This is a genomic window from Litorisediminicola beolgyonensis (genome assembly GCF_042679605.1).
Classification (GTDB): Bacteria; Pseudomonadota; Alphaproteobacteria; order Rhodobacterales; family Rhodobacteraceae; genus Litorisediminicola; species Litorisediminicola beolgyonensis.
The window spans coordinates 1-111,477 of sequence record NZ_JBHTMU010000003.1 but is presented as its reverse complement, the minus strand read 5'-3'; the positions used below and the strand labels follow the sequence as shown (position 1 = coordinate 111,477).

106 protein-coding genes, 2 tRNA genes and 1 pseudogene (1 of these 109 only partly in view) are annotated in these 111,477 nt (G+C 66.8%); 41 read left to right on the top strand and 68 right to left on the bottom strand.

What is annotated here, in order from left to right; genetic code table 11:
• The 6 genes from ACFQ4E_RS02840 to ACFQ4E_RS02815 form a co-directional block, all read left to right on the top strand.
• Window positions 1–569, top strand: partial view of an ATPase gene (locus tag ACFQ4E_RS02840; protein WP_386801406.1) — the 3' portion only. It extends 292 nt beyond the left edge of the window; 569 of the gene's 861 nt are visible here — the last part of the coding sequence; its start codon lies beyond the left edge, outside the window; the stop codon is at window positions 567–569.
• A gap of 197 nt (window positions 570–766) precedes the next feature.
• Complete coding sequence (locus ACFQ4E_RS02835) at window positions 767–1,708, top strand: homoserine O-succinyltransferase (RefSeq protein WP_386801405.1); 942 nt, start codon at window positions 767–769, stop codon at window positions 1,706–1,708.
• A gap of 30 nt (window positions 1,709–1,738) precedes the next feature.
• Window positions 1,739–2,710 carry an alpha/beta fold hydrolase gene (locus ACFQ4E_RS02830; RefSeq protein WP_386801404.1) on the top strand — a complete coding sequence of 324 codons (972 nt, stop codon included), beginning with the start codon at window positions 1,739–1,741 and terminating at the stop codon, window positions 2,708–2,710.
• 50 nt (window positions 2,711–2,760) lie between these two features.
• A complete protein-coding gene (gene ppk2, locus ACFQ4E_RS02825) occupies window positions 2,761–3,642 on the top strand; it encodes a polyphosphate kinase 2 (protein ID WP_386801403.1) in 882 nt (293 codons plus the stop codon).
• Window positions 3,635–4,252, top strand: a complete 618-nt coding sequence (locus ACFQ4E_RS02820) for a TetR/AcrR family transcriptional regulator (RefSeq protein WP_386801402.1) — start codon at window positions 3,635–3,637, stop codon at window positions 4,250–4,252. Before ppk2 ends, ACFQ4E_RS02820 begins: the two co-directional genes overlap by 8 nt.
• 74 nt (window positions 4,253–4,326) lie before the next feature.
• On the top strand, window positions 4,327–6,138 hold the full coding sequence (locus ACFQ4E_RS02815) for a M3 family oligoendopeptidase (protein ID WP_386801401.1): 1,812 nt from the start codon (window positions 4,327–4,329) through the stop codon (window positions 6,136–6,138).
• Here ACFQ4E_RS02815 and ACFQ4E_RS02810 read toward each other — a convergent pair whose 3' ends face one another.
• Both ACFQ4E_RS02810 and ACFQ4E_RS02805 read right to left on the bottom strand, forming a co-directional pair.
• Window positions 6,139–7,890: a hypothetical protein gene (locus ACFQ4E_RS02810; protein WP_386801400.1), complete on the bottom strand. Its 1,752-nt coding sequence runs from the start codon at window positions 7,888–7,890 to the stop codon at window positions 6,139–6,141.
• Window positions 7,887–8,876 carry an NAD(P)H-quinone oxidoreductase gene (locus ACFQ4E_RS02805; protein ID WP_386801399.1) on the bottom strand — a complete coding sequence of 330 codons (990 nt, stop codon included), beginning with the start codon at window positions 8,874–8,876 and terminating at the stop codon, window positions 7,887–7,889. Before ACFQ4E_RS02805 ends, ACFQ4E_RS02810 begins: the two co-directional genes overlap by 4 nt.
• A 96-nt stretch (window positions 8,877–8,972) precedes the next feature.
• Here ACFQ4E_RS02805 and ACFQ4E_RS02800 point away from each other — a divergent pair, with 96 nt between their 5' ends.
• Window positions 8,973–9,305, top strand: a complete 333-nt coding sequence (locus ACFQ4E_RS02800) for a hypothetical protein (RefSeq protein WP_386801398.1) — start codon at window positions 8,973–8,975, stop codon at window positions 9,303–9,305.
• On the opposite strand, the gene ACFQ4E_RS02795 is transcribed toward ACFQ4E_RS02800, so the two are convergent.
• A complete protein-coding gene (locus tag ACFQ4E_RS02795) occupies window positions 9,296–9,982 on the bottom strand; it encodes a COQ9 family protein (protein ID WP_386801397.1) in 687 nt (228 codons plus the stop codon). The two genes, ACFQ4E_RS02800 and ACFQ4E_RS02795, sit on opposite strands and share 10 nt — an antisense overlap.
• A 124-nt stretch (window positions 9,983–10,106) precedes the next feature.
• On the opposite strand from ACFQ4E_RS02795, the gene rpsU reads away from it, so the two are divergent.
• The gene (gene rpsU, locus ACFQ4E_RS02790; protein WP_005614280.1) at window positions 10,107–10,313 is read left to right on the top strand and encodes a 30S ribosomal protein S21; all 207 of its coding nucleotides are present in this window, start codon (window positions 10,107–10,109) and stop codon (window positions 10,311–10,313) included.
• Between the two features lie 97 nt (window positions 10,314–10,410).
• Here rpsU and ACFQ4E_RS02785 read toward each other — a convergent pair whose 3' ends face one another.
• The 3 genes from ACFQ4E_RS02785 to ACFQ4E_RS02775 all read right to left on the bottom strand — a co-directional run bounded on the left by ACFQ4E_RS02785 (window position 10,411) and on the right by ACFQ4E_RS02775 (window position 13,367).
• On the bottom strand, window positions 10,411–11,034 hold the full coding sequence (locus ACFQ4E_RS02785) for an MliC family protein (protein ID WP_386801396.1): 624 nt from the start codon (window positions 11,032–11,034) through the stop codon (window positions 10,411–10,413).
• Between the two features lie 56 nt (window positions 11,035–11,090).
• On the bottom strand, window positions 11,091–12,746 hold the full coding sequence (locus ACFQ4E_RS02780) for a BCCT family transporter (protein WP_386801395.1): 1,656 nt from the start codon (window positions 12,744–12,746) through the stop codon (window positions 11,091–11,093).
• 165 nt (window positions 12,747–12,911) lie between these two features.
• Complete coding sequence (locus ACFQ4E_RS02775) at window positions 12,912–13,367, bottom strand: Lrp/AsnC family transcriptional regulator (protein WP_386801394.1); 456 nt, start codon at window positions 13,365–13,367, stop codon at window positions 12,912–12,914.
• A gap of 151 nt (window positions 13,368–13,518) precedes the next feature.
• Here ACFQ4E_RS02775 and ald point away from each other — a divergent pair, with 151 nt between their 5' ends.
• Window positions 13,519–14,637, top strand: a complete 1,119-nt coding sequence (gene ald / locus ACFQ4E_RS02770; RefSeq protein WP_386801393.1) for an alanine dehydrogenase — start codon at window positions 13,519–13,521, stop codon at window positions 14,635–14,637.
• A 37-nt stretch (window positions 14,638–14,674) separates the two neighbouring features.
• A complete protein-coding gene (locus ACFQ4E_RS02765; protein ID WP_386801392.1) occupies window positions 14,675–15,043 on the top strand; it encodes a YigZ family protein in 369 nt (122 codons plus the stop codon).
• Window positions 15,044–15,046: 3 nt separating this feature from the next.
• On the opposite strand, the gene ACFQ4E_RS02760 is transcribed toward ACFQ4E_RS02765, so the two are convergent.
• A complete protein-coding gene (locus tag ACFQ4E_RS02760; RefSeq protein ID WP_386801391.1) occupies window positions 15,047–15,316 on the bottom strand; it encodes a DksA/TraR family C4-type zinc finger protein in 270 nt (89 codons plus the stop codon).
• A 78-nt stretch (window positions 15,317–15,394) separates the two neighbouring features.
• On the opposite strand from ACFQ4E_RS02760, the gene ACFQ4E_RS02755 reads away from it, so the two are divergent.
• Entirely contained in the window at window positions 15,395–15,928 is a 534-nt protein-coding gene (locus ACFQ4E_RS02755; protein WP_386801390.1) for a glutathione peroxidase, read from the top strand.
• Here ACFQ4E_RS02755 and ACFQ4E_RS02750 read toward each other — a convergent pair.
• The 8 genes from ACFQ4E_RS02750 to ACFQ4E_RS02715 form a co-directional block, all read right to left on the bottom strand.
• Window positions 15,909–16,154, bottom strand: coding sequence for a YdcH family protein (locus tag ACFQ4E_RS02750; protein ID WP_386801389.1), 246 nt, complete (start codon window positions 16,152–16,154; stop codon window positions 15,909–15,911). The genes ACFQ4E_RS02755 and ACFQ4E_RS02750 overlap by 20 nt on opposite strands.
• 107 nt (window positions 16,155–16,261) lie before the next feature.
• On the bottom strand, window positions 16,262–16,909 hold the full coding sequence (locus tag ACFQ4E_RS02745) for a thermonuclease family protein (protein WP_386801388.1): 648 nt from the start codon (window positions 16,907–16,909) through the stop codon (window positions 16,262–16,264).
• Window positions 16,910–16,973: 64 nt separating this feature from the next.
• Entirely contained in the window at window positions 16,974–18,614 is a 1,641-nt protein-coding gene (gene betA, locus ACFQ4E_RS02740) for a choline dehydrogenase (RefSeq protein WP_386801387.1), read from the bottom strand.
• Window positions 18,615–18,782: 168 nt separating this feature from the next.
• Complete coding sequence (gene betB, locus ACFQ4E_RS02735) at window positions 18,783–20,240, bottom strand: betaine-aldehyde dehydrogenase (RefSeq protein WP_386801386.1); 1,458 nt, start codon at window positions 20,238–20,240, stop codon at window positions 18,783–18,785.
• 87 nt (window positions 20,241–20,327) lie between these two features.
• A complete protein-coding gene (gene betC, locus ACFQ4E_RS02730; protein WP_386801385.1) occupies window positions 20,328–21,836 on the bottom strand; it encodes a choline-sulfatase in 1,509 nt (502 codons plus the stop codon).
• Between the two features lie 96 nt (window positions 21,837–21,932).
• On the bottom strand, window positions 21,933–22,130 hold the full coding sequence (locus tag ACFQ4E_RS02725; RefSeq protein WP_386801384.1) for a hypothetical protein: 198 nt from the start codon (window positions 22,128–22,130) through the stop codon (window positions 21,933–21,935).
• 115 nt (window positions 22,131–22,245) lie between these two features.
• Window positions 22,246–23,145 carry a DMT family transporter gene (locus tag ACFQ4E_RS02720; protein ID WP_386801383.1) on the bottom strand — a complete coding sequence of 300 codons (900 nt, stop codon included), beginning with the start codon at window positions 23,143–23,145 and terminating at the stop codon, window positions 22,246–22,248.
• A 39-nt stretch (window positions 23,146–23,184) separates the two neighbouring features.
• Complete coding sequence (locus ACFQ4E_RS02715; protein WP_386801382.1) at window positions 23,185–23,781, bottom strand: LysE/ArgO family amino acid transporter; 597 nt, start codon at window positions 23,779–23,781, stop codon at window positions 23,185–23,187.
• Window positions 23,782–23,925: 144 nt separating this feature from the next.
• Here ACFQ4E_RS02715 and ACFQ4E_RS02710 point away from each other — a divergent pair, with 144 nt between their 5' ends.
• The gene (locus ACFQ4E_RS02710; protein WP_386801381.1) at window positions 23,926–24,666 is read left to right on the top strand and encodes a YebC/PmpR family DNA-binding transcriptional regulator; all 741 of its coding nucleotides are present in this window, start codon (window positions 23,926–23,928) and stop codon (window positions 24,664–24,666) included.
• Between the two features lie 67 nt (window positions 24,667–24,733).
• Here the strand turns inward: ACFQ4E_RS02710 and ACFQ4E_RS02705 are convergent, their stop codons facing one another.
• The 14 genes and pseudogenes from ACFQ4E_RS02705 to ACFQ4E_RS02630 form a co-directional block, all read right to left on the bottom strand.
• Window positions 24,734–25,816: a PAS domain-containing protein gene (locus ACFQ4E_RS02705; protein WP_386801380.1), complete on the bottom strand. Its 1,083-nt coding sequence runs from the start codon at window positions 25,814–25,816 to the stop codon at window positions 24,734–24,736.
• 222 nt (window positions 25,817–26,038) lie between these two features.
• The gene (mltG, locus tag ACFQ4E_RS02700; RefSeq protein WP_386801379.1) at window positions 26,039–27,193 is read right to left on the bottom strand and encodes an endolytic transglycosylase MltG; all 1,155 of its coding nucleotides are present in this window, start codon (window positions 27,191–27,193) and stop codon (window positions 26,039–26,041) included.
• Between the two features lie 6 nt (window positions 27,194–27,199).
• Window positions 27,200–28,459, bottom strand: a complete 1,260-nt coding sequence (gene fabF, locus ACFQ4E_RS02695; RefSeq protein ID WP_386801378.1) for a beta-ketoacyl-ACP synthase II — start codon at window positions 28,457–28,459, stop codon at window positions 27,200–27,202.
• A gap of 107 nt (window positions 28,460–28,566) precedes the next feature.
• On the bottom strand, window positions 28,567–28,881 hold the full coding sequence (locus ACFQ4E_RS02690) for a hypothetical protein (protein WP_386801377.1): 315 nt from the start codon (window positions 28,879–28,881) through the stop codon (window positions 28,567–28,569).
• A gap of 108 nt (window positions 28,882–28,989) precedes the next feature.
• Window positions 28,990–29,787, bottom strand: coding sequence for a glycosyl transferase (locus tag ACFQ4E_RS02685; protein ID WP_386801376.1), 798 nt, complete (start codon window positions 29,785–29,787; stop codon window positions 28,990–28,992).
• 48 nt (window positions 29,788–29,835) lie between these two features.
• Complete coding sequence (locus ACFQ4E_RS02680) at window positions 29,836–30,573, bottom strand: SDR family oxidoreductase (RefSeq protein WP_386801375.1); 738 nt, start codon at window positions 30,571–30,573, stop codon at window positions 29,836–29,838.
• Between the two features lie 51 nt (window positions 30,574–30,624).
• Window positions 30,625–31,788, bottom strand: coding sequence for a M20 aminoacylase family protein (locus ACFQ4E_RS02675; RefSeq protein WP_386801374.1), 1,164 nt, complete (start codon window positions 31,786–31,788; stop codon window positions 30,625–30,627).
• 265 nt (window positions 31,789–32,053) lie between these two features.
• Complete coding sequence (locus ACFQ4E_RS02670; RefSeq protein WP_386801373.1) at window positions 32,054–33,400, bottom strand: NAD(P)/FAD-dependent oxidoreductase; 1,347 nt, start codon at window positions 33,398–33,400, stop codon at window positions 32,054–32,056.
• Window positions 33,397–34,557: an acetylornithine deacetylase gene (gene argE / locus ACFQ4E_RS02665; protein WP_386801372.1), complete on the bottom strand. Its 1,161-nt coding sequence runs from the start codon at window positions 34,555–34,557 to the stop codon at window positions 33,397–33,399. Before argE ends, ACFQ4E_RS02670 begins: the two co-directional genes overlap by 4 nt.
• A 175-nt stretch (window positions 34,558–34,732) precedes the next feature.
• Window positions 34,733–37,090, bottom strand: a complete 2,358-nt coding sequence (locus ACFQ4E_RS02660; protein WP_386801371.1) for a TRAP transporter large permease — start codon at window positions 37,088–37,090, stop codon at window positions 34,733–34,735.
• A gap of 15 nt (window positions 37,091–37,105) precedes the next feature.
• Window positions 37,106–38,044, bottom strand: a complete 939-nt coding sequence (locus tag ACFQ4E_RS02655) for a TRAP transporter small permease subunit (protein ID WP_386801370.1) — start codon at window positions 38,042–38,044, stop codon at window positions 37,106–37,108.
• A gap of 136 nt (window positions 38,045–38,180) precedes the next feature.
• Window positions 38,181–39,263: a TRAP transporter substrate-binding protein gene (locus ACFQ4E_RS02650; RefSeq protein WP_386801369.1), complete on the bottom strand. Its 1,083-nt coding sequence runs from the start codon at window positions 39,261–39,263 to the stop codon at window positions 38,181–38,183.
• 74 nt (window positions 39,264–39,337) lie between these two features.
• A pseudogene (locus ACFQ4E_RS20625) lies at window positions 39,338–41,862 on the bottom strand (heavy metal translocating P-type ATPase).
• An 80-nt stretch (window positions 41,863–41,942) separates the two neighbouring features.
• On the bottom strand, window positions 41,943–42,866 hold the full coding sequence (locus ACFQ4E_RS02630) for a cation diffusion facilitator family transporter (protein ID WP_386801366.1): 924 nt from the start codon (window positions 42,864–42,866) through the stop codon (window positions 41,943–41,945).
• A gap of 236 nt (window positions 42,867–43,102) precedes the next feature.
• Between ACFQ4E_RS02630 and ACFQ4E_RS02625 the strand changes: the two genes are divergently transcribed.
• Genes ACFQ4E_RS02625 through ACFQ4E_RS02600 form a run of 6 tightly spaced genes read left to right on the top strand, consistent with a single transcriptional unit; the run spans window position 43,103 to window position 49,360 of the window.
• Entirely contained in the window at window positions 43,103–44,557 is a 1,455-nt protein-coding gene (locus ACFQ4E_RS02625; RefSeq protein ID WP_386801365.1) for a UbiA family prenyltransferase, read from the top strand.
• Entirely contained in the window at window positions 44,544–45,857 is a 1,314-nt protein-coding gene (locus ACFQ4E_RS02620; protein ID WP_386801364.1) for an FAD-binding oxidoreductase, read from the top strand. The genes ACFQ4E_RS02625 and ACFQ4E_RS02620 overlap by 14 nt, the downstream gene beginning before the upstream one ends.
• Window positions 45,850–46,593 carry an SDR family NAD(P)-dependent oxidoreductase gene (locus tag ACFQ4E_RS02615; RefSeq protein ID WP_386801363.1) on the top strand — a complete coding sequence of 248 codons (744 nt, stop codon included), beginning with the start codon at window positions 45,850–45,852 and terminating at the stop codon, window positions 46,591–46,593. Before ACFQ4E_RS02620 ends, ACFQ4E_RS02615 begins: the two co-directional genes overlap by 8 nt.
• A 52-nt stretch (window positions 46,594–46,645) precedes the next feature.
• Window positions 46,646–47,656: an NAD-dependent epimerase/dehydratase family protein gene (locus ACFQ4E_RS02610; protein ID WP_386801362.1), complete on the top strand. Its 1,011-nt coding sequence runs from the start codon at window positions 46,646–46,648 to the stop codon at window positions 47,654–47,656.
• A gap of 1 nt (window position 47,657) precedes the next feature.
• Window positions 47,658–48,968, top strand: a complete 1,311-nt coding sequence (locus ACFQ4E_RS02605; protein WP_386801361.1) for an NAD(P)/FAD-dependent oxidoreductase — start codon at window positions 47,658–47,660, stop codon at window positions 48,966–48,968.
• On the top strand, window positions 48,965–49,360 hold the full coding sequence (locus ACFQ4E_RS02600) for a GtrA family protein (protein ID WP_386801360.1): 396 nt from the start codon (window positions 48,965–48,967) through the stop codon (window positions 49,358–49,360). Before ACFQ4E_RS02605 ends, ACFQ4E_RS02600 begins: the two co-directional genes overlap by 4 nt.
• An 18-nt stretch (window positions 49,361–49,378) precedes the next feature.
• Here the strand turns inward: ACFQ4E_RS02600 and ACFQ4E_RS02595 are convergent, their stop codons facing one another.
• Window positions 49,379–49,648: an usg protein gene (locus ACFQ4E_RS02595; RefSeq protein WP_386801359.1), complete on the bottom strand. Its 270-nt coding sequence runs from the start codon at window positions 49,646–49,648 to the stop codon at window positions 49,379–49,381.
• A 194-nt stretch (window positions 49,649–49,842) separates the two neighbouring features.
• Between ACFQ4E_RS02595 and gyrA the strand changes: the two genes are divergently transcribed.
• Together gyrA and ACFQ4E_RS02585 are read left to right on the top strand one after the other, a co-directional pair.
• A complete protein-coding gene (gene gyrA, locus ACFQ4E_RS02590; protein WP_386801358.1) occupies window positions 49,843–52,584 on the top strand; it encodes a DNA gyrase subunit A in 2,742 nt (913 codons plus the stop codon).
• A 169-nt stretch (window positions 52,585–52,753) separates the two neighbouring features.
• Window positions 52,754–53,614 (top strand): LysR family transcriptional regulator, encoded by an 861-nt coding sequence (locus ACFQ4E_RS02585; protein ID WP_386801357.1) that lies wholly within the window; start codon window positions 52,754–52,756, stop codon window positions 53,612–53,614.
• Between the two features lie 293 nt (window positions 53,615–53,907).
• Here ACFQ4E_RS02585 and ACFQ4E_RS02580 read toward each other — a convergent pair whose 3' ends face one another.
• Genes ACFQ4E_RS02580 through ACFQ4E_RS02570 form a run of 3 tightly spaced genes read right to left on the bottom strand, consistent with a single transcriptional unit; the run spans window position 53,908 to window position 57,329 of the window.
• Window positions 53,908–55,386, bottom strand: coding sequence for a carboxypeptidase M32 (locus tag ACFQ4E_RS02580; RefSeq protein WP_386801356.1), 1,479 nt, complete (start codon window positions 55,384–55,386; stop codon window positions 53,908–53,910).
• Complete coding sequence (ctaA, locus tag ACFQ4E_RS02575) at window positions 55,383–56,528, bottom strand: heme A synthase (protein WP_386801355.1); 1,146 nt, start codon at window positions 56,526–56,528, stop codon at window positions 55,383–55,385. Before ctaA ends, ACFQ4E_RS02580 begins: the two co-directional genes overlap by 4 nt.
• A gap of 54 nt (window positions 56,529–56,582) precedes the next feature.
• On the bottom strand, window positions 56,583–57,329 hold the full coding sequence (locus ACFQ4E_RS02570) for an RNA methyltransferase (RefSeq protein ID WP_386801354.1): 747 nt from the start codon (window positions 57,327–57,329) through the stop codon (window positions 56,583–56,585).
• Window positions 57,330–57,415: 86 nt separating this feature from the next.
• Between ACFQ4E_RS02570 and ACFQ4E_RS02565 the strand changes: the two genes are divergently transcribed.
• Window positions 57,416–57,748 (top strand): TfoX/Sxy family protein, encoded by a 333-nt coding sequence (locus ACFQ4E_RS02565; RefSeq protein WP_386801353.1) that lies wholly within the window; start codon window positions 57,416–57,418, stop codon window positions 57,746–57,748.
• Window positions 57,749–57,813: 65 nt separating this feature from the next.
• Window positions 57,814–58,434 carry a thiamine phosphate synthase gene (locus ACFQ4E_RS02560; protein ID WP_386801352.1) on the top strand — a complete coding sequence of 207 codons (621 nt, stop codon included), beginning with the start codon at window positions 57,814–57,816 and terminating at the stop codon, window positions 58,432–58,434.
• A gap of 9 nt (window positions 58,435–58,443) precedes the next feature.
• On the opposite strand, the gene ACFQ4E_RS02555 is transcribed toward ACFQ4E_RS02560, so the two are convergent.
• From ACFQ4E_RS02555 to ACFQ4E_RS02545, 3 genes are all read right to left on the bottom strand, one after another.
• Window positions 58,444–59,298 (bottom strand): lysophospholipid acyltransferase family protein, encoded by an 855-nt coding sequence (locus tag ACFQ4E_RS02555; RefSeq protein ID WP_386801351.1) that lies wholly within the window; start codon window positions 59,296–59,298, stop codon window positions 58,444–58,446.
• On the bottom strand, window positions 59,295–60,056 hold the full coding sequence (locus ACFQ4E_RS02550) for a GNAT family N-acetyltransferase (RefSeq protein WP_386801350.1): 762 nt from the start codon (window positions 60,054–60,056) through the stop codon (window positions 59,295–59,297). The genes ACFQ4E_RS02555 and ACFQ4E_RS02550 overlap by 4 nt, the downstream gene beginning before the upstream one ends.
• A gap of 117 nt (window positions 60,057–60,173) precedes the next feature.
• A complete protein-coding gene (locus tag ACFQ4E_RS02545; RefSeq protein ID WP_386801349.1) occupies window positions 60,174–60,356 on the bottom strand; it encodes a DUF3553 domain-containing protein in 183 nt (60 codons plus the stop codon).
• Between the two features lie 30 nt (window positions 60,357–60,386).
• Between ACFQ4E_RS02545 and ACFQ4E_RS02540 the strand changes: the two genes are divergently transcribed.
• Window positions 60,387–60,983 carry a histidine phosphotransferase family protein gene (locus tag ACFQ4E_RS02540; protein ID WP_386801348.1) on the top strand — a complete coding sequence of 199 codons (597 nt, stop codon included), beginning with the start codon at window positions 60,387–60,389 and terminating at the stop codon, window positions 60,981–60,983.
• Between the two features lie 80 nt (window positions 60,984–61,063).
• On the opposite strand, the gene ACFQ4E_RS02535 is transcribed toward ACFQ4E_RS02540, so the two are convergent.
• The 7 genes from ACFQ4E_RS02535 to ACFQ4E_RS02505 form a co-directional block, all read right to left on the bottom strand.
• Window positions 61,064–62,329, bottom strand: coding sequence for a glutamate-5-semialdehyde dehydrogenase (locus tag ACFQ4E_RS02535; protein ID WP_386801347.1), 1,266 nt, complete (start codon window positions 62,327–62,329; stop codon window positions 61,064–61,066).
• A 21-nt stretch (window positions 62,330–62,350) separates the two neighbouring features.
• Window positions 62,351–63,457 carry a glutamate 5-kinase gene (gene proB, locus ACFQ4E_RS02530; RefSeq protein ID WP_386801346.1) on the bottom strand — a complete coding sequence of 369 codons (1,107 nt, stop codon included), beginning with the start codon at window positions 63,455–63,457 and terminating at the stop codon, window positions 62,351–62,353.
• Complete coding sequence (gene obgE / locus ACFQ4E_RS02525; RefSeq protein ID WP_386801345.1) at window positions 63,445–64,491, bottom strand: GTPase ObgE; 1,047 nt, start codon at window positions 64,489–64,491, stop codon at window positions 63,445–63,447. Before obgE ends, proB begins: the two co-directional genes overlap by 13 nt.
• Window positions 64,492–64,565: 74 nt before the next feature.
• Window positions 64,566–65,105, bottom strand: coding sequence for a GNAT family N-acetyltransferase (locus tag ACFQ4E_RS02520; protein WP_386801344.1), 540 nt, complete (start codon window positions 65,103–65,105; stop codon window positions 64,566–64,568).
• A 234-nt stretch (window positions 65,106–65,339) separates the two neighbouring features.
• Window positions 65,340–65,609 (bottom strand): 50S ribosomal protein L27, encoded by a 270-nt coding sequence (gene rpmA / locus ACFQ4E_RS02515; protein WP_386801343.1) that lies wholly within the window; start codon window positions 65,607–65,609, stop codon window positions 65,340–65,342.
• Between the two features lie 13 nt (window positions 65,610–65,622).
• Window positions 65,623–66,273, bottom strand: a complete 651-nt coding sequence (locus ACFQ4E_RS02510) for a 50S ribosomal protein L21 (RefSeq protein ID WP_386801342.1) — start codon at window positions 66,271–66,273, stop codon at window positions 65,623–65,625.
• A 225-nt stretch (window positions 66,274–66,498) separates the two neighbouring features.
• The gene (locus tag ACFQ4E_RS02505; RefSeq protein ID WP_386801341.1) at window positions 66,499–67,311 is read right to left on the bottom strand and encodes a DUF2059 domain-containing protein; all 813 of its coding nucleotides are present in this window, start codon (window positions 67,309–67,311) and stop codon (window positions 66,499–66,501) included.
• A 129-nt stretch (window positions 67,312–67,440) separates the two neighbouring features.
• Between ACFQ4E_RS02505 and ACFQ4E_RS02500 the strand changes: the two genes are divergently transcribed.
• Window positions 67,441–67,530, top strand: a tRNA-Ser gene (locus ACFQ4E_RS02500).
• Between the two features lie 261 nt (window positions 67,531–67,791).
• Here the strand turns inward: ACFQ4E_RS02500 and ACFQ4E_RS02495 are convergent.
• The 8 genes from ACFQ4E_RS02495 to ACFQ4E_RS02460 form a co-directional block, all read right to left on the bottom strand.
• Complete coding sequence (locus ACFQ4E_RS02495) at window positions 67,792–68,667, bottom strand: fumarylacetoacetate hydrolase family protein (RefSeq protein ID WP_386801340.1); 876 nt, start codon at window positions 68,665–68,667, stop codon at window positions 67,792–67,794.
• A gap of 49 nt (window positions 68,668–68,716) precedes the next feature.
• Entirely contained in the window at window positions 68,717–69,427 is a 711-nt protein-coding gene (locus ACFQ4E_RS02490) for a ThuA domain-containing protein (RefSeq protein WP_386801339.1), read from the bottom strand.
• Window positions 69,424–70,290 (bottom strand): NAD(P)-dependent oxidoreductase, encoded by an 867-nt coding sequence (locus ACFQ4E_RS02485; RefSeq protein ID WP_386801338.1) that lies wholly within the window; start codon window positions 70,288–70,290, stop codon window positions 69,424–69,426. The genes ACFQ4E_RS02490 and ACFQ4E_RS02485 overlap by 4 nt, the downstream gene beginning before the upstream one ends.
• Window positions 70,290–71,795 carry a sugar ABC transporter ATP-binding protein gene (locus ACFQ4E_RS02480; protein WP_386801337.1) on the bottom strand — a complete coding sequence of 502 codons (1,506 nt, stop codon included), beginning with the start codon at window positions 71,793–71,795 and terminating at the stop codon, window positions 70,290–70,292. The genes ACFQ4E_RS02485 and ACFQ4E_RS02480 overlap by 1 nt, the downstream gene beginning before the upstream one ends.
• Entirely contained in the window at window positions 71,792–72,793 is a 1,002-nt protein-coding gene (locus tag ACFQ4E_RS02475) for an ABC transporter permease (protein WP_386801336.1), read from the bottom strand. The genes ACFQ4E_RS02480 and ACFQ4E_RS02475 overlap by 4 nt, the downstream gene beginning before the upstream one ends.
• 13 nt (window positions 72,794–72,806) lie before the next feature.
• A complete protein-coding gene (locus tag ACFQ4E_RS02470) occupies window positions 72,807–73,781 on the bottom strand; it encodes an ABC transporter permease (RefSeq protein WP_386801335.1) in 975 nt (324 codons plus the stop codon).
• Between the two features lie 66 nt (window positions 73,782–73,847).
• Complete coding sequence (locus tag ACFQ4E_RS02465; RefSeq protein WP_386801334.1) at window positions 73,848–74,645, bottom strand: SDR family oxidoreductase; 798 nt, start codon at window positions 74,643–74,645, stop codon at window positions 73,848–73,850.
• A 92-nt stretch (window positions 74,646–74,737) separates the two neighbouring features.
• Complete coding sequence (locus ACFQ4E_RS02460) at window positions 74,738–75,685, bottom strand: sugar ABC transporter substrate-binding protein (RefSeq protein ID WP_386801333.1); 948 nt, start codon at window positions 75,683–75,685, stop codon at window positions 74,738–74,740.
• Window positions 75,686–76,017: 332 nt separating this feature from the next.
• Between ACFQ4E_RS02460 and ACFQ4E_RS02455 the strand changes: the two genes are divergently transcribed.
• From ACFQ4E_RS02455 to ACFQ4E_RS02430, 6 genes are all read left to right on the top strand, one after another.
• Complete coding sequence (locus ACFQ4E_RS02455; protein WP_386801332.1) at window positions 76,018–77,730, top strand: ABC transporter substrate-binding protein; 1,713 nt, start codon at window positions 76,018–76,020, stop codon at window positions 77,728–77,730.
• A gap of 26 nt (window positions 77,731–77,756) precedes the next feature.
• Window positions 77,757–78,566 (top strand): SDR family NAD(P)-dependent oxidoreductase, encoded by an 810-nt coding sequence (locus ACFQ4E_RS02450; protein WP_386801331.1) that lies wholly within the window; start codon window positions 77,757–77,759, stop codon window positions 78,564–78,566.
• Window positions 78,567–78,634: 68 nt separating this feature from the next.
• Window positions 78,635–79,933 carry a M24 family metallopeptidase gene (locus ACFQ4E_RS02445; protein ID WP_386801330.1) on the top strand — a complete coding sequence of 433 codons (1,299 nt, stop codon included), beginning with the start codon at window positions 78,635–78,637 and terminating at the stop codon, window positions 79,931–79,933.
• A 2-nt stretch (window positions 79,934–79,935) separates the two neighbouring features.
• Window positions 79,936–80,700: a glucose 1-dehydrogenase gene (locus ACFQ4E_RS02440; protein WP_386801329.1), complete on the top strand. Its 765-nt coding sequence runs from the start codon at window positions 79,936–79,938 to the stop codon at window positions 80,698–80,700.
• A gap of 10 nt (window positions 80,701–80,710) precedes the next feature.
• Window positions 80,711–81,454, top strand: coding sequence for an SDR family oxidoreductase (locus tag ACFQ4E_RS02435; protein ID WP_386801328.1), 744 nt, complete (start codon window positions 80,711–80,713; stop codon window positions 81,452–81,454).
• Window positions 81,454–82,593, top strand: coding sequence for an alpha-hydroxy acid oxidase (locus tag ACFQ4E_RS02430; RefSeq protein ID WP_386801327.1), 1,140 nt, complete (start codon window positions 81,454–81,456; stop codon window positions 82,591–82,593). Before ACFQ4E_RS02435 ends, ACFQ4E_RS02430 begins: the two co-directional genes overlap by 1 nt.
• An 86-nt stretch (window positions 82,594–82,679) precedes the next feature.
• On the opposite strand, the gene ACFQ4E_RS02425 is transcribed toward ACFQ4E_RS02430, so the two are convergent.
• Window positions 82,680–84,557: a sigma 54-interacting transcriptional regulator gene (locus ACFQ4E_RS02425; protein ID WP_386801326.1), complete on the bottom strand. Its 1,878-nt coding sequence runs from the start codon at window positions 84,555–84,557 to the stop codon at window positions 82,680–82,682.
• Between the two features lie 206 nt (window positions 84,558–84,763).
• Between ACFQ4E_RS02425 and ACFQ4E_RS02420 the strand changes: the two genes are divergently transcribed.
• From ACFQ4E_RS02420 to cynS, 5 genes are read left to right on the top strand one after another with little or no spacing between them, the layout of a single operon-like run.
• Window positions 84,764–86,146, top strand: coding sequence for a CmpA/NrtA family ABC transporter substrate-binding protein (locus tag ACFQ4E_RS02420; protein WP_386801325.1), 1,383 nt, complete (start codon window positions 84,764–84,766; stop codon window positions 86,144–86,146).
• A gap of 3 nt (window positions 86,147–86,149) precedes the next feature.
• Entirely contained in the window at window positions 86,150–86,986 is an 837-nt protein-coding gene (ntrB, locus tag ACFQ4E_RS02415) for a nitrate ABC transporter permease (RefSeq protein ID WP_386801324.1), read from the top strand.
• Between the two features lie 12 nt (window positions 86,987–86,998).
• Window positions 86,999–87,907, top strand: a complete 909-nt coding sequence (locus tag ACFQ4E_RS02410) for an ABC transporter ATP-binding protein (protein ID WP_386801323.1) — start codon at window positions 86,999–87,001, stop codon at window positions 87,905–87,907.
• A gap of 12 nt (window positions 87,908–87,919) precedes the next feature.
• Window positions 87,920–88,399, top strand: a complete 480-nt coding sequence (locus ACFQ4E_RS02405) for a nuclear transport factor 2 family protein (protein WP_386801322.1) — start codon at window positions 87,920–87,922, stop codon at window positions 88,397–88,399.
• A 36-nt stretch (window positions 88,400–88,435) separates the two neighbouring features.
• Window positions 88,436–88,906, top strand: coding sequence for a cyanase (gene cynS, locus ACFQ4E_RS02400; RefSeq protein WP_386801321.1), 471 nt, complete (start codon window positions 88,436–88,438; stop codon window positions 88,904–88,906).
• 222 nt (window positions 88,907–89,128) lie between these two features.
• On the opposite strand, the gene ACFQ4E_RS02395 is transcribed toward cynS, so the two are convergent.
• Complete coding sequence (locus ACFQ4E_RS02395) at window positions 89,129–89,383, bottom strand: hypothetical protein (RefSeq protein WP_386801320.1); 255 nt, start codon at window positions 89,381–89,383, stop codon at window positions 89,129–89,131.
• A 137-nt stretch (window positions 89,384–89,520) separates the two neighbouring features.
• Here ACFQ4E_RS02395 and ACFQ4E_RS02390 point away from each other — a divergent pair, with 137 nt between their 5' ends.
• Window positions 89,521–91,170, top strand: a complete 1,650-nt coding sequence (locus ACFQ4E_RS02390; RefSeq protein WP_386801319.1) for a winged helix-turn-helix domain-containing tetratricopeptide repeat protein — start codon at window positions 89,521–89,523, stop codon at window positions 91,168–91,170.
• Between the two features lie 118 nt (window positions 91,171–91,288).
• Here ACFQ4E_RS02390 and ACFQ4E_RS02385 read toward each other — a convergent pair whose 3' ends face one another.
• The 4 genes from ACFQ4E_RS02385 to ACFQ4E_RS02370 are packed head-to-tail and all read right to left on the bottom strand — an operon-like array spanning window position 91,289 to window position 94,952.
• Window positions 91,289–92,785, bottom strand: a complete 1,497-nt coding sequence (locus tag ACFQ4E_RS02385) for a tripartite tricarboxylate transporter permease (RefSeq protein ID WP_386801318.1) — start codon at window positions 92,783–92,785, stop codon at window positions 91,289–91,291.
• Window position 92,786: 1 nt separating this feature from the next.
• Entirely contained in the window at window positions 92,787–93,236 is a 450-nt protein-coding gene (locus ACFQ4E_RS02380; RefSeq protein WP_386801317.1) for a tripartite tricarboxylate transporter TctB family protein, read from the bottom strand.
• A gap of 3 nt (window positions 93,237–93,239) precedes the next feature.
• The gene (locus ACFQ4E_RS02375; RefSeq protein WP_386801316.1) at window positions 93,240–94,190 is read right to left on the bottom strand and encodes a tripartite tricarboxylate transporter substrate binding protein; all 951 of its coding nucleotides are present in this window, start codon (window positions 94,188–94,190) and stop codon (window positions 93,240–93,242) included.
• A gap of 33 nt (window positions 94,191–94,223) precedes the next feature.
• Window positions 94,224–94,952 carry a GntR family transcriptional regulator gene (locus tag ACFQ4E_RS02370; protein WP_386801315.1) on the bottom strand — a complete coding sequence of 243 codons (729 nt, stop codon included), beginning with the start codon at window positions 94,950–94,952 and terminating at the stop codon, window positions 94,224–94,226.
• A gap of 84 nt (window positions 94,953–95,036) precedes the next feature.
• Here ACFQ4E_RS02370 and ACFQ4E_RS02365 point away from each other — a divergent pair, with 84 nt between their 5' ends.
• Entirely contained in the window at window positions 95,037–95,831 is a 795-nt protein-coding gene (locus tag ACFQ4E_RS02365) for an amidohydrolase family protein (protein WP_386801314.1), read from the top strand.
• Between the two features lie 46 nt (window positions 95,832–95,877).
• On the opposite strand, the gene ACFQ4E_RS02360 is transcribed toward ACFQ4E_RS02365, so the two are convergent.
• The 8 genes from ACFQ4E_RS02360 to ACFQ4E_RS02325 form a co-directional block, all read right to left on the bottom strand.
• Window positions 95,878–96,888, bottom strand: coding sequence for a zinc-dependent alcohol dehydrogenase (locus ACFQ4E_RS02360; RefSeq protein WP_386801313.1), 1,011 nt, complete (start codon window positions 96,886–96,888; stop codon window positions 95,878–95,880).
• Window positions 96,885–97,886 (bottom strand): branched-chain amino acid ABC transporter permease, encoded by a 1,002-nt coding sequence (locus ACFQ4E_RS02355; RefSeq protein ID WP_386801312.1) that lies wholly within the window; start codon window positions 97,884–97,886, stop codon window positions 96,885–96,887. Before ACFQ4E_RS02355 ends, ACFQ4E_RS02360 begins: the two co-directional genes overlap by 4 nt.
• A 12-nt stretch (window positions 97,887–97,898) precedes the next feature.
• Complete coding sequence (locus ACFQ4E_RS02350) at window positions 97,899–98,759, bottom strand: branched-chain amino acid ABC transporter permease (protein WP_386801311.1); 861 nt, start codon at window positions 98,757–98,759, stop codon at window positions 97,899–97,901.
• The gene (locus ACFQ4E_RS02345) at window positions 98,746–99,471 is read right to left on the bottom strand and encodes an ABC transporter ATP-binding protein (RefSeq protein ID WP_386801310.1); all 726 of its coding nucleotides are present in this window, start codon (window positions 99,469–99,471) and stop codon (window positions 98,746–98,748) included. Before ACFQ4E_RS02345 ends, ACFQ4E_RS02350 begins: the two co-directional genes overlap by 14 nt.
• Window positions 99,468–100,181: an ABC transporter ATP-binding protein gene (locus ACFQ4E_RS02340; protein ID WP_386801309.1), complete on the bottom strand. Its 714-nt coding sequence runs from the start codon at window positions 100,179–100,181 to the stop codon at window positions 99,468–99,470. Before ACFQ4E_RS02340 ends, ACFQ4E_RS02345 begins: the two co-directional genes overlap by 4 nt.
• Before the next feature lie 34 nt (window positions 100,182–100,215).
• Window positions 100,216–101,511, bottom strand: a complete 1,296-nt coding sequence (locus tag ACFQ4E_RS02335) for an ABC transporter substrate-binding protein (RefSeq protein WP_386801308.1) — start codon at window positions 101,509–101,511, stop codon at window positions 100,216–100,218.
• 75 nt (window positions 101,512–101,586) lie between these two features.
• Window positions 101,587–102,405, bottom strand: a complete 819-nt coding sequence (locus ACFQ4E_RS02330; protein WP_386801307.1) for an SDR family NAD(P)-dependent oxidoreductase — start codon at window positions 102,403–102,405, stop codon at window positions 101,587–101,589.
• A 42-nt stretch (window positions 102,406–102,447) separates the two neighbouring features.
• Window positions 102,448–102,963: a 2,4'-dihydroxyacetophenone dioxygenase family protein gene (locus ACFQ4E_RS02325; RefSeq protein ID WP_386801306.1), complete on the bottom strand. Its 516-nt coding sequence runs from the start codon at window positions 102,961–102,963 to the stop codon at window positions 102,448–102,450.
• A 238-nt stretch (window positions 102,964–103,201) separates the two neighbouring features.
• On the opposite strand from ACFQ4E_RS02325, the gene ACFQ4E_RS02320 reads away from it, so the two are divergent.
• Together ACFQ4E_RS02320 and ACFQ4E_RS02315 are read left to right on the top strand one after the other, a co-directional pair.
• Entirely contained in the window at window positions 103,202–104,806 is a 1,605-nt protein-coding gene (locus ACFQ4E_RS02320) for a XylR N-terminal domain-containing protein (RefSeq protein WP_386801305.1), read from the top strand.
• 198 nt (window positions 104,807–105,004) lie between these two features.
• The gene (locus ACFQ4E_RS02315) at window positions 105,005–107,176 is read left to right on the top strand and encodes a DEAD/DEAH box helicase (RefSeq protein WP_386801304.1); all 2,172 of its coding nucleotides are present in this window, start codon (window positions 105,005–105,007) and stop codon (window positions 107,174–107,176) included.
• A 157-nt stretch (window positions 107,177–107,333) separates the two neighbouring features.
• Here the strand turns inward: ACFQ4E_RS02315 and ACFQ4E_RS02310 are convergent.
• Window positions 107,334–107,409, bottom strand: a tRNA-Thr gene (locus tag ACFQ4E_RS02310).
• Window positions 107,410–107,720: 311 nt separating this feature from the next.
• On the opposite strand from ACFQ4E_RS02310, the gene ACFQ4E_RS02305 reads away from it, so the two are divergent.
• Window positions 107,721–108,884, top strand: a complete 1,164-nt coding sequence (locus ACFQ4E_RS02305; RefSeq protein WP_386801303.1) for a tyrosine-type recombinase/integrase — start codon at window positions 107,721–107,723, stop codon at window positions 108,882–108,884.
• Between the two features lie 95 nt (window positions 108,885–108,979).
• Here ACFQ4E_RS02305 and ACFQ4E_RS02300 read toward each other — a convergent pair whose 3' ends face one another.
• On the bottom strand, window positions 108,980–109,240 hold the full coding sequence (locus ACFQ4E_RS02300) for a conjugal transfer protein TraD (protein ID WP_386801302.1): 261 nt from the start codon (window positions 109,238–109,240) through the stop codon (window positions 108,980–108,982).
• Window positions 109,241–109,256: 16 nt separating this feature from the next.
• Window positions 109,257–109,583, bottom strand: coding sequence for a conjugal transfer protein TraD (locus tag ACFQ4E_RS02295; RefSeq protein ID WP_386801301.1), 327 nt, complete (start codon window positions 109,581–109,583; stop codon window positions 109,257–109,259).
• A 152-nt stretch (window positions 109,584–109,735) separates the two neighbouring features.
• Between ACFQ4E_RS02295 and traA the strand changes: the two genes are divergently transcribed.
• Complete coding sequence (gene traA, locus ACFQ4E_RS02290; protein ID WP_449280314.1) at window positions 109,736–111,403, top strand: Ti-type conjugative transfer relaxase TraA; 1,668 nt, start codon at window positions 109,736–109,738, stop codon at window positions 111,401–111,403.
• Window positions 111,404–111,477 lie beyond the last annotated feature (74 nt).

Genomic DNA, 111,477 nt, shown 5'->3' with positions numbered 1-111,477 from the left:
ATCTCGGCAAGCCCGGCGATCCGGCCCGCGGCGGCATGGAGATCGAGACCTACCGGATGCGCCAGACCCAGTTCGCCCGCGCCGAGAAACAGGCGCTTCTCGACACCGGCTATTTCATCGACCGGGCCGAGGCGCTTTATGGCTATCCGCATTTCATCTGCGACACCGGCGGGTCGATCTGCGAATGGGTCGATCCCGAGGACCCGGCCGATCCGATCCTGACCGCGCTCTCCGAGCGCTGCCTGATGGTCTGGATCGAAGGCACCGAGGCCCATACCGAGGAACTGGTGCGCCGCTTCGACCGCGCGCCGAAGCCCATGGCCTACCGCCCCGATTTCCTGGAGGCGGCCTGGGAGCGCTACCTTGCCGAGGCCGGTGCCGCGCCGAGCGAGGTCGACCCCGACGCCTTTATCCGCTGGACCTTTGCCGCGGCGCTTGCGCACCGCCAGCCGCTCTATGCCGCGATGGCGCGGAACTGGGGCGTGACGGTGCCGGCGCAGGCGATGGCGCAGGTGCGCTCGGCCGAGGATTTCGACGCGGTGATCGCGGACGCCATCGCGGCGCGCTGAAGGCTCTGCTGACGCCGCTTGCGCGTTTGAGCGGCGCCGTGCGCGTGGCAGGCGGTGCGTGGCGTATTTGGAAAAAGAAGAAGCCAAAGGCGTGGCGCCCCGGATCCAGTGGCCGGCGCTGACGGGTGGGGCCGGTTGTGCCTTGGCGCGCGCGGGCCTATGTCACGACGACTGTTGACCGTAACGGACGTTCCGCGATGCCCATCAAGCTCCCCCGCAGCCTGCCCGCCTATGACGTGCTCTCGCGCGAAGGGGTCATGGTGATGCCGGAGAGCGCGGCGGACGCCCAGGACATCCGTCCGATCCGGATCGGGCTTCTGAACCTGATGCCGAAGAAGATCGCCACCGAGAACCAGTTCGCTAGGCTGATCGGAGCGACGCCGCTGCAGATCGAGTTCTCGCTGATCCGCATGACCAGCCACGAGACCAAGACCACCGCGGCCGAGCACATGGAGAGCTTCTACCGCCCCTTCGCCGAGGTCGCGGCCTCGGGCGAGAAGCTCGACGGGCTGATCATCACCGGCGCGCCGATCGAGCATCTGCCGTTCGAGGAGGTGACCTATTGGGACGAGCTTTGCGAGGTCTTCGACTGGACGCAGGGCCATGTGCACTCGACCTTCGGCGTCTGCTGGGGCGGGATGGCGATGATCCATCATTTCAACGGGGTCGAGAAGCTGCCGCTCGAGCACAAGGCCTTCGGCTGCGTGCGGCATCGCAACTGCGCGCCCGCCTCGCCCTATCTGCGCGGGTTCTCGGACGACATGGTGATCCCGGTGTCGCGCTGGACCGAGATGCCGCGCGACCAGATCACCGCCGCGGGATTGCCGATCCTGATCGACAGCGACGAGACGGGGCCGTGCCTGGTGGAGGATGCCGCGCACCGGGCGCTCTACATCTTCAACCATCTCGAATATGACAGCGATACGTTGAAGCAGGAATACGACCGCGACGTGGCCCAGGGCACGCCGATCAATGTGCCCGCGAATTACTATCCCGAGAACGATCCCACCCGCGCGCCGCTCAATCGGTGGAAGAGCCATGCGCATCTCCTGTATGGCAACTGGGTCTCCGAGATCTATTTGACCACTCCCTATGACATCTCGCAGATCGGCCAGTCCTCGACCGACCTGCGCAGGTAGTGTGTGATGTTTACCGGGTAGAGACCTGACATGACGCTAAAAATCCTCCTTGCACTTGGGCTTCTCCTGTTGGGCGGTTGCGCGGTGATCGACCGCAAGGCCGACCGTCGCGAGGCCCGGTTCGAGGAGCGCTGGCCGCCGGTCGGGCAGTTCCTCGAGGTCGACGGGCGCCGGGTGCATGCGCTGGTGACCGGCGAAGGGCCGGACCTCGTTCTGCTGCACGGCGCGAGCGGCAATATCCGGGACTTCACCTTCGATTTCGTCGACCGGGTGAAGGATCGCTACCGCGTGATCGTCTTTGACCGTCCCGGTCTCGGCTATACCGACCGCGCGCCCGGCACGCCCGAGAGCATCTTCGCCGCGCGCGCGGAGAGCCCGGCGGCGCAGGCGGCGTTTCTGAAGAAGGCTGCCGATCTTCTTGGTGTAAAAGACGAAATTGTTCTCGGCCACTCCTATGGTGGCGCCGTTGCGCTGGCCTGGGGGCTCGATCACGATCCGGCCGCGCTTGTCGTTCTCTCCGGTGCGGTGATCCCGTGGAGCGGCGGGCTCGGGCTGCAATACAACGTGCTGGGCTCGCCCCTGGGCGGCGCGATGATCCCGCCGGTGGCCACCGCCTTTGCGACGCGCGGGCTGATCGACCAGACAGTCGCGGAGATCTTCAAGCCGCAACCCGCGCCCGAGGGCTATGTCGATCATGTCGGCCCGGGCCTGACGCTCCGACGCGAGACAGTCCGCGCCAATGCGCGCCAGCTGACCGATCTGCACGGGCATGTCAGCGCCATGGCGCTGCGCTACGGAAGCCTGACGCTGCCGGTGGAGATCGTGCACGGAACCGAGGACGACGTGGTGCCGGACCATGTGCATGCCGGCCCGCTCTCGGAGCTTTTGCCCAACGATACCCTGACGCTCCTGCCGAATGTCGGCCACATGCCGCATCACGCCCAGCCGCAGGCGGTGGTCGATGCGATCGACCGCGCGGCGGCGCGCGCGGGTTTGCGTTAATCTCTTTCACATTCCATAGTCGCCCGGAACAATTGCCGAGGAGATGGCCGGTGAGCCTGCCTTTCGACGGCGCGATCAGCGCCTTTCACGACCAGGACGCGCCGCAGGCGCTCCGCGACGCCATCGCCCGCGCCGAGAAGGGCGACGTGCTCGATCCGAGCTATCCCTATTCCGAGCGCATGGCGCGCAAGCCCTACGAGAAGGAGCTCGAGCGGCTGCAGATCGAACTGGTCAAGATGCAGGCCTGGGCCAAGGAGACCGGCGCGCGCGTGGTGGTGGTTTTCGAGGGCCGCGATGCCGCCGGAAAAGGCGGCACGATCAAGCGCTTCCGGGAGAATCTCAATCCTCGGGGCGCGCGGGTCGTGGCGCTCTCGAAGCCGTCGGATACCGAGAAGGGCCAGTGGTATTTCCAGCGCTACGTCGCGCAGATGCCGACCGCGGGCGAGATCGTGTTCTTCGACCGCTCCTGGTACAACCGGGGCGTCCTCGAGCATGTCTTCGGGTTCTGCACCCCCGAAGAGCGGGAGCGTTTCTTCGCGCAGGTCACCGAGTTCGAGGCGATGCTGGTGCAGGACGGGGTGCATCTGGTGAAGTTCTGGCTGAACGTCGGTCGCGCCGAGCAGTTGCGCCGCTTCCTCGACCGCGAGAGCGATCCCCTGAAGCAGTGGAAGCTGAGCTGGATCGATGTCGAGGGTCTGAAGAAATGGGACGCCTATTCCGAGGCCATCGCCGAGACGCTCGACCGCTCCGAGCATGCGGCCGCCCCCTGGACGGTGATCCGCTCGGACGACAAGCGCCGCGCGCGGCTGGCAGCGATCCGCACCGTTCTCTCCGGGCTCGATTACGACCAGAAGACCGAGAAGGCGCTCGGACAAGCCGATCCCGGCATCGTCGGCGGGCCCGAGCTCTGGGCCGACCGCGGACATGGCTAAGCGCGGCTATCATCACGGCGACCTCGCGCAGGCGCTGGTCGATGCGACGCTCACCCTGATCGAGGCGAAAGGCCCGACGGGCTTTACCCTGTCCGAGGCCGCCAAGCTCGCGGGCGTCACCCCCGCGGCGGTCTATCGCCATTTCGACGGGCGCGAGGCGATGATCGCCGAGGCCGCGCGCCAGGGCTACATGATCTTTCTCGACGTGATGGAGGGGGCCTACCGGTCGGGGCAGCCCTCGGCGCTCGCGGCCTTCGAGGCGACCGGTCGCGCTTACTTGCGCTTCGCGCAGGAGCATCCCGGCCACTATATCGCGATGTTCGAAAGCGGCATCTCGATCAACCGCTCCGCCGATCTGGCCGCCGTCGCGAATCGCGCCTGGGGCGTGCTCGAGCAGGCCGCGGCGGATCTCTCGCAGCACATCCCCGCCGCCAAGCGCCCGCCCGCGGCGATGTTCTCCGCCCATATCTGGGCCTTGTGCCACGGCGTGGTCGAGCTCTTCGCCCGGAACTCGCCCGGCAACCAGTCGCCCTTCCCGGCCGAGGACCTGCTCGAGACCGGGATCGGCGTCTACCTCCGCGGCCTGGGGCTTTTGCCGCCCGACGCCTGAGCGTCGCGCCGCCCCTTGAACCCCGCGCCCGCGCAGGCCACGTTCCACAGCGACACGAGTTACAGGAGCCGCTCATGACCTTCCGTCCCGTTTTCGACGCCAATGCCTCTCACGGGGGCCGCGATCTGGGCGATCTGCCCGAATGGGACCTGAGCGATCTCTACACCGCGCCGGACGCGCCCGAACTCAAGCGCGATCTCGACTGGCTCGAGCAGGCCTGCGCCAGCTTCGCCGCCGATTACGAGGGCAAAATCGACACGCTCGACGCGCGCGGGTTCCTCGAGATGGTCGAGCGGAACGAGAAGATCCAGTCGGTCGCCGGGCGCATCATGTCCTTCGCGGGCCTGCGCTATTATCAGCTGACGACCGATGCCGGGCGGGCCAAGTTCCTGTCGGACATGCAGGAGAAGATCACCATATACACCACGCCCCTGGTGTTCTTCACGCTCGAGCTGAACCGCCTGCCCGATGACCGCTACGCGACGCTCTTCGCCGATGGCGATCTGGCGCGCTACAAGCCCGCCTTCGACCGCATCCGGGCGCTGAAGCCCTACCAGCTCTCGGACGAGATGGAGAAGTTCCTGCACGACATGGGCGTCGTCGGCGACGCCTGGGAGCGGCTCTTCGACGAGACCATCGCCGGTCTTGAGTTCGAGATCGACGGCGAGGTGATGGGGATCGAGGCGACGCTCAACAATCTGACCGAGCAGGACCGCGAGAAGCGCGAGGCCGCCGCGCATGAGCTGGCGCGGGTGTTCGGCGCGAACATCAAGACCTTCGCCCGGGTGCACAACACCCAGGCCAAGGAAAAGGAGGTCATGGACCGCTGGCGCGGCATGCCCACCCCGCAGACCGGGCGGCACCTGTCGAACGACGTGGAGCCAGAGGTGGTCGAGGCGCTGCGCAACGCCGTGGTCGCGGCCTATCCCAAGCTCTCGCACCGCTATTACGAGCTCAAGCGCAAGTGGCTGGGGCTCGACCGGATGCAGGTCTGGGACCGCAACGCGCCCTTGCCGATGGAAGAGACCCGCACCGTCGGCTGGACCGACGCGCGCGCCACGGTGATGGATGCCTATTGCGAGTTCGATCCCAAGATGGCCGAGATCGCCGAGCCGTTCTTCGACCGGGGCTGGATCGACGCGGGCGTGAAGCCCGGCAAGGCACCCGGCGCCTTCGCGCATCCCACCGTGACCGATGTCCATCCGTACGTGATGCTCAACTATCTCGGCAAACCGCGCGACGTGATGACGCTGGCCCATGAGCTTGGCCACGGCGTGCACCAGGTGCTGGCCGCCGGTCAGGGCGAGATGCTGTCCTCGACCCCGCTGACACTCGCCGAGACCGCAAGCGTCTTCGGCGAGATGCTGACCTTCCGCCGGATGCTGCGCAACGCCAAGGACGATGCCGAGAAGAAGGTGCTTCTGGCGGGCAAGGTCGAGGACATGATCAACACGGTCGTGCGCCAGATCGCGTTCTACGATTTCGAGTGCAAGCTGCACGACGCCCGCCGCGGCGGCGAGCTGACGCCCGAGGATATCAACGCGCTCTGGATGTCGGTGCAGGCCGAGAGCCTCGGGCCGGCTTTCGATTTCATGGACGGCTACGAGACCTTCTGGGCCTATATCCCGCATTTCGTCCACTCGCCCTTCTACGTCTACGCCTATGCGTTCGGCGACGGGCTGGTGAACGCGCTCTATGCCGAATACGAGGCCAATCCCGACGGCTTCCAGGAGAAGTATTTCGACATGCTCCGCGCGGGCGGCTCGAAACACCACACCGATCTCCTAGCGCCCTTCGGCCTCGACGCGACCGACCCAGCCTTCTGGGACAAGGGCCTCGGCATGATCTCGAGCTTCATCGACGAGTTGGAGGCGATGGAGGGCTGATCAGCCCTCGACCTCGTAGATCAGAAGCGACGCCTCCGGCTGCGAGACGAGCCGGAGGCTCAATCCTTCGGGAACCTCGCCCTGCGACAGCGCCGCGCCAACTGACCCCTCACCGCCATAGGGATTGCCGCGGCACATCACCACGTAATCCGCGCCGGTCGCTTCAAGGCGGATCGCGAAGTCTTCGGGGTTTTCCGAGAAGCCGATTGTTCCGTTTACCAGTGCGTCGGGACTGCGGTGATAGCTTGCGCCGGTGATGGAGTGTTTTGTTGCCTCAAGGATCACCGGTCCCAGGTTCAGCGGGTTGTAGACCGTACCTGCCGGGAATTCGGTAAGAGACGTGATGCTGGCTCGGTCGCAATTGGCATCGGCAGCAAGAGTTACCGGCTTTTTCTCCTGAGGTAGGAAAATGCCTAGAGTGAAGGCGAAAATCGAAGGCGACAAAAGCGCGACAATTAAGACCGTCGAGATCGGACGACGCGACGGCCGTTTCGGGTCCGACAGATAGGCGGCAGTGACGACACCCGCCGCGATAGGAAGCGCTGCGAGCGCCCAAAGAATAAGCCGGAGTTGAATTAGAGACCCCACGAAGCCAAGCGTTATCGAACCTAATAAAACCGCACGCGCATCGCGCTGATCCTCGCGGATACGCAAACGAAGAAGCAGGAGAATAGCTGCGATCACGGGAAGAACGTACTGTATCGCCGTCGTGGGAGAGTGCAGTAACATTCGGTATGATGGGAGGTTTTCCAAGACGCCCGCGATGACGCGATCTCGGATATCCTGGGGTACCATTGCATAAGGCCCATCGCCACATTGTTGGCTGATCGGAATGAGCGCAAAACCAACGAAAGCGGTTAGCGCGCCCCCCCCTAAAATCTGAGCGCGGCGACTGGATAAGCGGTCGAGAAGCGGCGGCAACAGACAACCGTAGAACGCCGCAGCTCCGCAAACTGCCAGAATTGGCACGGCCAGTTCGTCGCAATGCGTCACGAGCCACTGATCTAGAGGCGTCTGAAGAAGAAAGAGAAGAAACGCGCAAAGGACTAAGGTCAGGCCGAAATCGCGAATCAGCTTTCGGTCTTCGACCGGGCCAAATACTGCCCGTAAACTTAGAACCACGCCGAGCCCTCCGAGAACAGCCACGCCCTCCAGGCCAACTGCGAGCGCCACCGCGCCAGCGATGCCTCCCCAGAAACCGGCTTTACGCGAACGGGAAAGCGCCGCCCAGACCATCCCGGCCATAAGAACGATCTGGAGACCATGATGGTCTATGTTGCCATACCGGAAATGCGTAAGAACAAAGACGGGAATGAGCAGCGCAGCAAACATCGCGGCGATCGCGGCACCCGGTCCGAAGCGTTCTCGCGCCGCCGAGGCCGAGATCGCCAACAAAGCCAAAAGCAGTAAAAACGGCCAAGCGATCAGCAGCGCTATTTCTGCGTCCTCGCGCGACATGAGCTGCGAAAATAGTAGCAACAGGACGCCGAGCGCGCCATCAAACAGCCGTGACCAATGGAGGTCCAGGCCCTCGGGGGGAATAACGCGATGCTGAGTTGTGTCGAACCACCCCTGCCCTGCTAAGAGATCACGGACCTGTACGAGGCGCAAAGTGGAATCTGGGTCGGTCGTTAGTGATCCTCGCTGCCCAAGAGCGACCATGAGGAAGATGGCGAGACAGACCGCCGCAAGGCTCCAGAACACCGGCCAAACCGCCCGGTCCCAGCCCGAGCGCGCCTTTGCGTCGTTCATCCCCCGGCGACCTCCAGGACGATCTTGCCGATATGGTCCGAGGCTTCCATTCGGGCATGCGCCGTGGAGGCGTCGGCCAGCGCGAAGGTTTGGTCCATGATCGGGCGCACGCGGCCCGCGTCGAGAAGAGGCCAGACCTCGGAGCGGAGCACCTCGGCGATGCGGGCCTTGGCGAGGTCGGATTGCGGGCGCAGCGTCGAGCCGGTGATCGTCAGCCGCCGCATCATCAGTTGCGCGAAGTTGAGCTCGATCTTCGGACCCTGCAGGAAGGCGATCTGCACCAGGCGCCCGTCATCGGCCAGCGCCTTGACGTTGCGCGGCAGGTAGGAGCCGCCGACCATGTCGAGAATCAGGTCGGCGCCGCCCTCGGCACGGATGACCTCGACGAAATCCTCGTCGCGGTAATTGATGGCGCGCTCGGCGCCGAGATCGGTGCAGGTCCGGCATTTCTCGTCGGAGCCTGCGGTGGCGAAGACCCGCGCGCCCAGCACATGGGCCAGCTGGATCGCGGTCGTGCCGATCCCGGAGGACCCGCCATGGACCAGAAAGCGCTCGCCCGCCTTGAGAGCGCCGCGCTGGAAGACGTTCGACCAGACGGTGAAATAGGTCTCGGGCAGGCAGGCGGCCTCCTTGAGGCTCAGGCCCGTGGGCACCGGCAGGCAATGGGCCGCTGGCGTCGCCACGTATTCGGCATAGCCCCCGCCCGGCAGGAGCGCGCAGACCGTGTCGCCGACCGAAAGCTCGGTCACGCCGGGACCGGTGGCCACGACCTCGCCCGAGGCCTCGAGCCCCGGCAGGTCCGAGGCATCGGGGGGCGGTGCGTAGAGACCGGCGCGTTGGAGGGCATCGGGACGGTTCACGCCCGCATAGGCGACGCGGATCACGACCTGGCCATGGCCGGGCTCGGGCACCGGGCGATCGACCGGGGTCAGCACCTCGGGTCCGCCCGCCTCGCGTATCTCCACCGCGCGCATCGTTTCGCTCATCGCCGCCTCCGTCATCTCTTCGGGCGGAGAGTGGCGCGTCGGACCCGCCGGGGCAACCGAATTGCCGAAGCCGTCGCCGAGCGTTACCTATGCGCCATGATCTGGCTGTCTTTCATCGTGAATGTCGTGGTTCTGGTGCCGGTCCTTGCGGGGATCTGGCGCGACCATCCGCGCATGACAGAGGTGTTCGGCCCAGATACCCCGGCGCGGCGCGTTCTGGCCTGTTTCTATGCGACCATCCTCTGCGCCTCGCTTGCCGCGCTGGTCTTTCCGGACAAGGCCGGGGAGATCGCGCACACGCTCTTTCCCCTGCAGATCCTCTACAAGCTGATGAGCCTGCCGGCGCTCGGCCTCCGCCACCCGGTCGCGCGCGTGAACGCGGCGGTCGCGGCGCTCCACACCGCGACGATGGTGACCTTCTACACCTGAGGACCTGGCCCCGACTGGCCCGGCACGTCCTGGCGCCGCGCGGGTGCGCGGACCCGAGACAGGACCGCGTTCGGAAGAGCGAAGACGCTTTTCAGGAGCGGGTTCTCGCGGACCTTGGCCTTGGCGGTCTCGATCCGCATGACGTCCTCGATCCGGCGGTCGAGGAAATCCCAGGTCGCCTGTGCCCCGACGGAATCGTCGCCGAGCCAGAAGAGGACGGTGGACGAGTAGACCCCCGCCAGCGTCGCCCGCTTGGTGTACCAGTTGATGTCCCTCGACGTGTCGCCGAGCGCGGACCAGATCGCGTCGGCGGTCTCCCAGATCAGCTTGGCGCCTTCGGGGGCGTAGGGCGGCAATGCGAAGAGCGTCGTGCCGCGGCGCACCGCCTCGCGATCCTCGGACGCCTCGATCCTGAGCCGCACCGCCTGGGCGACCTTGTCGCGGAAGCGCATGTTCGAGAGATCGGACGCGGCCAGCCGCTCGCGCATGATCCGGTCGCCCCGACGATGATAGGCCACCGACAGATCGACCGCGCCCCTGGGAAACAGGCCCCGCGCGACCACCGGATCGACGCCCGAATCCTCGATCGCGGCCCGGAAGGTGGTGTCGGACCAGCCATCGAACGCCACATGCACAAGCGCGGCGTCGAGCAGCGTTTCGGTCGGATCATCGGTCATGTCTGGCGTCTCCCGGGGCATTTTTTCCAGCGTCTCCGCATACTAGACAAGCTAGGGGCGACTTGCTATACGGCCACCTCCTGCAAACTTTGCAACTCAAACCTAGAAAGGTGGTGACAACCACATGCAGGTCAGCGTTCGCGACAACAATGTCGATCAGGCGCTTCGTGCCCTGAAGAAGAAGCTGCAGCGCGAAGGCGTGTTCCGTGAAATGAAGCTCAAGCAGCATTTCGAGAAACCGTCCGAGAAGAAAGCGCGCGAGAAGGCAGAGGCTATCCGCCGTGCCCGCAAGCTGGCGCGCAAGAAAGCGCAGCGAGAGGGTCTGCTTTAAGCACACCCCTTCATCGCACGAAAAGACGACGACCCCCGGGGCGAGAGCCTTTCGGGGGTTTGTCATGTCTGGGGGTGCGGCTTGGTGCTTGGGGGCGTTATTCGGACCCGATCTCGCAGGCCATCTCGACCCCGCCCGGCGGCATGAAGAGCGCCTCCTGCCCCTTCGTCCAGAAGGTCACCGGCTGCCCGTCATAGAAGACGCCGTCATAGATCGCGCCCGACGCGGTCTCGGCGCGGGTCAGGACGACGGCGTTCTCCCCCCAGAGGAGCGAGACGAGCGTCGTCGCGAAGACCGCCTGCACGGGCGTGTCGAGGCCGCCGCAGGTGACCTGCCAGGGTCCGGTGCTGATCGCGTCGGCACTCTCCACCTGGGTGGCGGGATAGCTGGCGCGCAGCTCGTGGATGCGCGTCGCGTAGCTCGCCGCGACGCAGTCGATCAGGGCGACCTCGGCCTTCCAGCACTCGTTCCGGCCCTTGATCCAGCCGCGCTGGAAGCTCTGCAGCATGTCGAGCGGCTCTCCCTCGACCGAGGCCGTCGCAAGCTCGTAGAGCCGCGCCGTCTCGAGATCGAGCGCGGCAAGCGCGTCCGAGGCGCAGACCGCCTCTTCGGCGGCGCCGTCGGCCTTGGTGCAATCGAAACTGGGAGACAGCGTCTGTGCGACGGCCGGAATCCCCGCGGCCGATGTCAGCACCATTACCAGACCGAAGGACCATTTCATCGCGTCACGTCTCCCAAAAGAAAACCCCCGCGCGGGATGCGCGGGGGTCTTGATCGTTACTCTGCCGGAGCGCCCCATTCGGTGGGTGCCCGCTGCGGCTCCGAGCCGTAAAGCTCGCCCGGCAGCTCCTTCGGCATGGCGTGATCCGCCTGCCGGTCGTTCTCGTATTGCTGGTTGTGGCGATAGACCATGAGGTCATCCCAACTGAGCGCCTTGAAGAGGCCCCAGGTGATAAGGCCCACGACGATCGCGAAGGGGAAGCCCGCGACCACCGCCGCCGCCTGCAGCGCGCCCAGACCACCCGCGAGCAGAAGGACCGAGGCCACGCAGCCTTCGGCGACCGCCCAGAAGATCCGCTGGACCTTCGGCGGGTTCGGATCGCCGCCCGCGGTCAGCATGTCGATCACGAAGCTGCCCGAGTCCGACGACGTCACGAACCACAGCACGATCAGGATGATCGCGAAGCCCGACATCAGGTCCGAGGCCGGGAAGTAGTCGAGAAGCGCGAACATCGCGTCGCCGTAATCGTTCTTGGTCGCCTCGACGAGCGTCTGATCGCCCGAGAGCGAGATCTTCAGCGCGGTGCCGCCAAAGGCGGAGAACCAGAAGAACATGATCGAGGTCGGCAGGAGCATGACGCCGAGAACGAACTCGCGGATCGTCCGGCCGCGCGAGATGCGCGCGATAAAGACGCCGACGAAGGGCGACCAGGAGATCCACCAGGCCCAGTAGAAGATGGTCCAGCTGTTCTGCCAGGTGCCGCCATCGGTCCAGGCCTCGGCCCAGGTGCCGAAGGACACGAGCTGCGCGACGTAGTTGCCGTAATTCTCGACGAAATTGTCGAACATGAAGAGCGTCGGGCCGACGATCAGCATGAAGATCAGGAAGAGGAAGCTCAGGATGATGTTGAGGTTCGACAGTCGCTTGATGCCGCCGTCGAGGCCCGCCACCACCGAGATCGTCGCAAGCGCCGTGATGCCCGCGATCACCGCGATCTGGATATAGACCGACTGGCCGATGCCGAAGACCGTGCCGAGGCCCGAGTTGATCTGCATCGCGCCGAGACCCAGCGAGGTCACGATGCCGAACATCGTGCCGAAGACCGCGAGGATGTCGACCACGTCACCCCAGAAGCCGAAGATGCGGTCTCCGAGGATCGGGTAGAGCGCCGAGCGGATGGTCAGCGGCAGCCCTTTGCGGAAGTGGAAATAGGCGAGGCTCAGCGCGACGACGGCGTAGACCGCCCAGCCGTGGAAGCCCCAGTGCATGAAGGAGATCACCATCGCCTGACGCGCGGCTTCCTGCGTCTCGGCGTCGCCCATCGGCGGCGAGAAATAGTGGTAGAGCGGCTCGGCCACGGCCCAGTAGATCAGGCCGATCCCGATCCCCGCCGAGAACAGCATCGCGGTCCAGCTGAAGATATCGTAGCGCGGCGCCTCGTCCATCTTGCCCAGCCGGATGTCGCCGAACTTGCCGAACGCGAGGTAGATCGTCGCGAGGACGAGGACGTTGACCTGGATGATCAGCGCCCAGCCGAAATTGCCGGCAAGCCAGCTTTGCATTCCGCCGAAGACGGTGTTTGCGGTCTCGTTGAAGAGACCTCCGAAGATGATGAAACCGACGATCAGGATTGCCGAAACCGAAAAGACCCGCCGATTTACCTTCGGGAAGAACAGCAGCGGTTCCTGCTGCATTCCGAAGCGATCCTTCATGAAGTCATCCCCCTTTTTTCATTGTTTTTTAGACGCTGGCGACGTCTCAGCTTATGGCGGCGCGAGGCCTTCGCCGACGCGCACCATAAGTCTCGAAAACGTGAACGGAGGGATAATGTTCCCGATTTTCTTACGCTGCAGCCGCGAGATAGCGGCGGCACTGGCTCACACAGGCAGCGCCGTGGTGCGGCTGACCGTCTTGAGCGAGAAGCTCGAATGCATCTGGGTGACATGCGGTAGGCGCGACAGGTAGAGCCGGTGGATGCGGGCGAAATCCTCGGTATCGCGGGCCACGACCTTCAAAAGGTAATCCGCCGTGCCCGCCATCAGGTGGCACTCCAGCACGTCGGGAACGCGCTTGACGGCGGTCTCGAAGGCATCGAGCACCTCTTCGGACTGGCCCGAGAGCGTGATCTCGACGAAGACCGTGGTCGGCAGGTCGAGCTTTCTTTCGTCCAGAAGCCCGACATAGCCCCGGATATAGCCGTCGGTTTCGAGCCGCTGCACGCGGCGATGGCAGGAGGACGGCGACAGGTGCACCTGTTCGGCCAAATCCGCGTTGGAGATTCGTCCCGAGATCTGCAAAGCGCGCAGGATACGGCGATCCATATCATCCAGCATGTCGAATAATCATCCGTCTTGACTTCGTTCTTCCGAAGACTATTCGGATGTTATCGCTCACTGGGCAAGAGTTTCGTCGGAACTTGCAACCCGCCTCTCCTAGTTTGTCCTCAGAAAACAACGACACCTCAAAGCCCTAGGAGGAGACGAGATGAAGATTGGTTGCCCCACCGAGATCAAGGCCCAGGAATTCCGCGTCGGCATGACCCCGGACGCCGCGGCCGAAGCGATCGCGCATGGCCACGAGGTTCTGATCCAGAAAGGCGCGGGCGTCGGCGCGGGCTTCGAGGACAGCGATTACGAGGCGCAGGGCGCGCGCATCGTCGACACCGCCGAGGCAGTCTTCGACGAGGCCGAGATGATCGTGAAGGTCAAGGAGCCGCAGGCCTCCGAGCGCAAGATGCTGTCCGAGGGCCAGATCCTCTTCACCTATCTCCACCTCGCCCCCGACCGGGCGCAGACCGAGGACCTGATTGCTTCGGGCGCGACCTGCATCGCCTACGAGACCGTGACGGATGCCAAGGGCGGCCTGCCGCTCCTCGCGCCGATGTCCGAGGTCGCGGGCAAGCTCGCCCCGCAGATGGGCGCCTGGACGCTGCAGAAGGCCAATGGCGGCCGCGGCGTGCTGATGGGCGGCGTGCCCGGCGTGTTCCCGGCGCGCGTGGTCGTCATCGGCGGCGGCACCGTCGGCCAGAACGCGGCCGTGGTCGCGCAGGGCATGGGCGCGGATGTGGTCGTGCTCGACCGCTCGCTGCCGCGCCTGCGCCAGCTCGACGATCTCTACAAGGACCGCTTCAAGACGATCTACGCCTCGAAGGCCGCAACCGCCGAGCTGGTGGCCGAGGCCGACATGGTGATCGGCGCGGTGCTCGTCCCCGGTGCGGCTGCGCCCAAGCTCGTCAGCCGCGAGCAGCTCTCGGGCATGAAGCCCGGCGCGGTGCTGGTGGACGTGGCAATCGACCAGGGCGGCTGTTTCGAGACCTCCAAGGCCACGACGCACCAGGATCCGGTCTACGAGGTCGACGGCGTGATGCATTACTGCGTCGCCAACATGCCCGGCGCGGTGGCCCGCACCTCAACCATGGCGCTCAACAACGCGACCATGCCGTTCATGCTGGCTCTGGCCGACAAGGGCTGGAAGACGGCTTGTGCCGACGATCCGCATCTGAAAGCGGGCCTCAACGTCCATGCGGGCAAGCTGACCTACGCGGCCGTGGGTGAAGCGCTCGGCATCGACGTCACCCCGGTCGACGAGGTCATCAACGCCTGAGCTTGCGCCGAACGCGTCCCCGAGGCATCAGGAGGCCATGTCCGGCCTCCTGATCCTTGATGGCGTGCTCACCGACCGCGGCTCGAAATACGCGGTGGCGGGCGCGCCTGCCACGTCGCGCGACGAGATCGACGCGCATCTCAAAGCGCTCAAGCGCAAGAAGAAATTCGCCAAGGCCACGCATAATTCCTGGGCCTGCCTGCTGCCCGAGGGTCCGGCGAAATCCGACGATGGCGAGGCGGGCGCGGGCATGGTGATCGTGCGGATGCTCGAGCGCGACGCGCTAGAGGGACACCTGATCGTCGTCACCCGATGGTTCGGCGGCACCCATCTCGGCGGAGACCGCTTCCGCCACATCCAGACCTGCGTCTCGGCCTATCTCGACGCGCTCCGCGAGGGGCGCTGAGCGTTATTTCAGCTGGCTGACCTTGCTGCCGCGCCGGTTGATGCCACCGCGCGACTGGTAGCGCCCGTCGCGCTCCTGCTGGCAATCGATGCAGAGCTTCACCCCGGGGATCGCCAGACGGCGCTTTTCCGGGATCGGCTCGTCGCATTCGGCGCAAAGGGTCAGGCTCTCGCCGCTCGGGCCCCGCCGCGCCTTCAGGCGCGCCAGCTCGTCCGAGATGGACGCCTCGATCTGTTCGCTCACCGCGCCGTCACGCGCCCATCCGCCCGCCATCTGCGACACCTTTCCACATGAAACTTGTCCGCCATGAAATACGTAGATGCTGGACCTGACCGCTTCAAGGACACCGACATGACCCGTCTCCTCGGCCTTTTCGCACTGATGCTTCTCGCCGCCCTGCCGCTTCGGGCCGAAGAGCGCTTCACCTTCGCGTCGATCGACGGCGGCGAGATCGACCTTGCCGACTGGCGCGGCGCGCCTGTTCTGGTGGTCAACACCGCGTCTCAATGCGGCTTCACCCCGCAATATGACGGGCTGCAGGCGCTGTGGGAGACCTATCGCGACCAGGGGCTGAAAGTGCTCGCGGTGCCTTCGGATGATTTCCGGCAGGAGTTCGCCTCGGCCGAGGCTGTCAAGGAGTTCTGCGAGGTCAATTTCTCGCTCACCCTGCCGATGACCGACATCACCCATGTCCGCGGACCCGACGCGCATCCCTTCTACGCCTGGGCGCGCGAGAGCGCCGGGTTCGAGCCTGCGTGGAACTTCAACAAGGTGCTGCTCGGCCCCGATGGCCAGGTGGTCGCCACCTATGGCAGCGCCACCCGGCCCATGAGCGCGCCGATCACAAGCGAGATCGAGGCGCTGCTCAGCCCCGGACGCGGGTGAGCGCGGCGTAAATCTCGTCCTTGAGCGCCGCCCGCGCCTTCCGGCGCGAGCTCTGCGTGGCGTCATCTGTCGGCGTAACGTCTGTCTCCATGCGGTGAATCTCCGAGTTCACATCGGCATATCTCTCGGCAAGCCGGGCGAAATGCGGGTCCGTTTGGCGCAGCTCGGCGATGTGCTCGCGGTGCTCGGGAAATTCCTCGGCGAGCTGGTGGGGAACGTGGGTCACTCTCGGCCTCCTGTCGGTGATGCTGTTACCGACAGGGATGCAGGGTCCGAGAGACGGGCGCCTTGATCGGGATCAATCGGGCCGCGCGCGAGGGCCTCCGTGAGGCCTCACCGCTTCGCCCGCCGCCATCCCGCCGCGCGGGCGGCGTCTTCAGAGCAGAACCAGCGCTCTCCCCTGCCCTCGTCGATGCGCGTCGCGGCGTAATCCGCCTGTCCCGGCATGTGGTAGATGCGGCCCGAGCCCGAGATATTGCCCTTGATCGCGCATCCCGCGGGCGCGGCTTCGGCCGGAGCGGAGCGTCGGATCGCCCGCCAATCCGCCGGGGTCTGCACCGAGGCCGCATGAAGACCGCGCCCGGCGACCGCCGCGGCCTTCTCGTCGAGATCGTAGTCCATCCCGTAACGGCGATAGGCGAAGGCCAGCCCCTCGGACACCAAGGCCTGTCCGACATCCGCGCCGCCGATGCGACACCGCGCGACGATCCGGCCGTAGCGGTCCCGGTCGACGGTCTCGCAGTCCGCGTCGCGCCCGTCGAAGCGGGCGCGCACTTCTGCGGTGACCCAGGCGCCGCATTCCCGGCCCGGAGCGCCGGGCGCGTTGCAAAGCTGATCGCGCTCGGGCGCGTCGATGGCGTAAAGCCGCACCTTGGCGCCGCCGACCTCGAACGTGTCGCCGTCGATCACACGCACCAAACCCGAGGGATCGGCCACAAGCGGGGTCGCGAGCAGCGACAGGAGTAAACAAAACCTGAACATCCCCTCCGTATCGGAGAGGATGCCCCGGCAATCAAGCGCGGAATTTACCGATCGTTAAGACGCCTTAACGCTGTGCGGTCTTCCAGTCGGGATGAATCCACGGCTCCACGTTCTCGGCGGGAAGGCTGCGGCCCAGAACGTGGTCGGCGATCTTCTCGCCCACCATGATCGAGGGCGCGTTGAGATTGCCATTGGTGATCCGCGGGAAGATCGAGCTGTCGGCGACGCGCAGGCCGTCGACGCCGATCACGCGACCTTCGGGATCGACCACGGCACCGGCGTCGTCCTTGGCGCCCATCCGGCAGGTGCCGCAGGGGTGGTAAGCGCTCTCGGCATGCTCACGCACGAAATCGTCCAGCGCCTCGTCGCTCTCGACCTCGGCGCCGGGCTGGATTTCGCGCCCTGCATAGGGCTCGAACGCCTCCTGCCCGAAGATCTCGCGCGTCAGACGGATACAGGTGCGGAACTCGGTCCAGTCATCCTCGTGGCTCATGTAGTTGAAGAAGATGCGCGGCGCGTCCTCGGGCTTGGCGCTCTTCAGCGTGACCTCGCCGCGGGACTTGGACCGCATCGGGCCGACATGCGCCTGAAATCCGTGCCCGTCCGCGGCGGTCTTGCCGTCGTAGCGGACCGCGAGCGGCAGGAAATGGTACTGGATGTCGGGATAGTCGATACCGGCGGCCGAACGGATGAAGCCCGCGCTTTCGAACTGGTTCGATGCCCCCGGCCCGGTCTTGGTGAAGAGCCAGCGCGCGCCGACATAGGCTTTGCCCAGCAGATTCCAGTAGGTGTAGAGCGAGACCGGCTTCAGGCATTGCATCTGGATGTAGAGCTCCAGGTGGTCCTGCAGGTTCTGCCCGACGCCCTTGCGGTCCGCGACGACCTCGATGCCGTGCTCGCGCAGATGCGCGGCGGGACCGACGCCCGACAGCATCAGGAGCTTCGGCGTGTTGAGCGAAGAGGCCGCGAGGATCACTTCGCGCGTGGCCGAGATCGTCTCGATCCCGTTCGGATGCGAGACCTCGACGCCGGTGGCGCGGCCGTTCTCGAAGACCACGCGGCGGGCGGTGGCGCGCACCAGTTCGGCGCCCATCTTCATCGCGGGACGCAGATAGGCATGGGCCGTGGACCAGCGGCGGCCCTTGTGGATGGTCGCCTCCATCGGGCCGAAGCCCTCCTGCTTCTCGCCGTTGTAATCGTCGGTCAGCTCGTAGCCCGCCTGCGCGCCCGCCTCGACGAAGGCTTGCGTCAGAGGGTTCTTGCGCGGACCGCGCGTGACATGCAGCGGACCCGAGGTGCCGCGCCAGCCCTCCTGCCCGCCGTGGGCGTGCTCCATCCGCTTGTAATAGGGCAGGACGTCGGCATAGCCCCAGCCCGCCGCGCCCTGGTCGCGCCAATGGTCGAAATCGCGCGCGTGGCCGCGCACATAGACCATGCCGTTGATCGAGGAGGAGCCGCCAATCACCCGCCCACGCGGGGTCGCGAGGCGGCGATTGTTGAGGTTCGGTTCCGGCTCGCTCTCGTAGCCCCAATCGTAGATCGGCATGTTCATCGGGAAGGACAGCGCGCCGGGCATCTGGATGAACGGCCCGCCATCCCAGCCTCCGGCCTCGATCACGATCACCGATTTGCCCGCCTCGGCGAGCCGGTAGGCCATGGCAGATCCGCCGGAGCCCGAGCCAACGATCACATATTCCGCCTGCATGACGCGTCATCCTCTTCGTTCGAAACCAGTGACATGGCGCCAGGGACCCTCTGCCCCGAACCGCCTCTCAGGAAATCAAGGCGCCGCTCTCCGACCCCGCCGCCCCATCGGGCGGGTTTGGGCCGGGTCGGCAGAGATGGGCCTTGGGAGAGGCCCATCCATGGTTTGTCAGAACGGGGCTTCGACGGCGCCCATCCGCACATAGACCGATTTCAGCTGCGAATAGTGCTGGATCGCCGCCTTCGAGTTCTCGCGCCCGACGCCCGAGCCCTTCACGCCGCCGAAGGGCGCCTCGACCGGCGCGTCGTTGTAGGAGTTGATGAAGCACGACCCCGCCCGGAGCTGCCCGATCACCCGATGCGCGCGGGTGAAATCCGAGGTGAAGACCCCGGCCGACAGGCCGTAGGGCGTGTCGTTGGCCCGCGCGATCGCCTCTTCCTCGGTCTCGAATTCGAGGACCGACAGCACAGGTCCGAAGATCTCTTCGCGCGCGATGGTCATCTCGTCGGTCACGCCGTCGAAGAGCGCGGGCGTGATCCAGAAGCCGTCGCGGTCGAGCCGCTCTCCGCCCGCGACCAGCCGTGCGCCCTCTTCGACGCCCTTGGCGATGTAGCCTTCGACGATCTCCATCTGGCGGGCGCTGACCAGCGGTCCGAAATTGGTGGCCTCGTCCATCGGGTCGCCCAGGACCGCATCCTTCATCCGCTCGGCCATCCGCTCGACGAAGCGCGCGCGCAGACCCTTCTGGACGAAGACCCGCGTGCCGTTCGAGCAGATCTGCCCCGAGGAGTAGAAATTGCCGAGGATCGCCGCACCGACGGCGTCCTCGAGCGAGGCGTCGTCGAAGACCAGCATGGGCGACTTGCCGCCAAGCTCCATCGTGACGTGCTTCATCTCGCCCGCCGCGGCGGCGTAGACCTTCTTGCCGGTGGGGGCGGAGCCGGTGAGCGACACCTTGGCGACGCGCGGGTCGGTCGCAAGCGCCGCGCCGACCTCGCCCAGACCCTGGACAACGTTGAAGAGACCCGCGGGCGCGCCGGCCTCGAGCAGGATCTCGGCCACCTTCAGCGCCGAGAGCGGCGTCGTCTCTGAGGGTTTGAAGACCATCGCATTGCCGCAGGCCAGCGCGGGCGCGGTCTTCCAGCAGACGATCTGGGTCGGATAGTTCCAGGCCCCGATGCCGGCGCAGACGCCGAGCGGTTCGCGGACGGTGTAGACCCAATCCTCGCCCAGCGGGATGTGCTCGCCGGTCAGGCCGTTGGCGATGCCGCCGAAATATTCCAGAGCATCCGCCCCCGAGGTCGCATCGGCGACCAGCGTTTCCTGAAGCGGCTTGCCGGTGTCGAAGGTCTCGAGCTCGGAGAGCGCGCGGTTGCGCTCGCGCATGATCTGCGCGGCGCGGGTCAGCACGCGGCCACGCTCGCGCGGCGATACTTTCGCCCATTCGGCCTGCGCCCGGGTGGCGCTGTCGAAGGCCTGGTCGAGCACGTCCTTGGTGGCCGCGTAGACCGTCGCGATGACCTCGCCGGTCGCGGGGTAGACGACCTCGATCGGGGTGCCGCTCGTGTCCTCGACATACGCGCCGTCGATGAAGTGGCTCGCGGTCGGTTTCGGGTCGAAAGTCATGTCACATCCTTCCTTTCTGCGACGGGGCGCACCGGCGCCCTGCCCGTTCCGGTCATGGCTAAGTTCGGGTGGCCGAAGGCTTTTCCGTCACTCGCCGCGCGGGAACCGTTTCGATTCTTCCAATACGTTCAGGTCCATGTGGTTGCGCATATAGCGCTCCGAAGCTTTCTGGAGAGGCTGATAATCCCAAGGATAATATCCGCCCTGCCGAAGCGCCTCGTAGACCACCCAGCGCCGGGCCTGGCTGTCGCGCACCGCGGCGTCGAAAGCCTCGAGATCCCAGCGTTCCGCCGCCATCACCCGGAAGGCTTCGAGCGCCTCCGCATGGGCGCTGTCCTCGGCCAGGTTGTGCAGCTCCCGCAGGTCGGCCTCGAGATCGAAAAGCTGCTCGGGATCGCGCGGACAGTTGGTGTATTTGTAGCGCCCGGCCCGCAGGCAGATGAGCGGCGCGATCGAGCCCTCGGCGGCGTATTCCATCGCGACCGGCTCCTTGCGGGCGACGCCGCGCCCCTGCGGCACGAGGCTCTGGCCCTCGGTCCAAGGCATGACCTCGTCCATCGACACGCCCGCGAGCTCGCACAGCGTCGGGCAGAGGTCGATGGTCGAGACCGGGTCCGACACGCGACCGGGCGCCATGCCCGGCGCGGCGATCATCAAGGGCACCCGCGAGGAGCCCTCGAAGAAGCTCATCTTGAACCAGAGACCGCGCTCGCCCAGCATGTCGCCGTGGTCCGAGACGAAGACCACGATGGCCTCCTGCCGCGTCCGCTCCAGCACGTCCATGAGTGCGCCGATCTTAGCGTCGAGATAGGAGATGTTGGCGAAATAGGCGCGGCGCGAGCGGCGCACGTCCTCGGGCGTGATGTCGAAGTTTTTCCAGTCGTTCGCATCGAAGAGCCGCTGGCTGTGCGGGTCGTGATCCTCGTAAGGAATGGGCGCGACCTGCGGCTCCAGCTGGTCGCACTCCTCGTAGAGATCCCAGAACGCGCGCCGCGCGACGTAGGGGTCGTGCGGATGGGTGAAGCTGACGGTCAGCATCCAGGGCCGGTCGTCGCCGCCGCGGGCGAGATCGTAGAGCTTGCGCTCGGCGTGGTAGGCGACCTCGTCGTCATACTCCATCTGGTTGGAGATCTCGGCGACGCCCGCGCCGGTGACCGAACCGAGGTTGTGATACCACCAGTCGATCCGCTCGCCCGGCTTGCGGTAATCCGGGGTCCAGCCGAAATCCGCGGGGTAGATGTCGGTGGTCAGCCGTTCCTCGAAGCCGTGCAGCTGGTCGGGACCGACGAAATGCATCTTGCCCGACAGGCAGGTCTGGTAGCCCGCGCGGCGCAGGTGATGGGCGTAAGTCGGGATGTCCGAGGCGAACTCGGCGGCGTTGTCGTAGACGCCCGTGCCCGAGGGCAAGCGGCCCGACATGAAGGACGCCCGGCCCGGCGCACAGAGCGGCGAGGCGGTGTAGGCGTTGGCGAAGCGCGTTGACCGCGCGGCCAGCGCTTTCAGGTTCGGCGCATGGAGGAACTCAGCGGGCCCGTCGGGAAAGAGCGTCCCGTTGAGCTGGTCCACCATCACGATCAGGATGTTCGGCCGCGCCATGGTCGCTCTCCCTCGGTGCCGTGGCGGGCGTGATGCCAGCCTCGGATCAGAGATAGAGCGGCCTGATTGACTCGTCAATCAACTCGCAAAACAGCCTCAGAGATCGAGCGTACCGATCACCTGCTGGGTGGTCATGCGCGCGACCTCGTAGCCCGTGTCCACGCGTTTCAGGTTGTAACCGTAGCCCCGCATCCGGAACCGCCACTCCGCCTCCGACAGGGTTTTCTCACGTTCGGACAGCAGAAAATTGCGGATGTCCCCAAAGTCTTCAGTCAATTTATTCTCAGCAAACATTGCCACACTCCTTGCCACGGACCTCTCCGTTCACAAGGCGATCCTCGTTAAGGATTGCGGCGGGAATGCGCTGACGTAACGGTATTTTTCGGAAATCGAAACAGTGTGGCGGCGCTCAGCCTTTTGTCTCGTGAACAGACGGCGTGATCTGCCGCTTCAGCTGCGCCTCGCGGAGGCTGAGGAACACCACGGAGGCCACGATCACCAACCCTCCCGCGATGACGTAAGGGTCGGGCGGCTCGTCGAAGAGCGCCGCGCCCAGGAGCACCGCCCAGACGAGTTGCAGGAAGGTCACCGGCTGGGTGACGGTCACCGGAGCGGCGGCAAAGGCCCGGGTCATGGCGTAATGACCGAGCGTCGCGAAGGCCGCGACGCCGAAGAGCACGAAAAGCTGCCACGCGTTCGGCCAGACCCAGTCCATCGCCGCGAAGGGCGCGAGCCCGATGGTGACGACGATGGAGAGCATCGCCACCACGAGCCCCGCCTCGATCTCGTCGGAGAGGATCTTGGCGGTCAGGTAGGAGCCCGCGAAAAAAAGCGCGGTGGCGATCATCGCGATATGGCCCGGGTCGAGCTCGCGGAAGCCCGGTCGCAGGATCAGGAGCGCCCCGCCGAGCGCCGCGACGATGGCGAGGATGCGCCGGAGCGCGATCCGCTCGCCCAGGAAGAACACCGCCAGGATCGAAACGTAGATTGGGTTGAGGTAGTTCATCGCGGTCACCTCCGCGATGGGGATCCGCGACATGGCGTAGAACCAGCATATGACGCCCAGCGTGTGAAACGCCCCGCGCACCCCGAAGAGCCGGAGCTGTCGCCGCGTCAGACGCATCTGCCTGAGCCGTGTCCAGACGGGGACGAGGAAGACCAGCCCCAGAAGGTAGCGCAGAAACGCGCTCTCCGCCGCCGGGACGCTGCCGCCCAGGGTCTTGACGAGCGCGGTGACCATCACGAAGCAGATGCCGGTCGCGATCATCCAGGAGATGCCCACCACCGGGCGCAGTTCCGATCGTTCCATAGCCCAGATCAAGCCCGGGACGCCCGGATTGGCAAGGGCTCAGAGACCGGCGAGAAGCGAGACCGCGATTGCGGCCATGGTGAGCGCGATGACAAGGTCGAGCACGCGCCAGGCCAGGGGCCGCGCGAAGAGCGGCGCCAGAAGCCGCGCGCCGTAGCCCAGCGAGAAGAAGAACACGAAGGACGCGGTCATCGCTCCGAGGGCGAAGGCGAGCCGGTCGGAATATTGCGCCGAGATCGCGCCCAGGAGCACCACCGTGTCGAGATAGACATGCGGGTTCAGCCAGGTCAGCGCCAGGCAGGTCAGGAGCGCCACGCGCAAGCTGCCCGCACCCTCGCCCGCCGTGAGCGCCTCGCCCCCCGTCCAGGCCGACCGGAGCGCACGGCCCGCGTACCAGAGAAGAAACGCCGCCCCGAAGAGACGCATCGCCGTCTCCAACCCCGGCACCGCCTCGGCCAGCGCGCCGAAGCCCGCGACGCCCGCCGCGATCAGCACCGCATCCGAGAGCGCACAGGTCAGCACCACCCAGAAGACATGCGCGCGCCGCAGCCCCTGGCGCAGAACAAAGGCGTTCTGCGCCCCGATAGCGAGGATCAGTGACAGTCCGAGCGAGAAGCCCGCGAGGGCAGAGGTCATGGGGCAGAGGCCATTGTCCGGGGGTCCTTTTCCGGCGGGCTCTAGCGCGCCGCCCCGGCAAAGGCCAGCCGGGCTTGCAGCGCCGCGGGAGCTTGGCCTATAGAGACGGGCGAAATTCCCAACCTTCGACGCACGAGGCATGCCATGGCCGGCCATTCCAAATGGGCCAATATCCAGCACCGCAAGGGCCGCCAGGACGCGGCGCGGTCCAAGCTCTTTTCCAAGCTCTCCAAGGAGATCACCGTCGCCGCCAAGATGGGCGACCCCGATCCCGAGAAGAACCCGCGCCTCAGGCTCGCGGTCAAGGAAGCCAAGTCCAGCTCGGTCCCGAAGGACGTGATCGAGCGCGCGATCAAGAAGGCCTCGGGCGGCGATGCCGAGGATTACGAGGAAATCCGCTACGAGGGCTACGGCCCGAACGGCGTCGCGGTGATCGTCGAGGCGATGACCGACAACCGCAACCGCACCGCCTCGAATGTGCGCTCGACCTTCGGCAAGCACGGCGGCAACCTCGGCGAGACCGGGTCGGTCGGCTTCATGTTCGAGCGCAAGGGCGAGGTCATCTACCCCGTCTCCGCCGGCGACGCCGATGACGTGATGATGGCCGCGATCGAGGCCGGCGCCGAGGATGTCGAAAGCTCCGAGGATGGCCATGTGATCTGGTGCGCCGACACCGATCTGAACGAGGTCTCCACCGCGCTCGAAGAACATCTGGGCGAGAGCGAGTCGACCAAGCTGGTCTGGAAGCCGACCACCACGACCGAGCTCGACCTGACCGGTATGCAGTCGCTGATGAAACTCGTCGACGCGCTCGAGGACGACGACGACGTCCAGCGCGTGACGACGAATTTCGAAGCCACCGACGAGGTCATGGCGCAGCTCTGAGCCAAGCGCCCTTGATGCAAAGCGCGCCCGGGGTCGGGCGCGCTTTTGTGTCAGAGTGTCACGTGTTTCAGAGGATCACGGTGACTTTGGTGCCCTCGGGGCCGCTCTCGACAGTCAAGTCCGCGTCGAGCGAGCGCACCAAGGACTGGACGATACTCCCGCCGACGCCCGAAGTGCCGTCTTCGTCCCGTTCGGCGCCGCTTTTCAGCTTGCGGCGCTGTTCGGCGATGGTGGCCGCGCCCTGCGGCCAGACGCTGTTCTCGGGCAGGCCCTTGCCGTCATCGGTCACGATCAGGCGCACCGACGCCCCCTCTTCGGCCTCGAGACGCACCGACACGACACCTTCGTCGCGATCCTCGAACGCGTGTTCGAGCGCGTTGGTCAGAAGCTCGGAGAGCAGGAGACCGAGCCGAGCGCCGGTATCGACCGGCAGACGCAGCTTGTCGCAATCCACGTTCACGCGGATGCTGCGCCGGCCTTCCAGCCCGGCGACGACCTGCGCGATACGGCTGAGATAGGCCCCTGCGGCCAGCGTCTGGTTGCTGCTCGACTTGGCGTCGGCCGCCAAAAGCTCGTCATACAGAAGCGACAGCGACTCGATGCGGCGGCTCAGCGCTGAGAAGCTGCGGACGGTGACGTCATGGCGCGCCTGGAGACGGATCATGCCGACGATCATCGACAGGTGGTTTTTCACCCGATGCTGCAACTCGCGCAGCATCTCGACGCCGGTATCGACGCGCGCGCCCTCTTCATAGAGGTCAATCGCCTCGTCCCCGTCGGCCACGTGGCGTTGCACCCCGAAGAACTGCACCAACTCGCCCTTTTCGTTGCGCACCGGGGCGATCACGAGCTGGTTCAGGAACGGGGTGCCATCGGCACGATAATTCAGGATGATCGTCTCGAACTCTTCGCCCGCAGCGATCCCCTCGCGCAGTCGACGCACGTCATCGGGCCGCGTCTCCGGCCCCTGCAAAAAACGACAATTGCGCCCGACCGCGTATTGGCGGCTGTAGAGCGTCATCTTCTGGAACCCGTCATTCACATAGGTGATCGGGTTGTCGGGCAGGCGCGGGTCGGTCAGCACGATCGCGAGATCGGTGCCGAACCGGTTGTCGCCGTGCTCTTGGGGCACGTCCACAGTATCTGTCATCTCGGCGAGTCCTCAATAGCTCGGCGCAAGGGGCGAATCGGAAGTTATGGGGGTCGTCGCAGTAGCACGGAATTAAACGGTGACATAGGCTGCCACGGCTTCATTGGCGCATAGGTGAGCGCAAGATAGGCTTTTTGCAAGGGCTGCGGCAGGATATTGCCTATCGACGGGCAGGCGACCGCCGATGACCCAGCGTCACCCGGCGCGAGTGTCAATTTTGCCTTACTGTCCCGCGCGTTCCGCCTCGATCTGTCTCCAGCGCGCGACATTGGCATTGTGCTCGTCGAGGGTCTCGGCAAAGGCATGACCGCCGGTGCCGTCGGCAACGAAGAAGACGAAATCGGTCTCGGCTGGGTTCAGCGCCGCCTCGATCGCGGCACGTCCTGGATTCGCGATCGGCGTCGGTGGAAGCCCTTCGATGACATAGGTGTTGTAGGGCGTTGCGGCGCGCAGTTCCGACTGCCGGAGCCCCCGCCCCAGCACGCCCTCGCCATTGGTGATGCCGTAGATCACCGTCGGGTCGGTCTGCAGGCGCATGTTCCGGTTCAGCCGGTTGATGAAGACCGAGGCGACCTGGGGACGCTCTTCCGCGACGCCTGTCTCCTTCTCGACGATGGACGCGAGGATCAGAGCCTCCTCGGGACTTGCCAAAGGCAAGCCGTCGGCGCGATTGGCCCAGGCCTCGGAGAGGATCAGCTCCTGCGCGCGCTGCATGCGCGAAATCAGGTCCGCGCGGGTGTCGCCCGGGCTGATCTCGTAGCTGTCCGGGGCGAGGCTGCCCTCGGCAGGCGTCAGTTCCACCGCCCCTTCGAGCGCGTCGACCTGGCCCAGCTCGGCGACCACCTGGTAACTGGTCACGCCCTCGGCCAGGGCGACGCGGTAGCGGGTGTCGTTTTCCTGGCGCACGGCGCGGTATTCCTCGGGGACCGCCTCGGCGGCGGGGTCGAATTTCGCGATCTCGACGAAGCGGCCTGTGGCCGGGTCAAGCTCGCGCACCTCGACGGAGGCCGCGTTAACGCCGATGCGGTAGACCACCTCGGTGCCGCAGGTCGACGCGCCGCCCCGGGTCACGATCTCGACAATCTCGGCCATCGAGGCGCGCTCGGGCACCAGGAAGCTTCCCGCTTTCAGGTCCTGCGTCTTGTCGGTGTAATCGGCCCCCAAACGGAAGAGCATTCCGCTCGAGATCGCCTGCTGCTCGACCAACCGGTCGGAGACACGGCTCATGGTCGAGCCGCGCGGCACCTCGAGGCAGATCGCCGCGTCGAGCGGTCCTTCCGCGCCGTACTCGTTCTGCGCCCAGATCAGGCCGCCACCGACGAGAAAGCACAGCACGACCAGGAAGGTCAGTGCATTCGAGGCGATGTGTCGCCACATGGGGAGTTACTCCACCTGTCCGAAGATCACGCTGGCATTGGTGCCGCCGAAGCCGAAGCTGTTCGACAGGGCATATTTGATCCTGCGCTCGACCTTCTTGTTCGGGGCGAGGTCGAGCTTGGTCTCGACCGCGGGCGTATCGAGGTTGATGGTCGGCGGCGCCACCTGGTCGCGGATCGCGAGCACAGAGAAGATCGCCTCGATCGCGCCCGCGGCGCCCAGAAGGTGCCCGGTGGCCGATTTGGTCGAGGACATGGTGGCGCTCGAGGCCGCATCCCCGAGCATCCGCTCGACCGCGCCGAGCTCGATCACATCGGCCATGGTCGAGGTGCCATGCGCGTTGATGTAGTCCAGATCGCCCGGCTCTAGCCCCGCGGATTTCAGCGCCGCGCGCATCGAGCGCTCCGCGCCGTCGCCATCCTCGGCCGGTGCGGTGATGTGATAGGCGTCACCCGAGAGCCCGTAGCCCATGACCTCGGCGTAGATCTTCGCGCCTCGCGCCTTGGCGTGTTCGTATTCCTCGAGCACGACGATGCCCGCGCCCTCGCCCATCACGAACCCGTCGCGGTCGGCGTCATAGGGACGGCTGGCCTTCTGCGGCTCGTCGCCGCGCTTCGTCGAGAGCGCCTTGCAGGCGTTGAACCCGGCGATGCCGATCTCGGAGATCGCCGCCTCGGCGCCGCCTGCGACCATCACGTCCGCATCGCCCAGCATGATCAGCCGCGCGGCGTCGCCGATGGCATGCGCGCCGGTCGAACAGGCCGTGACCACGGAGTGGTTCGGACCCTTGAAGCCGTAGCGGATCGAGACGTTTCCGGAGATGAGGTTGATCAGCGCGCCAGGGATGAAGAAGGGCGACACGCGCCGCGGACCCTTGTCGCGGATCAGGTAGGCGGTCTCGGCAATGGCATTCAGGCCGCCGATGCCCGAGCCGATCATCACGCCGGTGCGCAGCTTCTCGTCCTCGTCCTCGGGCGTCCAGCCCGAATCCAGCACCGCCTGATGCGCGGCGGCGAGACCGAATAGGATGAACTCGTCGACCTTGCGCTGCTCTTTCTTCTCGAGCCAGTCGTCGGGATTGAAGCTGCCATCGGTGCCGTCACCGTAAGGCACTTCACAGGCATAGGTCGTGGCCAGGTGGCTGGCGTCGAACTTGCTGATCGTGCCTGCGCCGCTTTCTCCGGCGAGAAGACGGCTCCAGGTCTCCTCGACGCCGCAGGCAAGCGGGGTGACAAGGCCCAGTCCGGTAATGACGACACGACGCATGGCGGCTGCCCTTCTGCTGTTCTTGCGCTGTGCGCTCTTAGCGCGCGACGGGGCAGCGGGGCAAGAGCGGCGGTTTCGCCGCCGCGCAGCAATCCGCGCGCCCTCCCTCAGGCGTCGGGCATCGGCCCCGAGCTGTCGAAGATCAGGATCAGGAGCAAGGTCACGCCGCTGATCAGGGAAAGCGCCAGGCTCGCCTTGAAGCGGCGCCCGTGTCTCGAATTGGCGAAGAGAAGGCGCGCCTCGCGCCAGGTCAGCCGCTGCGCCGCATGCCCGTTGGCCGTCGGCATGAGCAGCCAGAGCATGCGCGTGCCCGCGCCGCGCATCGCTTCGAGCCAGAGCATGGCACCTGCGATCCATGCGAAGGAAAAACACACACCAAACGCCAGCCCCGCCCCGAGGACCAGCAGGTTCACGTGACTCATACGCAACCACCTCCCACCGAGGCGGAAAAATATAAAAGCGCCGTTTTCCGTCAACGCGTCGGGTGGGTACCTATCCGAAAGGGCTCGGTTACCCGGATGACGCGTCTATCAGGCCCACTGCTCGCCCAGATCGGCGCGGGAGCGGTCAATCCAGTGCTCGCGCAGCCAGGGGCAGGGCTTCGAGTAGCGGATCAGCGAGCCGCGATAGCCGTCGATCGCCTCGTCCATCTTGGGATGGCCGTGGAAACAGACGACCCGGGCATCCTTTGGCAAGGCGGGCTGCCGCCACCAGTTTTGCGGGAACGGGTTGCAGTCATACTTGAAGCTGACCACCCAAGGCTCCGGGATATAAGTGAAAACGCCGCGATCCATAGCCTTGTGCGACGTATAGCGCTGCTCCGAGCCGCGCGCCGTTTCGACCTCGGAATAGGGCGAGGCGGCGAGGTCGTGATAGAGAAAGCCGTGCCGCGCGGGATCGTAGCGGAAGACCGACCCGTGCCCCGTGGGACGCCCCTTACGCTTCTCGGTCCAGTCATGCCGCATGGCGACGGTGCCCGGAGCGAGATCGAAGATCTCGCCGAGCGGCCCGGTGATCACCACGTCGAGGTCGAAGCCCAGAACCGGCCCCTCGAGATCGGGGATCACGCCCTGGCGAAAAAGCGAGGTCTTGCGCATCGCGCCCTGCCGGTTGGCCACCGCCAGCGCGGCATCCATCTCGGCCCGGAACGGCTCGTCGGGCAAGGGGAGCTGCTCGATATCGGGATGAAACCCGCGGGCGTCCTCGGTCATGCAGAGAAACCGCACCGGCCGGTCCATGTGCCGCCGCACGCCCGAATAGAGGCGGTTCACGTATTCGGGCCCGAAGAGCGAACCCCATTTGATGCAGACGACGGTCGCGATGCTCATGCCGCTCTCCTAGCAAGCCCGGTGACCGAGAGCCAGAAGCGCGGCCTGTCACTCCGCATAGATCATCTTCCGGGTCATGCCGCCATCGACCGTGATCACCTGACCGGTCGTGAACCCAGCACCGGCCAGGTAGAGCACCGCCTCGGCGATGTCTTCGGGCCGCCCCACGCGCCCCGCCGGGTGCTGGGCGTGGTCCTGGTCGCGCAACGCGCTCCGGTCGCCGGTGGCGATCCAGCCGGGCGCGACGGCGTTCACCCGGATGTCGGGCCCGAGCGATACCGCAAGCGCATGGGTGAACGCGGTGAGGCCGCCCTTTGAAGCGGCGTAGGCCTCGGTCTCGGGCTCGGACATGGCGGCGCGGGTGGAGGTGATGTTGACGATGGCGCCCTGCCCGTCTCTGAGATACGGCACGGCGCTCCGGACCATCAGGAAAGCCCCGGTCAGATTGGTGCCGATCCATCGGTTCCACCCGTCGAGCGACAGAGTCTCGACGGGACCCGAGGCCGGATCGGCGACCCCGGCATTGTTGACCAGAAGCCCGAGCCCGCCCTCCAGGAACCCCGCGAGCGTGTCGAAGGCCCAGGCGACCGAGCCTTCGTCCGAGACGTCGCAGGTCACCTGTTGCGCGGCGGCGATGCTCTCGGCTTCGGCGCCAAACTCGAGATCGAGCGCGGCGACTTGCCATCCAGCCTCCAGAAGCGCCCGGGTGACGCCGAGGCCAATGCCGCGGCCCGCCCCCGTGACGAGGGCGGTGCGCGGCGGTGCGGTGTTTTCTGAGATCGACATGCCCAGCGAGCTAGACGGACCGCGCCGCGCTTCAAGGCATGGCGGACCGGCTCAGCTTGCGGGCAGACGCCGCTCGACGATCTCGGCCCACCAGGAACACCCGGCGGGGATCGCCTCGTCGTTGAAATTGTATTCGGGATGGTGGACCGGCGCGGTGTCGCCATTGCCGACGAGGATGTAGGCGCCGGGGCGCTCTTCCAGCATGAAGGCGAAATCCTCGCCCCCCATCACCAGCGGCGCGTCGTCGCAATCGCCCGAAACGGCGCGCGCGACATCGGCGGCAAAGGCGGTCTGCTCGTCGGAGTTCACCATGACGGGATAGTTGCGCGTGTACTCGACCCGGGCTTTACCGCCGAAGGTCGCGGCGGTGCCGTTGCAGATCTCGGTCAGGCGTTTTTCGGCGAGATCGCGCATTTCGGGCGCAAGCGTGCGGACGGTGCCGCGCAGGGTGACCCGCTGCGGGATGACGTTGAACGCCTTCGAGGAGCTCTCGAGTGAGGTCACCGAGACCACGATCTGCTCGACCGGATCGGCGTTGCGGCTGACGATGGTCTGGAGCGCGAGGATGGTCTGCGCGGCCATGACGTTGGTGTCGACGGTCTCCTGCGGCTTGGCGGCGTGGCCGCCCTTGCCCTCGAGCACCACCTCCCAGACATCGGTCGCGGCGAAGAAGGGACCGGGCCGGATCGCGAAGCTGCCGACCGGCTGACCGGGCCAGTTGTGCATGCCGTAGACCTCTTCGATGCCGAAGCGCTCCATCATCCCGTCCTCGCACATCTCGCGGCCGCCGCCGCCGCCCTCTTCGGCGGGCTGGAAGATGACGCAGACAGTGCCGTCGAAATTCCGCGTCTCGGCGAGATATTGTGCCGCGCCCAGCAGCATCGCCGTATGACCGTCATGGCCGCAGGCATGCATCGTGCCCTTGGCAGTCGAGGCATAGTCGACGCCGGTCTGCTCTTCGATCGGCAGAGCGTCCATGTCGGCGCGGAGCCCGATGGCGCGCCCGGACGCGGTAGACTTGCCGCGGATCACGCCGACGACACCGGTGCGCCCGATGCCCTCGACGACCTCGTCGCAGCCGAAGGCGCGCAGCTTCTCGGCCACCAGCTGCGAGGTCCGGTGGGTGTCGAACATCAGCTCGGGATGGGCATGGATGTCGCGTCGCCACGCCGTGATGTCGTCATGGAGTTCGGCGAAACGGTTCTTGACCGGCATGGGTCTCTCCTTGGGAAGTCGAAAACGGGATTGCCGCGACCCTGCCAGCGGCGGGCGGCGGCTGCAAGCGGCGGCTCTGTCGCTCCGGGGTTGCGGCCGGGGGCGGCGCCTCCGGCGCCGACGAGAGGCGCTGCCTCTCGTGCTCTCCGGGATATTTCCGGACAGATGAAGGATACGGGGCGGGGGCACGGTGGCCGAACGCGCGCTGGTGGAGAGTGCGGGACCCGCGGCTTGGAACGAGGGTGTATCGGTCCGGGCGATTGGCTCAGAGATTGGGTCCGGGCTCGAGGGGTTGGCCGTCGGAGAACCGCGACCAGCGGAAGCGGGTCAGGTCATGGGCCGGGCGCTCTCCGGTCACGAGCGCGGCGACCGCCTTGCCGACGGCCGGGCCGATGCCGAAGCCGTGCCCCGAGAGCCCCGTGGCCACGGTCAGCCCCCCTGGCCCCGGCAAGCGGTCGATGCAGGGCACGATGTCGGGCAGGACGTCGATCATGCCCGCCCAGGCCGTGCGCGCCGAGACCACTCCGGCGCCCGGGAAGGTCTCGGCAAAGCGGCGGCAGGTCGCGGCGATCTTGCGCCGGTTCGGGGCCGGGTCGAGGATGCGCATCCGCTCGAACGGGGTCTCGACGTCCTCGTCCCAGCGGCGCGCGGTGCGCCAGCCATCGGGCCAGTCGCGCGGCGCGGCGGGACGGAGCGACAGGTCGAGACCGCCCGCCTTCAGAAGCGGCCACCACCGCGGCAGGAGCCGGAGCGCGTCGGGGCCGAGGAAGAGCTCGGAGGCCATCGACGGGGCGAGCGAGTAGCCGCCATCGGTACGCGGGCGGAACGCAAGATGCGCATCGACGGCAGCGGTCCCGGCGACCTGCGGGAGCGGGCCGGTTTCGCAGACACTGGCGCGCACCGAGAGCTGCGGCAGGTCGAGACCGTGCCGCGCGAGAAAGAGGCGCGACCATGCGCCTCCGGCGAGGACGACCTCGGGCGCATGGAGGCGCCCCGCCTCGGTCACTACCCCGGCGATCCGGCCCGCCGCGATGTCGAGCGCGCGGACGGCGCAGTGCTCCACCAGCGTCGCGCCCGCCTCGGAGGCCAGCCGCGCCAGTTCCGGAACCGCGGCCCAGGGCTCGGCCACCATGTCTCCGGGCGTGTGGAGCGCGCCTGTCCAGTTCGCCCGCGCCTCCGGCAGAAGGGCGCGAAGCTCGTCACGGGAGAGGAGCGTGCTGCGGTGGCCATGGAGCGCGCGCGCATCGGCGGACCAGAGCGCGTAGTTCGACAGGCTCTGCTCGGACCGGGTGAGATAGGTCACGCCGGTCTGCCTGAGGCCGATCCGGCCCCGGCATTCGGCATCGAAGCCCTGCCAGAGCGTCTGTGCCTCCTGCGCCAGCGGGACCTCGGCCATGTCGCGGCCCTGCACCCGCACCCACCCCCAGTTGCGCGCGCTCTGCTCGCCGGCGATGCGGCCCTTTTCCAGAAGCACCACCCGGTGACCCGCGCGGGCGAGATAGAGCGCGGTCGACACCCCGATCACGCCGCCGCCGATCACCGCGACATCGGCGCGTGCGGGCGGCGGGCCGGGATAGGAGACCGGCGTTGCGAGCGAGATCGGGAAGCTCATGCGAGGATCGCGAGAAGGCGCTCGATGAAGCGCTGGCCCGCGGCGAACTCGGAGACCGGCAGGTATTCGTCCGGCTGATGCGCGACCGCGATATCGCCCGGACCGCAGACGACGGCGCGGTAACCCGCGGCCTGGAAATGGCTGGCCTCGGTGCCGTAGCTCACATGCTGCGTGCCATTGTCGCCGGTGATCTGGCGCACCAGCGCCTCGGCGCTGTTATCGGCCTCGGGCACGAAGACCGGCAGGCGAAACCCGCCCGAGAGATCGATGCCGGTCTCCGGATGCACCGCCTGCATCTCGGCCTCGATCTCGGCGACCTTGGCGCGGAAGCGCCGATCCCAGTCGTCGGCGGTCTCGCCCGGCACGATGCGGAAGCCCAGCGAGAAGCGGCAGTCCTTGGCCGTGATGTTATGCGCGGTGCCGCCCGAAATCTGGCCGACATGAACATTCGTGCAGGGCGGATCGAAGAGCGCCGCCAGATCCGAGGGCTCGGCCGCCATCGCCTCGGCGTTCACCTGGTTGGCCCAGTCGATGAGCCTCGCGCCATACATGATCGCCGACACACCGCGATGCAGGATCGAGCTGTGGACCTCGAAGCCGCGCATATGCACCTGGTAGCTGAGCCCGCCCTTGTGACCGGTGACGGCCGCCAGCCCGGTCGGCTCGCCCACGATCACGTCGCGGGCGCGCGGCACCACGCCCTGCATCGCCTCGATCAGGGGCGCGGCGCCGATGCAGCCGATCTCCTCGTCATAGCTGAGCGCAATCTGCAGCGGCCGCGACACGCCGCGCGCCTGCGCTTCGACCAGCGACCAGATCGCCAGAGCGTCGAAGCCCTTCATGTCGGTCGTTCCGCGCCCATAAAGACGGCCGTCGCGCTCGGTCACCGTCCAGGGGTCGCTCTGCCAGTCCTGGCCGTCCACGGGAACCACGTCGGTATGCCCCGACAGAACAACCCCGCCCCCCTCGTCCGGGCCAACATGGGCGAAGAGCCCGGCCTTGGGCTCGGAGGGATGGGGATGGCGATGCGCGGCGATCCCGTGCGAGGCGAGATACGCCTCGACCCAGTCGATCAGCGGCAGGTTGGTGTCGCGGCTGATCGTCGGGAAGGCCACCAGCCGGTCGAGGATCTGGCGCGGCGACAGGGTCTCGGGCATCGCGGGGGCTTCCTTCTTTCACTCGCGCGCCCGGTCTAGCCGATCCGCGGCATCGTGGCGACCCGGGCGCGCCGCCTGCCCCCCTCGCGCTCTTCCAGGCTTCTTCTTTTTCCAAATACGCATCCCACGGCCCGCCACCCCGCGCATCGCCGGGGTGGCAGTCCGGGGCCCAAGATCAGTTGGGGATCAGGTCCGGCACGATGGTGACGATGCCGGGGAAGAACCACAGGATCGCCAGGCCCGCGACCTGGATCAGCACGAAGGGCGCGACACCGCGGTAGATATGGCCGGTCGTGACCTCTTTCGGCGCGACGCCCCGCAGGTAGAAGAGCGCGAAGCCGAAGGGCGGCGTCAGGAACGAGGTCTGCAGGTTGACCGCGATCATGATCGTCACCCATTTCGGGTCGAAGCTGCCGCCATAGATCACCGGTCCGACGATCGGCACCACGATGTAGATGATCTCCAGGAAATCGAGCACGAAGCCCAGCACGAAGAGCACCAGCATCACGATCAGGAAGACCGTGAACTCGTTGTCGAAACTCTTCAGGAACTGCTGGATGTAATGCTCGCCGCCGAAGGAGATCACCACGAGGTTCAGAAGCTGCGAGGCGATCAGGATGGTGAAGACCATCGAGGTCACCTTGGCGGTCTCGCGCACCGCCGGGCTCAACACGCCGTTCGACAGGAGCACCCAGCAGGCGTAGATCAGGCCGAAGAAGGCGAAGAGGAAGCAGGCATAGGCCGCGAGGAACGCGATCCAGCTTTCGACCGACACTTCGCCGATATTCACCCGCAGGTCGAAATTCATGCCGAGGATGATCATCCCCGCGAGCGCCAGCGTGGACCAGGTGATGATCCAGGGGTCGCGCCCGCGCTCCGAGAGCTTGCGGTAGGCCGCGAGCATGATCGCGCCTGCCGCGCCGAGAGCGGCGGCGGGCGTCGGGTTGGTGATGCCGCCGAGGATCGAGCCCAGGACCGCCACGATCAGGACGAGCGGCGGGAAGACCACGCGGATCAGCTCGTTTTTCGCCATGCGGCGCGCGGCGACGCGACAGCCATAGAGCGCCAGGAGAAGCGGCAGCGCGATCAGCAGCACGGTTGTGCCCGCCGAGGTCAGGGGCGAGATCGCCAGCATGTCGACGAGCAGGAGCAACAGGATGCCGACCGCTCCCGCGATCAACGGTGCGGGGGCCGCGACAGGGGCGACACCGCGTCCGACCGCCAGCGCGATCCCGAGCGCCACCGCGATCACGGCGATGCCGGTGCCGATCGGCGCCGCGTTCGCGACCTTGTCGGCCTGCGCGGCTTCCAGCTCCTCGGGGCTCAGTTCGCGCGCCTGCGCCACGCCACCCGCGGCGTCGATCTCGGCCTGCTGGGCCACGGCTTCGTCCCAGGCCTCCTGGCCATGGAGCTCGATCATCGCAGCCTGGCAATCGGGCGAGACATTGGTGCGGAGCGACGCGGTCTGACCCGCGGCGGAGAAGCTGTCGACCTCGGCGCTCTGATCGCCCACGAGGCCGGTCTCGGCCAGAAGAAGCGCACCGGCGACGATGGCGACAGGCACCAGCAGGAACCAGGTCAGGCCTTCGGAGCGCGTGATGACCTCGCCGCCCATCCCACCCTCGGAGGCGACGGCCGGCGCCTTCGACGGGTTCAGAAGCGCGAAGACAAAGGCATAGACGCCGTAGAGCACCGCCAGAAGGATGCCGGGCAGAAGTGCTGCCTGGAAGAGCGTGCCGACCGACACCACCGCGGGTTCGCCCAGATAGGTGAGCGCATCCGAGCAGCCCACGAGATTGGCGCGGTTCTCCTGCGCGGCGGAGTAGAGATCGCCCGCAAGCGTGCCGAGAAGGACGATCACGATCGAGGGCGGGATGATCTGTCCGAGCGTGCCCGACGCGGCGATCACGCCGGTGGCAAGCTCTGGCGAGTAGTTGTTCCTGAGCATGGTCGGCAGCGCCAGAAGGCCCATCGTCACCACGGTCGCACCGACGATGCCGGTCGAGGCGGCGAGGAAGGCGCCGACCACGACGATGGAGACGGCAAGACCGCCCGGCAGCGGGCCGAAGACCCGCGCCATCGTGGTCAGAAGATCGTTGGCGATCTTCGAGCGCTCCAGCACGATGCCCATCAGGACGAACATCAGGACCGCCAGCAGCGTCTCGATCGACTGGCCCGCGAGCACGCGCTCGTTGATCCGGTTGACGATGAACGAGACGTTGCGGTCGAGCGCCGTCTCCCAGCCGCCCGCGAAGACGTGCTCGGCGACGCGCGGCAGGTCGGGATAGCGGAAGATCGACACCGCGTCGGGCCGGACCCCGGAATTGACGATGTCGTTATAGGCCTGCGACGAGGTGTCGATGGCCTGGTGAACCAGGAGCCCGGCGCTGTCGAGCGCGGCGATGATCCCGAAGGAGATGACCCCGGCCCCGCCGATGGCGAAGGCCACCGGGAAGCCCGAAAGGATCGCGCCGAAAAGCGTCGCGAAGACGATGATCAGGCCGATCTCGACGCCGTCCAAACCGAATAGCATTGTCCCTGCCCTCTCTTAGCTCTGCGACGGCACGTGCGGTTCTTCGACCGCCTCGAGCACGTCGAGATCGAGATATTTGTCCTCGCTCTCGGGCCCCTCTTTCCACTCCAGGTAGGAGCGCCAGAGGAAGGCCCAGGCGTGGATGAAGATCAGCCCGCAGAGCGCCACCAGCAGCACCTTGAACAGGAAATAGGCGGTGAAGCCGTTGGGGCTGAATCCGATGGTCTCGACGTTCCAGCGCAGCGCGCGGCTCTTCATCAGGAGCTGCTCGAGCGTGTTCGATGCCGAGGGGTTCGGCACGATCAGGTGGCGCCAGAGGAAGAACCACGAATAGAGCCAGATCAGCACCGCCATCGGCATCATGAAGAGCACCGATCCCAGCATGTCGATCACGCGCTTGGCGCGGAACGAGATCGCCGAGTAAACGAGGTCGACGCGGACATGGCCTTTCTGCACGAAGGTGTAGGTCAGGCAGAGCGCGACGACGAGCGCGTTGTAGAACTTGAGCTCCTCGGACCACCAGGAGATGTCGAAGCTCACCGGGATGCCGAAGCCGAGGCTGATCTCGGCGCGCGCGAAAATGCGCTGCATGAAGACGATGATCACCTGCTGGAGCACCATCAAAAGGCCCGCCCAGGCGAAGACGCGGCCGAGCGTGTTGGCGATGCCCTCGAGCACCCGGACGCCGCCCCAGAGGATGCTGTTTCGCCAGAGCCCGATGCCGGTGAAGACCAGAAACGCGGTGAAGACGACGAAGAAGAACTCGACCGACCCGCCGTAATAGACGAAGCGGGTGATCGCCTCCTTGTCGGACCAGTCGAGCCAAAGCCCCGGATGCGTCAGCGCGTAGCCCAGGTTCCAGAAGGCAAGTGCGAGGTTTTTCAGAACCCAGCCGATCCCGGCCACCAAGGCTCCGAACACGCCGACCGCTTCGACGGCACCGTCCTGTTCCATCAGTCTCTCCCCCGGAAGCTCGGACGGGGTCTTCTGCCCCGCCATCGTCGCCGTCAATCCTTGGCGGCGGTTCTTATTCGAGCGGAAGGGGCCCCCGCAAGGACGGAGGCCCCGATATCGTCAGCTCTCGTGAGCCTTAGCCGAGCACGCGGTCGCGCTGCGCGGTGTAGACGCCCGACGAGCGCTTGATCCACTCCGACGACGACTTCATCGAGGACATCGCGCTGTCGTAGATCTTCTTGTAGAGCTCGTCGCCCATGTTCTCGTCATGGACTTCCTGGCTGGCCTGGCCGAACGCATCCCAGACGCTGTCGGGGAACTCGCGGATGGTGACGCCGCCCGACTGCAGACGCTGGAGCGCCGCACCGTTGTTGGCGAGGAACTGCGCGAGGTTCCACTGGTGGCTTTCGGCGGCCGCGATCTCGACGATCTTCTGATGCGCGGGGCTCAGGCTGTCGAAGACCTCGCGGTTCATCGCGAGCGACAGGCCTGCGCCCGGCTCGTGGAAGCCTGCGGTGTAGTAGATCTTGGTGATCTCCTGGAAGCCGGCCTTCTCGTCCGCCCAGGGACCGATCCACTCGGTTCCGTCGATCGCGCCCGAAGAGAGCGCCTGGTACACTTCGCCGCCGGGGATGTTCTGGACCGAGGCGCCGAGCTTGCCGAGCGCCTGGCCGCCGAGGCCGGGCATGCGGAACTTGAGGCCGTTGAAATCCTCAGGACCGGTGATCTCCTTGGAGAACCAGCCGCCCGCCTGCGCGCCGGTGTTGCCCGCGAGGAAGGATTTCAGGCCGAAGATCTGGCCCAGCTCGTCATGCAGCTCGTGGCCGCCATCCTGGTAGTACCAGTTCACCAGCTCCTGCGCGGTCATGCCGAAGGGCACGGCGGTGAAGAAGGCGTAGCCCGGGTGCTGGCCGACGAAGTAGTAGTCGGCGCCGTGATACATGTCGGCCTGGCCCGAGGTCACCGCGTCGAACACCTCGAACGCGCCGACGAGCTCGCCCGCGGCCTTCAGGTCCACGGTCAGCGCGCCATCGGTCATGGCGGTGATCATGTCGGCAGAGCGCTGCGCGGCGTCATGCACACCGGCGAGGCCACGGCCCCAGGTGGTGACGAGCGTCAGGGTGCGGTTGCCCTGCGCGTAGGCCGGCGCTGCCAGCGCCGAAGCGGCGGCCGCGGTGCCGCCGACGGCGGACGTGCGAAGGAAAGAACGACGATCCATTAAAAACCTCCCAAGTGTTGTCGTGCGCCAGAGCGGCTGCCCGCTTTGACGCGGATCGTTGAAGTGCGGCGACGTTAGCCGCGCCTTTTCACAAGGGGAAGGCCTGATTCTGTGGCCGATTGCGGAAATAACGGGCAGTTGACCCGGGGCTCAGGCCGCCGCGTGACGCGTCCCTCGCTTTGACCTTGCGTCACCTTTTCCACCCGCTCAGACTTCCGGCCCGCGCGCCGCAACCTCAGCGCGTTCGACAGGACGAACACCGACGACAGCGCCATCGCGCCCGCCGCCAGCATCGGCGACAGGAGCATGCCGTTGACCGGGTAGAGCGCGCCCGCGGCGACCGGGACGAGCGCGGCGTTGTAGCCGAAGGCCCAGACGAGGTTCTGGCGAATGTTGCGCAAGGTGGCGGCGCTGATCTCGACCGCATTGCCGACACCGGCGAGCGCGCCCGACATCAGGACGACATCGGCGCTTTCGACCGCCACGTCCGTGCCGGTGCCAAGCGCGATCCCGACATCGGCGGCCGCGAGTGCCGGGGCGTCGTTGATGCCGTCGCCCACGAAGGCCACCGGTCCGCCCTCCTGCAAGGCGCGCACCGCATCGACCTTGCCCTCGGGCAGGACACCCGCGATCACCCGCTCGATCCCGAGCGTTGCTGCCACGGCCCGCGCGGTCGCCTCGCCGTCGCCGGTGATTATCGCGACCTCGCGGCCCTGGGCGCGCAAGCCCGCCACGGCCGCTTTCGCGTCGGGCTTGATCGGATCGGAGACCGCCAGGAGCGCCGCCGCCTGCCCGTTCTTCGCCGCATAGAAGACCGACCGGCCCTCGGCGGCGAGCGCCGCGTGGCGCGGCCGGAGCGCGGCGATGTCGATCCCCTCCTCCTCCATCAGGCGCGCGGAGCCGATCAGGAACGCCGCGCCGCCGACCCGCCCCGAAAGACCGCGGCCCGCAAGCGCCGTGACATCCTCGGTCGCGGGGAGCCTCAGCCCCTCCTCTTCGGCGGCGGCGGTGATGGCGCGGCCCACCGGGTGGTCCGAGCGCGGCAAGGGCCGCCAGAAGCGTGTCGCGGTCGGCCCTCAGGACCGGCTCGAAGGAGGTGAGGGCCGGTCGCCCCTCGGTCAGCGTGCCGGTCTTGTCGAAGGCGATGGTCCGCACGCCCGAAAGCGATTGCAGCGCGCTGCCCTGCCGGAAGAGCACGCCGAGCGTCGCAGCGCGCCCGGAGCCCACGAGGATCGAGACCGGCGTGGCAAGTCCCATCGCGCAGGGACAGGCGATGATCAGCACCGCGACGCCCGCGACCAGCGCATGGGTCAGGCGCGGCTCCGGCCCGAAGAGCATCCAGCCCGCGACCGTGAGCGCGGCGATCCCCAAAACGACGGGCACGAAGATCAATGTCACGCGGGTCACGAGGCTCTGGATCGGCAGCCGCGCGCCCTGCGCCTCTTCGACGATGCGGATGATCTGCGCCAGAACCGTGTCCTGGCCGACCGCCGTTGCGCGCAGGGTCAAAGCGCCCGCGCCGTTGACGGTGCCTCCGGTGACGATGTCGCACGGTGCCTTCTCGACCGGCAGCGGCTCTCCGGTCAGCATGCTCTCATCGAGATGCGACCGCCCCTCGGTCACCTCGGCATCGACCGGTACGCGCGCGCCGGGCGCAAGATGCAGGATATCGCCTGGCACGATCTCGTCGCGGTCGATCTCGATCACTGCGCCGTTCCGCTCGACCCGCGCGCTGCGGGGGGGCGAGCCCGGCCAACGCCCGGATCGCCGCGCCGGTGCGCCGCTTCGCGCGCGCCTCCAGCCAGCGACCGAAGAGGATCAGCGTCACGATCACGCCGGCGGATTCGTAATAGACATGCCGCGTGCCCTCGGGCAGGAGCCCCGGCAGCAGCGTGGCGATCAGCGAAAACCCGTAGGCCGCCCCGGTGCCGACCATAACGAGCGAGTTCATGTCCGGCGCGCCGTGGCGGAGCGCCTTGAAGCCGGTGATGTAGAAGCGCAGCCCCGGTCCCGCCAGAACCGCACCGATGAGCACCATCTGGGTCAGCCACGAGGTCTGGCGCCCGATAGTGGCGTCGATCCAGCCGCCGAGGCCCGGGATCAGGTGCCCGCCCATCTCGACCAGGAAGACCGGCAGCGTCAGCGCCGCCGCGACGACCAGGTCGCGGCGGAGCGTGTCGATTTCTTTCGTGTCGTCAGTCTGTTGCGGCGCGGCCTTGTCATGCGGCGTGGCCGGATACCCGGCCTCGGTCGATGCGCGCGCAAGCGCCCCGGCGTCTCTGGCCCCCGCGAGAACCGTCACCGTTACGCGACCGGTGGCGAGGTTGACATTGGCGGACAGGACGCCCGGCTCCGCCAGAAGCGCGCGCTCCACCCGGCCGACGCAGCCTCCGCAGTTCAAACCCGTGACGTCGAGCGCGATCTCCTCCTGCCGCGCCGGGTATCCCGCCGCGTCGAGCGCCTCGATCAGCGCGGAGGGCGACAGGTCTTCGCCCGTCACCGAGCCCCGCTTCGTGACGAGATTGACCTGCGCCTCGCTCACGCCCGGGACTTCTTCGAGCGCGCGCGTCGCCCGCGCGGCGCACCCGCCGCAGGTCATGTTCTCGATGGCGAAACTCAGATGTTGCACGGCGACCTCGCTGATTTTGCCCCTAGATAGGGCTTCCAGTCACTGGAGGGTCAAGAGCCGAGCCTGTCCGCAAGCACGCATGCCCCGGCACGCCCCTGCCAGTCGATCTCGACCGTGGCGTGATGGATGCCGTGCTCCTCCCGGAGCCTCAGCTTCAGGGCGTCGGTGACCGCCTCGGGATCGGCCCCGTCCTCGAGCTGTGCCTCGAGCGTCGCGACCGGCGCGCCGGAGGTGATCGACCAGACATGGACATGCGCGATCCCCGCAAGACCGGGCACATGGGCGATCAGGTCGGCCCGGAGGTCGGTCAGGACGATATCGCCGGGCACGCCCTCCATCAGCACATGCGCCGAGGCCCTGAGAAGCGACAGCGCCGAGCGCAAGAGGATCGCCGACAAAAGCACCGACAGGATCGGGTCGATCGGCGTCCAGCCGGTGAGCCAGATGAGCCCGGCCGCCAGAAGCGCCGCGACCGATCCCAGAAGATCGCCCAGCACATGGATCATCGCGCCGCGGATATTCAGGTGATCGCGGTCGCCCCGGCTCAGCATCCAGAAGACGGCGATATTGACCAGGAGCCCCAGCGCCGCGATCACGAGCATCGGGCCCGCGAGAACCGGCGCGGGCGAGATCAGCCGCCAGAGAGCCTCCCACGCGATCCAGGCAATGAGCGCGATGAGGCTCAGCGCGTTGACGAAGCCCGCGATCACTTCGAGCCGGAGATAGCCGAAGCTCCGCCGCGCGTCGGGCCCGCGACGCCCGAGCTTGAACCCGGCCCAGGCCAGCGCCAGGGCCGCGGCGTCGGTCAGCATGTGCCCAGCATCGGCAATGAGCGCGAGCGAACCCGCGATCAGCCCGCCCACCAACTCTGCCAGCATAAAGCCCGCGGTCATCACGAAGGCCCAGAACACGACGCGCTGATTGTCCTCGCGAAGGGTCGGCGCGTGCGAATGGGCGTGGCTGTCCTGGGGCATGGCGCGGCGGCTTTCGGGCTGCGAATGCCCCCACACATGCGTGCCCGGACAGCGCTTGTCCACCGGGGGGGCGCGCGTCTGGGGCGGTTTTGCCTCAGATCCGGGGTTTTGCCGGGACCGGGCACGCCCGCGCCCTAGTCTTGCCCCACTCCTCTCCTTAGGCTGCGCCAAAAGGCCGATGGGAGCCGCCGGTCGCACCGGACGGCACCGACAGGGTCGCGGAGCAGGACGTCGTGTTGGACAAGGGAAAAGACAGCGTCGACCGTGTGTCACGGCCGCTTGTCGTCGATCTCGACGGCACGCTGACGCCTGTCGACACGCTGCACGAGGCGGCACTCAGGTATTTCCGCGCCGCACCGCTTGCCGCGCCGCTCCACATGCTCGGATGGCTGCGCGCGGGCAAACCGGTGCTGAAACGCGAGCTTGCGCATGCCACGCCGCTCGATCCCGCAACCCTGCCCTATGACGACACCGTTCTGGCCGCGATCCGCGCGGCCCGTGCCGATGGCCGCCGGGTGGTGCTCTGCACAGCCTCGGACCGCGCGTCGGCAGAGGCGATTGCCGCGCATCTCGGCCTCTTCGACGAGGTCATGGCGAGCGACGGGCGGGTCAACCTCGCCGGTCCTGACAAGGCCTCCGCGCTCGTCGAGCGTTTCGGGACGCGCGGCTTCGACTATATCGGCAATTCCAGCGCCGATCTCGCGGTCTGGGCCGAGGCGCAACGGGCGCTTGTGATCAACGCTCCGGAAGCGCTCGCGCGCGAGGCTGAGGACCGAGCACCGGAGATCGAGCGGATGGCCGGACGCCAAGCCGGTCTCCGCGACTGGCTGCGCGCCGCGCGGCTGCATCAATGGGTCAAGAACCTCCTGATCTTCGTCCCGGTCCTGGCCGCGCATCGCTATGACGAGCCGGCTCTACTGGCGCAGATGCTCCTGGCCTTTCTCGCCTTCGGGCTCCTGTCCTCGGCCACCTATTTCCTGAACGACCTGCTCGATCTCGAAGCCGACCGCGCCCACGCGGCCAAACGCCATCGCCCCTTCGCCTCGGGACGGATCCCGGCGGCGCAGGCGGCCCTGGTCACACCGCTGATGTTTCTCGGCGCACTTGCGCTCGCCGCCCTGAACGGCGCGGGCTTCGTGCTGACCGCCTTGATTTACCTTGCGGTCTCAACGCTCTACTCTGTGCAACTCAAGCAGGTGCCGCTTCTGGATTGCATGCTCCTCGCCGGGCTGTTCACGCTGCGCGTCATCGCGGGCGCGGTGGCGATGGATCAGGGCCTGTCCTACTGGCTGCTCCTGTTCTCGGTCTTTCTCTTCCTGTCGCTGGCCTATCTCAAACGCTACGTGGAACTGGCGCAATCCCGACCGAAGGGAGAGCTCAAGGGCCGCCGCTACCGAAGCGAAGACGTGCCCATCGTGATGGGCCTGGGACTTGGCGCGGGCTATGCCGCGACGGTGGTTCTCGGGCTCTACATTCACTCCGATGCCGCGATCGATCTGTATGGAAATCGTTATTTCGTAAGCTTTTCGCTTCCGGTTCTGATCTACTGGGTGAGCTGGATGTGGATGCAGGCCTCGCGCGGCGAAATGCATCACGACCCGCTGCTCCACGCGGTGCGCAGCCGCCACAGCCAGATCACCGGCGCGCTGTTTCTCGCCATCTTTTTCGCCGCGAGCCATGTCCCGGGATGAGCCCACATACCGCGCGGTCGGTTGGGGCGGACGCAAGAGCGTCCTGCACCGCCCCCGCCCCTTGGCCGAGGGCGCGCTCGAGGGGCTCGAGGCGCCGGCGCTCGCCGTCGGCCTCGGGCGCAGCTACGGGGATGTCGGCCTGGTGGCCGGAGGCGTCGCGCTTCAGAGCCGCGCTCGGGCGCGCTTCCTGAACTTCGACAGGGAGAGCGGCGTTCTGGCGGTCGAGGCGGGCGTGACGCTGGGCGAGATCCAGCGGCTGGCGATCCCGCGCGGCTGGGCCTTGCCGGTGACGCCCGGCACCCAGCAGGTCACCGTCGCGGGCGCCATCGCCAATGACGTCCACGGCAAGAACCACGCCCGCTCGGGCACGTTCGGCGCGCATGTCACGCGCTTGCGGCTTGCGCGCAGCGACGGGTCGATCAGCGATCTCGGCCCCGAGGACGAGACCGGCCGCTTCGCCGCGACCATCGGCGGGCTGGGTCTGACCGGGGCGATCCTGTCGGCGGAGATACAGCTGCGCCCCGTGGCAGGCCCGTGGCTCGATACGGAGACGGTGCCCTTCGACGGGCTCGATCGCTTTTTCGAGCTGTTCGAAGAGAGCGTCGAGGATTGGGAATACAGCGTCGCCTGGCTCGACGTGACCCGCAAGGATCGCCACCGCGGCCTGTTCCTGCGCGCCAACCACGCGGACGAGCGTGGCCCGGCGCTGCCCGCAAGGCGGCAGCGACGCGTGCCGGTCACTCCGCCGGTCTCGCTGATCGGGCCGACCTCGCTGAGGCTCTTCAACGCGCTCTACTACCGGCGCAACGCGGCGCGGGCCGGTCGGGCACGCCAGAATTACCAGAGCTATTTCTACCCGCTCGACGCGCTCGGCGCGTGGAACCGCATCTACGGACCGCGCGGCTTCTACCAGTACCAGTCGGTGGTTCCGCCCGAGCACGCGCGAGAGGCGACCGCCGAGATGCTCGCGGCCATCGCCGAGGCGCGGCAGGGCTCGTTTCTGATGGTTCTCAAAACATTCGGCGCTAGAACCAGCCCGGGCCTCTTAAGCTTTCCGCGCGAGGGGACCACGCTGGCGATGGACTTTCCGGACCGGGGCGCTGACACGTTGCGCCTGTTCGACCGGCTCGACGCGATCCTGCGCGAGGCCGGTGGCCGGATCTACCCGGCCAAGGACGCGCGGATGTCCCGCGCCATGTTTGAGTTTGGCTACCCGGGCCTCGCGGCCTTCCGTGCCCATCGCGATCCCGCGATGCGGTCGGGCTTCGCGGACCGGGTCATGGGAGGAATTGATGAGTAACCGGCGGATGATCATCGTGGTGGGCGCAAGCTCCGGCATTGCCGAGGCCTGCCTCAGGGCCTGGGCCGACGAGGGCGGCGCGGATTTCCACCTGCTCGGCAGGGACGAGGAGGTGCTCGACGCCATCGCCGACGACCTGGGCGTGCGCGATCCCGAGACCCGGGTCGGACGCTCCGTTCTGGATTTCCAGGAACCCGAGGCGATCCGCACCTTCTCGGGCCTGACCGAGACGCAGCACGTCGATACCGTGCTCATCGCCCATGGCGCTCTGCCCGTTCAGTCCGAGATGCAGGACGATCTGCAGGCGCTCTCTGACAGCCTGATGCTGAACGCGATCTCGCCCGCGCTTTTCGCCGAGGCTTTCGCGGCCCGGCTGGAACATCAGGGCTATGGCACACTGGCTGTGATCGGATCGGTCGCGGGCGATCGGGGGCGGAAATCGAACTATGCCTACGGCGCGGCGAAAGGGCTTCTCGAACGCTATGTCGAGGGTCTGCAGCACCGCTTCGGCTCGGACGGCCCGCGCGCCATCCTAATCAAACCCGGCCCGACCCGCACCCGGATGACCGCGCAGATGGATCAGTCGGGCATGGCCGATCCCGACGCGGTGGCGAGCGACATCCTGCGCGGGATCAAGGCGGGCAAGCCGGTGATCTATACGCCCGGCAAGTGGCGCGTGATCATGGCGGTGATCCGGCTCCTGCCGCGCGCGATCTTCAACCGACTGGATATCTGATGCCCTGCCCCGGCCGCGCCCGACCGCCGCACCCTGTCACGGGAACAGGCGCATGAGCGGCTACGAGACCGCGGCGCGGCGCAAGGCCCGGACCGACGAGACGACAGAGGACGACGAGATGGCATATGCGGAGCGCAAGATCCTCCTCCCCGGCGGGGCGGGACTGGTCGGGCAGAACCTCGTGGTGCGGCTCAAGGCCGCCGGGTTCACCGATCTCGTGGTGATCGACAAGCACGCCGCCAACCTGCGGATCTGCGAAAAACTTCACCCCGACATCACCTGCATCGAGGCCGATCTGGCGCGGCGCGGCGACTGGGCCCGGGCCTTCGAGGGCGCCGACAGCGTGGTGATGCTGCAGGCCCAGATCGGCGGCCTGAGGAAAGAGGCCTTCGACGACAACAATGTGCGTGCCACCGAACTGGTGCTCGACGCGATGCGCCGCTTCGAGGTCACGGGGCTCGTGCATATCTCGTCCTCGGTGGTGAACTCGGCCGCGGATGATTTCTACACGCGCTCGAAGACCACCCAGGAAGAGATTGTGCGCCAGAGCGAGTTCGCCGCCACCATCCTCCGCCCGACGCTGATGTTCGGCTGGTTCGACCGCAAGCACCTGGGATGGCTGTCGCGCTTCATGGGCCGGGTCCCGGTCTTTCCGGTGCCCGGCGACGGGCGCTACATGCGCCAGCCGCTTTATGTGGGCGATTTCTGCGACATCATCCTGTCCTGCCTGAAAAGCCGCGGCCCCGAGGGTACGTTCGACATCTCGGGCCAGGAGAAGATCGACTATATCGACCTGATCCACGAGGTCCGGCGCGCCGCGCGCCACCGCACGCCGATCGTGAAGATCCCCTTTGGTCTCTTCCGCAAGCTCCTGCAGGTCTGGGCGCTCTTCGACCGCGACCCGCCCTTCACGCCCGCGCAGCTCGACGCGCTCGTGACGCGGGACGAGTTCCGGGTGATCGACTGGCCGGAGATCTTCGGCGTCCGCGCCACCCCGCTGGCCGAGGCGATGGACGCCACCTTCCGCGATCCGACCTATTCCGACGTGGTGCTGGAGTTCTGAGATGAGCGAGCCGTTGAAGATCGCGGTGATCGGCGCGGGCCCCATGGGGCTGGCCGTGGCCTATCAGCTGGTCCGGGACGGTCACCGCCCGGTGATCTACGAGGCCGCGCCGCGCCCCGGGGGCATGGCGGTCTGCTTCGATTTCGGCGGCGACATGATCGAGCGGTTCTACCATTTCCACGCGACCTCGGACGACGATTTCTTCGCGCTTCTGGACGAGTTGGGGCTCGGGCAGGACATGCGCTGGGTCAACACCAAGATGGGCTATTACTACCGGGGCGAGGTGCAGGACTGGGGCAACCCGACCGCGCTCCTGCGCTTCCGGGGCCTCGGCCTTGCCGCCAAGTTCCGCTACGCGCTGCACGCCTTTCTCTGCACCAAGCGGCGCGACTGGTCGGGGCTCGACCGGCAGCGAGCCAAGCCCTGGCTCAGGAAATGGGTCGGCGCCGAGGCCTACGAGACGCTCTGGCGGCGGCTCATCGACTACAAGTTCTACCACGAGGGCGACGATCTCTCGGCGGCCTGGATCTGGAGCCGGGTGCGGCGGATCGGCCTCTCCCGCGAGAGCCTGATGAAAGAGAAGCTCGGCTATCTCCAGGGCGGCTCGCAGGCCTATATCGACGCGGTGGTCGCCGCGATCGAGGCGGGCGGCGGCAGCTTCCGGCTGGGCGCGCCGGTCGAGGAAGTGACGCTCGACGGGCCGCGGGTCACCGGCATCCGCAGCGGTGGCGGTCAGGAAGACTACGACCTGGTGATCTCCACGGCGCCCCTTCCTTACGTCCCGCAGATGATCCCGGATCTCCCGGCGACGCTCCGCGACCAATATGCCGCTATCCGCAACGTGGCGGTCGTCTGCGTCATCGCCAAGCTCGCCCGGCCCCTGACCGACAAGTTCTGGCTGAACGTCAACGACCCCGAGATGGATATTCCCGGGCTCGTGGAATACACCAACCTCCGGCCGATGGATCACACCATCGTCTACGTGCCCTTCTACATGCCCGGAGACCATCCGAGCTACTTGGACAGCGACGCGGCCTTCTGCGACAAGGTGCGCCGTTACCTTCGGACCATCAATCCCGCGCTGACCGAGGAGGACATCCTCGACGTGATCGCCTCGCGCTACCGCTACTCGCAGCCTGTCTGCGGGCCTGGGTTTCTCGACACGCTGCCCCCGGCCAACCTGCCGATCCAGGGGCTTTGGGTGGCGGACACCTCCTATTATTACCCTGAGGATCGCGGCATCTCGGAAAGCACGGGATACGGGCGGCAAATGGCACGCGACGCGGTCGCGGCGGCGCTGGCGGCGCGATGAGCCTCAGGCAGAACAAGCTGATCCGCTTTTTCGTGGCCTCGGGCCTCGGCGCGCTGATCAACGTCGTCTCGAGGGCCCTTCTGGGCCTCGTCATGGCCTTCGAGATCGCCGTCGTGCTGGCCTATCTTTTCGCGATGACGGTCACCTTCCTGATGAACCGCGCCTATGTCTTTCCCGAGGGGCGGCTTGCAGCGCGCACGCAATACCTGCGCTTCGCGCTCGTCAACGGCGTGTCGCTGCTGATCGTCTGGGGCGTGAGCGTGGGCCTTCTGCGGGTGGTCTTTCCCGCCATCGGCATGGACTGGCACCCGGCGCTCGTCGCCCATTCCATCGGCGTCGCGAGCCCCGCCTTCGTCGCCTACTACCTGCACAAGGCCTTCACCTTCGCCTGACGGGCCGCCGCTTGGCGCTCAGTGATAGGTGAACTCGCCCACCATGTTGCGCCACTCGCCCGAGGCCAGCATCTTGCGATGCGTGAAGCGCACGGAGTGCAGCGGCCCCTCTATGCTGTCCTGCCAGAACTCGATGAAGCCCAGAAGCTTCGGATGGTCCGGGGCGAGATCGTACTCCTGCCAGACGAAGGTGTTGAGCACGTTCTTGTAGTCGGGCAACCGGTAGAAGATCTCGGCCGTGGTGAGCCCGTATCCCTTGAGCAGAAGTTCCGTTTCGCTCATCTGCATGGTGGTCCTCGCGGTTTCTTGTCTGTAAGACGAATCCTGCGGGGACAAATTCAACAAATCAATAAAAACAGACTGTTAGCAATCTGAAGCGATGGCTGCCAGTGCAACGGGAACAGCCCCCATTGCGCCCAATATCCAGCATCTGTTATAGTTTCGGCAACAAGATATAGAAGAACGACTGGCGGACAGAGCACGTGGCAGATACCCCTGAAGAGCCTGGAAACGTTGAGGAAAATCTCCCGGAGCGTCCGCCTCACGACGGACCGGTGATCTCGATCGCCGAGGAGATGAAATCCTCGTATCTCGATTACGCGATGAGCGTAATTGTTAGTCGCGCGATCCCCGACCTGCGCGACGGGCTCAAACCGGTGCACCGGCGCATCCTCTACGCGATGCACGAGACCGGAAACAGCCACGACAAGCCCTACCGCAAATCCGCCCGCCCGGTGGGCGACGTCATGGGTAAGTATCACCCCCATGGCGACAGCGCGATCTACGACGCGCTGGTGCGGATGGCGCAGGATTTCTCGATGTCGCTGCCGCTGCTCGACGGCCAGGGCAATTTCGGCTCGATGGACGGCGATAACGCCGCGGCCATGCGCTATACAGAGGTGCGCATGGACAAGCCGGCCGCCTATCTCCTGAACGATATCGACAAGGAAACGGTGGATTTTCAGGACAACTACGACGGCAAGGATCGCGAACCGACGGTCCTGCCCGCGCGGTTCCCGAACATGCTGGTCAATGGCGCGGGCGGCATCGCCGTCGGCATGGCGACCAACATTCCGCCCCACAACCTGGGTGAGGTCATCAACGCCTGTCTCGCGCTCATCGAGGAGCCGGATCTGACCTCGGAGCAGCTGATCGAGTACATTCCCGGTCCCGACTTCCCGACCGGCGGCATCCTTCTGGGCCGCTCCGGCGCGCGGAAGGCCTATCTCGAAGGGCGCGGCAGCGTCATCATCCGCTCCAAGACCCGGGTCGAGGAGATCCGCAAGGACCGTTACGCCATCGTCATCGACGAGATCCCCTATCAGGTGAACAAGGCGACGATGATCGAGCGCATCGCCGAGGCCGCGCGCGAGAAGCGGATCGAGGGCATCGCGCATGTGCAGGACGAAAGCGACCGTTCGGGCGTGCGCGTGGTGGTCGAACTGAAGCGCGACGCGACGGCGGAGGTGGTGCTGAACCAGCTCTTCCGCTTCACGCCGATGCAGACCTCGTTCGGCTGCAACATGCTGGCGCTCAACGGTGGGCGGCCCGAGCAGCTGACGCTGCGCGGCTTCCTCACCGCCTTCCTGGACTTCCGCGAGGATGTCGTCGCGCGGCGCACCGCGTATCTGCTGCGCAAGGCGCGCGAGCGCAGCCATATCCTCTGCGGTCTCGCCGTCGCGGTCTCGAACGTGGACGAGGTCGTCGCGACCATCCGTGCCTCGGCCGACGCCGCGGAAGCCCGCGAGAAGCTGATGGAGCGGCGCTGGCCCGCGGGCGAGATCCTGCCCTATATCCGGCTGATCGACGACCCGACCCACACCGCGAACGAGGACGGGACCTACAACCTTTCCGAGGCCCAGGCCCGCGCCATTCTCGAGCTGCGGCTCCAGCGCCTGACCCAGCTCGGCGTCAAGGAAGTGACCGACGAGCTCGAGGAGCTGGCCGGCAAGATCAAGGAATATCTCGAGATCCTCGGCTCGCGCGAGCGGATCATGGGGATCATCTCGGACGAACTCCGGGAGGTGCGCGACCTCTTCGCGGTGCCGCGCCGCACCGAGATCGCCGAATGGTCCGGCGACATGGAGGACGAGGACCTCATCGAGCGCGAGGACATGGTCGTGACGGTCACCCAATCCGGCTATATCAAGCGCACGCCCCTCGCCGATTTCCGCTCGCAGCGGCGCGGCGGCAAGGGTCTGTCGGGCGGCGGGCTCAAGGAAGACGACGCGGTCACCACGCTCTTCGTCGCCAACACCCACACCCAGCTTCTGTTCTTCACCACCGACGGCATGGCCTACAAGCTCAAGACCTGGCGGCTGCCGCTCGGCGGCCGGACCTCGAAGGGCAAGGCCATCGTCAATATCCTCCCGATCCCGCAGGGCGTCTCTGTCGCGGCGATCATGCCGGTCGACCGGGATGAGGAGGATTGGGACGATCTGCAGATCGTCTTTGCCACCTCCAAGGGCTCGGTGCGCCGGAACCGGCTGTCGGATTTCACCAACGTGAAGGCCAATGGCAAGATCGCGATGAAATTCGAGGGCGAGGACGAGAACACCCGCCTGATCAACGCGCGCATCTGCTCGGAAGACGATGACGTCATGCTCGTCACCGATGCGGGCCGGGCGATCCGCTTCCCGGTGCCCGAGGTGCGGGTCTTCAACTCGCGCAACTCGACCGGCGTGCGGGGCGTGAAGCTCTCGAACGGCGACGAGGTCGTGTCGATGTCAATCATCCGCCATTTCGAGGCCAGCGCCGACGAGCGCGCCGCCTATCTCAAGATGCGCCGCCTGATGGCCGGCGTCACAGATGACGAAAGCGCGGACGAGGACGAGGGCAATGCCGACAGCCTCCTGCCGCAGGAGCGCTATGCCGAGATGTCGGCAGCGGAGAACCTGATCCTGACGATCACCGCCGGAGGCCTCGGCAAGCTCAGCTCCAGCCACGACTACCCGGTGCGCGGGCGTGGCGGCATGGGCGTGACCGCCTGGGAGAAGAGCATGCGCGGCGGTCCCATCGTCGCCTCCTTCCCGGTCGAGATGGACGACCAGATCATGCTGGCCACCTCGCGCGGGCAATCCATCCGCGTGCCGGTGGACGGCATCAGCTTCCGCTCGCGTGGCGCAGGCGGTGTGAAGGTCTTCAATACCGGCGCCGGTGAAGTGGTCGTCAGCGTCGCCTGGATCGCCGATCAGGGCGACGAGGATCCCATCGAGGAAAACTGAGGGTTGTAAACGACTGTGTACGGTCCGTCGGTAATTGCAATGTTGACATTGCGCATGGGCAAGCCCTTTAATGCGAGACCCTTTGCTGCCCGCGCCAGCCGGGGCAAAGACGAATACAAAAGTCGTCTTTTCGAGGGAAGAACTGCAGCGCGGCGTAGGATCCTTTTCGATGGATAACTGGGACGATTTTCGTTTCTTGGTCGCGCTGTCAAAGGCAGGCACCATGACGGCGGCGGCCAAGATGCTCGGGACCAATACGGCCACGGTATCGCGCCGGATCGACCGGCTGTCCGAGACGCTCGGAACCCCGGCCTTCGTCAAGACCGCCGATGGCTGGAAACCGTCCGAGGCCGTGCGCGAGATCATCTCGATCGCCAACACCTTCGATGGCGAGCTGCGCTCGGCCATGAACACGAACTCCCAGGACAAGACCAACCAGCTCGTGTCGCTCAATGTCGGAAGCGTCCCGATCGTCACCTCGCAGGTGCTCTTTCCGGGTCTGAGGCGGCATGGCGACATGCTGGACGGCGTGTCGCTGACCTTCTCGGATCGCATCTTCCGCGAAGGCCTGGGCGAGAACGACCTCGTCATCATGTATGGCGCGCCCGAAAGCGGCCGGGTGGTGACCCGGCGCGTCGGGCAACTGACCTTCCGCCTGTATGGCTGGAAGGGCGGCAAGCCGACGGGCGAATGGGTCGGTCTGGCGCAGGAGCATGACGAATATCCGCCGATGCAGATGGCGTTCGACACGTTCAAATGCCCGCCGCGCATGCGCGTCGAAAGCTTCACCGCGCTCTACGACCTGATGCTGCAAACCAAACTGCCTGGCCCTCTGCCCGATACGCTGGCCGCGCAGGACAGCGAGCTGGTCACGATCAAGACAGCGCACGAACCGTTCCGCGGCGAGTTCTGGATGATGTTCCACGAAAGCCGCCGTGGCGATCCGGCGATGCGCAAGGTGGTGGATTGGGTCACCCGATCCTTCCAGGACGTCGATTTCGACCGCGTGCAGCAGAGCCGCGCAGGCTGACATCCCATAAATGCAAGCTCAGATTTGAACCTCTGGCGATTGCCAGAGGCGTCCTTCTGAGCGGATAGTCGCGTAGGAACAGCGGGTCCGCCCGCTCTGGACTCGACCGCACGACCCTCGGGACGCGCAAAAATCAGGTCGGCGACGAGCGAAACGGACCACAGGGACGCGGCAAGACCCCCTCCTCGGGTCAGTCGCTCCTCTCGGGGAAAGACATTGGTGCGGCCGAGCCGCCGCATCTCACGGGGCACACCGTAGACTGGCGCAGCTGCAAGGCTGCGCCCCCTTTTTTTCTAAAGCCCGTAAAGCTCTGAAAACTTGGCCTCGAGATAGTCCATCAGCGGCCCCTCATGCGGGGCGAAGCCGCAGGCGGCCTCGATCGTGTCGCGCGGCTCGCGCAGCCCGCCATGGGTCTGCAGGGCCCCGCGCAGCCAATCGGTCGCCGGAGACGGATCGCCCGCAGCCAGCGCCGACTCGAGATCGGGGACCGCCTGTCGCAGCGCCTCGTTCAGGCATCCGGCATAGACATTGCCGAGCGCGTAGGTCGGGAAGTAGCCGAAGAGGCCCACCGACCAGTGGACATCCTGCAACACGCCATGGGCGGGCCGGTCCACCGGATACCCGAAATCGGTCTCGAAGCGCGTGTTCCAGGCGTCCTCGAGATCCGAGACCTCGAGCGCGCGCGAGATCAGCTGCCGCTCCAGATCGAAGCGCAGCATGATGTGGAGGTTGTATTGCAGCTCGTCCGCCTCGGTGCGGATGTAGCCTTTGCGCACCCGGTTCACCGCGCGGTAGAACGCCTCGGCATCGGCGACGCCGATCTCGCCGAAGGTGTCGCGCAGCTGCTCGAAGAGCCAGCCGGTGAACGGGCGCGACCGGCCGAGCTGGTTCTCGTAGATGCGGCTCTGGCTCTCGTGTACGCCCATCGACACGCCCTGTCCGAGCGGCGTGAAGAGATAGGCCTGGTCGATATTCTGCTCGTAGGCGGCGTGGCCGACCTCGTGGATCGTCGAGTAGAGGCAGTTGAACGGATCGGCCGGATCGGTGCGGGTGGTGATGCGGACATCGTTGCCGCTGCCAGACGAGAAAGGATGCACCGCCTTGTCCACGCGTCCGCGCGACATGTCGTAGCCGAACGCCCGGGCGACGTGACGCGAGAGCTTCATCTGCGCCGCCTCGTCATAGGTGCCCGAGAGCCCGTCGGGCTCGGGCTGGCCCAGCACGCGTTCGCGCAAGGCGACAAGGCGCGGACGCATGGCGTCGAAGATCGTCGCGATCTCGGCGGCGGTGGTCCCCGGCTCGTAATCGGCAAGAAGCGCGTCATAGACATCCGCGCCGTCGGCCAGCGCCGCGCCCTCCTCGCGCTTGAGCGACAGGACCTCTTTCAGGGTCGGCGCGAAGGCCTGGAAATCGTCCTTGGCGCGGGCCTCGGCCCAGATGCCCTGGGCGACGCTCGTGACCCGCGCGATCTCGGAGGCGAGCCGCGCCGGAACCCGGGTCGCGCGCTCATGCGAGCGGCGGGTGTGGCGCAGGACCGCCTGCCCCACCGGATCGAGCGCGGAATCGTCGATCTCGGCGAGCCACTCGCTCAGCCGCGGATCGGTGCGGCGCGCATGGAGGACAGCGGTCATCGCTGCCATCTCCTCGCCCCGCTGCTCGGCCGCGCCGCGCGGCATCATCGTCTCCTGGTCCCAGCCGAGCCGCCCGGCGACATGGCCAAGCGCGGAGGTCTCGCGGGAATGGTCGAGAAGCGCGGTATAGGCGTCGGTCATGCAGTCCCCCGGATCGACGAGAAGATCGGATATTGCGCCCCGAAGCGCGCGCGGATGATCAGCACCCAGAGCGCCACGGCCCCGAGCTGGTGGAGAATGGCGAAATGCAGGGCCGCGCCGTAGAGCACGGTCACGATGCCCAGCACCATCTGCAGCGTCAGCATCGCCAGAACCGCGTTGAAGCGGAAGCGCGTCTCGGCATTGGGCGAACGCCGCGCCCGCCGCCAGGCGATGAGGCCGAAGATGAAGAGAAGATAGCCCGCGACCCGGTGCATGAACTGCACGAGCCCGTCATTCTCGAAGAAGTTGCGCCAGAGCGGCTCGATCTCGAAGGGCGTCGGCGGGAAGACTCCGCCGCCCATGAGCGGCCAATCGGTATAGTTCCGGCCCGCGTCGATCCCGGCGACGAGCGCCCCCAGCAGGATTTGCAGGAAGGCGAAATGCATGAGCCCCGTGGCCATCGAGAAGAGCTTGGCCTCGCGGCCCCGCCGCGCCTGCATCAGCGCGCGCTCCTCGCGCCCCAGCAGGAAGATGTCCCAGGCGATCAGCCCGAGGATCACGAAGGCCAGCCCCAGATGCGTGGCCAGCCGGTAGCTCGCCACGTCGACCCGGTCGCCGCCGAGCCCCGAATGCACCATCCACCAGCCGATCGCGCCCTGAAGCCCGCCGAGCGCGCCGAGGATCAGGAGCCGTCCGGTCCAGCCCGGCGGGATCTTGCGGGTCACGAGGAAGCCCAGGAAACCGAGCGCCCAGACGAGGCCGATGGCACGGCCGAGCTGCCGGTGGCCCCATTCCCACCAATAAATGAATTTGAACTCCTGCAATGACATCCCGGCGTTTTGCAGGGTGTATTCAGGGATCTGCTTGTACTTTTCGAACTCAAGCCCCCAGGCCTCGGCCGACATCGGCGGCAGCGCACCGGTGACGGGCCGCCATTCGGTGATCGAGAGCCCGCTATCGGTCAGCCGTGTCAGCCCACCGACCGCGATCATCGTGACCACAAGGGCGAAGAGGATCATCAGCCAGACCCGCACCGCGCCGCGCGCACCGCGACGGCCCTGGTCGATCATGCCGCCCTTGGGGGCCGCTGCTTTCGGCGTCTCTGCGCCCATCTCTTCGAAGAGCTTACGCTTGGAGCTCATGTCGCATCCTCCGTATCCGGCGAGACAGTATGGTCGCCCCCGAGGGTCCGCAAGTCAGCCCGAGCGATCCTTCCATCGGACCATCTGACGCAGGACGCCGTGCAGGGTCTGCACATCCGCGCGGGTGAGCGGCAGGCGGCTCCAGAGATTGCGCAGGTTGCGCTTCATCGGGTCGGCCTTGTGCTCGGGAAAGAAGAAGCCCGCCTTGTCGAGCCGCTCCTCGTAATGGCGCGAGAGCGCGTCGATTTCGGCCTGGTCGGCCCAGACCGCGCCCGCCATCTCGGTGGTCTCATGCGCGATCTCGCTGGTCGCGCGGCGCCATTCATAGGCCGTGAGCAGCACGCATTGCGCCAGGTTCAACGACGAGAAGGCCGGGTTCACCGGCACCGAAATGATCGCATTGGCGCGCGCGACATCGTCGTTCTCGAGACCCGCCCGTTCGGGTCCGAAAAGCACCGCGACGCGCTCGCCCTGCCCGATCCGCCTGGCGGCATCGGCCATCGCCGCCTCGGGGCTGAACACGGGCTTCGTCAGCCCGCGCATCCGCGCTGTCGTGGCGTAGACATAGCTGCAATCGGCCACCGCCTCGGCCGTGGTGGGATAAAGCTGCGCTTCGTCCAGAAGCCGACCCGCGCCCGAGGCCATGGCGACGGCCTTTTCGTTCGGCCAGCCGTCGCGCGGCGCCGTGACCCGCATCCGGTCGAGCCCGAAATTCCACATCCCCCGCGCCGCCGCGCCGATATTCTCGCCCATCTGCGGACGGACGAGGACAAAGCTGGGCTGGGGCGTGTCGGTGGGCATGGCGCGTGGGGCTCCTTTCGGCGCCGCCTCTCTAGGCGCGCTCGGAGCGCTTCGCAAGACGGCGCGCCCCGTGCTAGGCTCTGCCCATGGCGGCGGATCCCGGAGTTCTGGAGCTGATGCGCGGCGATCTCGCGGAGGTATCCGGGATCGTCGAGAAGCGCATGTTCGGCGGGCTCTGCTTCATGAAGGACGGCCACATGCTCTGCGGGGCCCATCGCGACGGTGCGATGTACCGCGTCGGCAAACCCCGCGCCGCCGAGGCGCTGGCCCTGCCCGGCGTGCGCGAGATGGGCTTCACCGGACGCCCGATGCCCGCCTTCGTCGAGGTCGCGCCCGAGGATATGGACGACGAGGGCACGCGGGCCGCGCTGCTCGCACTGGCGCTCGCGAATGTCGCGAGCCTGCCGCCGCGCGGCTGACGGGCGTCTTTCCAAGCCGCGACCGCTCGGTTATGAGGGCCGAAACCCCGGTAAGGACCGCGAAGATGGCCCAAGAGGACGCCCCTCAGCTCTACCTCGTCACCCCGCCCGAGATCGACCTCATGAACTTCCCCGACCGGCTGCGCTCGGTCATGGACAGCGCCGAGATCGCCTGCCTCCGGCTGTCGCTGGCGACGCGGGACGAGGACACGCTCCTGCGCGCCGCCGACGCGGTGCGCGAGGTGGCGCATGAGCGCGACGTGGCGCTGGTGATCGACACCCATGTGGTCCTCGCGCAGCGGCTGGGCCTCGACGGGGTGCATCTGGTCGACGGCTCCCGCTCGGTCCGCATGGCGCGCAAGGAACTGGGCGCGGACGCCATCGTCGGTGCCTTCTGCGGGACGTCGCGCCATGACGGCCTGACCGCCGGCGAATCCGGCGCGGATTACGTCAGCTTCGGCCCGGTCGCGGCCGGAGCGCTCGGGGATGGCAGCGTCGCGGAGCGCGAGATGTTCGAGTGGTGGTCCGAGATGATCGAGCTGCCGGTCGTCGCCGAAGGCGGCCTGACCGTCGATCTGGTCCGCGCTCTCGCCCCGGTCACCGATTTCTTCGCCATCGGCGAGGAGATCTGGCGCGCCGAGGATGCCGCCGCCGCACTGTCGGCGCTCCGGGCAGCGATGGAATAACACCTCAGATCAATCGCTTCCGTCGCGATCCTCATGCGGCACGGGGATACGCGCATGCAGCGCATCGCGCACCCGCTCTTCCAGATCGCGCGCCAGGGATTTGCGGTCGCGTGCCTCGGCCACGCGCACCGGCGGGTGCAGCACCAGCTCGACCCGGCCATGCCGCCGCGCCGCAAGGCTCTTCAAGAGATGCGGGCCGAACTCCATGTCGCCCCACCAGCCGTAGAAGCGCGGGCTCTCGCCCTCGGGCGCATGGTAGATCACCGTCACCGCCTGCAACTGCAGGTCCTCGCGCAGCGCCTCGGTGAAGAAGGCCGCGAAGAGCGTCGACTTGAACGGCAGCACGCGCCGTCCGTCGGTCGAGGTGCCCTCGGGAAAGAACAAAAGCCGGTGCCCGTGGCGCAGTCGGTCCTCGAAGACCGCGCGCTGACGGGCGGCCTCGCGCGGGTCGCGCCGGATGAAGACCGTGCCGGTGGCGCGCGCCAGCCAGCCGATCCCGGGCCATCCCGCCACCTCGGATTTCGAGACGAAATAGACGTTCCGCCGGGCGTTCAGAACGAAAATATCGAGCCACGAGGAATGGTTCGCGACGATCGCGCCGGGCCCGTCGATCCGCGGGCCACTGACGGTGAGCGTCAGGCCGAGGATCCGCAGCGAGCCGCGACAGACCATCTGGGTGATCCAGGGCGTGACCGGACGGTCGACGCCGAAGAGCGGGCGCTCGATCAGCCGCGTCAGGAGAAGCGTCGCGAGCCCGCCGAATACCAGGGTGCCCATCGGCACGCCCCTCAGGACCACCCGCAGCCAGCCGCCCGGCCCGATCCGCCACGCCTCGGGCTGGACATCGTCCCAGGTTGGCTTCACGACGCCTCGCGCCGGTAGAGCGCCCCCTGCCGCGGGTCGAGACGCGCGGTGTCGATGACGAGGCAGATATCGGTCGTGTTGAACGCATGATCGAGAAACGCGCCGTCCCCCACCACCGCGCCGAGCCGCAGGTAGGATTTGATCAGCGCCGGGATCGCGCGCGCGGCCTCGAGCCGGTCGAGCCCGTCCTCGGGGCAGAGCGCCATCGGCTGATGCACGCGCGAGCGCACCCGGAGAGGCTCCGGCGCGAGATGGCGGTGATGGAGAAGCGAGAGCGGCGCGGCGAGTTCCTTGACATCGGTGCCGTGAAAACTGGCGACACCGAAAAGGAGCTCGATCTCATGCGCCGCGACATAGTCCGAGAGCCCCTGCCAGAGCCGCATCAGCCCCGGCCCGCCCCGATAGTCGCGATGCACGCAGGAGCGCCCAAGCTCCAGGAGCCTGCGCCCCGAGGACCTGAGCGGCGCCAGGTCGTATTCATCCTCGGAGTAGAACTGCCCGATCTCCCGCGCGGCGTCTTCGCGCAACAGCCTGTAGACGCCCACGACCGGCGCATCGGCGCGCGACACGTCGCGCAGAAGCAGGTGATCGACATGCGCGTCGAAGCGATCCGCCTCGAGCCTTCGGGCGTGATCGACGCCCTCGCCCGACGCGCCGAGCTCCTCCACGAAGACCTCGTAGCGCAGCCTTTGGGCCGCGCGGATCTCGTCGTCGCTGCGGGCCAGATCGACGGTAAATTCCGGCGGGGTCAGGGACATGGCGCGTGTCTGCGGCTCCTCGGTTGGCGTCGTTCTAGGAAGCCGCCGAAAAATATGCAACGCGCGGGCGAAAAAAGCGCGCGCGTTAACACATGCGAAAGCACGAGGCGCTAGCGTTCAGTCAAAGACCGGGATCAGCGTGACCTGACGGCTGTCGATGACGACCTTGCCTTCCTCGCGAAAGTTGACCGTCACGCGCCCGCCGATATTCGACTGCACCTGTCCGGTGCCCCAGTCGGGGCGCTCCGGGTGCTGAACCAGCATTCCGGGCTCGAGGAGCGCGTTGAGGTCGTCTGACATCGCGGTCTGGGCCTTTCTGAGGGGAGTGGAATGGACAGTAACGCCGAGCTTGCCGCGATGATAGGGTCGCGGATCTGTCACGATCTGATCAGCCCGATCGGGGCGATCAATAACGGGCTGGAACTGATCAGCATGTCGGGTGCCTCGCATGGCTGCGAGATGGAGCTGATTTCGGACAGCTGCAAATCCGCGACGGCGCGCATCCGGTTCTTCCGCGTGGCCTTTGGCTCCGCGTCCGAGACGCAGCGGATCGGGCGGCGCGAGATCCTGTCGATCTTCGACGAGGCGAAGGGCGGCAGGATCAAGCTCGACTGGCGGCCCGAGGGCGATTTGCCCCGCACCGAGGTGCAGCTCGCCTTCTTGGCCTTCCTCTGCTTCGAGACGGCGATGCCCCATGGCGGGGCCATCCGCTTCGACCGCACGCCCTCGGGCTGGTCGATCTCGGCGCAATCGGACCGGATGCATGTCGACCGCGGGGTCTGGACGCATCTCGGCGACACGCCCTCGGACGAGGCCGAGATCAACGCCGCGCGGGTGCAGTTCGCGCTCCTGCCGCAGCTGGCCGCCGCCTATGGGCGCAAGGTCGAGGCCTCGGTGGGCGAGAACGCGATCGCCATGCGGTTCTGACCACGCCTTTCGGCGGCACCGCAGCCACACCGCATCGACAGTGCGAAGGCCGGCGACCGGTAGACCGGTCGCCGCGCGTCTTACGGACGGGTCGTGCCGTCGCCGGTGACGAGATACTTGAAGCTCGTCAGTTGCGCCGCGCCGACCGGGCCGCGCGCATGCATCTTGCCGGTGGCGATGCCGATCTCCGCGCCCATGCCGAACTCGCCGCCATCCGCGAACTGGGTCGAGGCGTTGCGCATTACGATGGCGCTGTCGACCCTCTCGAAGAAGCGCTCGGCGGCGGCATCGTCCTCGGTGAGGATGCAGTCGGTGTGGTTCGACGAGTAGCGCCCGATATGGGCGATGGCGCCGTCGATATCCTCGACCACCCGCGCCGCGATCACCCGGTCGAGATACTCGCAGCCCCAATCGGCCTCGGTCGCCGCCGTCACGCCCTCGATCGCCTGAAGCGTCTCGTCGCCCCGCACCTCGATCCCGGCGGCCAGAAGCGCGCGGACCACGCCCTGACCGATGGTATCGACCACGTCGCGGTGGATGAGCAGGCACTCCGCCGCGCCGCAAATGCCGGTGCGCCGCGTCTTGGCGTTCAGCACCACGTCGAGCGTCTTCTGCGGATCGGCGGCCACGTCGATATAGACATGCACGATGCCCTCGAGATGCGCGAAGACAGGGACCCGCGCCTCGCGCTGGACGAGCCCGACCAGCCCCTTGCCGCCCCGGGGCACGATCACGTCGACATAGGCCGTCATCGTCAGAAGCTCCGAGACCGCAGAACGGTCGCGGGTCGGCACGCGCTGGATCGCGTCTTCGGGCAGACCCGCCTCGCGCAGACCCTCGACCAGGCAGGCATGGATCGCCGCCGCGGAATGAAAGCTCTCCGAGCCGCCGCGCAGGATCACCGCGTTGCCGCTCTTGAGGCAGAGCGCGCCCGCATCGGCGGTCACGTTCGGGCGGCTTTCATAGATCACGCCGACAACGCCCAGGGGCGTGCGCACGCGCTGGATGTGCAGGCCCGACGGGCGGTCCCATTCCTCGAGCACCGCGCCAACGGGATCGTCCTGCGCGGCGACCGCGCGGAGCCCGTCGCAGATCGACTGGACGCGGTCCTCGTCCAGCATCAGCCGGTCCATCATCGCGTCCGAGAGACCCTTTTCGCGGCCATACTCCATGTCTTTTTCATTGGCCGCGATGATGTCGGCGCGCGCGGCCCAGACCGCATCGGCGGCGGCTTCGAGCGCGCGGGTCTTGGCCTCGGACGGGGCGAAGGCCAACTCCGCCGCAGCCGCCTTGGCACGGCGGCCGATCTCGTCCATCAGGGCGGGGATATCGGTCAGGTCCTTCATGTCTCTCTCCGTCTGAGGCGCTCAGAGCGCCATGTCGTCGCGATGTATTAGCACGGCGCGGCCGGGATAGCCGAGAATCTCTTCGATCTCGGCACTGCGCCGCCCCTTGATGGCGCGGGCCTCGGCGGCGGTGTAGCGCGACAGCCCCTGCCCCAGCGCCCGCCCGGTGGCGTCGCGGATGGTCACAGGATCGCCGCGCCCGAAGGTGCCCTCGACGCGCACGAGCCCCGCGGGCAAGAGCGATTTGCCCTGCCCGAGCGCCTCGGCCGCACCGGCATCGACAGCCAGGACGCCCCGGCTTTTCATCGCCCCGATCCAGCGCTTGCGCGCGGCGTGGGGATCGAGATGCGGAGTGAACCAGGTCGCGGCGGCGCCGTTTTCCAGGGCGCTCAAGGGGTGCAGGATCGAGCCCTCGCAGATCGCCATCGCGCAGCCCGCCATGGTCGCGGTCTTGGCGGCCATGAGCTTGGTCTTCATGCCGCCCTTCGAGAGGCCCGAGCCCGCGTCGCCCGCCATCGCTTCGATCTCCGGCGTGATCTCGTCGATCACGTCGAAGCGGCGCGCCTCGGGATCGGCGGACGGATTGCCCGAGTAGAAGCCGTCCACGTCCGACAGGAGGATCAGCTGGTCCGCGCCGACGGTCACCGCGACCTGCGCGGCGAGGCGGTCGTTGTCGCCGTAGCGGATCTCGTCGGTCGCGACGGTGTCGTTCTCGTTCACGATGGGCACCACGCCCATCGACAGAAGCGTGCCGAGCGTCGCGCGCGAGTTCAGGTAGCGGCGGCGGTCGGCGCTGTCCTCGAGCGTCACGAGGACCTGCGCAGTGGTGATGCCATGAGGCGCGAGCACCTCTTCCCAGGCGCGGGCGAGCCGGATCTGACCGACGGCGGCTGCGGCCTGGCTCTGTTCGAGCGGCAGGTCGACCGCGGGCAGGCCCAGAACGCCGCGCCCGAGCGCGATGGAGCCGGACGAGACCAGCACGACATCGGTGCCGCGCGCTTTCAGCCGCGCGACGTCCTCGGCCATCGAGCGCAGCCAGTCGAGGCGCAGCGCGCCGGTGCCGCGCTCCACGAGCAGCGCCGAGCCGATCTTGACGACGAGTTTATGGGCGTCGCTCAGGGTTGCCACGGGGCGTCCTCCCTCTCGGAGCCCTCCTCGCGGCGGCGACGCAGGCGCTCGTCCTCGATCTCGGCGCGGAGCGCGCGCAGAACCTGCGGGACACCTTCGCCGGAGACGCCGGACATGAGGTAGACCCGGCTTCTCGCGCGGTTCTCGAGCTCTTCGCGCAGGAAGGCGCGCTCTTCGTCATCGAGCGTGTCGATCTTGTTCAGCACCGTGATCCGGGGCTTTTCGGAAAGCCCGGCACCATAGGCGTCGAGTTCCTCGATGATCGTGTCGTAATCCTCGAGAAGCGTGCCCGAGGAGCCGTCGACGAGGTGCAGAAGCGCCGCGCAGCGCTCGACATGGCCGAGGAACAGATCGCCGAGGCCCCGACCTTCATGCGCGCCCTCGATCAGGCCGGGAATGTCGGCGACGACGAACTCGACATTGTCGATGCCCACCACGCCGAGATTGGGATGCAGCGTGGTGAAGGGATAATTGGCGATCTTCGGACGCGCGTTCGAGGTCGCGGCGAGGAAGGTCGACTTGCCCGCGTTGGGCAGGCCCACGAGCCCCACATCCGCGATCAGCTTCAGCCGCAGCCAGAGCGTGCGGTCGATCCCGGGCTGACCGGGATTGGCCTTGCGCGGCGCCTGGTTGGTCGAGGTCTTGAAGTGGACGTTGCCCCAGCCGCCATTGCCGCCCTTGGCCAAGAGCACGCGCTGGCCAAGCTCGGTCAGGTCGGCGATCACGGTCTCTTCGTCCTCGTCGAGGATCTCGGTGCCGACGGGCACGCGCAGGACGATGTCCTGCCCGGACTTGCCGGTGCGCTCGCGCCCCATGCCGCCCTGTCCGTTCTGGGCGAACCAGTGCTGCTGGTAGCGAAAGTCGATGAGCGTGTTCAGGCCGTCGACCGCCTCGGCCCAGACCGAGCCGCCGGCCCCGCCGTCACCGCCATCGGGTCCGCCGAACTCGACGAACTTCTCGCGGCGAAAGCTGGTCGCGCCGTTGCCGCCCGATCCGGAGCGGATGTAGACCTTGCAAAGGTCGAGGAATTTCATCTGGGATCACCCCGCATGAGGCCGCCTGCCGCGCTCTAGCGCGTATCCTTGGGCGCCTCAAGCGGGCGCCGGGGTCAGGCGAGCTTCTTCAAATAAGTCCAGGTGGGCACGTTGGCACCGCGGGCGACCGAATATGCCTCGGCATCGCCGATATATTCGAAGCCGCAATTGGTCACGACGCGCGCCGATGGCGTGTTGTCCTGAAAGACGCTGGCGAACATCGTGCAGTTGCCCTGCGGGTTCGCCGCCACGAGCGCGAGAAGCGCGTCGCGGGCGACATGGGTGTTCCAGAACGGTGGCGCGACCCAGAACCCGACCTCGGACTGGCCGCGATCCATCCGCGTCAGCGAAATCAGGCCCATGACCTCGGTGCCGCCGGACAGCGTCGCGTCCATGACCCAGACATCCTCGATCCGGTCGGGCGCCGCGGCGCGCTGGAGAAACGCCTCCATCGTCCCGGGCGGCAGAGGATGCGGAACGCTGGCGGTCATCGCCGCCACGCGCTTGTCGGACGCGTAATGGGTCAGGAGGCCCTGATCGGAGGTCTGCGGAGGCCGCAGAACGAAGCGGTCGGTCGCAATTGTCGGCTGCAACAGCGTGGTGTCGAGGCTCATGACTTTCGATCTCCCCTATCGAAACGGCGTCTCCACCGATCCCATTAAGGTGTTTCTCAAACGATCTTTTTCAAGGCGGCTCTGCGTTCCGCCGGTCCCGGATCCGCCCAGTAGCCGCGGTTTTCGTCAGCTTGATGACGAGGACGCGGCAGGGAGCGAACCCGTAGCCCCGAAACGCTCGAGGGGACCGGCGCTGCCGATCCCCCCGTCATTCGGTTCTGGATGCAGCCCGGTTTACTCGGCGGCCTCGGCTTCTGGGAGCACCGAAATGAAGGTGCGGCCCTTGAGCCCCTTGTGGAAGGTCACGGCGCCGTCGACGGTCGCGAAGATCGTGTGATCCTTGCCCATGCCAACGCCCGCGCCCGGCCAGAACTTGGTGCCGCGCTGGCGCACGATGATGTTGCCCGGGACGGCCGCCTGGCCACCGAAGAGTTTCACGCCGAGGCGACGACCTGCAGAGTCGCGCCCGTTGCGGGAGGAACCGCCTGCTTTCTTATGTGCCATCTCTAGTGTCTCCTTACTTGGCCGCGGCCAGCTCTTTGGCCTGCTCGACCCACTCGGGCTTGACCTTGGTCGCCTCGAACGTGTCGGCGTCAACCGCGGCGAGCTGCGCGAAGGTGGTGATGCCGGCCTCGGCCAGCTTCTTGGCGGCGGCGGGGCCGACACCGTTGATCTGGGTCAGGTCGTCCGCGGCGCCTTCGGCCACACCGGCCTCGGCGACGGGCTTCGCCGTCTCGCCCTTGGCCACGCGCGACTTCATGTCTGCCTGCTCGGCGCGGTTGGTCGCGATGCGGTCCGCACCGAGACCCTGACCGCCTGCACCGACAGCCGCCTTCACGCCGCTCTTGTCGGCGCCGGAGGAGAGAATGTCGGTCACCTTGACCAGCGTCAGCTGCTGGCGGTGGCCCTTGGTCCGCTGCGAGCCGTGCTTACGGCGACGCTTGACGAAGTGGATGAGCTTCTCGCCCTTGATCTGGTCGACCACCTCGGCCTGCACGGCCGCGCCCGCCACGAGCGGGGAGCCCAGCGTGACACTGTCGCCGCCGAGCATGAGAATATCGTTGAACTGGACGGTTTCGCCCGCGTCGGCGGCCAGCTTTTCGACCCGGAGCACATCGCCCGACTGGACCTTGTACTGCTTGCCGCCGGTTTTCATCACCGCAAACATTGCGTCGTCTTTCCTTGTCTACCGCGCCCTGTGGCCCCCGGATGGTCCCGGATGTCATGGGACCTAACCGGCCCCGCCTTCGGACAGCGCGCCGCTCGGAGGCGGCGTCATTGGGTTCAAACGGAAAGGGGGCGCTCTTGACGCCCCGTTCTCCGAGCCGCGCTTATGCGGCGGATGACCCGGTCTGTCAAGCGGCCCGCGCCCGGGTTTTCCGGGCTTTTTCGCTCAGAGTTCGGTGGCCACGCTCTGACCAGCCACGGCCAGGCCGAGCGCGTAGGAGATCTCGAAATACATCGCGTTGAACCCGGCGAAGAGCGCCCGGTTCATCGCCTGCCCCGCTTCGCTTTCGGAGAGCGCCTGGTAGGCGTCGAAATCCTCGGGTGCGAGCGGCCCGTAGGCCATCAGCAGGAAGCCATGCACCCATTCGGTGGTCTCGTCGCGGGTCTGCGGCTCCTCGGCCCAGACCTCCGAGAGGATCTCGTCGTCGCTCATCTCGAGAAGCCCGCCATCGGCCAGGCCGTTGTAGAAGCGCAGGCTGGAGTTCAGCGCGCCCACGACATTGGACTCGATCAGGTCGTTGGTCTCGATAAAGGTCTCGATCTTGGCGACAAGCTCCGAGCCATCGTCGGCCCGGTCGAGCCAGGCTGCCCGCGCGGCCTCTTCGATCTCGGCATCGAGCATCGCCTCGCGCGCCTCGAGTTCCATGTCGACGATGCGCTGGCCGCGGTCGCTTTCGAAGAAATCGATGGCCTGCGCGATATCCGCCTCGCCCAGGGCGGCATCGACACCGGCGCGCACCGTCTCGGCCATGGCCCCGGCATCGTAGATCCGCGCGACGATGCCCTGCCACTCCGCGCCGCCGCCATCGGGCAGCATCGCGGTGCCGATATCGGTGCCGTATTCGGTGCCCTCTTCGATCATGATCGCGACGATCCGATCGAGCTCCAGCGCGTCGAGGAGCCGGTCGGATTGCTCCGAGGCCCAGACCGGCCCGGCGGAAACAGCGGCAACGAGGGCAAAAACGGTACGGCGCAGCATGGCGGCTCCACAGCTTGGGTTGCCCCTGTCTATGCGCTTATGGCCCGCGTTCCAAGTCGCAGCGCGCGGCAGGAATTTCCTGTTGCACGCCCCGCCGCGCCGCGCTAAACGCCGCGCCACGATCCCCGCGGAGAGGTGCCGGAGTGGTCGAACGGGGCGGTCTCGAAAACCGTTGACCCTTCACGGGGTCCCAGGGTTCGAATCCCTGTCTCTCCGCCATTACTTCCGGCACATCGCTATCGTTGTCTCAAAGCGGGACGTGGTCCGCCGAGGCAGAACGCAAGCCGATCAAATCTCCACTCCACTTGGCACGCACAAACGGCACTCTTTGTTAGCCGTCCCCCTCAGAGCGACGCGCCAAAAAGATAGGCCGCGCACGGGGCGCGGCCTTTGTCTTGTTCAGACCCATCGCCTCGGTCACGAACACTGGCCATAGGGCAGATGATCTCTCTGGTAGACGACGCCCACATCGCCCCCCTTTCACCGACGCCCTTTCGCCTCGCTCGCCGCGCGGACCGGGTAGCGTTGTTCGCCCAGGCCGGCGATGCCGAGGGTCACCGTTTCGCCTCCCGCCAGATACCGTTGGGGCTTTTGCCCCATGCCGACGCCCGGGGGCGTTCCGGTCGAGATGATGTCGCCGGGCTGGAGGCTCATGAAGCGGCTGCAATAGGCGATCAGGTGCGGCACCTTGTAGATCATCGTCGCGGTCGAGCCGGTCTGCTGCCGTTCGCCGTCGACGTCGAGCCACATGTCAAGCGCGTCGATATCCTCGATCTCGTCGCGGGTGACGAGCCAGGGGCCGGTCGGGCCGAAGGTGTCGCAGCCCTTGCCCTTGTCCCAGGTCCCGGCGCGCTCGATCTGGAACTCGCGCTCGGAGACGTCGTTGATCACGCAGAGCCCGGCGACATGGTCCAGCGCGTCGGCCTCGTCGATATAAACGCCGCCCTTCCCGATCACGACGCCAAGCTCGACCTCCCAATCGGTCTTCTCGGAGGCATCGGGGATCTGGATCGGATCGTTCGGGCCGCAGATGGCCGAGGTCCACTTGTTGAAGATCACCGGCTCGGGCGGGATCGGCATGTTCGCCTCTTCGGCGTGGTCGGCATAGTTCAGACCGATGCAGATGAACTTGCCGACGCGACCGACGCAGGGGCCGAGCCTCAGGTCGTCCTGCGGGGTCCCCTCGACCAGCGGCAGCGTCTCGGGGTCGATCGCGCGCAGCGCATCGAGGCCGTCGGGCGTGAGCGCGTCGCCCGCGATATCGGGCACGATGCCCGAGAGGTCGCGAACCCGTCCGCCTGCATCGAGAAGGCCGGGCTTTTCGGAGCCGGAGGGGCCGTAGCGTAGAAGTTTCATGTCCTGTCCTGTTCGTTTCGAAGTGTTCTGGATGCGGCGGAGGCGCGCCTCACGCCGCCTTGCCCTCGGCGGCCCAGAGGGCGCCGCGGCGGATGATCTCGGTGACCTGCGGGGTTTTCAGATCGTCCAGTTCGTGGCCGATGGAGCAGTAGAACACCCGGCCCTTGTCCCAGCGGCGCTTCCACACCACCGGGATGACCGTGCCTTCGATCCACCAGAGATGATCCCCTGAGAAGGTGGTCGTCGCCAGCACCTCGTTCGAGGGATCGACCAGCATGTAATACTGCTCCGAGGTCAGCCGGAAACTCTTGATGCCCCGGACGATCGGGTCGTCCGGTTTGCAGATGGTCACGTCGTAGTCGATGTAATCCTCGGCCGGCTGCAGGTTGTCGGGCCAGCCCGGCGGGTGGGCGACGAACTGGCCGCCGATCAGGAAGTGGTAGGTCGGACGGTCGCGGAACGCGTCGCCCATGTGACCGTGCCACCCGGCGATGCCGCAGCCGTCGCCGATGAGCTTCAGAAGCCCGTCCTCCTGCGCCTTGGTCATGTTGCCGAACTCCTCGAGGTGCCCGGAGCGGGCCGAGGACCAGATCGGCGTGATGAGGCTGACATCGGACAGCGTCTCGGGCCGTTCGAGCGGCTCCATCGTGTCGTAGACATCGACCTCGAAGCCGTTGGCCTCGAGAAGCTCCCGGTACCAGTCGGCGAAGGATGTCGGGGCGTGGCCTTCCCAGCCACCGACGAAGAGGGCTGCTTTCATGGGTGGTCCTTTCTCATGTGGTCCAGCATCGCGGCCATGTCGCGTTCGGCGTAGCCGCTAGCCTCGGCGGCGCGGAGCTCGGCCAGCGTGGTCAGTCCCTGCGGCATGGCGGTGCCAAGCGCGCGGGCCAGGGCCGCGGTCACTTCCATGTCCTTGCGGGCGAGCGCGACCGTGAAGGTCACGTCATGCGCGGCCTCGTCGAGGTAGAGCAGCCGGCGGTATTTGAGCATCGGCGCGCAGGCGGCGCTGGCCTCGATCACGTCGAAGGCGGCTTCGCGCGCGATGCCCGAGGCCTCCGCCAGCGCCATCGCCTCGGCCAGCGTCTGGTTCAGGCCGTGGATCAGCGAATTGACCGCGAGCTTCATCACCGCGCCCGCGCCGGGGCGTCCGAGACAGATGGTCTCTTTGCCCAGCGCCGCGAAGATCGGGGCGAGCGGTGCGGCCGCGTCCTCGGTGCAGCCCGCCATGATGAGAAGCTGCGCCTCGGCGGCGGCCTGCGTCGCGCCGGAGACCGGCGCGTCGATCACCTGCGCACCTTCTGGTGCGTTCTCGGCAAGCCAGCAGATATGGTCGGGGCTCATCGTGCCCATCTCGAAAAAGACCCGCGCCCGTCCGGCGAAAAGCCCGTCCGCGCCGCCATGCACCGCCTCCGAGGACGCATCATCGGCCAGCATGGTCACGACGACGTCGGAGGCATCCGACAGCGCGCGGGGGCTATCGGCGACAGCGCAGCCCAGGTCTGCGGCCAGTGCTTGGGCTTTCCCTCGCGAGCGGTTCCAGAGCGTGAGTGTCTCTGCGACCGGCGCGAGATTGCGCGCCATGGCGCTGCCCATGCGCCCCAGTCCTGCAAAGCCGATCCGCATCATGCCGCCTGGTCGGTCTCGATGCCCGAGATCGCCTGGATGAGGTTGTCCTCGGTCACCTCGTCCGACGTGAAGGTCCGCATGATCTTGCCGGAATACATCGCGACGATCCGGTCGGAGACATGCAGCACTTCCGGCATCTCCGAGCTGATCACCATGACCGCGTAGCCTTGCGCCGCGAGCGCGCGGAGCAGCTTGTGGATCTCGGACTTGCTGCCGACATCGATGCCGCGGGTCGGCTCGTCGACGATCAGGAGCGTCGGGTGCATCGACAGCCATTTGCCGATCACGATCTTCTGCTGGTTGCCGCCCGAGAGGTTGCCCACGAGCTGTTTCCAGCCCGGTGTCCGGATGTCGAGCCGGTCGCGATACTGGTCGAAGATCGCGACCTCGGCGCCCTCGGCCACGAACGGCCCGGCCTTCAGATCGTCGACCTGCGGCAGGGTCATGTTGTCCCGGCAATTCATGCCAAGAACCAGCCCCTGCCCCTTGCGGTCCTCCGGCACCAGGCTGATGCCGCGCGAAATCGCATCGGTCGGCGAGCTGAGACGTACCTCTTCGCCATCGAGCAGGATGGTGCCTGCCGAAGGATCGCGGAGGCCGAAGAGCGTCTCGGCGATCTCGGTCCGTCCTGCGCCCACGAGACCGTAGAAGCCCACGACTTCGCCCCGGCGCACCGAGAAGCTGACGTCCTTGTAAAGCTTGCCGCAGCTCAGACCGCGCACCTCCAGCGCGACCTCGCCCAATTCGTGATGCGAGGCGTTGCGGCTCAGGTCGAGCTTGCGCCCGATCATCATCTGCGTGACCGATTCCTCGGTGCTGTCCGCGGTCTCCACGGTGCCCTGGTACTGGCCATCCCGAAGCACCGAGATGCGGTCGGTGATCTTGAAGATCTCCTCCATGCGGTGGGAGATGTAGATGATCCCCACCCCGTCGGCCTTGAGATCGGCGATCACGTCGAAGAGCACCGATTTCTCGGCATCGGTCAGCGACGCGGTCGGCTCGTCGAAGATCACCGCCTTCGCATCGACCGTGAGGGCGCGCGCGATCTCGACCATCTGCTGGTTGGCGATGGAGAGATCGCCGACCCGCGTCTTGGCGGTGAAGCCGACATTGAGCTTTTTCAGGATCGCGTCGGTGCGCTGGGTCAGGAGCGCCCAGTCGACCCGCCCGAAGGATTTCCGCGGCAGCTCGCCCAGGTAGATGTTCTCGGCGACCGACAGCTCCTCGGCGAGGCTGAGCTCCTGGTGGATGAACACGATCCCCTTGGCCTTGGCTTCAAGAGGCCCGGACATGACGACCTGGCTGTCGCCCATGTAGATCGCGCCGCCGTCGGGCTGGTGGATGCCGCCCAGGACCTTCATCAGCGTCGACTTGCCCGCGCCGTTCTCGCCCATCAGCGCATGCACCTCGCCGGGCATCACCGAGAGGGACACGCCATCGAGCGCACGCACGCCGGGGAAGGTCTTGACGATATCCTCGAGACGGAGAACCGGGTCGGTCATATCTTCAACTCCTCTTTCCCTTTGACGTTGAGCTGGCGGTCGAGGAACAGCACCGCGATCAGGATGCAGCCGATGACGAGGTTGACGGTGGAGGTGTCGGCGCCGATATGGCCGAGCCCCTTGCGCAGGAGCTGGATGGCGATCACGCCGCCGAAGGTGCCGATGGCGCTGCCCGCGCCCCCGGTGATCTTGGTGCCGCCCAGAACCACGGCGGTGATGACCCAAAGCTCGTAGAGCTGGCCGTCATTGGGGTTCACCGACCCCGACTCGGAGTAGAAGACCACCGCCGAGAGCGCCGCGAGAAAGCCGATGATCGCGAAGTTGATCATCATGTGCGGCCCGACGCGGATACCCGCATTGACCGCCGCCTCGCGGTTGTCGCCGATGGCATAGGCGTTCCGGCCATGCACGGTCTTCGTCATCAGGAACCAGATGCCGAAGGTCACGACGAGCAGGAACCAGGTCGCGGTATGGAGCCCCAGGAACTGCGCCTCGGCGAAATCCACGAGCGTCCAGTTGAGGTGGCTCGTAGGGTTCTCGCCGTTGAACATGAAGACGATGCCGCGATAGCCGAGCATGGAGCCGAGCGTCACGATGAAGGCATCGACGCCGGTCTTCCAGACGATCAGCCCGTTGATCGCGCCGAGCACCACGCCGGTCGTCAGGGCCAGGAGCCAGGAGACCGGGATGACCCAGTCACCCAGGCCCGCGAAGATCGGCCAGGTCAGGCTGTCGAGCAGCACGATCGCTGCGATGGCGAAGGTCGCGCCGACGCTCAGGTCGATATTGCCGTTCACCATGACGATGGTCATTCCCATCGCGATGATCCCGATCGGCGCCGACTGCTTGAGCAGCAGGAGCATGTTCTCGAAATCCATGAAGGCCTTGTCGGAGAGCGACATGAACTCGCCGGCGATGCTGAAGAAGACCAGCTCGAGGACGATGAAGCCCCAGATCGCGCCGCTTTTCAGAGCCTTGGACAGAGCGCCCGGTTGCATAGCGGTTCCTCCCTTATGCGATCGGTGACCAGAGCTTGCCGCGCTTGGCCGCGATATCGAGCCAGACAGCAAGGATGATGATGATCCAGGTCACGACGAACTGGACGTAGAACTGCAGCCCCAGGAGAAGCAGACCGTTCTGGATGAAGCCCAGGATCAGGACGCCGATCACGGTCTTGAAGATCGTGCCGGAGCCGCCCATCAGCGACGCACCGCCCAGGATCACGGCGGCCAGCACCTCGAGTTCGAGCCCCTGCCCCACGGTGTTCTGCGAGCCGAGGCTGCGGCTCGCCTGGATAAGACCCGCGGTCGCCACGCAGGCGGCCGAGATCAGGTAGCAGTTGAAGACAGTCCGCGCGCGGCGGATGCCCGAGAAGGTCGCGGCGGTGCCGTTGCCGCCGACCGCGTAGACCTTGCGACCGAAGGGCGTCTTGCTGAGCGTCAGGCCCAGAAGCGCCGCGAGGGCCGCGAAGATCAGGATCGGCACCGGGATGCCGAGAAGGCTGCCCTGCCCGAAGACGCTGAACCAGGTGCCTTCCTTGTCGGCGATGTCCATGTTCTTGCCGCCCGAATAGGTGAGCGTCAGACCGTGGATGGCCGACAGCATCCCGAGCGTCACGATCAGCGAGTTGAGCTTCAGGTAGCCCACCAGAAAGCCGATGATCGCGCCCAGCGCGAGCGTCATCGCGAACATCGCGGGGATCGCCAGGAGCGGTCCGATCTTGTCGTGCAGATCGAGCACCACGATGGTCGAGAAGGACATCATCGAGCCGACCGAGAGATCGAGATTGCCGCTGATCACCACGAAGGTGACGCCCAGCGCCATGACCCCCAGGATGGCCGAGGACCGCACGACGCTGAACAGGTTGTCGATGGTCAGGAATTTCGGATTGGCGATCGTGAAAACCAGGATGAAGACCGCGAAGGCGATCAAAATACCCTGCTTTGCCACCAGCCCACCGAGCCGTGACTTCGTCAGTGCCGTCATGTGTTCCTCCCTGGACTGGTCGTCGCAGAGGCGACGGCCGCTCTTCCTCTCTCTTCCGGCTCCCGCTCAGACGAGCGTCATGCCGCCGTCGATCATGACGATCTGGCCGGTCATGTAATCGCTGTCCCGAGATGCCAGGAACGTCGTCGTTCCGGTCACGTCGGCGGGCGTCGCCACCCGGCCGCGGAGGATCTCGGACGAGAACTCCTCCATCGCCTGACCGGGACGGTCCGCGGCGCCGATCTCCATCAGGTCGCGGTCGACCTGATCCCACATTTCGGTCGCCACCACGCCCGGAGCGAAGCCGGTGACCGTGATGTCATGCTTGGCGAGGTCGCGCGCGCCCGACTGGGTCAGCGAGACCACCGCGAATTTCGAGGCGCAATAGGGCGCCACGTTGTCGAAGCCCTGCCGGCTGGCGATCGAGGCGGTGTTGATGATCTTGCCGCCGCCGCCCTGGGCGATCATCTGGCGGGCGGCCTCCTGCATGCCGATCATGCAGCCGAGCCCGTTGACGCCCATGATGAAATTCCAGTTCTGCTCGGTCACGTCCATGAATTTCATGGGCTTGTTGACGCCCGCGTTATTGAACTTCACGTCGAGCCTGCCGAAGGTCTCGACCGTGTGCGCGATCATCGCACGCACCTGTTCGCGGTCGGTGACGTCTACCTGCGCCGAGGTCACCACCTCGTCGGGGCCGCTCACCCGGGCGCGGTTGGCCTCGGCCACCTCGGCCACCTTGTCGCCGTTGATATCGGCGAAACAGACCTTGGCGCCTTCGTCCAGAAGCGCTTCTCCGATGGCTCGCCCGATGCCTTGCGCGGCTCCGGTGACGATGCATACCCGTTCAGACACCCGTCCCATGGCGCGTCCTCCTGCAGAATTCCGATCTTGCCTTGAACATGCGGGGCGCACCGGCCAGGCCGTACGCGCGCGCCCCGCAGTCGGGAGGAGCCTCAGAACACCGGCTTGTCGTACTCGCCCATGTTGTCCTGGGTAATCTTCGGGGTATCGAAGTAGTTCAGGAACGGAACCTCTTCACCGTTGAGCACGTCGATCGCGGTCTTGAGCGCAGCTTCGGCATCGTCGACCGGCGACTGGTAGATCGAGCCCCAGTACTCGCCCGCGGCCATCGCCTCGTAGCCGACCGCGAAGTTGGTGGCGCCGACGAAGATGATGCCCTCGCGGCCCGCGGCCTTGGCGGCGTTCAAGGCGCCCACGCCCATGTTGTCGTCCCCGGCGTAAACGCCGTCGATATCGTCATACTTGACGAGGAAGGCCTCCATGACCTGCTGCGACTTCTCGCGGTTCCAGTCGCCCGGCTGCGTCTCGACGATGGTCACGTCGGGGCAGACCTCGGGCAGACGGTCCTCGAAGCCCTTGGCGCGCTCGATGGCGGTGGTGTAGCCGGGCTGGCCGGTGATGTGCACGATCTGGGCCTCGGACTCGATGCCCATGTCCTTGAACTTGTCGCACATGATCTCGGCCGAGCGCGCGCCTTGGGTGATGTTGTCGGGGCCCGAGAAGCTGGCGACGAAGTCGAAGCCCGCCTCGGCGATGTTCGAGTTGGTGACGATGACCGGGATGTCGGCCTGATGCGCCTTGCGGACCGCGGGGATCACCGCCTCGCCATTGGTCGGCCAGATGATGATCGCGTCGACCTCCTGCTGGATCAGGTCCTCGACCTGCGCGATCTGGCGGGCCACGTCGCCGCCCGCATCGAGCACGACGGTCTCGACGTTGTCATTGGCTTCAGCGGCCGCGATGAACGCCTGTTCGTAGGTCGTCTGGTAGCTGTCCACACCCACGTTGTTCTGGGTGATGCCGATCTTCATCGTCTCGGCGGATGCCGCACCGGCCAGAAGAATGGCGGTGCTGGCTGCAAGAGCAGTGCGAATGTTCATGATGTCTCCTCCCGGAAAATACCGGTCTCATCCTAGATGTCAGCGGCGCCCCTCCCGGACGCAACGGTATCATTCGGCACACCGAACGACTGCCCTCGACCCTGCCGATTAAGCGCCGCCCGCAACGCAGGAGATTTATCCATTTTGGACATCCACACCTCCAAAATGGACATTTTTTGCGATACGTCGTGACTGTCACTTTGAACAAATTCGGGAGGCTACCGATGGGCAATCCTAAACCAGACAAGCCTGAGACCATCGCGGCACAGCAGAGCAACAGCCAAGCCAAGGGGCACACCGCATCTATGAACGCGATGGGAGCACATAGCCAGATGAAAGCGGTCTCGCCCGAAGCGCGCGCCGAGCTTCTGGACGTTCTCGCGTTCCTGGACGACCTGAGCGACGAGCTCGAGGATGCGCTGGACCTGAGCGCACCCAACGCGCATCTGCGTATGGCGCTGCATCTTCTCAAGGGTCATTTCGAAGGCAAGATGGTCACCGCCACGACGCTGATCAGCGCCAGCCGGGTGCCCTATGCCACGGCGAGTCGGCGCCTGAAGGAGATGCTCGAGGCCGAGCTGATCGAGCAGCGCCCCCGCACCAAGACCGGCAAGAGCTTTTCGCTGCATCCCAGCGTCTCGCTTCTCGAGCAGTGGGTGCAGCTGGCCCAGCGCGTCCGTCGCCTGACGGAGACGCGCTTCGGCGGGCATGACCGGGCGCAGGACGCACGGGACTACTATTTCGGCGGCAGCTACGCCGCGGCGCAGTCGATCCCCCCGCTCCAGGTCCGGACGGAGCCTCTGAAGGTTCCGGGCGGCCTGCGCGTGCTGGTGCATGGCGATCCGACCTTCATGGCGATGAAGACGCTCAAGCGGCAGTTCGAGCAGGTGATCGGCGAGCAGATCAGCCAGCGCGCCTTTTCCATCGACCGGCTGCGCGAGGAAGCGCTGCGCAACGCCGAGCGCACGGCGAGCCGCTACGACATCATCGCGGTCGACCTGCCCTGGATCGGCGAGTTCGCCGAGAAGGGCGTGTTGAAGCCCCTCGACGAGGTCATGGACCTCGCCCGGATCGACCCGGCGGATTTCCACACCGCGGGCTGGCAGGCGGCCCATTGGGACGGTCGCGCCTATGGCGTCCCGGCCCAGACGACGCCCGAGCTCCTGTTCTACCGGCGCGATCTCTTCGCGGATGCCGGGCTCGAGCCCCCCGCCACGACCGACGCGCTCCTGAACGCCGCCCGCACCCTGCACGAGCCGCGGCGCGGGCGTTACGGGATCGCCTGGAACGCCGCGCGCGGCACCGCGCTCGGGCACACCGTGCTGATGACGATGGCCGATTTCGGCCAGCCCGTGCTCGACCTGCCGAAGATCGCGGGCGGCTACGACGCGAGCCACCTCGCGGGGGGTGGGTACCGCGTGACCATAGACACCGAGGCCGGCCTCCAGGCCGCGGAGTTCCTGCTGGAGCTTCTGAAATACTCGCCGCCCGACATCCTCTCGATGTCCTGGTACGAGCGCGTGCATCGCTATTCGGCCGGGCATATCGCGATGGCTTACGGTTACACGCTTCTCGCCCCCTATTTCGAGCTCGACCCGACCTCGCCCGCCTTCAACCAGACCGGCTACCTGCCGCATCCCGCCGGACCCGGAGCGGCGCCCGTCGCGCCGGTGGGCGGATACGTCATGGGCATCCCCGCCAATCTCGCGCCCGACAGGATCGAGGCGGCGACCGAGGCGCTCACCGTCTTCACATCGCCCGAGGCGCAGAAGCTCTACGTCCAGAACGGCAGCCGCACCAATCCGCGCTACTCGGTCGGCTCGGACCCGGAGGTGCGCCGCATCTCCGACGTGTTCGAGGCGGTCGACGCGATGTCCTGGCGCGACGAACTGCAATTCTGGCCGCGCCCGCCGGTCCCGGAGATCGTCGATATCATCCGGGTCTGCGGCGAGGAATGTCACGACATGCTGCGCGGCCTCGTGTCGCCGCGCGATGCCCTGCGCAAGGCCCAAGCACGGGCCGACGCGCTCATGTGCCAGACCTGACCACCGATTTTCGAGGAGGAGAAATCATGGACCCCAATCGCCTGAACGGTAAGAACATCCTGATCACCGGCGCCGCCCGCGGCATGGGCGCAGCCAATGCCGAGGCCTTCGCGGCGCAGGGTGCCAATGTCTGTCTCGGAGATCTCGACGGAGACGAGGCGCAGACGGTCGCCGACCGGATCAACGCCGCCGGAAACGGCAAGGCCATCGCGGTGAAGATGGATGTGACCAAGCGCGAGGACAACGCCGCCGCCGTGGCCGCGACCGTCGAGGCCTTCGGCTCGATCAACGTGGGTCTCTTCAACGCCGGGCTCAACAAGCCGCGCTTCTTCATGGATATCGACGAGGACAACTGGGACCTCATCATGAACGTCAACACCAAGGCGATGTGGCTCGGCATGCAGGAGACCGCCAAGCAGATGATCGCCCAGGGACCGATGGACGGGCATCCCTACAAGCTGATCAACGTGGGCTCCATCGCCTCGCGCAAGCCGCTCGTCGACGTGACGGTCTACTGCACCTCGAAATACGGCTGTCTTGCGCTGACCGAGTGCGGCGCGTTGGGACTTGCCGAGCACAACATCACCGTCAACGGCTACGCGCCCGGCGTTGTGGTCACGCCCCTTTGGGAACAGCTCGACAAGGACCTCGTCGAGATCGGCTTCAAGGAGCGCGCGGGCCAGGCCTATGACGACATCGTCGAGAACAACCTGGTCATCAAGCGGGTGTCCTATCCCGACGACATCACCGGCACCGCGTCGTTCCTCGCCTCCGATGACAGCGATTACATGACCGGCCAGATGATCTCGATCGACGGCGGCTGGGTGACGAAGTAATCCGCTGATTTTCCGAAAGTTCAACGCAAGTAACGGGCCGCTATGCGCGCGCCCCGAAGGAGAGACCTATGTCACGCGCCTTGATGCCGAACATGCTGACCCCGCAGGATCTGGAGCCGAACTGGGAGTGGCGCGACCGCCTGCCCGCCTCGGGCCACATGTCCGTCGATTTCGAACGCCGGATCGACCATGACCGCCTGCGCCGCTACCGCCTCGCGCGGACGCGGCAATCGCTGCAGAACTCGCCCGCGGGCTCGCTCCTGCTCTTCGACGTGAACAACATCCGCTACGTCTCGGCCACCAAGATCGGCGAGTGGGAACGGGACAAGATGTGCCGCTTCTGCCTGCTGACCGGCGATGACAGCCCCTATGTCTGGGATTTCGGCTCGGCCGCCGTCCACCACCAGCGCTATTCCGACTGGCTGGAGCCCGATCACTGCCTTGCCGGTGTGGTCGGCATGCGCGGGACCATCCCGCCCGATTTCGGCCTGATGAAGAAATACGCCAAGATGATCGCGCAGCTCATCAAGGACGCAGGCATGGCCGACATGCCAGTGGGCGTCGACTATGCCGAGACGGCCATGTTCCACGCGCTTCAGGAAGAGGGCCTGCATGTCATCGACGGCCAGCAGATCATGCTGGCGGCGCGCGAGATCAAAAACTGGGACGAGATCCAGCTTCTGACACAGGCGGCCTCGATGGTCGATGGCGTATACCACATGATCTACGAAGAGCTGAAACCCGGCGTGCGCGAGAACGACATCGTCGCGCTCTCGAACAAGATGCTCTACGAGATGGGCTCGGACGATGTCGAGGCGATCAACGCGATCTCCGGCGAGCGCTGCAACCCGCATCCGCACAACTTCACCGACCGCTATTTCCGCCCCGGCGACCAGGCCTTCTTCGATATCCTGCAATCCTACCAGGGCTACCGGACCTGCTACTACCGGACCTTCAATATCGGCCGCGCCACGCCCGCGCAGAACGACGCCTATGTGAAGGCGCGCGAGTGGATCGACGCCTCGATCCAGGCGATCAAACCGGGTGTGACCACCGATCAGGTCGCCAAGCTCTGGCCCAAGGCCGAGGAGTTCGGCTTCCCGAGCGAAGACGCGGCCTTCGGCCTGCAATTCGGCCACGGCCTGGGCCTTGCGCTGCACGAGCGGCCGATCATCAGCCGCGCGATCAGCCTCGATCATCCGATGGAGATCCAGACCGGCATGGTCTTCGCGCTCGAAACCTACTGCCCCGCGGCGGACGGATACTCGGCAGCCCGGATCGAGGAAGAGGTGGTCGTGACCGAGAAAGGCTGCGAGGTGATCTCGCTCTTCCCGGCGGAAGATCTGCCGATCGCGAACCGGTACTGATCATGTCGCACCCGTTCGACCTGACCGGCCGCAAGGCCCTGGTCACCGGCGGCGCGACCGGCATCGGCGAGGGCATCGCCCTCGGCCTTGCCGCCGCCGGGGCCGATGTGGCGCTGACCTATCGCAGCCACGAACCCGAAGAGACGCTCGCGAAGATCGAGGCGATGGGCCGGAAGGCCGCCGCCGTGCAAGCGGATTTCGCGGGCATGGACGCGGCGGCGGCGTCGAGCATCACCCGTTTCGCCGCCGAGGAACTGGGCGGTCTCGACATTCTCGTCAACAATGCCGGGATCATCCACCGCGAGGACTCGGTCGACATGCCGCTCGAAGAGTGGCGGCGGGTCCTGTCGGTCAATCTCGATTCCGTCTGGCTGCTGTCGCAGGCGGCGGGACGGCACATGGTGGCGCAGGGCTCGGGCAAGATCATCATCGTCTCGTCCGTCCTGGGTTCGCAGGGCGGCCTGCGCGTGCCGGCCTACGCCTCCAGCAAACACGCGGTGATCGGCCTGACCCGCGCGCTCTGCAACGAATGGGCGCCCCATGGCGTGAACGTCAATGCCATCGCGCCCGGCTACACCGCGACCGACAACACCCAGGCGCTCCGCGACGATCCCGAGCGCTCCAAGGCGCTTCTGGAGCGCATCCCGGCGGGCCGCTTCGCCGACCCCTCGGAAATGGCCGGGGCCGCGGTGTTCCTCGCCTCCGACGCCGGCAGCTATTGCCATGGGAGCGTGGTAACCGTGGATGGCGGCTGGCTCGCGCGATGAGGAGAGACACATGACTGAGACACTGAAGGGAAAGACCGCTCTGGTCACCGCTGCAGGGGCCGGGATCGGCCGCGCCTCGGCCGAGGCGCTGGCCGCGCGCGGCGCAGAGGTCGTGGCGACCGATATCGACGGCGACGCGGTTGCGGATCTCGCATCCGGCAACGACCGGATCACGGCGCACCGGCTGGACGTTCTCGACCCAGAGGCCGTGGGCGCGCTGATCGCCTCGCTGCGGAAGATCGACATCCTGGTGAATTGCGCGGGCTGGGTCCATGACGGCACCATCCTCGATTGCGGCGACGCGGAGTGGGACCGCGCCTTCGACCTGAACGCCAAGGCGATGTTCCGCATCACCAAGGCGGTTCTCCCCGGAATGCTCGAGCGCGGATCGGGGTCGATCGTCAACATCGCCTCGGTGGTCTCGAGCCTCAAGGGCGCGCCGCGCCGCTTCGTCTACGGCGCCTCCAAGGCCGCGATCATCGGCATGACCAAGGCCATCGCCGCGGATTTCGTCAAGGACGGCATCCGCTGCAACGCGATCTGCCCGGGCACGGTGCAGAGCCCGTCGCTCAACGACCGCCTGGCGGCCACCGGCGATTTCGACAAGGCGCTCGCGGCATTCAAGGATCGCCAGCCCATGGGCCGCCTCGGCCAGCCCGACGAAATCGCCGAGATGGTCTGCTACCTCGCGGGCGACATGTCGGCCTTCACCACCGGACAGGCCTTCGCCATCGACGGCGGGTGGTCGATCTGATGCGACTGGACCGCGCCGCTTCCATCGAGGATCTCCGCCTCCGGGCGCGCCGCCGGATCCCGCGCTTCGCCTTCGACCTCGTCGATGGCGGCGCGGAATCCGAGCGCAACCTCAGGCGCAACAGCGAGGCCTTCGAAGAGGTGCAGCTGACGCCGCGCTACATGGTCGATGTCTCGAAGATCGACACGGGCACGGAGATCTTCGGTCAGAGCTTCGCGGCGCCCTTCGGAATGGCCCCGATCGGGATGCTGAACGCCTTCTGGCCCGGCGCCGATCTGGCGCTCGCGCGCCTTTGCGCCGCCGAGGACATCCCCTATGTGGCAAGCTCCGCCGCCTCGACGACGCTCGAGGCGCTGGCCGAGGCCGCCCAGAGCAACGGCTGGTTCCAGCTCTACGTCTCGAGCGACGAGAGCGTGACCGAGGGCCTGATCTTGCGCGCCAAGGCCGCGGGCTACGAGGTGATGATGGTCACCGCCGACGTGCCCGCCGCGGGCAAGCGCGACCGCGACATCCGCAACCAGCTCAGCGTCCCCTTCCGGATCACGCCCGAGGTGCTGGCGGGGCTTGTCGCCAACCCGGTCTGGTCGCTCGCGACGCTCAGGCACGGCAAGCCCAATATCGCCAATTACGCTGACCTGCTTCAGGCCGCGACCTCCTATGCCGATGTGCAGAAGACCCTGATCACCCCCGGCTTCACCTGGGAGGCGCTCGAACGGTTGCGCGACCGCTGGAAGGGAAAGCTCGTCGTGAAGGGTATCCTCCATCCTGACGACGCGGTGCGCTGCGCCGAGATGGGCTGCGACGGGATCGTCGTGTCGAACCATGGCGGCCGACAGGTCGCCTTCGGACCTCCCACCATCGAGGCGCTGCCCGCCATCGCCAAGGCCCTCTCGGGACGGATCAAGATCATCCTCGACAGCGGCATCCGGCGCGGCGCAGATATCGTTCGCGCCAAGGCGCTCGGCGCGGATTTCACGCTTGCCGGCCGGGCGCTCGCCTTCGGCGTCGGTGCCGGGGGCGAGGCAGGCGCGCGGCGGGCCTTCGAGATCCTGTCGCTGGAGCTTGTGCGGACGCTCGGACAGGTCGGCACGCCGTCCTTCAGCGAGGTCGGCCCGTCGCTTCTCAGTCGCCAGCCGTGATCCCGGGAGGGGCTCGCCCGACCTGAGCCACGCTTAAGCATACCGGACGAAAACAGCGCGCTTCGGACTGCCTTACGCGCGCCGCGTCAGCGCGGCGCGCCTGGCGCGGCGAGAAACTCCTCCTCCGCGATATTCAGCGACTTGATCCGCGAATAGAGCGTCGACGGACGGATGCCGAGAAGCGCGGCCGCTCCGTCCTGCCCGGACACCCGGCCCGAGGTCTCGCGAAGGCAGTTCACGATATTGCGCCGCACCAGCGCCTGCATCTCCGCCTCGGTGCGCACCATCGTGTCGCCGCGCGCTCCCGCATCGCGATCCGTGCCGAGCTCCAGGATAAGCTTGCTGCCCTTCGAGATCACGACCGCGCGTTCCATCACGTTTCCAAGCTCGCGCACATTGCCGGGCCACTCATAGGCAAGGAGTTGCCGCACCACGCCCTCCGTCAGGACCGGCACCGGACGGTTGAGCCGCCGACAGGCGATCCGGAGCATATGTGCGGCGAGCAACGGGATGTCATCGGGACGGTCCCGGAGCGGCACGCATTCGATCGGGAAGACGTTGAGAAACATGAAGAGGTTCTGCTGGATGCGCCGCACCCCGCCCCTGCCATCGCCCGAGCGGGTCGTCGCGGCGATCACGCGGATGTCGAGCGGCCGCTCGCGGGTGTCGCCGACGCGGATCACCGCGCGCCGTTGCAGGGCGACCAGGAGCTTGCTCTGGATTTCCGGCGGGAGCTGTTCGACATCGTCGAGAAAGAGCGTGCCGCCATGGGCGATCTCGAGCTTACCGGGCGTGTCGCGCGTGGCGGCAGCGCTCGCGCCGCGCACCTGGCCGAAGAGCTCGACCTCGACGGTCTCGGGCGCGACGGAGCCGCAGTTGAAATGGATGAGCGGCCGCCGCGCGCGGTCGCTGACCTTGTGGATCTCGGCGGCGACGAGCGCCTTGCCGGTGCCGGTCTCGCCGGAGATCACGACGGTCGCATCGGTGCGCGCCACGAGGTCGATCCGCGCCAGGACCTGGCGGGTGGCCGGGGAGACGCCGATGATGTCGTGATGGGCGCGCTCGGTCGAGATCGCCTCTTGCAGATAGGCGTTCTCCTCTTCGAGCCGGTCGCGCAGGTCGGCCACCTCCGCCAGCGCCTCGCGCAGCTTGCGCTCGTTTTCCTTGCGCTCGGTGATGTCGCGGAAGATCACCACGGCCCCGGCCAGCACCTGCTGATCGTAGATCGGGGTCGAGACATATTCGACGCGGATCGGACGGCCGTCCTTGCGCCAGAACACCTCGTCCTCGATCCGGCTGACCTGTTCGAAGCGGAAGGAGCGGTAGATCGGGCAGTCATGCGAGGGATAGACCTCGCCGTTCAGGTGGTGGTGGTGGATCATCGCGTGGATGTCACGTCCCAGAAGATCGGCGCTGGTCCAGCCCAGCATCTCCTGCGCGGCGCGGTTGACGAAGGTGGTCTTGCCCTCGGAATTGATGCCGTAGATCCCCTCGCCGGCCGCGTTGAGGATGAGCTGGTTGCGGCGCTCGAGCTCGGCGAAGAAGCCCTCTGCGCGGCGCCAGGTGTCGAGACCGGCGCGGTGGAGACCTTCCGTCTCCATGCGCTCGGCGCGGCGGTCGAGCTCGTCGAGATCGTGGATCACCAGGAACAAGAGCTCCGGCTGACCCTCGACGAAGCGCGCGCGCAGCTCGCAACGCAAGGGGTCCCCGAAGGCGGTCGTCATCGACACCGCCCGGGTCCAGCCCTCGCCCCGGTGATCGACCTCTTCGACGAAGACGAGGAACCAGGGCATGGATTTTCCGAGGAAGCGCTCCAGCCGGACCGGCCCGGTCCGCGGCAGCTTCAGAAGATCGACCGCGCGGGCATTGGCCTCGACGATCCGGTCCTCGCGCGTGTCGATCAGAAGCGCGGGCTCCGGCAGGAGGTGCAGGAGGGAATCGGGGCGGGCGACGGTATCCTTCATGTTTTCGAGCATAGCGGGCGGGCGCGCCGCGATCTTATGAAATTTCGTAATTTACGAAATTTCGCGATATCGACACACTCACCAAAGCATCCAAGCCCATGTATTCGTAGACACTTTTCATGATGTTGAAATTTTGGGCGCATCCTTACGTGACCCCTGCCCCCTCGTCAGACTGAGGATGATCACACAGCAATGAGGGGAAAGCCATGAGCACGAAAAGCCTCGGAAATCCGTTTTCCGCGAAGACCGATCTGCGCCACGGCGCTGAGTGCGGGTGCGACAGCTGCACGGCCACGCTGAAGGCCGACGAGCGCGTCTCGACGCCGATGGGCTCCGAAGAGATGCTCGAACGCGCGGTGGAAAGCGCGATCGTGCGCTCCGTGTTCGGCCATAACGACCTGTCCCGCCGGTCCTTCATGGGGATGCTGGGCGGCGGGACGGTGGCGGCGGCGCTGGCCTCCGTCTTCCCGCTAGATCAGGCCAAGGCCGCGATCCTCGACGAGCTTGGGCCGCCCGAGAAGACCGATCTCAGCATCGGCTTCGTTCCGATCACCTGCGCCACGCCGATCATCATGGCCCAGCCCATGGGCTTCTACGAGCGCTACGGCCTCAACGCGCAGGTCATCAAGACCGCAGGCTGGGCGGTGGCCCGCGACAAGTCGCTCTCGGGGGAATACGACGCGAGCCACATGCTGACGCCGATGCCGCTCGCCATGACGCTGGGCGCAGGATCGGTGGCCGAGCCCTACATCATGCCCGCGGTCGAGAACATCAACGGCCAGGCCATCGTCCTGTCGAACGAACATCTCGACAAGCGCGATCCGGCGCAGTGGAAGGGCTTCACCTTCGGCGTTCCGTTCGAATACTCGATGCACAACTTCCTTCTGCGCTACTACGTGGCAGAGTTCGGTCTCGACCCGGATGTCGACATCCAGATCCGCGTGGTCCCGCCGCCCGAGATGGTGGCGAACCTGCGTGCCGGAAACCTCGACGGCTACCTCTCGCCCGACCCGTTCAACCAGCGCGCGGTCTGGGAGGGCATCGGCTTCATCCACACGCTCACCAAGGACATCTGGGAGGGTCATCCCTGCTGCGCCTTCGCCGCGCCGCTCTCTTTCGCGACCGAGCTGCCCAATACCTATGGCGCGCTTCTGAAGTCGATCGTGGACGCGACGCAATACGCCTCGAACCCCGAGAACCGCAAGGAAATCTCCGCCGCCATCGCACCGACGAACTACCTCAACCAGCCGGTTCCGGTGATCGAACAGGTCCTGACCGGCACCTATGCGGACGGGCTTGGCGAGGTGAAGCAGGTGCCCGACCGGATCGATTTCGACCCGTTCCCCTGGCACTCGATGGGGGTGTGGATCCTCACCCAGATGAAGCGCTGGGGCTATATCGAGGGCGATATCGACTACAAGGCCGTGGCCGAGCAGGTCTACCTTGCCGCCGATTGCAAGAAGGTGATGACCGATCTCGGCTACGAGGCGCCCGATGTCACCTACAAATCCCACACGATCATGGGCAAGACCTTCGATCCCGCAACGCCCGAGGACTACGTCTCGAGCTTCGCGATCGGGAAGGGCTGATCCATGCTCTCCAATCTCAGCCTCAACCAGCGCGCAGCGCTTCTGTCGGTTCTGATGCTGATCGTCGGCCTCCTGATCTGGGAGGCCGCCATTCCCGCACAGAAGGCCGCCGAAGAGCTGACCGAATACGAGCGCCTGATGGGCCTCGGGCAGGAGAGAGCGGGCGTCCCGCCCCCCTCGCAGGTTCTCGCCAAGGCCTGGGAGCAGCTCTCGAACCCGTTCTATGACGCGGGCCCCAACGACAAGGGCATCGGCATTCAGATCGGTTACTCGATCTACCGCGTGCTGACGGGCTATATCTTGGCCGCACTCGTTGCCATCCCGCTCGGCTTCCTGATTGGCATGAGCCAGATCGCCTACAAGGCCTTCAATCCGTTCATCCAGGTGCTGCGCCCGATCTCGCCGCTCGCATGGATGCCGCTGGCGCTCTTCATCATCCAGGACAGCGAGGCGAGCGCGATCTTCGTGATCTTCATCTGCTCGATCTGGCCAATGCTGATCAACACCGCGTTCGGCGTGGCCGGGGTCCGGCAGGACTGGGTCAACGTCGCCCGCACCCATGAGCTGGGCTCGCTCCGGACCGCGTTCCAGGTGATCCTGCCCGCGGCGGCGCCGACGATCATCACCGGCATGCGGATCTCCATCGGCATCGCCTGGCTCGTCATCGTCGCGGCCGAGATGCTCGTCGGTGGCACCGGGATCGGCTACTACGTGTGGAACGAGTGGAACAACCTCGATCTCACCTCCGTCATCTTCTCAATTCTCATGATCGGCGTCGTCGGGATGCTGCTGGATAGCGCCTTCGGCGTCCTGCAGCGCACCGTCGCCTTCGCCGAATAAGGAGCACATCCGATGTCGAAACCATTTCTCAGCATCGAGCGGCTCACCCAGCAGTTCCCGGATGGTGCGGGCGGGACGCTCACGGTCTTCGAAAACGCCAGCTTCGGCGTCGAGAAGGGCGAGTTCGTCTGCATCCTCGGCCATTCCGGGTGCGGCAAGTCGACGATCATGAACATCCTCGCGGGCCTCGCCGAGCCAACCTCGGGCGTGGTCAAGATGGACGGGTTCGAGGTCTCTGGCCCGAGCCTCGACCGCGGGGTGGTGTTCCAGAACTACTCGCTCCTGCCCTGGCTCACGGCGCTGAAGAACGTGATCTTCGGCATCCGCGCCCGCTACCCCGACTGGTCGCGGCGGCAGGTCGAGGACCGGGCGCGCGAATACCTCGCCATGGTGGGGCTCGAGGGCGACGTGGTGCACCGCAAGCCCGCGCAGCTCTCGGGCGGCATGCGCCAGCGGGTCTCGATCGCGCGGGCCTTTGCCAACCATCCCAAGCTGCTGCTTCTCGACGAGCCCTTCGGCGCGCTCGACGCGCTGACCCGGGGCACGATCCAGGACGAGCTTCTGAAGATCTGGGGCGGCACCGAGCAGACGGTCTTCATGATCACCCATGACATCGACGAGGCGATCCTTCTCGCGGATCGCATCCTGTTGATGTCGAACGGTCCCTTCGCCCGGGTGGCGGAATCGGTGGAGATTACCATCCCGCGCCCGCGCAGCCGCACCGAGATCGTGGAGCATCCGAATTACTACGCGATCCGCAATCACCTGGTGCACTTCCTCGGCCAGCGCTCGCGCGAGATGTCGGGTCAGAAGAGCGACGCCGCCGATCAGCGCCCCGTCACCGTGCGGATCGATAAGACCGCCTCGGCCTCCGAGGAGGAGGCCGAGCCTGCGCCGCGGCTGCGTGCCGTGAACGAGTGACAGGACCCTGAGATGACCGCCGAGCCCCAGATCCGCGCTCCGCTTCCGCCCTTCACCTATGGAGAGGCCGTCCAGAAGGTGCGCATGGCCGAGGACGCCTGGAACACCCGCAACCCGGCCAAGGTCGCGCTGGCCTACACGCCGGACACGCGCTGGCGCAACCGCTCGGAATTCCTGAACGGGCGCGCCGAGGTCGAGGCCTTCCTGACCCGGAAATGGGCCGTCGAGAACGGCTACCGGCTGATCAAGGAGATCTGGGCCCATGACGGCAACCGGATCGCGGTGCGGTTCTGCTACGAGTGGCACGACGAAGACGGTCACTGGTTCCGCGCCCATGGCAACGAGAACTGGGAATTTGCCGAGACCGGCCACATGGCGGTCCGCCACGCCTCGATCAACGATGTGCCCATCGCCGAGGATCAGCGCCTGTTTCACTGGCCCCAGGGGCCGCGCCCCAGAGACCATCCCGGCCTGTCCGATCTCGGACTCTGAGCCGGACATCCCAAGACCGAAAAGGAGGAAACGACCATGAAAGATACGTTTGAGGTGCCCACCATGATGACCAAGGAAGACGTGACGATGATGATCCTCTCGGCCAAGAAGCAGGCCGGGATGACCTGGGAAGAGATCGCCGAGAAGATCGACATGTCGCCGGTTTGGACCCATTCCGCCTGCATGGGCATGAACGGCTTCCCGAAGGACAAGGCCGAGGCGCTCGTCACGACGCTCGGTCTGCCGCAGGAAGCGGCGGGCGTGCTCGAGGAGCCGCCGACCAAGGTCTGGGAACAGTCGGTCCCGACCGATCCCTGCATCTATCGCTTCTACGAGATCGTCGGCGTCTACGGCCCGACGCTGAAGGCGCTGATCGAAGAGAAGTTCGGCACCGGCATCATGTCGGCCATCGATTTCGACATGCAGGTGACCCGCGTGCCGAACCCCAAGGGCGACCGCGTCAAGGTCGAGATGTCCGGCAAGTACCTGGCCTACAACGCCTGGTGATGCATCGGCGTCGGAGGTCTGCGTATCCGCAGGCCTCCCGCGCTCGTCCGATGATACTGTGACCCCTGCCCCCTCGATCGCAACAGGCGCTCCGCCCCAGCGATCGATGTCCGGGGGTCAGCACTCTGCGCGGGCACGCCGGTCGCCAAGCGGAGCGCCCCGCACTTACCCGAGACGCCCTTTGCGCCCCGCGTCTCCGCCGCCGGGCCGCGCACGCGCCGATCACTCCTTCTCCGCCACAGCAGCGATCTCGCCGGCATCCTCACCGGGGCTCTCGAAGGTCCAGCCCGGCTTCCTCGCTTCGGCCAGGATCGCACGGATCGTGTCTTCGAACCGGTCGCCATGCGCCTGCAACTCGATCACCCGCGCGGCGACCTCCTCGGGCAGGATCGAGAGGTCGGGCCCGTCGGACGGCTCGGCGGAGGCCTGAAGAGCCGCTGCGGCGAAAAGGGTGGAAATGATGGGTGCCCTGAACATAATGGTCTCCGTGGTCTGGGAATTGGTTTCTTGCGGTTTGCAGCGCCAATCGCAGCGCCTGATGTCAGCAAGCTCGTTCTCGGCCACGAAAGTCACGAAGGCCGGCACGAAATTTGACGAAAGCCCAGAAAACCCTTTTGATCGGGGCATTTAGGTTCAACTCCGAAACCGAGGAATTGACCTCGCCCGATGGCACGAAGATCCCGCTTCGGCCGCAGACCGCGCGTGTCCTGGGTGTTCTCGCGCGCCATCGCCGGGCGCTGGTCACCAAGGACGCGCTGATGAGCGAGGTCTGGCCGGACACGCATGTGACGGATGACAGCCTCGTTCAGTGCATCTCGGAGATCCGGCGCGCCTTGGGGGCGGACGACGCAAAGCGGCTCGCGACCGTGCCGAAGCAGGGCTACCGGCTGGCAGCGACGACAGCGCCAGAGGCCGCCGCGCCGACCGAGGCGCCGTCAGGCCCGGATCAGCAGACCAAGCGGCGATCCCGGTCCCGGATCATCGCGGCACTCGTTGCCTCAATGCTTCTCGTCCTGGCCATTGCTGCCGCCCGGGCCTTCCTCAACAGCGATACCGCACCGCAACCGGCGCTGACGATCGCCGTCCTGCCCTTCGAGAACCTCAGCAGCGATCCGGAACAGGATTACCTGTCCTCGGGGCTCGCGGAGGATCTTCTGACCGACCTGTCGCGCCTAAAGGCGATGAAGGTCCTGTCGCGGAACACGACCTTCGGGCTGCGCAGCGCGCCCGAAACGGTCTCGGACACGATGGCCCGCTACGGGGCCACGCATATGGTGGATGGCAGCGTCCAGCGCGAGGGCGCGCAGATCAGGATCAGCGTTCAGCTCGTGCAACTCGCGACCGGGTCCAATGTCTGGGCGCAGCGCTACGACCGGCAGCTCGGCGACCTCTTCGACATTCAGGACGACGTCCGCGCCAAGATCGTCGACGCGCTGTCCCTCCGGCTCGCACCGCAGGAGCAGGCGCGCCTTCTGGATGCCGGGACCTCCGACGTCTCGGCCTACGACCTCCTCCTGCAGGGCCGTCACTTCGAGGCCGCGCTCGACCGTCCGGGCGTCACGCGCGCGCTGTCGCTCTATCGCCAAGCGCTGGACGTGGACCCGGGCTATACCGAGGCTTATGCGCGGCTCGCCAACATGTACGATTTCTCGTCGCGCTATGGCTGGGGCGAAAGCGCCGAGACGGACCGGGTTCTCGCCATCGAGATGGCCGAGCGGGCCGTGCGGCTCGACCCCGAGAACCCCTTTGCCCGGTGGACGCTGGGCCGCATCCTTTCGCGGCTCGGGCGGACGCCCTCGAGCCGCGAGCGCGGGATGGGAGAGCTGCGCGCCGCCATCGAGATCGACCCCAATTACGCCGATGCCTACGGCTTCATCGCGCTGGTCTATGTCGGCGGCGGAGAGACCGATGCGGCCCGCCAGGCCATCGCCACCGCCTTCGATCTCAACCAGACGCCGCCCTATTGGTATTACCAGAACCGCGGGATCGTCTCCTATTTCGACGAGGAGTACCTAAGCGCGGTCGAGGATTTCCTCCGCGCCGTCGAGATGAGCCCGACCGCCGCCTTCTCGCGGCTCTGGCTGGCCGCCGCCTATGCCATGACCGGCGATGTCGACGCGGCGGACTGGGAGATCGAGGAGGCGCAGATGCTCGGCGAGCCGCAAACGGTGACCGATGTCCTGACCGCGAACCCGATCATCCAGGATCCGGACTTCCAGAGCGCTTATGCGACAGGGCTCGCACGGGCCGGTTTGCCGGACTGAGGTTGGCGCCCCGCGGAGATTGGGCCTTGCGTCGTCGCGGGCATCTGCCCTTTTGAGAATGGCAAAGGGGCCAACCGCCGGGACAGGATCCGTTCACCGTTGAGACGCGGCGGCGGACTTACCCCGCTCTTAGCCTGCGACGGCGTCGAAGCGCCTTCACTGCGGGCCAGACGATGACCAGAAAGGTCATGATCGCGAGCGTCGCGGAAAGCGGTCGGGTGAACAGCTCGGTCGCGTCGCCCCGGCTGATCAGCAGCGCGCGGCGGACGCTCTGCTCGGCCATGGGCCCGAGGATCATCCCGAGGATGATCGGCGCCAGCGGCACGTCGACCTTCTCGAGGAAATATCCGGCCAGCCCGGCGGCCAGCATGACCCAGAGATCGACGATCCGGCCGTTGATAACGTAGACGCCCACGCACATCAGTATGAGGATGGCGGGCACCAGAAGCACACCGGGCAGCCGCTGGAACTGCGCGAAGACGCGGGTCGCGACCGCTCCGCCCAGGGCGAAGATCAGGAGCGAGGTGATCAGCATCTCCATCATGAACCCGCCGACGAGCGTCGGGTTCTGGTGAAAGAGCTGCGGTCCGGGCTGCAGGCCGTGGATCGTCAGCGCACTCAAGACGAGGGCCGCAACCACGTTGCCGGGGATGCCCAGGGACAGCGCCGGGATCATCGAGGCGGCGTTGTCGGCATTGTTCCCGCACTCGGCGGCGGCGACACCCTGCGGATTGCCCTTGCCGAAGCTCTCGGGATCGTCGGAGGCGTTCCTGACCGCGTTGTAACTGAGGAAGGCCGCGATGTTGCCGCCCGCTCCGGGCAGGATGCCGACACCGATGCCGATGCCCGAGGAGCGCAGCCAAGTCGGGATCAGCCCGCGGACCTCACCGGGCGCGAAGGGCGCATCGGCCAGCTTCAGCTGCGCCGAGGAGAGACCCTTTAGGTCGCATTTCTCGGCCAGTTGCAGAACCGGCGGCAGGGCGTAGAGCCCGACCAGCACGACGATCAGGTCGAGCCCGCCCAGGAGCCAGGTCTGGTCGAAGGTGAACCGCGCCTGCCCCGAGAGGTTGTCGATGCCCATCGTTCCGATCAGCAGGCCGAGGACAGCCGCCAGCAGCCCCTTCACCGCGTCGGATCCGACCATGACGCCGACCGAGGCCATGCCGAAGATCGCGATCCAGAAATACTCCGCCGGGCCGAAGAACAGCGTCAACCGCGCCAGCAGCGGCCCCATGGTCATCAGCGCGATCGCGCTGGCGATGCCGCCGATCGCCGAGGACCAGCAGGCGACCTTCAGGGCCTTGGACGCCTCACCCCGGTCGGCCATGGGAAACCCGTCGAAGGTGGTGGCGATGGAGGCGGGCGTGCCAGGGATGCGCAGGAGGATCGCCGGGATCGCGCCTCCGTACATCGAGCCGTTGTAGATGCCCGCGACCATCGCCAGCGCCACAAGCGGGTCCATCGAATAGGTCAGCGGCAGCAGGAGCGCGATGGCCATGACCGGGTTCAGCCCCGGCAGGGCGCCGATCAGCACACCCAGAAGCGTGGAGCCGACCATCGCCGTCAGCGGGCCAAGCGCCAGGACATTGGTCAGAGCGTCGGTGTAGAACCCCATCTCAGCCTCCCGTCGCCAGAAGGGACAGGATCGCCTCGCGCGGCAGCGGCTTCTGCAGCAGGACCGAGAAGACGAGGTAGACCAGCGTCATGAAGACCACCGCCACGATCAGCGCGTAGGCCCACCGCCGGAACCCCAGGACCACCGGCATCGCCAGCATCAACAGGAACGACGCCGTGTAGAAACCGAGCGGCACGACCGCCGCCAGGTAGACCGCCGCGACCGACGCCGCGGAGATCAGCTGGGCGGGAGCATCGACCATTGGTCGCGGCTCATTCCGCCCGGACCGGAGGGCGCGCACCGAAATGCCGGCGCCGAGAAGCGTCAGGATCAGGCCCAGAACCATCGGGTATGTCCCGCTGGCGCCCCGGTAGCCGGTCGCCATCCACGCGGCGGCCAGACCGACCGCCGCGAAGATCAGGCCTGTGACGATATCCTGCCGCTTCTCCATCGCTCAGAGCCCGAGCGCCTTGGACACTTCGGCGAGCGCGTCATATTCCGACTGGAGCCGCTCCCCCAGCGCGTCGCCTTTGACGACGTTCGGGATCTCGCCCTTGGTGGCGAGAAACTCGACATAGCTCGGATCGTTGACCGAGGTTTCGATCACGTCGGCCAGCTGTTCGACGATCGCGGGATCGAGGTCCTTCGGCCCGAGGATCGCCCGCCAGAGGAGCGTCTCCCTGTCGCCGAGCCCCAGCGCCTCGAGCCCCGACGCCCCGGGCAGCGCGGGCACATCCGCGGCCGAGGTCACCAGCGGGCACTTGGCCTCGCCGGTCTCGACATAGGGCAGAACCGTCGAGATCGAGCCGCCGTAGATGTCCACGTGACCGCCAAGGAAGTTCTGAAGCGTCTCGCCCGCACCGCCGAACGGGATGGCGACGGCCTCGATCTCCTTGGCCTGGAAGATACGCTCGGCCGCGAGCTGCATGGTGCCGCCGATGCCGTCATTGCCATAGGTGTACTTGCCGGGATTGGCCGCCAGTTCGGCGAGGAACTCCTCGCCCGTGGTGGCCGGGAAATCGGCCTTCACGCAGAGCGTGTAGGCGGTTTCCGAGGTCGAGGCGATCGGCGTGAAACTGTCCAGCGAATAGGCGACGTTCTGGACCTGCGGCACGGTGGTCAGCGGGCTGTTCCATGTCGCGAAGAGCGAATAGCCGTCGGGCTTGGCCTGCATGAATTGCGACGCGCCGACAGAGCCGCCACCGCCGCCCACGTTCAGGACCGCGATCGAGGTGCCCAGCTTTTCCTCCAGCAGAAGCGCCAGCTTGCGCGCGCTGGTGTCGGTGCCGCCGCCCGCGCCTGCGGGGATGGTCAGCTCGATCGTGCGCTCGGGGTACTCGGCCAGCGCCGGTGCGGCGATCAGGGCCGCGGCCACGACGCCGATAGAGGTTGCCTTGAATGTCATTGTCTCTCTCCCTTTGAAAGTCGTGTGGATGTGTCAGGTGATCTCGCTGCGATAGCGAAATCCGGCCGCGCTCCCATGCGCGATGCGCCATTCGACGGGTCGGTCCTCGATGTCGAAGGCGGTGCGTTCGATGATGGCCAGCGGATCGCCCGTGCCGAGGCGCAGTTTCTGCGCGACGAGATCCGAGGCCGCGCCGAAGGACACCTCGTCCGTGGCGCGTTTGACCAGGATGCCGAACCGCTCGAAATAGATCGGATAGAGGAGCGGCCCGAGCTCGGTCTCGGGCAGTTTCTCGAACCCGGCGAAGCGTTCCGCGGGGATGTAGATCTCCTCGAAGAGGACGGGCTGATCGGACAAGCTGCGCAGGCGCACGATCTTGATCACGTCGCGCGTTCCCAGCGCGGCGGCCGCGGTCTCGGGCGCCTGGGTGACGCTGCGCAGGATCAGCTGGCTGGAGGGGATCGAGGGCAGCGAGCCATCGGTGTCGCGCATGGCGAAGAAGCGGAACAGGGTCGCGTTGAACGAGGGCGCCCGCAGGAAGGTGCCCGACCCTTGTCGGCGCTCCAGAAGCCCCTCTTCGACGAGGCCGTCGACCGCCTTTCTCACGGTGCCGACCGACACGCCGAACTCGCGGGCGAGCCGGGCCTCGGACGGGATCGGCGCGTCAGGCGTCCATTCGCCCTGCGAGATCCGTCCGGTCAGCGTGTCGCGCAACCGGGCATAGGCCGGAAGCCGCGTATCGGTCTTGGCGAATCCATCCATGCTGATCGTCCTCCCCCTCCCGTCGATAAGTCATGTTGACCCATACAGTCAACTGGTCATATATATGAATTTGAGGAGCCCCAGATGATCCAGTTCGACTGCCACGCGCATGTGTACGAGACCGTTCGCGCCGTCGCCGTGGCGCGTTACACCCCGGCCTGCCCTGCCCCCTTGTCGGATTGGCTGGGCCATCAGGCGGATCATGGCCTCAAGGGCGGCGTGATCGTGCAGGTGAGCTTCCTGGGCACGGACAATTCCGAGATGTGCCGCGCCCTTGCCGAGCTCGATCGGAACCGGTTCGCCGGGGTCGGCGTCGTGCCTCTCGACGTCTCGGATGCCGATCTCGACCGGCTGGTCGCGGCGGGCATGCGCGGCGTGCGCTGGAACCTCGTGGCCGGAGCGCCGCGCCCGGATCTCCGGAGCCCCCTCGTGGCGCGGTTCATCGAAAAGCTCGGCGCCCGCGACCTGCATCTCGAGGTGCATCTCGAGGGCGACGCGCTCGCGCCGATCCTGCCGGACCTGACAGATCTGGGCGTGAACCTTGTCGTCGATCACTTCGGGTTGCCGTCAGCGCCGACACCTGCCGACGATCCCTTTCTCACCGCCGTCTCTCGGCTCGAGGACCGCAGCGCCCTGTTCCTGAAATTCTCGGCGCCCTACCGGATGCCCTTCGACGTCCGGCCGCATGCCGACACGCTTCTGTCGCTGCTGTCGCCCGGACACGTTCTCTGGGGCAGCGACTGGCCGCACACGCGGCACGAGACCCGCACGAGCTACGCGGAGAACCATCGCTGGGCCGAGATGCTGGGCGCGCTCAGCGATCAGGCCGCCGCGAAAAGATTGTACGGGATCGCACTCGACACCGGCGCGGAGGTCTAGCGGGCCCCTGCCCGCCCCAAGGGTTTCACGGGGTCATCGGCGCCCGCTAGCTCGGAGCGATCAGCACCTTGCACTGGGTCGTGCGCTGCCTCAGCGCCTCGAAGGCGGACGGCGCCTCCTGAAGCGACACCGTGTCCGACACCAGATGATGCGGCGCGTAGCGGCCCTTATCCAGAGCGTCGATGGCATTGGCGAACTCGTGCATGTCAAAGAAGACCGACATGATCACGTTCACCTCTTTCGAGATCGCGCGGAAGCTGTCGAGTCGGTCGGTATGGGTGCACAGACCCAGCACGCAGACCGTGCCGCGCGGACGCACGAGGTCGATGCAATGATCGATCAGGCCGACCTTCCCGACGCATTCGAAGACGATGTCGGGCGCCCCGCCGCAGGCCTCTGCGGCGCGCTTGGCCATGTCGGGCCCGGAGACGACGAAGCCGGTGGCGCCGAGGTCCATCGCCCGGTCATGCTGGTACTCGTGCAGATCGGCCGCGACGACCGCCGCTGCCCCCATCCGCCGCGCCCAGTAGACAACCGCGAGCCCGATCGCGCCCGCGCCGACGACCAGCACGCGGTCGCCGGGCCTCATCCCGGACCGCAGCACGCCATGGAGCGCGACAGCCAGAGGCTCGGCCAGCGCGCCATCGGCCAGCGAGATATCCGTGGGCAGCTTGCGCAACTGGCGGCTGGCCAGCGCGGCGTATTCGGCATAGCCGCCGCCGATCAGCGTCATGCCGTTCTCACACCAGGCCGGATCGCCCTTCCGGCAGGGCCCGCAATGCCCGCATCCGCGCAAGGGGGCGGCGGCGACGAGATCGTCGGGCTTCAGATCGGTGACGTCGCGCCCGACCTCGAGTACCTCGCCCGCGAACTCGTGGCCGATCACGTCGCCTGCGCCCAGCGCGAAGGTCTCGGGCTCTTCGGTCATGTGCAGGTCGCTGCCGCAGATGCCGCAGCGGCAGACGCGGATCACCACCTCGTCGTCGCCGGGCACAGGGTCCGGCACATCGGTCTCGCGCAGGGGCTGGCCAAGCGTGTCGAAGACGAGCGCTTTCATGAGACGTCCCTTTCGGTTTGGATCAGGACTCGTCGGGTCGGGAACCACGGCGCGTCGAAGCTCCGCCGCCAGAGCCCCCACAAGCCCTCGCGGAAGAAGAGCGCGGTGATCAGCGTCAGAAGACCGAGAACGATCAGGTAGCTCGATCCGAACTCGCCGAACCACCGGTCCGCGAAGAAGTAGAGGACCGCTCCGATCAGGACGCCCTCGATGCTGCCGATGCCGCCCACCATGACGATGAAGATCGCGAGGTTCGCCCAGTTCATGTCGAAGGCCGAGGGCGGCGTGATGCGGAGCTGGACCATGAAATAGACCGCGCCCGCAAAGCCCGTGCCGATCGCGGCGGCGACGAAGATGAGGAACCGCAGGCGCTGGACGTCGATGCCCTGGCTCCGTGCCGCGACCGGGTTGTCGCGCATCGCGGTGAGCGCGATGCCGTAGCGGCTCCGCAACAGCAGGTAGCTGCCGCCGACCGTCACCAGCAGGAGAAGCGCGGCAAGGATCGATCCCGCCACCGCCCGCTCATGGGCCGAAAACTGGGTCATGACGCGCAGGCTCATGCCGGCGCCGCCGTTCAGGAACGGCATGTTGGTGGCCACGAGGCGCAGGGCCTCGGCGACGACCCAGGTCCCGATCGCGAAATAGGGTCCCTCGAGACGGTGCAGCAGGAGGTAGATCGGCACGGCCAGAATGCCGGGCGCGAGAAGGCTCAGACCGACCGCGACGAAGGGGTTGATGCCCCAGCTCTGCGCCATCACGAACATGGCATAGGCCGCGACCCCGACAAAGGCCTGCTGACCCACGGACACGAGCCCGCCATAGCCCGCCAGCATGTTCCACATCTGCGCCACCGCGACGAAACAGGCCAGGGTGATCACGTCGCGGATCAGGCCCTGCGAGGCCCACCAGGGCATCGAGACGATCGCCCCGAGCGCCAGCGCTCCGGCGAAAAGGGCGATGCGGCCCGACAGCGTCATGCGTTCAACACGATAGGACATGGCGACCGCTCCTTAGGATTTGCGCTGGAAGATGCCTTGCGGCCGGATGGCCAGCACCGCGAGAAAGACGAGATGGCCCGCGAGGATCCCGAAGCCGGGATTGATGCGGAAGCCGATGGCCTGGCTGACGCCGAGGATCATCGCCCCGGTGAAGGCCCCCCAGACCGAGCCGAGCCCGCCGATGATCACCGCCTCGAAAGCGTAGATCAGCTGAAACGGCCCGTCCGCCGGAGCGACCGTCGAGCGCATGGCCTGGAAGGTCGCGGCAAAACCCAGGATCCCGACCGCGACGGCGGTGGCCTTGGCGTAGACGGCTTTCGGGTTCACGCCGATCATCGCCGCCGCCTCGACATCCGCGGAAGCCGCGCGGAGCGACCGGCCGTAGCGGGTGTAGCGCAGCACGGCATCGAGCCCGCCGGTCAGCAGCGTGGCGCAGACCAGCACGATCACCGGCAGGACACCCACGAAGATCGAGCCGATCTCGACCGATGCCTGCTGGATGCCGCCGCCCGGCAGCGACCGCGTATCGGCCGACCAGACCACGAGCATCGCGTTCTGCAGCGCGATCGACAGCCCGAAGGTCGCGATGAGTGAGGGCAACGGGTCGTTACCCACCACGCGATTGAGCATCGCCCTCTGCAAAAGCCAGCCGATGGCCGCGCCGACCGGCACCAGCGTCGCCAGGACGGCCCAGGGTCCGATGCCGGTGAAATCCGCCAGCGAGATGCCGATGAGCGCCAAGAGGATGACGAGATCGCCATGGGTGACATTGACGATCTTCATCACGCCGAACATCAGCGCCATTCCCAGCGCGTATTGGGCGTAGAGACCGCCCAGCAGGATGCCCTGCACGATTCCTTCAATCCAGTGCATGGCTTGCTCCGAAATAGGCTTTGCTGATGTCGTCGCGGCTGATGTCCAGCGACCGTCCCTCGAGCGTGACGCGGCCCTCGAGGAGGCAATAGAGCCGACCCGAGGCGCGCTGCGCGAGGCCCACGTCCTGCTCGACGAGAACCAGCGCGGTGCCCTGCGCGGTCACCTGCGGGAGCGCCTCGTAGATCTCGCGCACGACACGGGGCGCAAGGCCGAGGCTGATCTCGTCGCACAGGAGGACCCGCGGCTGCGCCAGCAGCCCTCGCCCGATCGAGACCATCTGCTGCTGTCCGCCCGAGAGGTTCTCGACCGAGGTCGCGGCCTTCTCGCGTAGGATCGGGAAGAGGTCGTAGACCGCCTCCTGCGTCCAGGGCGTGCCATGCGGTTTCGCGGCATGCTCGCTGGCGACGCGGAGGTTCTCCTCGACGGTCATCCCGGCGAAGAGGCGTCGGCCCTCGGGCACGATGGCGATGCCGTTCTGCACCATGAGATGCGGCGCGCTGCCGCCCACGGCCGCGCCGTCGAGCGTAACCATGTCCGAGGCGACCGGCAACAGCCCCATGATCGCGCGCAGAAGCGTGGACTTGCCTGCGCCGTTGGCGCCGATCAGGGCGACCGTCTCGCCGGGCTCGATCGCGAAATCGATGCCGTGCAGCGCGCGCATGTCGCCATACCCGGCGATGAGCCCGTGTGTTGAGAGCAACGCGGTCATGCTTCGACCCCCATGTACACGCGCTTGACGTCCGGGTCCTCGATAACCACCGAGGGCGCGCCCTCGGCGATCTTCTCGCCGAAGTTCAGCACCAGAAGGCGGTCGGCGACCGCGAAGAGCGCGTGCAGAACGTGTTCGATCCAGACGATGGTCGTGCCGCCGTCGCGAATGCGCCGGATCAGCGCGACCAGGTCGCGGCCCTCGTCCTCGGTCAGCCCGCCCGCGATCTCGTCGAGAAGCAGCAGTCGCGGCTTCGAGGCCAGCGCCCGGGCCAGTTCGAGCCGCTTGCGATCCAGCAGGGTCAGCGATCCGGCATTGGTGTTGGCGCGCCGCGACAGCTCGCAATCCTCGAGGATGCGGACGCAATGGTCGTAGCTGTCCGCCTCGGACATGCCGCCGCCGAAGGTGGCGGCGACAAGCAGGTTCTCGAAGGTGCTCATGCCGGCATAGGGCTGCGGGATCTGGTAGGTGCGCCCGATCCCCTGATGGCACCGCTTGAACGGAGGGCCGACCAGAGGCCGCCCCTCGAAACGGATGTCGCCGTCGTAATCGCGGATGTCCCCGCTGATCAGGTTGAACAGCGTGGTCTTGCCCGCGCCGTTCGGACCGAGGATGCCCAGCACCTCGCCGTGCCGGACCTCGAACTCGAGGTCGTGCAGCACGCGGACCGCCCCGAAGGACTTGCTCAGCCCGCGTGCTGCAAGCAGCACGGACGTATCTCCGTTTCCAGTCACGTTGCGTGCCTTACATCGACCAAGGCAGCGGCTTCATCGCCTGCTCGGGCTCGAAGAGCGGATTGACCGTGTTGTCGACGATCTTCAGCTCGTAGGGCCATTTCTCGCCCTTGACCCACTGACCGCCGAAGATCGGCGTGGTCGAGACGTTCGGATGCGGCCCCGACGAGAAGTCGACCGGCCCGATCAGGGTCTCGAGCTTCGTCGCCTTGAGCGCGTCGCGGTTGGCGGCGCGGTCCAAGGGATTGGCCGAGCGCTTCAGCGTGTCGACGGTGATCTCCCAGATCGCATGGCTGTAGCCCAGGGGCTGGGTCCACTGGCGTCCGGTCTCGGCCTCCCAGGCGTCGGCCACGTCGCGGCTCACCTGGCCGGTCAGCGAGGACTGGAACGGGAAGGCCGGGGTCCACCAGACCTCGGAGGACATGCCGTCGCCCAGCTCGCCCAGCGCCTCGATGCCCGACGGGAACAGAAGCGCCGCCGCGACGGTGATCGCCTTGGGATGGAAGCCCTGCTGCGCGCATTGGTTCACGAAGTTGGTCAGGTCGTCGACATAGGTGATGCCGCCGACGATATCGGCCTCGAAGGCCTTGAAGGACGAGATCAGCGACGAGAAATCATTGGTCCGCGGCTGGAAGAAGCCCGGCATGTCGATCTCGAAGCCCGCGGCTTGGGTGGGCGACGGCAGGCCGTAATCGGTGTTGCCCCAGGTCTCGCCATCGGCGTTCTGCGGGAAGAGCATGCCGACCTTGCGGTTCGACTCGAGGCTGTTCCAGAGACCCACGAAGGTGTTCAGCGCCTCGTCCAGACCCCAGAAGAAATGGTAGGTCCAGTTGAACGGGTTTTCCGCCCCGCCGCGCGGGAAGACGATGGCCTGCCAGGGGGCCGCGGTCGAGAGACAGGGGCACTCGAAGAGCTCCGCCTGGTCGGCGGCGGGGTTGATCGTGTCCGTGGTCGAGGCGGGCAGCAGCATGTGCACCTCCTCGTTCAGGATCAGCTCCGCAGCGACTTCGGCCGACCGGTTCGGGTCGGACTGGCTGTCGCGCATCAGGATCTCGAGATCGTAGGTCTGTCCGTCCGCGCCTTCGATCCGGCCGCCGAGCGCCTCGCGCACCTTCTCGACGGTGTATTCGTCGGTCTCGCCGAAGAGGGCCAGCGGGCCCGTCGTGGGCGTCAGGAACCCGATCTTGATCGTCCCGGCGCTTTGCGCCCGCACGATGCTCGGGGCCGACAGGGCCACCGCCGAGGCGCCCATGCCTTTCAGGACGCCCCGTCGCGACGGTGTCCAGTGTCTCGTTTGCTTGGTCATGTCTTGTCTCCTCCCGTGGAATCCTGCCGATGAAATGGCGCGGGCTCGGCAGCGCAGCCCGCCAGTGGCGTCGCGCTATCCGCGCAGCGACGAACCACCGTCGATGGTCATTTGCGCGCCGGTCACGTAGCTCGACGCCGGGGCCGCGAGGTAGAGCGCCAGCCCCTTGATCTCGTCCGGAAAGGCGATGCGCCCCATGAGAGACTGCGCCTCGAACGCCGCGCGGTCCGCCTTGTTCTTGAGCCGCCCGCCCGCGATATTGGTGATGAAGGGCCCGGGCGAGATGCAGTTCACGTTGATCCCGTGCGCCGCCAGCTCCATCGCCGCGTTGCGGACGAGGTGATCGACCCCGGCCTTGGCCGGCATGTAGGCGGTGCCCACGATCGACTCGTTCACCCGTGCGGCGACCGACGATGTCACGATGATCCGGCCGCCGCCCGTCGCCTTCATGTGACGCGCCGCGTTGCGGATGGTCATGAACACCCCGGTCAGGTTCACGTCGATGACGCGATCCCATTGCGCTTCCGGCATGGTGTCGATCTGCGCGTCGGGATTGCGCGCGCCCTCGGGCGACTTGAACCCCGGACCGGCATCGACACCGGCATTGGCGAAGACCACGTCGATGCGCCCGTGATCCTCGGCGACCGCGTCGAACGCCTCGGCGAGCGCGGCGCGGTCGCTGATGTCGAGCGGCTTGCCCGACACCTGCCCCGGCCAGCCCTGGGCCTCGATTTCCGAAACGGTCGTCGTCAGGGTGTCCGCGTCCATGTCGAGGATGCGGACCCGGGCCCCCATCTCGACCATGATCTCGGCATAGGCCCGTCCGATCCCGGACGCGCCGCCGGTCACGATCACGGATTTCTCCGCCACATCAAACATCGTCTCAAGGGACATCGGCACTCTTCCTCCCACCGTCATCGACCCGCTCGCGGGGCGTCAGATGAACATGTCCTGATTGATCTCGATGCCATTGGCTTCGCAGTAGCTGACGTAATGGTCGATGAACCAGAAGACGTCGGCCGTGAACTCGTAGTTCGCGTTCTCGTCGAAGAACTCGATGGCACCGTTCAGCCAGAAGAGCGCCTTCATGCCGTTCGGATCGTCCGAATAGAGCGTGTGCGCGGTGCCCGGCAGCTCGTAGACGAAATCGCCGGGACGGGCGACCCAGTCGTATTCGTGATAGCCCCAGGACCCTTCCAGCGTGACCGCCGAGACGACGCCCCGGTGCTTGTGGGTTCCGATCATGCCGCCGCCCTTGACCCAGAGGATATTGGCGGCGGAATTGTTGCGCACGTCGAAGGCCAGGTGCTTGATCGCGGCGGTCTCGCCGAAGGGCACCCAGGGGTTGTTCTTGTCGTCACCGGGGATGAACGCGCCTTCCTTGCCGAAGCGGTTGATCATCGCTTCATGCGGTTCGGGCGGCAGTTTCGTGATGAACTCGTGCTTCGTCATGGGACCCTCCTCTGGCCTCTCGTGGCGTCGGATTCATCCAACGGCCTGCAGCCCGAATCCGTCAAAGCGAAAAGGCGCACGCCGCAGCGCGGCATGGCCGAAACGGCGGCTAGAGGCTTGTTCCGGCTTGATTTCAAAATGGCCCGGGAGCCGATTTCGGAGGCGAGGGCGCGAACACGCTGCGCTGCGTCGTGATTATTTAATGACATCCACTTCACCAAATGATCAACATGTGCCCATGAAAACACATCCAGACGAATCCGGGCTCCTGACCCGAGGCGGTCGCCCGACGCTGCGCGATCTGCTCGACCGGCTGGAGTTCAGCCCGACGCGGGGAAGCATCACGCTGAACGGCGCGCGCATGCTGATGAGCCGCGCGACCTTCGGCAGCGACCTGCGCGATCAGCTGGTGCGCCGATACTCGGAACACGAGGCGATGGTTCTCATGCTGCGCCTGGGCTACATGAGCGGGCGCGAGGATGCCGAGTTCATCCTGCAATCCTGGCCCGAACTCGACCCCGGGGATGCGTTCACCGCCGGGACGCGGCTCCACATGGTCACCGGCACCGTCCGGGTCGAGACCATTTCCAACGATTTCGATTTCGACACCGACAAGTTCTCGGGCGACTTCCTCTGGCACGATTCCGTCGAGGCGAGCGAATATCACCGCCGCCACGGCCGCGCCCTGAAGCCTGTGTGCTGGCTGCAGACAGGCTATGCCGCGGGCTACGCCAGCCCCTTCTTCCGCAAGCTCGTTCTCTTCAAGGAGACCAGCTGTTCGGCGATGAGCCACAAGGCCTGCCGCGTTGTCGGCAAGACCGTCGACCAGTGGGGCCGCGACGACCCCTTCGTCCAGCTCTTCCTCAACGAGGTGCTGCCGACCGGTGGCGACCAGGTGGCGAATGCGCGGATCACCCGGCGCGCCGCCCGGGCGACCGACGTGGTCGATCTCGACGACCTCATCATCGAGCCCGTCCAGGAGCGCCTGGAACTGGTTCTGCGCGGCCGCCTGCCCGCGCTTCTGAGCGGACCGGCGGGCGCCGGGCGCCGCGCCGCCGCGCGCTGGCTCCACAAACGCCGGTTTCGGCACGGCAATTTCTCCATCACCCATGCCGGGTCCGTCGAGACCGAAGAGCGCCTGGCGGCGATGCGAAAGAGCGGCGGTCAGACTTATGCGCCGGAATCCTTTCTCGCCATCTCGAGCATCGAGAACCTCTCGACCGACCGGCAATGGGCGCTTCTCGACCTCATCACACGCGAGGGCGGCCAGCAGCCGACCATCGTCGCGATCTCCGACATGGCCGCCGACCGCCTTGTGTCGGAAGCCGGTCTCCTGCCGGAGCTTGCCTATGCGCTGCAGGTGATGCCCATCACCCTGCCGCCCCTGAACGACCGCCGCGCCGATCTCGAGAAGATCTCCCGCGCCATTCTCGCCAGCGCTCCGGCCTTGCGCGATGCCCCAAGGGCGGAGTTGACCGACGCGGCCTGCGCGCGGATCGCGAAGCTCGACCTGCCGGGCAACCTGCCGCAGCTCCGCGCGCTCCTGCAGCGCTCGGCCCTGCTCGCGGCGGATCCCAAGACCATCGACGCGCCCGATATCGAGGCCGCCCTCGCCCTCGATCCCCCGCGCGCGCGGCTGTCGACCCACTCTGACCTCTGGGAGGCCATCGCCCCGAGCTTCGAGGACGGCTCCCTGACGCTCGACCAGCTGAACGCCGCGCTGATGAAACACGCCATGGCGCAGACCGACAACAACGTCGCCGCCGCCGCACGGCTCCTGGGCCTGACGCGGCCGCAACTGGCGTATCGGCTGGCGCAGGCCGAGGGGTCGGGAGACGCGTGACGCAGGGCCACGAGGTCGGCGGATCATGCGCTCTGATCGTTCGACCGTATGAGGTCGCGATGTCGCAGAGACGCGTTGAACCTATACATTGGCGCGGCAAGGCCGTAAGGGCTGCGATCTATGCGCCGCGACCGGCGTGAACCCTACCCGCCCGCGGACCCATTGGCCGCCCGGCAATTCTTGAGAGTAAGCTCCCCCATGCACCCTGCACTCCGCGCGGCTCTGGACGAGCGTGGCTATACCACGTTGACGCCCGTCCAGACTCTGGTTCTCGACCCTGACCTGAAGGGCCGCGACATGCTGGTCTCGGCGCAGACCGGCTCGGGCAAGACGCTCGGGTTCGGCCTGGCCATCGCCCCCACGCTGCTCGGGGAGGACACCGCCTTCGGACCGGCCGGGGCACCTCTGGCCGTCGTGATCGCGCCGACCCGCGAACTGGCGCTGCAGGTCAAGCGCGAGCTGACCTGGCTCTTCGCGAAGACCGGCGCGGTCCTCGCCTCCTGCGTGGGCGGCATGGACATGCGCGACGAGCGCCGCGCGCTCGAACGGGGCGCGCATATCGTTGCGGCCACGCCGGGGCGGCTCCGCGATCACATCGCCCGCAGCTCCATCGACCTCTCCGCCGTGCGCGCCGTCGTTCTCGACGAGGCCGACGAGATGCTCGATCTCGGCTTCCGCGAGGATCTCGAGTTCATCCTGGGCGAGCTGCCCTCGGACCGGCAGACCCTGTTGTTCTCGGCCACCGTCCCGCGCGCCATCGCCGACCTCGCCAAGGGCTACCAGACGGATGCCGAGCGCATCATCGCCAAGTCCGACGCGTCGCAGCATGGCGATATCGAATATCGCGCGATGATGGTCGCCGCGGGCGATGTCGACAACGCGGTCATCAACACGCTTCGGTTCCACGAGGCCCCGAACGCGCTGGTCTTCGCGAACACGCGGGCGATGGTGAACCGGCTGGCGGCAAGGCTGTCGAACCGCGGCTTCAGCGCCGTGGCGCTGTCGGGCGAGCTGTCGCAATCCGAACGCACCCACGCGCTGCAGGCCATGCGGGACGGGCGCGCGCAGGTCTGCGTCGCGACGGACGTGGCGGCGCGCGGCATCGACCTGCCGAAGCTCGACCTCGTGGTCCATGCCGAACTGCCCTCGAACCAGGAGACCCTCCTGCACCGATCCGGCCGCACCGGGCGGGCCGGTCGCAAGGGCGTGAGCGCCCTCGTTGTCACGCCCGCGACCCGGAAGAAGGCAGAGCGTCTCCTCGGCTGGGCCAAGGTCCGGGCCGAATGGGGCACGGCACCCTCGGCAAACGAGGTCCGCGAGATGGACGAGGAGCGTCTCTTCTCCGATCCTTCCTGGGAGGTGCCCGCGACCGAGGCCGAGGAAGAGAGCGCGGCGCGCCTGCTCGAGGCGTTCTCGCCCGAACAGATCGCGGCGGGCTACCTGCGCCTCCTGCGCACGCTGCGCGCCCCGCCCGAGGAACTGGCCGACATCAACGCCAAGCCCGAACCGCGCCCGGAGTTTGGCGCGTCGACATGGTTCTCGGTGTCGGGCGGCCGCAACGCGGGCGCCGAGCCGCGCCGCCTTCTGCCGATGCTCTGCAAGGCCGGTGGCCTGACCAAGGACGATGTCGGCGCGATCCGCGTCCAGAACGACGAGAGCTTCGTCCAGCTCCGCGACGAGGCGGTCGCAGGCTTCCTGAACCGCCTCGGCGCGGCGATGGAGCTCGAGGAAGGCGCGCGCGTCACCCAGCTGAGCGCGCCGCCCGAGCTTGCCAGCAGAGGGCCCGGTCCGCGGAAGGAGCCGAGCGCCCGCAAGCCGATGGGCGCAAAGCCTTATCGGTCCAAACCCGCCGTATCGGCACCGCGCGAGGCCGATCCGAAACCGGCCCCCGATCGCCCCCGCGCGTTCCCCAAGGACGCCCCCAGGAAGGACCGCGACCGCACCGGTGAAGAGACCGGTCGCCCCGCGAAGCGCGCGTTCCAGAAGGGCGCTGCATCGAAGATCGACCGGGTACGCGAGGGAGAGAAGACCGACCGGCCGGCGAAGCCCGCGTTCCGCAAGACCGCAGGCCCGAAGGACGACCGGCGTCGCGGCAGCGATGAGACAGGCGGAGGCGAGAAACGCCCCTTCCGCAAGAGCACCGCTCCGAAGGAGCCTTGGAGCCGCTCCGGCGACGAGACCGGCGGGAACGCAAAGCCGAAACGGACGCCGAAGGGCCCGCCTCCGCCCAAGGGCAAGCCCAACAGCAAGAAGAATCGTGCCCGCGCCGCCGCGGACGCGCCCGGCAAAGGCCCCGGCAAGGTTCGCAGCAAAGCCAGCGATCCGAGCCAAAGCCTGAAACCCGGCAAGCCGAGACGCGGCAGGTCGTAGACTCCGGAGAAGGATCAGGCGCGCCGCCCATCGCCGCACGGCGCGCCGCCGATCCATTTGACCACGGACAGGCGCTCGCGCGAGCGGCCGCAGATACGCGCTGGCCATTCCCTCATCCTGGGAAAGGCCGCACCTTCGCCACTCTGATCTTGGATGATGGTGCCCCCACACGGACTCGAACCGCGGACCTACTGATTACAAATCAGTTGCTCTACCAGCTGAGCTATAGGGGCGCCCGGCGTGTCACTAGCAGCGCCGCAGGCGCGGGACAAGCGGTGAAACGCACGGCACGAGATCGGCTGCGGCAGCTGACTGAAAGCTTAAGGGAAAGGGTCGGCCGATGGCCGGTCCAACCAGGATGGTGCGGTCGAGACGGCGTGAACGCTGATTTCAAGCGGTGTCACTGCGTCCTATCCTCTTGATTCTCCTAGAATTAGTCTCATCCATGTGTTCCACCCGATCTTGCGATATCCCAAGGTATCGCGTACCCTCTGGAGGATATTTCGGGGGATATTCTCCGCCGGTCCCGAGAGGGATTTGTTCAATGCACAAGCTCACGGCTATCGCGATCAAGCGCCTCCCACCCGGCAAACATGAGGATGGCGGCGGGCTGAGGCTGGTCAAGAGACAAGACGGAGGCGGGCAGTGGGTCTTCCGTTACACCTGCCACGGCCGTCGGCGTGAGATGGGTCTGGGCGGTCTGCGCGCCCTGTCGCTGAAGGAAGCGCGGGAGCGGGCCGCGCATTATCGCGGCCTCGTCGCGCAGGATATTGATCCGATCGGGGCGCGCAGGCGGCTCAGAGCCGAGGCGATCCGGAACAGGAACGTGCTCCGGGATGTAGCCCTCGATGCCTTAGAGAGCCGCAAGTCCAGCCTTCGGGGCGATGGTGTCGCGGGACGGTGGTTCAGCCCGCTGGATCTCCACGTCCTGCCGAAGCTCGGCCGCGTGCCCGTCGCCGAGATCACCGCTCGCGACATCCGGGACGTGCTGCAACCGATCTGGCACACCAAGGCTTCGACGGCGGCGAAAGCAATCACCCGGCTCGGGATCGTATTGCAACATGCCGCGGCGCTGGAACTCGATGTCGACCTGCAGGCGGTCCCGAAGGCCAAGGCGCTGCTCGGAGCACAGAAGCACAAGGTGACGGCGGTGCCAAGCATGCCGTGGCAGGAGGTGCCTGGCTTCTACGCAACGCTGCAGGATCCTTCGCCGGTCAACCTCGCCTTGCGGCTTCTGATCCTGACCGGACTGCGGTCGCTGCCCGTCCGCTTCGCCCGTGTCGACGAGATCGAAGGCGATATCTGGACGGTGCCCGCGGACAAGATGAAGGGCCGCCGGGGCAAGGTAGATAACTTCCGGGTGCCTCTGACCCCGGAAGCCCTGCGGGTGATCGAACTGGCCAGGATGTACGAATGGAAGGGCTACCTCTTTCATGCCCGCAAGACCGTCATCAGCGATGCAACGATGTCGCGGATGATGGAGCGCCGCGGGCTAACGGCGCGGCCGCACGGTTTCCGCGCCAGCTTGCGGACCTGGCTCGCCGAGGAGACCGAAGCACCACACGAGGTGGCCGAGGCGATGCTGGCGCATGTCAGCGACAGCAAGGTGGTCCGCAGCTACCGACGAACCGATTTTCTGGATCAGCGTCGAACGCTTCTGGAGCGATGGGCGACACATTGCCTGAGCGGCACCGTGACCTCTGCGTGAGGTACGCGCCGACTCGTCGATGATCCTGGCCACCGTCTTTGGTGACAGCAGCTTATTCCACATCGTACGCTTTTGAGCCGCCGGTCAGCCGCCTTTCATGTGCGCTTCTCGTCCGCTTCGAAGGACTGCCTACTCTTCCCGGCCTTCTCCTTCGCATCGATCTCGAACGCCGCGCGGCCCCAGTCGCGCCAGACCTTCCGCGCGTGGTTGCCTTGCTCGCCCTCGAGCCGGTCGGCCATCCACAGAAGCGCGCCGAAGATCAGGGTGCGGTCGTCGTCGGTGATCTCGACGATGCCGGCCTTTTTCACGAGCCCGCCGAGCTCGATCAGCTGCCGCGTGCGTGTGCGCCGGTCCATCTGCCAGTCGTGCCGGTCATGCCGCGCCCGCGTCGCCTGAAGTCGGTTCAGCGCGGCCCGGTTTCGCCTCAGCGCGGTCTTTGTCGCCACCATCTGCCGGAGCAGATCGCCGCGCCTTGCCCCGAAACAGCGCCGCCCCGCGTTTCGCCCAGGCCTCCCTTTTTGCCGCATCCGTCGTCTCGGCCAGCACGATCAGCGCGCCGGCCAGTTCCTCGGGCGCGAGCGTGTCGGCCCCGGTGGCGATGACCAGCTCGCCCAGCTGCTGCACCTTGCGCGTCTTCAACTCCCGCGCCTTGTCCTCGAGCGCTTTCAGCTCCGCGTCGAAATCCCTCGGTTTGCGCATGTTGCTCTCCTCAAGCTGTTGATGGGATGAGGATACAAGCACCCCGCGCGAAAGGCTCCAAGGTCGCCGGGACAGCGCGGGACAGCCCGGTCCCGCCCGAGAATTTTTCGAGGGAGGGCGCGCTTATACGTCGTTCCGACGTCGCGGTGCCCGTGGCACAGATCGGCCCCATCATGGCGATCTATCACCTCCACATGAAGATCATCGGACGCTCGTCCGGCGCGAGTGCTGTCGCGGCCGCCGCCTACCGCTCGGCCTCGCGGCTTAGGGACGAGCGAATCGAGCGCAGCCACGACTTCACCGCCAAGCGCGGCGTCGTGCATTCGGAGGTGCTGTTGCCCGAGGGTGCGCCCGAGGAGCTGTCTGACCGCGAACGCCTCTGGAACGAGGTCGAGGACTGCGAGCTTCGCCGCGATGCGCAGCTTGCGCGCGAGCTGGAGTTCGCGCTGCCGCGCGAGATGACGCAAGCGCAGGCGATCGAGCTCGCGCGCGACTTCGTGCAGGCCGAGTTCGTCACCCGCGGCATGATCGCCGATCTGAACGTGCATTGGGACCGGACCGACGACGGCATGCCCAAACCCCATGCCCATGTCATGCTGACTATGCGCTCGGTGAGCGACGACGGCTTCGGCCCCAAGGTGCGGGAATGGAACCGCACCGACCTTCTCGAGCGCTGGCGCGAACGCTGGGCGGGGTTCGCGAATGCGCGGCTGGCCGAGCTCGACATCGAGGCGCGGATCGATCATCGGAGCTTCGAGGCTCAGGGCATCGCGCTGGAACCGCAGGACAAGATCGGTGCGCCCGCGCAGCGGATCGTGTGTGCTGGCGACGAGGCCGACCGCGCCGAGATGCACCGGTCCATCGCGCGCGAGAACGGCACCCGGATCATCGCTGACCCGAGCCTCGCGCTTGACGCGATCACCCGGCAGCAGGCGACCTTCACCCGCCTCGACATGGCCGCCTTCGCGCATCGCCACAGCGACGGGCCGGGCCAGTTCGACGCTGTGCTGGGGGCCATGCGCCGCGCGCCGGACCTCGTGGCGCTGGGGCGGGATGCGCGGGGCGACGAGCGCTTCACAACGCGCGACATGCTGGAGGCCGAACAGCGCCTCCACCGCGCGGCGCTGGCGATGGCGGAGCGGCAGCGTCATGGCGTGGCCGCCCGCGACCGCGACATGGCACTGGCGCGCGCCGAGGCGCGGGGTCTGATCCTGTCGGCCGAGCAGGCCGAGGCGCTCGCCCATATCACCGACGGCCGCGATCTCGGGATCGTCATCGGCCATGCCGGGACGGGGAAGAGCGCGATACTGGGCGTGGCGCGCGAGGCCTGGGAGGCGGCGGGCTACCGGGTCCGCGGCGCTGCGCTCTCGGGGATCGCGGCCGAGAACCTGGAGGGCGGATCGGGGATCGGGTCCCGCACCATCGCGAGCCTGGAACAGGGCTGGGCGCAGGGGCGGGACGCGCTCTCGCCGCGCGACATCCTCGTGATCGACGAGGCCGGGATGGTCGGCACGCGCCAGCTCGAGCGGGTGCTGTCGCAGGCCTCGGGGGCCGGGGCCAAGGTGGTGCTGGTTGGCGATCCGCAGCAGCTGCAATCCATCGAGGCAGGTGCGGCCTTCCGGTCGCTCCACGACCGCCATGGTGGGGCGAGGATCGGCGAGGTGCGCCGCCAGCGCGCCGACTGGCAGCGGGAAGCGACGCGCGATCTGGCGACGGGCCGGACCAGGGCGGCGCTGGCGGCTTACGAGGCCCACGGCCATGTCCATGCGGCGGCCACCCGTGAAGCCGCGCGCGAGGCCCTGATCGAGGGCTGGGACTGAATAGCCCCGCGTCTCTTAGACGCCCTCGTGCCTCAGTTTCTGCTGCCGCTCGAACTCGAGGGGCGACAGCATTC

Coding starts and splice junctions, on each gene's coding strand:
- ACFQ4E_RS02835 (WP_386801405.1), top strand. CDS start 767: ATGCCCATCAAGCTCCCCCGCAGCCTGCCCGCCTATGACGTGCTCTCG.
- ACFQ4E_RS02830 (WP_386801404.1), top strand. CDS start 1,739: ATGACGCTAAAAATCCTCCTTGCACTTGGGCTTCTCCTGTTGGGCGGT.
- ACFQ4E_RS02820 (WP_386801402.1), top strand. CDS start 3,635: ATGGCTAAGCGCGGCTATCATCACGGCGACCTCGCGCAGGCGCTGGTC.
- ACFQ4E_RS02815 (WP_386801401.1), top strand. CDS start 4,327: ATGACCTTCCGTCCCGTTTTCGACGCCAATGCCTCTCACGGGGGCCGC.
- ACFQ4E_RS02810 (WP_386801400.1), bottom strand. CDS start 7,890: ATGAACGACGCAAAGGCGCGCTCGGGCTGGGACCGGGCGGTTTGGCCG.
- ACFQ4E_RS02805 (WP_386801399.1), bottom strand. CDS start 8,876: ATGAGCGAAACGATGCGCGCGGTGGAGATACGCGAGGCGGGCGGACCC.
- ACFQ4E_RS02800 (WP_386801398.1), top strand. CDS start 8,973: ATGATCTGGCTGTCTTTCATCGTGAATGTCGTGGTTCTGGTGCCGGTC.
- ACFQ4E_RS02795 (WP_386801397.1), bottom strand. CDS start 9,982: ATGACCGATGATCCGACCGAAACGCTGCTCGACGCCGCGCTTGTGCAT.
- rpsU (WP_005614280.1), top strand. CDS start 10,107: ATGCAGGTCAGCGTTCGCGACAACAATGTCGATCAGGCGCTTCGTGCC.
- ACFQ4E_RS02785 (WP_386801396.1), bottom strand. CDS start 11,034: ATGAAATGGTCCTTCGGTCTGGTAATGGTGCTGACATCGGCCGCGGGG.
- ACFQ4E_RS02780 (WP_386801395.1), bottom strand. CDS start 12,746: ATGAAGGATCGCTTCGGAATGCAGCAGGAACCGCTGCTGTTCTTCCCG.
- ACFQ4E_RS02775 (WP_386801394.1), bottom strand. CDS start 13,367: ATGCTGGATGATATGGATCGCCGTATCCTGCGCGCTTTGCAGATCTCG.
- ald (WP_386801393.1), top strand. CDS start 13,519: ATGAAGATTGGTTGCCCCACCGAGATCAAGGCCCAGGAATTCCGCGTC.
- ACFQ4E_RS02765 (WP_386801392.1), top strand. CDS start 14,675: ATGTCCGGCCTCCTGATCCTTGATGGCGTGCTCACCGACCGCGGCTCG.
- ACFQ4E_RS02760 (WP_386801391.1), bottom strand. CDS start 15,316: ATGGCGGGCGGATGGGCGCGTGACGGCGCGGTGAGCGAACAGATCGAG.
- ACFQ4E_RS02755 (WP_386801390.1), top strand. CDS start 15,395: ATGACCCGTCTCCTCGGCCTTTTCGCACTGATGCTTCTCGCCGCCCTG.
- ACFQ4E_RS02745 (WP_386801388.1), bottom strand. CDS start 16,909: ATGTTCAGGTTTTGTTTACTCCTGTCGCTGCTCGCGACCCCGCTTGTG.
- betA (WP_386801387.1), bottom strand. CDS start 18,614: ATGCAGGCGGAATATGTGATCGTTGGCTCGGGCTCCGGCGGATCTGCC.
- betB (WP_386801386.1), bottom strand. CDS start 20,240: ATGACTTTCGACCCGAAACCGACCGCGAGCCACTTCATCGACGGCGCG.
- betC (WP_386801385.1), bottom strand. CDS start 21,836: ATGGCGCGGCCGAACATCCTGATCGTGATGGTGGACCAGCTCAACGGG.
- ACFQ4E_RS02725 (WP_386801384.1), bottom strand. CDS start 22,130: ATGTTTGCTGAGAATAAATTGACTGAAGACTTTGGGGACATCCGCAAT.
- ACFQ4E_RS02720 (WP_386801383.1), bottom strand. CDS start 23,145: ATGGAACGATCGGAACTGCGCCCGGTGGTGGGCATCTCCTGGATGATC.
- ACFQ4E_RS02715 (WP_386801382.1), bottom strand. CDS start 23,781: ATGACCTCTGCCCTCGCGGGCTTCTCGCTCGGACTGTCACTGATCCTC.
- ACFQ4E_RS02710 (WP_386801381.1), top strand. CDS start 23,926: ATGGCCGGCCATTCCAAATGGGCCAATATCCAGCACCGCAAGGGCCGC.
- ACFQ4E_RS02705 (WP_386801380.1), bottom strand. CDS start 25,816: ATGACAGATACTGTGGACGTGCCCCAAGAGCACGGCGACAACCGGTTC.
- mltG (WP_386801379.1), bottom strand. CDS start 27,193: ATGTGGCGACACATCGCCTCGAATGCACTGACCTTCCTGGTCGTGCTG.
- fabF (WP_386801378.1), bottom strand. CDS start 28,459: ATGCGTCGTGTCGTCATTACCGGACTGGGCCTTGTCACCCCGCTTGCC.
- ACFQ4E_RS02690 (WP_386801377.1), bottom strand. CDS start 28,881: ATGAGTCACGTGAACCTGCTGGTCCTCGGGGCGGGGCTGGCGTTTGGT.
- ACFQ4E_RS02685 (WP_386801376.1), bottom strand. CDS start 29,787: ATGAGCATCGCGACCGTCGTCTGCATCAAATGGGGTTCGCTCTTCGGG.
- ACFQ4E_RS02680 (WP_386801375.1), bottom strand. CDS start 30,573: ATGTCGATCTCAGAAAACACCGCACCGCCGCGCACCGCCCTCGTCACG.
- ACFQ4E_RS02675 (WP_386801374.1), bottom strand. CDS start 31,788: ATGCCGGTCAAGAACCGTTTCGCCGAACTCCATGACGACATCACGGCG.
- ACFQ4E_RS02670 (WP_386801373.1), bottom strand. CDS start 33,400: ATGAGCTTCCCGATCTCGCTCGCAACGCCGGTCTCCTATCCCGGCCCG.
- argE (WP_386801372.1), bottom strand. CDS start 34,557: ATGCCCGAGACCCTGTCGCCGCGCCAGATCCTCGACCGGCTGGTGGCC.
- ACFQ4E_RS02660 (WP_386801371.1), bottom strand. CDS start 37,090: ATGCTATTCGGTTTGGACGGCGTCGAGATCGGCCTGATCATCGTCTTC.
- ACFQ4E_RS02655 (WP_386801370.1), bottom strand. CDS start 38,044: ATGGAACAGGACGGTGCCGTCGAAGCGGTCGGCGTGTTCGGAGCCTTG.
- ACFQ4E_RS02650 (WP_386801369.1), bottom strand. CDS start 39,263: ATGGATCGTCGTTCTTTCCTTCGCACGTCCGCCGTCGGCGGCACCGCG.
- ACFQ4E_RS02630 (WP_386801366.1), bottom strand. CDS start 42,866: ATGCCCCAGGACAGCCACGCCCATTCGCACGCGCCGACCCTTCGCGAG.
- ACFQ4E_RS02620 (WP_386801364.1), top strand. CDS start 44,544: ATGTCCCGGGATGAGCCCACATACCGCGCGGTCGGTTGGGGCGGACGC.
- ACFQ4E_RS02615 (WP_386801363.1), top strand. CDS start 45,850: ATGAGTAACCGGCGGATGATCATCGTGGTGGGCGCAAGCTCCGGCATT.
- ACFQ4E_RS02610 (WP_386801362.1), top strand. CDS start 46,646: ATGAGCGGCTACGAGACCGCGGCGCGGCGCAAGGCCCGGACCGACGAG.
- ACFQ4E_RS02605 (WP_386801361.1), top strand. CDS start 47,658: ATGAGCGAGCCGTTGAAGATCGCGGTGATCGGCGCGGGCCCCATGGGG.
- ACFQ4E_RS02600 (WP_386801360.1), top strand. CDS start 48,965: ATGAGCCTCAGGCAGAACAAGCTGATCCGCTTTTTCGTGGCCTCGGGC.
- ACFQ4E_RS02595 (WP_386801359.1), bottom strand. CDS start 49,648: ATGCAGATGAGCGAAACGGAACTTCTGCTCAAGGGATACGGGCTCACC.
- ACFQ4E_RS02585 (WP_386801357.1), top strand. CDS start 52,754: ATGGATAACTGGGACGATTTTCGTTTCTTGGTCGCGCTGTCAAAGGCA.
- ACFQ4E_RS02580 (WP_386801356.1), bottom strand. CDS start 55,386: ATGACCGACGCCTATACCGCGCTTCTCGACCATTCCCGCGAGACCTCC.
- ctaA (WP_386801355.1), bottom strand. CDS start 56,528: ATGAGCTCCAAGCGTAAGCTCTTCGAAGAGATGGGCGCAGAGACGCCG.
- ACFQ4E_RS02570 (WP_386801354.1), bottom strand. CDS start 57,329: ATGCCCACCGACACGCCCCAGCCCAGCTTTGTCCTCGTCCGTCCGCAG.
- ACFQ4E_RS02565 (WP_386801353.1), top strand. CDS start 57,416: ATGGCGGCGGATCCCGGAGTTCTGGAGCTGATGCGCGGCGATCTCGCG.
- ACFQ4E_RS02560 (WP_386801352.1), top strand. CDS start 57,814: ATGGCCCAAGAGGACGCCCCTCAGCTCTACCTCGTCACCCCGCCCGAG.
- ACFQ4E_RS02550 (WP_386801350.1), bottom strand. CDS start 60,056: ATGTCCCTGACCCCGCCGGAATTTACCGTCGATCTGGCCCGCAGCGAC.
- ACFQ4E_RS02545 (WP_386801349.1), bottom strand. CDS start 60,356: ATGTCAGACGACCTCAACGCGCTCCTCGAGCCCGGAATGCTGGTTCAG.
- ACFQ4E_RS02540 (WP_386801348.1), top strand. CDS start 60,387: ATGGACAGTAACGCCGAGCTTGCCGCGATGATAGGGTCGCGGATCTGT.
- ACFQ4E_RS02535 (WP_386801347.1), bottom strand. CDS start 62,329: ATGAAGGACCTGACCGATATCCCCGCCCTGATGGACGAGATCGGCCGC.
- obgE (WP_386801345.1), bottom strand. CDS start 64,491: ATGAAATTCCTCGACCTTTGCAAGGTCTACATCCGCTCCGGATCGGGC.
- ACFQ4E_RS02520 (WP_386801344.1), bottom strand. CDS start 65,105: ATGAGCCTCGACACCACGCTGTTGCAGCCGACAATTGCGACCGACCGC.
- rpmA (WP_386801343.1), bottom strand. CDS start 65,609: ATGGCACATAAGAAAGCAGGCGGTTCCTCCCGCAACGGGCGCGACTCT.
- ACFQ4E_RS02510 (WP_386801342.1), bottom strand. CDS start 66,273: ATGTTTGCGGTGATGAAAACCGGCGGCAAGCAGTACAAGGTCCAGTCG.
- ACFQ4E_RS02505 (WP_386801341.1), bottom strand. CDS start 67,311: ATGCTGCGCCGTACCGTTTTTGCCCTCGTTGCCGCTGTTTCCGCCGGG.
- ACFQ4E_RS02495 (WP_386801340.1), bottom strand. CDS start 68,667: ATGAAACTTCTACGCTACGGCCCCTCCGGCTCCGAAAAGCCCGGCCTT.
- ACFQ4E_RS02490 (WP_386801339.1), bottom strand. CDS start 69,427: ATGAAAGCAGCCCTCTTCGTCGGTGGCTGGGAAGGCCACGCCCCGACA.
- ACFQ4E_RS02485 (WP_386801338.1), bottom strand. CDS start 70,290: ATGCGGATCGGCTTTGCAGGACTGGGGCGCATGGGCAGCGCCATGGCG.
- ACFQ4E_RS02480 (WP_386801337.1), bottom strand. CDS start 71,795: ATGACCGACCCGGTTCTCCGTCTCGAGGATATCGTCAAGACCTTCCCC.
- ACFQ4E_RS02475 (WP_386801336.1), bottom strand. CDS start 72,793: ATGCAACCGGGCGCTCTGTCCAAGGCTCTGAAAAGCGGCGCGATCTGG.
- ACFQ4E_RS02470 (WP_386801335.1), bottom strand. CDS start 73,781: ATGACGGCACTGACGAAGTCACGGCTCGGTGGGCTGGTGGCAAAGCAG.
- ACFQ4E_RS02465 (WP_386801334.1), bottom strand. CDS start 74,645: ATGGGACGGGTGTCTGAACGGGTATGCATCGTCACCGGAGCCGCGCAA.
- ACFQ4E_RS02460 (WP_386801333.1), bottom strand. CDS start 75,685: ATGAACATTCGCACTGCTCTTGCAGCCAGCACCGCCATTCTTCTGGCC.
- ACFQ4E_RS02455 (WP_386801332.1), top strand. CDS start 76,018: ATGAAAGCGGTCTCGCCCGAAGCGCGCGCCGAGCTTCTGGACGTTCTC.
- ACFQ4E_RS02450 (WP_386801331.1), top strand. CDS start 77,757: ATGGACCCCAATCGCCTGAACGGTAAGAACATCCTGATCACCGGCGCC.
- ACFQ4E_RS02445 (WP_386801330.1), top strand. CDS start 78,635: ATGTCACGCGCCTTGATGCCGAACATGCTGACCCCGCAGGATCTGGAG.
- ACFQ4E_RS02440 (WP_386801329.1), top strand. CDS start 79,936: ATGTCGCACCCGTTCGACCTGACCGGCCGCAAGGCCCTGGTCACCGGC.
- ACFQ4E_RS02435 (WP_386801328.1), top strand. CDS start 80,711: ATGACTGAGACACTGAAGGGAAAGACCGCTCTGGTCACCGCTGCAGGG.
- ACFQ4E_RS02430 (WP_386801327.1), top strand. CDS start 81,454: ATGCGACTGGACCGCGCCGCTTCCATCGAGGATCTCCGCCTCCGGGCG.
- ACFQ4E_RS02425 (WP_386801326.1), bottom strand. CDS start 84,557: ATGAAGGATACCGTCGCCCGCCCCGATTCCCTCCTGCACCTCCTGCCG.
- ACFQ4E_RS02420 (WP_386801325.1), top strand. CDS start 84,764: ATGAGCACGAAAAGCCTCGGAAATCCGTTTTCCGCGAAGACCGATCTG.
- ntrB (WP_386801324.1), top strand. CDS start 86,150: ATGCTCTCCAATCTCAGCCTCAACCAGCGCGCAGCGCTTCTGTCGGTT.
- ACFQ4E_RS02410 (WP_386801323.1), top strand. CDS start 86,999: ATGTCGAAACCATTTCTCAGCATCGAGCGGCTCACCCAGCAGTTCCCG.
- ACFQ4E_RS02405 (WP_386801322.1), top strand. CDS start 87,920: ATGACCGCCGAGCCCCAGATCCGCGCTCCGCTTCCGCCCTTCACCTAT.
- cynS (WP_386801321.1), top strand. CDS start 88,436: ATGAAAGATACGTTTGAGGTGCCCACCATGATGACCAAGGAAGACGTG.
- ACFQ4E_RS02395 (WP_386801320.1), bottom strand. CDS start 89,383: ATGTTCAGGGCACCCATCATTTCCACCCTTTTCGCCGCAGCGGCTCTT.
- ACFQ4E_RS02385 (WP_386801318.1), bottom strand. CDS start 92,785: ATGGGGTTCTACACCGACGCTCTGACCAATGTCCTGGCGCTTGGCCCG.
- ACFQ4E_RS02380 (WP_386801317.1), bottom strand. CDS start 93,236: ATGGAGAAGCGGCAGGATATCGTCACAGGCCTGATCTTCGCGGCGGTC.
- ACFQ4E_RS02375 (WP_386801316.1), bottom strand. CDS start 94,190: ATGACATTCAAGGCAACCTCTATCGGCGTCGTGGCCGCGGCCCTGATC.
- ACFQ4E_RS02370 (WP_386801315.1), bottom strand. CDS start 94,952: ATGGATGGATTCGCCAAGACCGATACGCGGCTTCCGGCCTATGCCCGG.
- ACFQ4E_RS02365 (WP_386801314.1), top strand. CDS start 95,037: ATGATCCAGTTCGACTGCCACGCGCATGTGTACGAGACCGTTCGCGCC.
- ACFQ4E_RS02360 (WP_386801313.1), bottom strand. CDS start 96,888: ATGAAAGCGCTCGTCTTCGACACGCTTGGCCAGCCCCTGCGCGAGACC.
- ACFQ4E_RS02355 (WP_386801312.1), bottom strand. CDS start 97,886: ATGTCCTATCGTGTTGAACGCATGACGCTGTCGGGCCGCATCGCCCTT.
- ACFQ4E_RS02350 (WP_386801311.1), bottom strand. CDS start 98,759: ATGCACTGGATTGAAGGAATCGTGCAGGGCATCCTGCTGGGCGGTCTC.
- ACFQ4E_RS02345 (WP_386801310.1), bottom strand. CDS start 99,471: ATGACCGCGTTGCTCTCAACACACGGGCTCATCGCCGGGTATGGCGAC.
- ACFQ4E_RS02335 (WP_386801308.1), bottom strand. CDS start 101,511: ATGACCAAGCAAACGAGACACTGGACACCGTCGCGACGGGGCGTCCTG.
- ACFQ4E_RS02330 (WP_386801307.1), bottom strand. CDS start 102,405: ATGTCCCTTGAGACGATGTTTGATGTGGCGGAGAAATCCGTGATCGTG.
- ACFQ4E_RS02325 (WP_386801306.1), bottom strand. CDS start 102,963: ATGACGAAGCACGAGTTCATCACGAAACTGCCGCCCGAACCGCATGAA.
- ACFQ4E_RS02320 (WP_386801305.1), top strand. CDS start 103,202: ATGAAAACACATCCAGACGAATCCGGGCTCCTGACCCGAGGCGGTCGC.
- ACFQ4E_RS02315 (WP_386801304.1), top strand. CDS start 105,005: ATGCACCCTGCACTCCGCGCGGCTCTGGACGAGCGTGGCTATACCACG.
- ACFQ4E_RS02305 (WP_386801303.1), top strand. CDS start 107,721: ATGCACAAGCTCACGGCTATCGCGATCAAGCGCCTCCCACCCGGCAAA.
- ACFQ4E_RS02300 (WP_386801302.1), bottom strand. CDS start 109,240: ATGGACCGGCGCACACGCACGCGGCAGCTGATCGAGCTCGGCGGGCTC.
- ACFQ4E_RS02295 (WP_386801301.1), bottom strand. CDS start 109,583: ATGCGCAAACCGAGGGATTTCGACGCGGAGCTGAAAGCGCTCGAGGAC.